General features: G+C 58.2%; 109 protein-coding genes, 1 tRNA gene and 1 other RNA gene (2 of these 111 only partly in view). 41 read left to right on the top strand and 70 right to left on the bottom strand.

What is annotated here, in order from left to right; genetic code table 11:
* Positions 1–648, top strand: partial view of a DUF4105 domain-containing protein gene (locus tag ACAM27_RS05565; RefSeq protein WP_369612674.1) — the 3' portion only. The gene continues 1,221 nt to the left of window position 1, outside the view; 648 of the gene's 1,869 nt are visible here — the last part of the coding sequence; its start codon lies off the left edge, out of view; its stop codon occupies positions 646–648.
* Complete coding sequence (locus ACAM27_RS05560) at positions 618–1,493, top strand: alpha/beta hydrolase (protein WP_369612673.1); 876 nt, start codon at positions 618–620, stop codon at positions 1,491–1,493. Before ACAM27_RS05565 ends, ACAM27_RS05560 begins: the two co-directional genes overlap by 31 nt.
* A 73-nt stretch (positions 1,494–1,566) precedes the next feature.
* Here ACAM27_RS05560 and pnp read toward each other — a convergent pair whose 3' ends face one another.
* From pnp to ftsH, 13 genes are all read right to left on the bottom strand, one after another.
* A complete protein-coding gene (gene pnp / locus ACAM27_RS05555; protein ID WP_262984286.1) occupies positions 1,567–3,681 on the bottom strand; it encodes a polyribonucleotide nucleotidyltransferase in 2,115 nt (704 codons plus the stop codon).
* 345 nt (positions 3,682–4,026) lie between these two features.
* A complete protein-coding gene (gene rpsO, locus ACAM27_RS05550) occupies positions 4,027–4,296 on the bottom strand; it encodes a 30S ribosomal protein S15 (RefSeq protein WP_011786757.1) in 270 nt (89 codons plus the stop codon).
* An 80-nt stretch (positions 4,297–4,376) separates the two neighbouring features.
* Positions 4,377–5,300 (bottom strand): tRNA pseudouridine(55) synthase TruB, encoded by a 924-nt coding sequence (gene truB / locus ACAM27_RS05545; RefSeq protein ID WP_222533967.1) that lies wholly within the window; start codon positions 5,298–5,300, stop codon positions 4,377–4,379.
* On the bottom strand, positions 5,297–5,728 hold the full coding sequence (gene rbfA / locus ACAM27_RS05540) for a 30S ribosome-binding factor RbfA (protein WP_011786759.1): 432 nt from the start codon (positions 5,726–5,728) through the stop codon (positions 5,297–5,299). The genes truB and rbfA overlap by 4 nt, the downstream gene beginning before the upstream one ends.
* A complete protein-coding gene (gene infB / locus ACAM27_RS05535) occupies positions 5,728–8,274 on the bottom strand; it encodes a translation initiation factor IF-2 (RefSeq protein ID WP_369612672.1) in 2,547 nt (848 codons plus the stop codon). The genes rbfA and infB overlap by 1 nt, the downstream gene beginning before the upstream one ends.
* Before the next feature lie 20 nt (positions 8,275–8,294).
* Positions 8,295–9,788: a transcription termination factor NusA gene (gene nusA, locus ACAM27_RS05530; protein WP_011786761.1), complete on the bottom strand. Its 1,494-nt coding sequence runs from the start codon at positions 9,786–9,788 to the stop codon at positions 8,295–8,297.
* A 54-nt stretch (positions 9,789–9,842) separates the two neighbouring features.
* Positions 9,843–10,304 carry a ribosome maturation factor RimP gene (rimP, locus tag ACAM27_RS05525; protein ID WP_011786762.1) on the bottom strand — a complete coding sequence of 154 codons (462 nt, stop codon included), beginning with the start codon at positions 10,302–10,304 and terminating at the stop codon, positions 9,843–9,845.
* Between the two features lie 313 nt (positions 10,305–10,617).
* Positions 10,618–10,702 (bottom strand) — tRNA-Leu (locus ACAM27_RS05520).
* 8 nt (positions 10,703–10,710) lie between these two features.
* On the bottom strand, positions 10,711–11,094 hold the full coding sequence (gene secG / locus ACAM27_RS05515) for a preprotein translocase subunit SecG (protein WP_014422594.1): 384 nt from the start codon (positions 11,092–11,094) through the stop codon (positions 10,711–10,713).
* 24 nt (positions 11,095–11,118) lie between these two features.
* A complete protein-coding gene (tpiA, locus tag ACAM27_RS05510) occupies positions 11,119–11,877 on the bottom strand; it encodes a triose-phosphate isomerase (protein ID WP_141067978.1) in 759 nt (252 codons plus the stop codon).
* Between the two features lie 79 nt (positions 11,878–11,956).
* Positions 11,957–13,300: a phosphoglucosamine mutase gene (glmM, locus tag ACAM27_RS05505; RefSeq protein WP_369612671.1), complete on the bottom strand. Its 1,344-nt coding sequence runs from the start codon at positions 13,298–13,300 to the stop codon at positions 11,957–11,959.
* Positions 13,300–14,130, bottom strand: a complete 831-nt coding sequence (gene folP, locus ACAM27_RS05500; protein WP_369612670.1) for a dihydropteroate synthase — start codon at positions 14,128–14,130, stop codon at positions 13,300–13,302. Before folP ends, glmM begins: the two co-directional genes overlap by 1 nt.
* Before the next feature lie 97 nt (positions 14,131–14,227).
* On the bottom strand, positions 14,228–16,171 hold the full coding sequence (gene ftsH, locus ACAM27_RS05495) for an ATP-dependent zinc metalloprotease FtsH (protein WP_022991281.1): 1,944 nt from the start codon (positions 16,169–16,171) through the stop codon (positions 14,228–14,230).
* A 279-nt stretch (positions 16,172–16,450) separates the two neighbouring features.
* Between ftsH and yhbY the strand changes: the two genes are divergently transcribed.
* A complete protein-coding gene (yhbY, locus tag ACAM27_RS05490; protein WP_011786768.1) occupies positions 16,451–16,759 on the top strand; it encodes a ribosome assembly RNA-binding protein YhbY in 309 nt (102 codons plus the stop codon).
* A gap of 77 nt (positions 16,760–16,836) precedes the next feature.
* On the opposite strand, the gene greA is transcribed toward yhbY, so the two are convergent.
* From greA to grpE, 7 genes are all read right to left on the bottom strand, one after another.
* Positions 16,837–17,316: a transcription elongation factor GreA gene (gene greA / locus ACAM27_RS05485; protein ID WP_022991279.1), complete on the bottom strand. Its 480-nt coding sequence runs from the start codon at positions 17,314–17,316 to the stop codon at positions 16,837–16,839.
* A 4-nt stretch (positions 17,317–17,320) separates the two neighbouring features.
* On the bottom strand, positions 17,321–20,539 hold the full coding sequence (gene carB / locus ACAM27_RS05480) for a carbamoyl-phosphate synthase large subunit (RefSeq protein WP_369612669.1): 3,219 nt from the start codon (positions 20,537–20,539) through the stop codon (positions 17,321–17,323).
* 82 nt (positions 20,540–20,621) lie between these two features.
* Positions 20,622–21,752: a glutamine-hydrolyzing carbamoyl-phosphate synthase small subunit gene (gene carA / locus ACAM27_RS05475; protein WP_369612668.1), complete on the bottom strand. Its 1,131-nt coding sequence runs from the start codon at positions 21,750–21,752 to the stop codon at positions 20,622–20,624.
* A 340-nt stretch (positions 21,753–22,092) separates the two neighbouring features.
* On the bottom strand, positions 22,093–22,896 hold the full coding sequence (dapB, locus tag ACAM27_RS05470) for a 4-hydroxy-tetrahydrodipicolinate reductase (protein WP_014422602.1): 804 nt from the start codon (positions 22,894–22,896) through the stop codon (positions 22,093–22,095).
* 11 nt (positions 22,897–22,907) lie between these two features.
* The gene (gene dnaJ / locus ACAM27_RS05465) at positions 22,908–24,032 is read right to left on the bottom strand and encodes a molecular chaperone DnaJ (protein ID WP_014422603.1); all 1,125 of its coding nucleotides are present in this window, start codon (positions 24,030–24,032) and stop codon (positions 22,908–22,910) included.
* Positions 24,033–24,110: 78 nt separating this feature from the next.
* The gene (gene dnaK, locus ACAM27_RS05460; RefSeq protein ID WP_023011656.1) at positions 24,111–26,036 is read right to left on the bottom strand and encodes a molecular chaperone DnaK; all 1,926 of its coding nucleotides are present in this window, start codon (positions 26,034–26,036) and stop codon (positions 24,111–24,113) included.
* 93 nt (positions 26,037–26,129) lie between these two features.
* Positions 26,130–26,738 (bottom strand): nucleotide exchange factor GrpE, encoded by a 609-nt coding sequence (gene grpE / locus ACAM27_RS05455; protein ID WP_222448702.1) that lies wholly within the window; start codon positions 26,736–26,738, stop codon positions 26,130–26,132.
* 260 nt (positions 26,739–26,998) lie between these two features.
* Here grpE and recN point away from each other — a divergent pair, with 260 nt between their 5' ends.
* Positions 26,999–28,678 carry a DNA repair protein RecN gene (gene recN / locus ACAM27_RS05450; RefSeq protein WP_199452722.1) on the top strand — a complete coding sequence of 560 codons (1,680 nt, stop codon included), beginning with the start codon at positions 26,999–27,001 and terminating at the stop codon, positions 28,676–28,678.
* Between the two features lie 53 nt (positions 28,679–28,731).
* Here recN and fur read toward each other — a convergent pair whose 3' ends face one another.
* Positions 28,732–29,151, bottom strand: a complete 420-nt coding sequence (gene fur / locus ACAM27_RS05445; RefSeq protein WP_014422607.1) for a ferric iron uptake transcriptional regulator — start codon at positions 29,149–29,151, stop codon at positions 28,732–28,734.
* 122 nt (positions 29,152–29,273) lie between these two features.
* On the opposite strand from fur, the gene ACAM27_RS05440 reads away from it, so the two are divergent.
* The gene (locus ACAM27_RS05440) at positions 29,274–29,606 is read left to right on the top strand and encodes an outer membrane protein assembly factor BamE (protein ID WP_022991272.1); all 333 of its coding nucleotides are present in this window, start codon (positions 29,274–29,276) and stop codon (positions 29,604–29,606) included.
* A 3-nt stretch (positions 29,607–29,609) separates the two neighbouring features.
* On the opposite strand, the gene ACAM27_RS05435 is transcribed toward ACAM27_RS05440, so the two are convergent.
* Genes ACAM27_RS05435 through ACAM27_RS05425 form a run of 3 tightly spaced genes read right to left on the bottom strand, consistent with a single transcriptional unit; the run spans position 29,610 to position 31,974 of the window.
* Complete coding sequence (locus ACAM27_RS05435; RefSeq protein WP_014422609.1) at positions 29,610–29,888, bottom strand: RnfH family protein; 279 nt, start codon at positions 29,886–29,888, stop codon at positions 29,610–29,612.
* Positions 29,888–30,334, bottom strand: a complete 447-nt coding sequence (locus tag ACAM27_RS05430; protein ID WP_014422610.1) for a type II toxin-antitoxin system RatA family toxin — start codon at positions 30,332–30,334, stop codon at positions 29,888–29,890. Before ACAM27_RS05430 ends, ACAM27_RS05435 begins: the two co-directional genes overlap by 1 nt.
* A gap of 53 nt (positions 30,335–30,387) precedes the next feature.
* Complete coding sequence (locus tag ACAM27_RS05425; RefSeq protein WP_369612667.1) at positions 30,388–31,974, bottom strand: sodium-dependent transporter; 1,587 nt, start codon at positions 31,972–31,974, stop codon at positions 30,388–30,390.
* Between the two features lie 179 nt (positions 31,975–32,153).
* On the opposite strand from ACAM27_RS05425, the gene smpB reads away from it, so the two are divergent.
* The 4 genes from smpB (at position 32,154) to ACAM27_RS05405 (ending at position 36,150) form a co-directional block, all read left to right on the top strand.
* Positions 32,154–32,636: an SsrA-binding protein SmpB gene (smpB, locus tag ACAM27_RS05420; RefSeq protein WP_011786782.1), complete on the top strand. Its 483-nt coding sequence runs from the start codon at positions 32,154–32,156 to the stop codon at positions 32,634–32,636.
* Between the two features lie 133 nt (positions 32,637–32,769).
* A complete protein-coding gene (locus ACAM27_RS05415; RefSeq protein WP_369612666.1) occupies positions 32,770–34,188 on the top strand; it encodes a wax ester/triacylglycerol synthase family O-acyltransferase in 1,419 nt (472 codons plus the stop codon).
* Between the two features lie 94 nt (positions 34,189–34,282).
* Positions 34,283–34,648, top strand: a transfer-messenger RNA (tmRNA) gene (gene ssrA / locus ACAM27_RS05410).
* Positions 34,649–34,987: 339 nt separating this feature from the next.
* Positions 34,988–36,150, top strand: a protein-coding gene (locus tag ACAM27_RS05405) for an IS3 family transposase (RefSeq protein ID WP_226598067.1) whose coding sequence is annotated in 2 segments (ribosomal slippage) — positions 34,988–35,243 and positions 35,243–36,150 — 1,164 coding nt in all. Because the reading frame shifts where the segments join, the coding sequence is not laid out codon by codon here.
* A gap of 402 nt (positions 36,151–36,552) precedes the next feature.
* Here ACAM27_RS05405 and ACAM27_RS05400 read toward each other — a convergent pair.
* Both ACAM27_RS05400 and ACAM27_RS05395 read right to left on the bottom strand, forming a co-directional pair.
* The gene (locus ACAM27_RS05400) at positions 36,553–37,224 is read right to left on the bottom strand and encodes a hypothetical protein (protein WP_369612665.1); all 672 of its coding nucleotides are present in this window, start codon (positions 37,222–37,224) and stop codon (positions 36,553–36,555) included.
* 104 nt (positions 37,225–37,328) lie between these two features.
* On the bottom strand, positions 37,329–37,499 hold the full coding sequence (locus ACAM27_RS05395; protein ID WP_369612863.1) for a hypothetical protein: 171 nt from the start codon (positions 37,497–37,499) through the stop codon (positions 37,329–37,331).
* Here ACAM27_RS05395 and ACAM27_RS05390 point away from each other — a divergent pair.
* The 3 genes from ACAM27_RS05390 (at position 37,419) to ACAM27_RS05380 (ending at position 39,742) form a co-directional block, all read left to right on the top strand.
* Positions 37,419–37,625: a hypothetical protein gene (locus tag ACAM27_RS05390; RefSeq protein ID WP_369612890.1), complete on the top strand. Its 207-nt coding sequence runs from the start codon at positions 37,419–37,421 to the stop codon at positions 37,623–37,625. The genes ACAM27_RS05395 and ACAM27_RS05390 overlap by 81 nt on opposite strands.
* Before the next feature lie 452 nt (positions 37,626–38,077).
* A complete protein-coding gene (locus ACAM27_RS05385) occupies positions 38,078–38,674 on the top strand; it encodes an exopolysaccharide biosynthesis protein (RefSeq protein WP_014422625.1) in 597 nt (198 codons plus the stop codon).
* Between the two features lie 180 nt (positions 38,675–38,854).
* Positions 38,855–39,742, top strand: a complete 888-nt coding sequence (locus ACAM27_RS05380; protein WP_014422626.1) for a chemotaxis protein — start codon at positions 38,855–38,857, stop codon at positions 39,740–39,742.
* On the opposite strand, the gene ACAM27_RS05375 is transcribed toward ACAM27_RS05380, so the two are convergent.
* Together ACAM27_RS05375 and mqo are read right to left on the bottom strand one after the other, a co-directional pair.
* Positions 39,739–41,409: an acetolactate synthase large subunit gene (locus ACAM27_RS05375; protein ID WP_369612664.1), complete on the bottom strand. Its 1,671-nt coding sequence runs from the start codon at positions 41,407–41,409 to the stop codon at positions 39,739–39,741. The genes ACAM27_RS05380 and ACAM27_RS05375 overlap by 4 nt on opposite strands.
* Positions 41,410–41,453: 44 nt before the next feature.
* A complete protein-coding gene (gene mqo / locus ACAM27_RS05370; RefSeq protein WP_011786810.1) occupies positions 41,454–42,935 on the bottom strand; it encodes a malate dehydrogenase (quinone) in 1,482 nt (493 codons plus the stop codon).
* Between the two features lie 463 nt (positions 42,936–43,398).
* Between mqo and ACAM27_RS05365 the strand changes: the two genes are divergently transcribed.
* Complete coding sequence (locus tag ACAM27_RS05365; protein ID WP_011786811.1) at positions 43,399–44,376, top strand: calcium/sodium antiporter; 978 nt, start codon at positions 43,399–43,401, stop codon at positions 44,374–44,376.
* A gap of 19 nt (positions 44,377–44,395) precedes the next feature.
* Here ACAM27_RS05365 and ACAM27_RS05360 read toward each other — a convergent pair whose 3' ends face one another.
* A complete protein-coding gene (locus ACAM27_RS05360) occupies positions 44,396–45,160 on the bottom strand; it encodes a 1-acyl-sn-glycerol-3-phosphate acyltransferase (protein WP_014422629.1) in 765 nt (254 codons plus the stop codon).
* Positions 45,161–45,364: 204 nt separating this feature from the next.
* Between ACAM27_RS05360 and ACAM27_RS05355 the strand changes: the two genes are divergently transcribed.
* Entirely contained in the window at positions 45,365–46,591 is a 1,227-nt protein-coding gene (locus ACAM27_RS05355) for a sulfite oxidase (RefSeq protein WP_222533975.1), read from the top strand.
* A 57-nt stretch (positions 46,592–46,648) separates the two neighbouring features.
* A complete protein-coding gene (locus ACAM27_RS05350) occupies positions 46,649–46,966 on the top strand; it encodes a cytochrome c (RefSeq protein WP_141067492.1) in 318 nt (105 codons plus the stop codon).
* 7 nt (positions 46,967–46,973) lie between these two features.
* Here the strand turns inward: ACAM27_RS05350 and msrB are convergent, their stop codons facing one another.
* Together msrB and msrA are read right to left on the bottom strand one after the other, a co-directional pair.
* Positions 46,974–47,399 carry a peptide-methionine (R)-S-oxide reductase MsrB gene (gene msrB, locus ACAM27_RS05345; RefSeq protein ID WP_023009665.1) on the bottom strand — a complete coding sequence of 142 codons (426 nt, stop codon included), beginning with the start codon at positions 47,397–47,399 and terminating at the stop codon, positions 46,974–46,976.
* A 10-nt stretch (positions 47,400–47,409) separates the two neighbouring features.
* The gene (msrA, locus tag ACAM27_RS05340; RefSeq protein WP_113879220.1) at positions 47,410–48,060 is read right to left on the bottom strand and encodes a peptide-methionine (S)-S-oxide reductase MsrA; all 651 of its coding nucleotides are present in this window, start codon (positions 48,058–48,060) and stop codon (positions 47,410–47,412) included.
* Positions 48,061–48,220: 160 nt separating this feature from the next.
* Between msrA and ACAM27_RS05335 the strand changes: the two genes are divergently transcribed.
* A complete protein-coding gene (locus tag ACAM27_RS05335; RefSeq protein WP_023009663.1) occupies positions 48,221–49,192 on the top strand; it encodes a metallophosphoesterase in 972 nt (323 codons plus the stop codon).
* Between the two features lie 2 nt (positions 49,193–49,194).
* On the opposite strand, the gene ACAM27_RS05330 is transcribed toward ACAM27_RS05335, so the two are convergent.
* From ACAM27_RS05330 to ACAM27_RS05320, 3 genes are read right to left on the bottom strand one after another with little or no spacing between them, the layout of a single operon-like run.
* Positions 49,195–49,677 (bottom strand): CDP-archaeol synthase, encoded by a 483-nt coding sequence (locus ACAM27_RS05330; RefSeq protein ID WP_023009662.1) that lies wholly within the window; start codon positions 49,675–49,677, stop codon positions 49,195–49,197.
* Between the two features lie 30 nt (positions 49,678–49,707).
* A complete protein-coding gene (locus ACAM27_RS05325) occupies positions 49,708–51,084 on the bottom strand; it encodes a lyase family protein (protein ID WP_023009661.1) in 1,377 nt (458 codons plus the stop codon).
* A gap of 42 nt (positions 51,085–51,126) precedes the next feature.
* A complete protein-coding gene (locus ACAM27_RS05320) occupies positions 51,127–51,414 on the bottom strand; it encodes a hypothetical protein (RefSeq protein ID WP_014422636.1) in 288 nt (95 codons plus the stop codon).
* A 196-nt stretch (positions 51,415–51,610) separates the two neighbouring features.
* Between ACAM27_RS05320 and ACAM27_RS05315 the strand changes: the two genes are divergently transcribed.
* From ACAM27_RS05315 to ACAM27_RS05305, 3 genes are read left to right on the top strand one after another with little or no spacing between them, the layout of a single operon-like run.
* The gene (locus tag ACAM27_RS05315; protein WP_023009660.1) at positions 51,611–53,110 is read left to right on the top strand and encodes a response regulator; all 1,500 of its coding nucleotides are present in this window, start codon (positions 51,611–51,613) and stop codon (positions 53,108–53,110) included.
* 2 nt (positions 53,111–53,112) lie between these two features.
* Positions 53,113–53,757: a LuxR C-terminal-related transcriptional regulator gene (locus ACAM27_RS05310; protein WP_369612663.1), complete on the top strand. Its 645-nt coding sequence runs from the start codon at positions 53,113–53,115 to the stop codon at positions 53,755–53,757.
* Positions 53,754–55,145, top strand: coding sequence for a sensor histidine kinase (locus ACAM27_RS05305; protein ID WP_113879219.1), 1,392 nt, complete (start codon positions 53,754–53,756; stop codon positions 55,143–55,145). Before ACAM27_RS05310 ends, ACAM27_RS05305 begins: the two co-directional genes overlap by 4 nt.
* Here the strand turns inward: ACAM27_RS05305 and ACAM27_RS05300 are convergent.
* The 12 genes from ACAM27_RS05300 to pqqA form a co-directional block, all read right to left on the bottom strand.
* Positions 55,142–56,266, bottom strand: coding sequence for an OprO/OprP family phosphate-selective porin (locus ACAM27_RS05300; protein ID WP_022993065.1), 1,125 nt, complete (start codon positions 56,264–56,266; stop codon positions 55,142–55,144). The genes ACAM27_RS05305 and ACAM27_RS05300 overlap by 4 nt on opposite strands.
* Positions 56,259–56,840 (bottom strand): DUF4956 domain-containing protein, encoded by a 582-nt coding sequence (locus ACAM27_RS05295; RefSeq protein WP_022993066.1) that lies wholly within the window; start codon positions 56,838–56,840, stop codon positions 56,259–56,261. The genes ACAM27_RS05300 and ACAM27_RS05295 overlap by 8 nt, the downstream gene beginning before the upstream one ends.
* Positions 56,824–57,582 carry a polyphosphate polymerase domain-containing protein gene (locus ACAM27_RS05290; protein WP_113879218.1) on the bottom strand — a complete coding sequence of 253 codons (759 nt, stop codon included), beginning with the start codon at positions 57,580–57,582 and terminating at the stop codon, positions 56,824–56,826. The genes ACAM27_RS05295 and ACAM27_RS05290 overlap by 17 nt, the downstream gene beginning before the upstream one ends.
* Positions 57,579–59,357: a CotH kinase family protein gene (locus tag ACAM27_RS05285; RefSeq protein WP_226538125.1), complete on the bottom strand. Its 1,779-nt coding sequence runs from the start codon at positions 59,355–59,357 to the stop codon at positions 57,579–57,581. Before ACAM27_RS05285 ends, ACAM27_RS05290 begins: the two co-directional genes overlap by 4 nt.
* A 101-nt stretch (positions 59,358–59,458) precedes the next feature.
* The gene (locus ACAM27_RS05280; RefSeq protein WP_369612662.1) at positions 59,459–61,213 is read right to left on the bottom strand and encodes a NahK/ErcS family hybrid sensor histidine kinase/response regulator; all 1,755 of its coding nucleotides are present in this window, start codon (positions 61,211–61,213) and stop codon (positions 59,459–59,461) included.
* Positions 61,197–62,360, bottom strand: a complete 1,164-nt coding sequence (gene ercA / locus ACAM27_RS05275) for an alcohol dehydrogenase-like regulatory protein ErcA (protein ID WP_014422645.1) — start codon at positions 62,358–62,360, stop codon at positions 61,197–61,199. Before ercA ends, ACAM27_RS05280 begins: the two co-directional genes overlap by 17 nt.
* Before the next feature lie 92 nt (positions 62,361–62,452).
* The gene (locus ACAM27_RS05270) at positions 62,453–64,276 is read right to left on the bottom strand and encodes a S9 family peptidase (RefSeq protein ID WP_141067485.1); all 1,824 of its coding nucleotides are present in this window, start codon (positions 64,274–64,276) and stop codon (positions 62,453–62,455) included.
* Positions 64,257–65,390 carry a pyrroloquinoline quinone biosynthesis protein PqqE gene (gene pqqE, locus ACAM27_RS05265; RefSeq protein ID WP_141067484.1) on the bottom strand — a complete coding sequence of 378 codons (1,134 nt, stop codon included), beginning with the start codon at positions 65,388–65,390 and terminating at the stop codon, positions 64,257–64,259. The genes ACAM27_RS05270 and pqqE overlap by 20 nt, the downstream gene beginning before the upstream one ends.
* Entirely contained in the window at positions 65,387–65,650 is a 264-nt protein-coding gene (gene pqqD / locus ACAM27_RS05260; protein WP_023009649.1) for a pyrroloquinoline quinone biosynthesis peptide chaperone PqqD, read from the bottom strand. Before pqqD ends, pqqE begins: the two co-directional genes overlap by 4 nt.
* A gap of 10 nt (positions 65,651–65,660) precedes the next feature.
* Positions 65,661–66,416, bottom strand: a complete 756-nt coding sequence (pqqC, locus tag ACAM27_RS05255) for a pyrroloquinoline-quinone synthase PqqC (protein WP_141067483.1) — start codon at positions 66,414–66,416, stop codon at positions 65,661–65,663.
* Positions 66,417–66,424: 8 nt separating this feature from the next.
* On the bottom strand, positions 66,425–67,342 hold the full coding sequence (gene pqqB / locus ACAM27_RS05250) for a pyrroloquinoline quinone biosynthesis protein PqqB (protein WP_141067482.1): 918 nt from the start codon (positions 67,340–67,342) through the stop codon (positions 66,425–66,427).
* 55 nt (positions 67,343–67,397) lie between these two features.
* Positions 67,398–67,469 carry a pyrroloquinoline quinone precursor peptide PqqA gene (gene pqqA, locus ACAM27_RS05245; protein WP_007153157.1) on the bottom strand — a complete coding sequence of 24 codons (72 nt, stop codon included), beginning with the start codon at positions 67,467–67,469 and terminating at the stop codon, positions 67,398–67,400.
* A 226-nt stretch (positions 67,470–67,695) separates the two neighbouring features.
* On the opposite strand from pqqA, the gene ACAM27_RS05240 reads away from it, so the two are divergent.
* The gene (locus tag ACAM27_RS05240; protein WP_369612661.1) at positions 67,696–69,804 is read left to right on the top strand and encodes a 4Fe-4S binding protein; all 2,109 of its coding nucleotides are present in this window, start codon (positions 67,696–67,698) and stop codon (positions 69,802–69,804) included.
* Positions 69,805–69,816: 12 nt separating this feature from the next.
* Here the strand turns inward: ACAM27_RS05240 and ACAM27_RS05235 are convergent, their stop codons facing one another.
* From ACAM27_RS05235 to ACAM27_RS05215, 5 genes are all read right to left on the bottom strand, one after another.
* Positions 69,817–70,395: a peroxidase-related enzyme gene (locus tag ACAM27_RS05235; protein ID WP_014422652.1), complete on the bottom strand. Its 579-nt coding sequence runs from the start codon at positions 70,393–70,395 to the stop codon at positions 69,817–69,819.
* A gap of 40 nt (positions 70,396–70,435) precedes the next feature.
* Entirely contained in the window at positions 70,436–71,419 is a 984-nt protein-coding gene (locus ACAM27_RS05230) for an MDR family oxidoreductase (protein WP_369612660.1), read from the bottom strand.
* Positions 71,420–71,466: 47 nt separating this feature from the next.
* Positions 71,467–72,108 carry a TetR/AcrR family transcriptional regulator gene (locus ACAM27_RS05225; RefSeq protein ID WP_369612659.1) on the bottom strand — a complete coding sequence of 214 codons (642 nt, stop codon included), beginning with the start codon at positions 72,106–72,108 and terminating at the stop codon, positions 71,467–71,469.
* Positions 72,109–72,337: 229 nt separating this feature from the next.
* Positions 72,338–73,858: an aldehyde dehydrogenase family protein gene (locus tag ACAM27_RS05220; RefSeq protein ID WP_014422655.1), complete on the bottom strand. Its 1,521-nt coding sequence runs from the start codon at positions 73,856–73,858 to the stop codon at positions 72,338–72,340.
* A 204-nt stretch (positions 73,859–74,062) separates the two neighbouring features.
* The gene (locus ACAM27_RS05215; protein WP_141067479.1) at positions 74,063–75,688 is read right to left on the bottom strand and encodes an AMP-binding protein; all 1,626 of its coding nucleotides are present in this window, start codon (positions 75,686–75,688) and stop codon (positions 74,063–74,065) included.
* A gap of 171 nt (positions 75,689–75,859) precedes the next feature.
* On the opposite strand from ACAM27_RS05215, the gene ACAM27_RS05210 reads away from it, so the two are divergent.
* On the top strand, positions 75,860–76,963 hold the full coding sequence (locus ACAM27_RS05210) for an AraC family transcriptional regulator (RefSeq protein WP_014422657.1): 1,104 nt from the start codon (positions 75,860–75,862) through the stop codon (positions 76,961–76,963).
* 62 nt (positions 76,964–77,025) lie between these two features.
* Here ACAM27_RS05210 and ACAM27_RS05205 read toward each other — a convergent pair whose 3' ends face one another.
* The 3 genes from ACAM27_RS05205 to pedF all read right to left on the bottom strand — a co-directional run bounded on the left by ACAM27_RS05205 (position 77,026) and on the right by pedF (position 80,451).
* On the bottom strand, positions 77,026–78,801 hold the full coding sequence (locus tag ACAM27_RS05205) for a PQQ-dependent methanol/ethanol family dehydrogenase (RefSeq protein WP_014422658.1): 1,776 nt from the start codon (positions 78,799–78,801) through the stop codon (positions 77,026–77,028).
* A 189-nt stretch (positions 78,802–78,990) separates the two neighbouring features.
* Entirely contained in the window at positions 78,991–79,947 is a 957-nt protein-coding gene (locus tag ACAM27_RS05200; RefSeq protein WP_141067478.1) for an ABC transporter substrate-binding protein, read from the bottom strand.
* 75 nt (positions 79,948–80,022) lie between these two features.
* A complete protein-coding gene (pedF, locus tag ACAM27_RS05195; RefSeq protein WP_014422660.1) occupies positions 80,023–80,451 on the bottom strand; it encodes a cytochrome c-550 PedF in 429 nt (142 codons plus the stop codon).
* 366 nt (positions 80,452–80,817) lie between these two features.
* Between pedF and ACAM27_RS05190 the strand changes: the two genes are divergently transcribed.
* A complete protein-coding gene (locus ACAM27_RS05190; protein ID WP_369612658.1) occupies positions 80,818–82,674 on the top strand; it encodes a PQQ-dependent methanol/ethanol family dehydrogenase in 1,857 nt (618 codons plus the stop codon).
* A 66-nt stretch (positions 82,675–82,740) separates the two neighbouring features.
* On the top strand, positions 82,741–83,394 hold the full coding sequence (locus ACAM27_RS05185) for a pentapeptide repeat-containing protein (RefSeq protein ID WP_141067477.1): 654 nt from the start codon (positions 82,741–82,743) through the stop codon (positions 83,392–83,394).
* A gap of 12 nt (positions 83,395–83,406) precedes the next feature.
* Here ACAM27_RS05185 and ACAM27_RS05180 read toward each other — a convergent pair whose 3' ends face one another.
* Both ACAM27_RS05180 and ACAM27_RS05175 read right to left on the bottom strand, forming a co-directional pair.
* Entirely contained in the window at positions 83,407–84,063 is a 657-nt protein-coding gene (locus ACAM27_RS05180) for a response regulator (protein ID WP_369612657.1), read from the bottom strand.
* Entirely contained in the window at positions 84,060–85,283 is a 1,224-nt protein-coding gene (locus ACAM27_RS05175; protein WP_141067476.1) for a sensor histidine kinase, read from the bottom strand. Before ACAM27_RS05175 ends, ACAM27_RS05180 begins: the two co-directional genes overlap by 4 nt.
* Before the next feature lie 162 nt (positions 85,284–85,445).
* On the opposite strand from ACAM27_RS05175, the gene ACAM27_RS05170 reads away from it, so the two are divergent.
* The 4 genes from ACAM27_RS05170 to ACAM27_RS05155 are packed head-to-tail and all read left to right on the top strand — an operon-like array spanning position 85,446 to position 89,158.
* Positions 85,446–86,618 carry an ABC transporter substrate-binding protein gene (locus ACAM27_RS05170; protein WP_141067475.1) on the top strand — a complete coding sequence of 391 codons (1,173 nt, stop codon included), beginning with the start codon at positions 85,446–85,448 and terminating at the stop codon, positions 86,616–86,618.
* Positions 86,619–86,659: 41 nt separating this feature from the next.
* Positions 86,660–87,634: a YVTN family beta-propeller repeat protein gene (locus ACAM27_RS05165; protein WP_141067474.1), complete on the top strand. Its 975-nt coding sequence runs from the start codon at positions 86,660–86,662 to the stop codon at positions 87,632–87,634.
* A complete protein-coding gene (locus ACAM27_RS05160; RefSeq protein ID WP_141067473.1) occupies positions 87,631–88,353 on the top strand; it encodes an ABC transporter ATP-binding protein in 723 nt (240 codons plus the stop codon). Before ACAM27_RS05165 ends, ACAM27_RS05160 begins: the two co-directional genes overlap by 4 nt.
* Before the next feature lies 1 nt (position 88,354).
* On the top strand, positions 88,355–89,158 hold the full coding sequence (locus ACAM27_RS05155; RefSeq protein WP_141067472.1) for an ABC transporter permease: 804 nt from the start codon (positions 88,355–88,357) through the stop codon (positions 89,156–89,158).
* Here the strand turns inward: ACAM27_RS05155 and ACAM27_RS05150 are convergent.
* The 5 genes from ACAM27_RS05150 to ACAM27_RS05130 form a co-directional block, all read right to left on the bottom strand.
* Positions 89,096–89,884, bottom strand: a complete 789-nt coding sequence (locus tag ACAM27_RS05150; RefSeq protein WP_141067471.1) for a metal ABC transporter permease — start codon at positions 89,882–89,884, stop codon at positions 89,096–89,098. The genes ACAM27_RS05155 and ACAM27_RS05150 overlap by 63 nt on opposite strands.
* On the bottom strand, positions 89,871–90,791 hold the full coding sequence (locus ACAM27_RS05145) for a metal ABC transporter solute-binding protein, Zn/Mn family (RefSeq protein WP_141067470.1): 921 nt from the start codon (positions 90,789–90,791) through the stop codon (positions 89,871–89,873). Before ACAM27_RS05145 ends, ACAM27_RS05150 begins: the two co-directional genes overlap by 14 nt.
* Before the next feature lies 1 nt (position 90,792).
* Positions 90,793–91,908 (bottom strand): hypothetical protein, encoded by a 1,116-nt coding sequence (locus tag ACAM27_RS05140; protein WP_141067469.1) that lies wholly within the window; start codon positions 91,906–91,908, stop codon positions 90,793–90,795.
* Between the two features lie 70 nt (positions 91,909–91,978).
* A complete protein-coding gene (locus tag ACAM27_RS05135; RefSeq protein WP_369612656.1) occupies positions 91,979–93,286 on the bottom strand; it encodes a hypothetical protein in 1,308 nt (435 codons plus the stop codon).
* A gap of 42 nt (positions 93,287–93,328) precedes the next feature.
* The gene (locus ACAM27_RS05130; RefSeq protein WP_222533986.1) at positions 93,329–93,964 is read right to left on the bottom strand and encodes a DUF1826 domain-containing protein; all 636 of its coding nucleotides are present in this window, start codon (positions 93,962–93,964) and stop codon (positions 93,329–93,331) included.
* Between the two features lie 140 nt (positions 93,965–94,104).
* Here ACAM27_RS05130 and zigA point away from each other — a divergent pair, with 140 nt between their 5' ends.
* Both zigA and ACAM27_RS05120 read left to right on the top strand, forming a co-directional pair.
* Complete coding sequence (gene zigA / locus ACAM27_RS05125; RefSeq protein ID WP_369612655.1) at positions 94,105–95,307, top strand: zinc metallochaperone GTPase ZigA; 1,203 nt, start codon at positions 94,105–94,107, stop codon at positions 95,305–95,307.
* Positions 95,308–95,437: 130 nt separating this feature from the next.
* Positions 95,438–96,772, top strand: coding sequence for a peptidoglycan DD-metalloendopeptidase family protein (locus tag ACAM27_RS05120; RefSeq protein WP_369612654.1), 1,335 nt, complete (start codon positions 95,438–95,440; stop codon positions 96,770–96,772).
* A 19-nt stretch (positions 96,773–96,791) separates the two neighbouring features.
* Here ACAM27_RS05120 and ACAM27_RS05115 read toward each other — a convergent pair whose 3' ends face one another.
* The 3 genes from ACAM27_RS05115 to ACAM27_RS05105 are packed head-to-tail and all read right to left on the bottom strand — an operon-like array spanning position 96,792 to position 99,236.
* Positions 96,792–97,448 carry an ATP-binding cassette domain-containing protein gene (locus ACAM27_RS05115; RefSeq protein ID WP_222179511.1) on the bottom strand — a complete coding sequence of 219 codons (657 nt, stop codon included), beginning with the start codon at positions 97,446–97,448 and terminating at the stop codon, positions 96,792–96,794.
* Entirely contained in the window at positions 97,441–98,217 is a 777-nt protein-coding gene (locus ACAM27_RS05110) for an ABC transporter permease (RefSeq protein WP_031210335.1), read from the bottom strand. The genes ACAM27_RS05115 and ACAM27_RS05110 overlap by 8 nt, the downstream gene beginning before the upstream one ends.
* Positions 98,214–99,236, bottom strand: a complete 1,023-nt coding sequence (locus ACAM27_RS05105; protein ID WP_374730298.1) for an ABC transporter substrate-binding protein — start codon at positions 99,234–99,236, stop codon at positions 98,214–98,216. Before ACAM27_RS05105 ends, ACAM27_RS05110 begins: the two co-directional genes overlap by 4 nt.
* 265 nt (positions 99,237–99,501) lie before the next feature.
* On the opposite strand from ACAM27_RS05105, the gene ACAM27_RS05100 reads away from it, so the two are divergent.
* The gene (locus ACAM27_RS05100; RefSeq protein ID WP_031210333.1) at positions 99,502–100,179 is read left to right on the top strand and encodes a response regulator transcription factor; all 678 of its coding nucleotides are present in this window, start codon (positions 99,502–99,504) and stop codon (positions 100,177–100,179) included.
* 54 nt (positions 100,180–100,233) lie between these two features.
* On the opposite strand, the gene ACAM27_RS05095 is transcribed toward ACAM27_RS05100, so the two are convergent.
* The 4 genes from ACAM27_RS05095 to ACAM27_RS05080 all read right to left on the bottom strand — a co-directional run bounded on the left by ACAM27_RS05095 (position 100,234) and on the right by ACAM27_RS05080 (position 106,522).
* Positions 100,234–102,507: a NahK/ErcS family hybrid sensor histidine kinase/response regulator gene (locus ACAM27_RS05095; RefSeq protein WP_014422680.1), complete on the bottom strand. Its 2,274-nt coding sequence runs from the start codon at positions 102,505–102,507 to the stop codon at positions 100,234–100,236.
* A complete protein-coding gene (gene nosP / locus ACAM27_RS05090; protein ID WP_369612652.1) occupies positions 102,479–103,642 on the bottom strand; it encodes a nitric oxide-sensing protein NosP in 1,164 nt (387 codons plus the stop codon). The genes ACAM27_RS05095 and nosP overlap by 29 nt, the downstream gene beginning before the upstream one ends.
* A 243-nt stretch (positions 103,643–103,885) precedes the next feature.
* A complete protein-coding gene (locus ACAM27_RS05085) occupies positions 103,886–104,989 on the bottom strand; it encodes a porin (protein WP_014422682.1) in 1,104 nt (367 codons plus the stop codon).
* 174 nt (positions 104,990–105,163) lie between these two features.
* A complete protein-coding gene (locus ACAM27_RS05080) occupies positions 105,164–106,522 on the bottom strand; it encodes a WS/DGAT domain-containing protein (RefSeq protein WP_369612651.1) in 1,359 nt (452 codons plus the stop codon).
* Between the two features lie 347 nt (positions 106,523–106,869).
* On the opposite strand from ACAM27_RS05080, the gene ACAM27_RS05075 reads away from it, so the two are divergent.
* Together ACAM27_RS05075 and ACAM27_RS05070 are read left to right on the top strand one after the other, a co-directional pair.
* Entirely contained in the window at positions 106,870–107,793 is a 924-nt protein-coding gene (locus ACAM27_RS05075; protein ID WP_369612650.1) for an alpha/beta hydrolase, read from the top strand.
* A gap of 81 nt (positions 107,794–107,874) precedes the next feature.
* Positions 107,875–108,624: a hypothetical protein gene (locus tag ACAM27_RS05070; RefSeq protein WP_014422684.1), complete on the top strand. Its 750-nt coding sequence runs from the start codon at positions 107,875–107,877 to the stop codon at positions 108,622–108,624.
* A gap of 6 nt (positions 108,625–108,630) precedes the next feature.
* Here the strand turns inward: ACAM27_RS05070 and ACAM27_RS05065 are convergent, their stop codons facing one another.
* Positions 108,631–108,909: a polyhydroxyalkanoic acid system family protein gene (locus ACAM27_RS05065; protein ID WP_369612649.1), complete on the bottom strand. Its 279-nt coding sequence runs from the start codon at positions 108,907–108,909 to the stop codon at positions 108,631–108,633.
* 116 nt (positions 108,910–109,025) lie between these two features.
* Between ACAM27_RS05065 and ubiE the strand changes: the two genes are divergently transcribed.
* The 9 genes from ubiE to ACAM27_RS05020 all read left to right on the top strand — a co-directional run bounded on the left by ubiE (position 109,026) and on the right by ACAM27_RS05020 (position 115,154).
* Positions 109,026–109,808 (top strand): bifunctional demethylmenaquinone methyltransferase/2-methoxy-6-polyprenyl-1,4-benzoquinol methylase UbiE, encoded by a 783-nt coding sequence (ubiE, locus tag ACAM27_RS05060; RefSeq protein WP_014422685.1) that lies wholly within the window; start codon positions 109,026–109,028, stop codon positions 109,806–109,808.
* Complete coding sequence (locus ACAM27_RS05055) at positions 109,808–110,449, top strand: SCP2 domain-containing protein (RefSeq protein WP_014422686.1); 642 nt, start codon at positions 109,808–109,810, stop codon at positions 110,447–110,449. Before ubiE ends, ACAM27_RS05055 begins: the two co-directional genes overlap by 1 nt.
* Positions 110,446–112,089 (top strand): ubiquinone biosynthesis regulatory protein kinase UbiB, encoded by a 1,644-nt coding sequence (gene ubiB, locus ACAM27_RS05050; protein ID WP_369612648.1) that lies wholly within the window; start codon positions 110,446–110,448, stop codon positions 112,087–112,089. The genes ACAM27_RS05055 and ubiB overlap by 4 nt, the downstream gene beginning before the upstream one ends.
* A gap of 27 nt (positions 112,090–112,116) precedes the next feature.
* Entirely contained in the window at positions 112,117–112,533 is a 417-nt protein-coding gene (gene hisI, locus ACAM27_RS05045; RefSeq protein WP_023009608.1) for a phosphoribosyl-AMP cyclohydrolase, read from the top strand.
* A gap of 12 nt (positions 112,534–112,545) precedes the next feature.
* Complete coding sequence (locus ACAM27_RS05040; protein WP_011786831.1) at positions 112,546–112,875, top strand: phosphoribosyl-ATP diphosphatase; 330 nt, start codon at positions 112,546–112,548, stop codon at positions 112,873–112,875.
* An 86-nt stretch (positions 112,876–112,961) separates the two neighbouring features.
* Positions 112,962–113,189 carry a Sec-independent protein translocase subunit TatA gene (gene tatA / locus ACAM27_RS05035; protein WP_011786832.1) on the top strand — a complete coding sequence of 76 codons (228 nt, stop codon included), beginning with the start codon at positions 112,962–112,964 and terminating at the stop codon, positions 113,187–113,189.
* Positions 113,190–113,200: 11 nt separating this feature from the next.
* A complete protein-coding gene (gene tatB / locus ACAM27_RS05030; RefSeq protein ID WP_023011245.1) occupies positions 113,201–113,656 on the top strand; it encodes a Sec-independent protein translocase protein TatB in 456 nt (151 codons plus the stop codon).
* Entirely contained in the window at positions 113,653–114,435 is a 783-nt protein-coding gene (tatC, locus tag ACAM27_RS05025) for a twin-arginine translocase subunit TatC (protein ID WP_113879210.1), read from the top strand. Before tatB ends, tatC begins: the two co-directional genes overlap by 4 nt.
* Positions 114,435–115,154, top strand: a complete 720-nt coding sequence (locus tag ACAM27_RS05020) for a 16S rRNA (uracil(1498)-N(3))-methyltransferase (protein ID WP_114433850.1) — start codon at positions 114,435–114,437, stop codon at positions 115,152–115,154. The genes tatC and ACAM27_RS05020 overlap by 1 nt, the downstream gene beginning before the upstream one ends.
* Positions 115,155–115,173: 19 nt before the next feature.
* Here the strand turns inward: ACAM27_RS05020 and ACAM27_RS05015 are convergent, their stop codons facing one another.
* A protein-coding gene (locus tag ACAM27_RS05015; RefSeq protein WP_141067461.1) for a DUF808 domain-containing protein crosses the window boundary here: on the bottom strand, positions 115,174–115,343 show its final stretch. Its footprint extends 745 nt past the window's final position; only the last 170 of its 915 coding nucleotides appear in the window; its start codon lies beyond the right edge, outside the window; the stop codon is at positions 115,174–115,176.

Genomic DNA, 115,343 nt, shown 5'->3' with positions numbered 1-115,343 from the left:
ACCTTTCGCCTGAGTCTCGGTTCCGGCCAGTTGGCCCACAGCGAGTTCACCCAGTTGACCATCCGGCCGGCCTACCACGACGTACTGGATCCGCCCGCCGGTTACCGTACCGGTGCACAACTTCAGTTCCTGCGCCTGGACGCCAGGCTCTACCACAAAAACGACGAACTTCAGGTGGAACAGATCACCGGCGTGGAAATACGCTCCCTGAGCCCCCGGAACCAGTTCTTTGCACCGATCTCCTGGCAAGTTGGTTTTGGCGGCCGCCGCACGGACACCGGCGATGACCGCGTTCTGGCGCCCTATCTCGAAGGCGGAGCCGGCGGCAGCTGGAGCCTGGCCCAGAACACACAGGCCTTCGCCATTGCCACGGCCGATGTAGAAATCGACGATGACATCAAACGTGGCTACGACTTCGCCCCGGGTGCAGATCTCGGCCTGCTGCACCAGAACAACCGCTTCAGCCTGCTGACCGGCGTAAAAACCAAAGCCTGGATCGTCAGCAGCCAACACCGGCAAGACCAGTTGTACGCCGAAGCCAACTGGCACATTGGCCGGGAATTCAGCCTATTCGCCAAATTCACCCGCGAAGACCACTACGACAGGTACCAAAGCACATGGCAAGCCGGCCTACACGCCTACTTCTGAGCGCCAGAACGACCATCGTCACACTGCTGGCCATCGCAGCGTTGCTGCAAACAGGCTGCAGCAGCGTGTTCTTCTATCCGGACAACGCCACCTACATTACACCCGACCGGCTTAACCTGGATTTTGAGGACGTCTACCTCGACACGGCCGACGGCGAAACCCTCCACGGCTGGTGGCTCCCTGCCCTCACCGACGAACCAGCCAAGGGCACCATCTACTACCTGCACGGCAACGCCCAGAACGTCAGCGCCCACATCCTCAACGTTGCCTGGCTGCCGGAACAGGGCTACAACGTGTTCACCATCGATTATCGGGGTTACGGCCAGTCTACCGGCGCCCCGAACGTCGAAGGCGCCCTGCATGACGCAGAAACCGGCCTGCGCTGGCTGACCCATCAGGAACACACCGAAGACCGTCCGCTGTACCTGCTCGGCCAGAGCCTCGGTGGCGCTCTGGGCATCGCCCTCGCCAGCGAATGGACCCAGCGCAACGAACAACCCGCCCTGGACGGCATCATCCTCGACGGCACCTTCTCCGGCTTCCGCTACATCGCCCGGGAAAAACTCGACCAGTTCTGGCTCACCTGGCCATTCCAGTACCCCCTGAGTTGGACCATCCCGGATGACTACGAAGGTACAGACCGCATCGCTGACCTCTCACCGGTGCCGGTGATGGTTATCCACAGCGTTCGGGATGGCATCATTCCGTTTGAACACGGTGTCCGGTTGTATGAAGCGGCGGAGCAGCCCAAGGAGTTCTTGCAGACCGATACGCCCCATGCAGCGACGTTTGTGATTCCCGCATACAGGGAGGCAGTACTGGAATTCATGGAAAAAGGCCTTTAGAGGCCACGAGGTCCATAAACGAAAAAACCCGCCAGGCTTCAGGCCGGGCGGGTTTTTCTAACCAAGAATGATCTTAGTCAGCGAAGTCAGTCGGCTGCTCGCCTTCTTTGACTTCCTTCATGGACAGCTTGACGCGACCACGGTTGTCCACATCCAGCACCTTGACCAGAACTTCCTGACCTTCGCTCAGCTCGTCAGTTACGTTCTCGATACGGCGCTCAGAGATCTGGGAAATGTGCACCAGACCATCCTTGCCAGGCAGGATGTTAACGAAGGCACCGAAGTCCACAATACGCTCAACGCGGCCCTTGTAGATAGCGCCTACTTCGATCTCGGCAGTGATTTCCTTGACCCGATTTACAGCAGCCTGAGCGGCGGCGGCATCAGCGGCGTAGATTTTCACGTTGCCGTCGTCATCCAGGTCGATGGAAGCACCGGTCTCGTCACAGATACCACGGATGGTCGCGCCACCCTTACCGATAACATCACGGATCTTGTCCGGATGGATCTTGATGGTGGTGATGCTCGGAGCGCGCTCAGACAGCTCGGCGCGGGGCTCGGCGATCACTTTGTTCATCTCGTCCAGGATGTGCAGACGCGCAGCGTTGGCCTGCTCCAGGGCGATTTCCATGATTTCGTCGGTAATACCCTGAATTTTGATGTCCATCTGCAGGGCCGTGACGCCCTCTTTGGTACCGGCAACCTTGAAATCCATGTCACCCAGGTGATCTTCGTCACCCAGGATATCAGTCAGGACCGCGAACTTGTCGCCTTCCTTGACCAGACCCATGGCGATACCGGCCACCGGCGCCTTCAGAGGCACACCAGCATCCATCAGCGCCAGGGAAGAGCCACACACGGAAGCCATGGAACTGGAACCGTTGGATTCAGTGATCTCGGAAACCGCACGAATGGCATACGGGAACTCTTCGATGGTCGGCATAACCGCGGCTACACCACGCTTGGCCAGACGACCGTGACCAATTTCACGACGGCCCGGGCTGCCCATACGGCCAGCTTCACCTACGGAGTACGGAGGGAAGTTGTAGTGGAACAGGAACGGGTCCTTGCGCTCACCTTCCAGGGCATCGATTATCTGCACGTCACGGGTCGTACCCAGCGTAGCGGTAACGATAGCCTGGGTCTCACCACGGGTGAACAGGGCGGAACCGTGAACGGACGGCAGTACGCCAACTTCCACCTTGATCGGGCGAACGGTCTTGTTGTCACGGCCATCGATACGCGGCTTGCCTTCGATAACCTGCAGACGAACGACAGACTTCTCGACCTTACCGAAGTACTTCTTCACTTCCTCTTCGGAAGGCTGGCCTTCTTCTTCACCGGCCAGTTTTTCAACGGCAGCAGATTTGATCTCACCCAGACGCTCGTAACGGGCCATCTTGTCACGGATAGCGTAGGCTTCTTCGATGGCACCACCGAACTCGGCCTTGATGGCGTTCAGCAGCTCGGTGTTTTCCGCCTCGGGCTGCCATTCCCAGCGCGGCTTACCGTTCTCGGCAGCAAATTCCTTGATGGCAGTGATCGCAGTCTGCATTTCCTGGTGGCCGAACAGTACGGCGCCCAGCATCTGGTCTTCTGTCAGGCCTTTGGCCTCGGACTCAACCATCAGCACCGCTTCGTCGGTACCAGCCACAACCATGTCCAGCAGGGAAGTGCTGAGCTCTTCGAAGGTCGGGTTCAGGAAGTAGCCTTTCTCGTTGGTGTAACCCACACGGGCAGCACCAATCGGGCCGTCGAACGGGATACCGGAGATGGCCAGGGCTGCAGAAGCAGCAATCATGGCAGCGATATCCGGATCGTGGTTCTTGCTGGCAGACATAACCGTCAGCACAACCTGAACTTCGTTCATGTAGCCGTTCGGGAACAGCGGGCGGATCGGACGGTCGATCAGGCGGGAGGTCAGCGTCTCTTTTTCGGACGGACGACCTTCACGCTTGAAAAAGCCGCCCGGAATTTTACCGGCGGCGTAGGTTTTTTCCTGGTAGTTCACAGTCAGGGGGAAGAAGCCCTGGCCCGGCTTGGGCTCTTTGGCGCCAACAACGGTGCCCAGAACGGAAGTGTCGCCGGTGCTTACCAGTACCGCGCCGGTTGCCTGACGGGCAATACGACCGGTTTCCAGGGTGAAGGTTTCCCCACCCATTTCAAATGTCTTGATACGTGGTTGCAGTTCCACAATAAACTCCTGCATTTTCAGCGGTTTTGATTCTGGCCAATGACCCATTCATTCGCCATTTTCCAACAACTGCAGCAGTCTGATCAGTGAACCGAAAGGCAACCCGTCTGAAAGCTAACAGGCTGTTGCAAAACCCCGGCCAGAGTTCCCGGGCTTTTCAACAACCTGCTATCAATAGCGGCTTTCCATTGTGACAGGGAAAATCCTTCGGTTTCACAGACAAATCAACTGCAGCAAAAAACGCTTCCTGCTTGTTCGGAATGAGCAAGGCAGGGAGCGGGAGAGAAGCACGGCTGAACCCGGGAACCCCCGGGCCAGCCATCAGGTCGCTAAACCGGATTAGCGACGCAGACCCAGACGCTGGATCAGTTCCAGGTAACGGTCAGCGTTCTTGCGCTTGAGGTAGTCCAGCAGCTTACGACGCTGGTTTACCATCCGGATCAGGCCGCGGCGGGAATGGTGATCCTGCTTGTTGGCCTTGAAGTGATCCTGCAGCTTGTTGATGTTGGCGCTCAGCAGAGCTACCTGAACCTCAGGGGAACCGGTATCGCCATCACCTTGCTGAAAATCTTTAACGATCTGAGCTTTCTCACTGGCAGACAGTGCCATATTTCACCTCATTGGTTGCGATGCATACGTATTCAGCCGAACCGCGCATCTCTACAGCCCGGCTAATCAGCAAAAGGCGTTTACCGTTTGCTGTTCTTGACCAGACGGCGCGGCACCAGTTGAGTGCCATCGCCTTCCGGCAATGCTTCTGCCAGCCCCACAAAGGAATGCTCGCCATACAGGCGGACGAAACCTTCAAAGGGCTGATCCGGTATTCTAACCGGTTGTCCGTTCAAGATCGATACCAGCGGCACGCCGGACAATCGGTACTCGGGAAACATGGTGAGAGCGGTTTCCGGAGGCAGCAGCAGGCCATCCAGGCTTTCCCCACGCTCACGCATGGCTTCCAGGTCTTTGACATCGTGGGCATTTGCCAGGGTGTAACCGGATGCCAGCGTTCGGCGCAGAGCACTGACATGAGCACCGCAGCCCAGAACCTCCCCAATATCCTCAACCAGTGAGCGGATATACGTACCCTTGGTACAGGTAACCGCAAGATCCAGTTCCTGTTCCCGAACCGCCAACAATTTGAGCTCGTAGATGGTCACCGGCCTGGCCGGGCGTTCAATTTCGATGCCCTCGCGGGCGTATTCGTACAGTGGCCTGCCCTGATGCTTCAGAGCCGAGTACATGGAGGGAACCTGCTGAATGTCGCCACGGAACCGGGCCAGCACGGCCTCCACCTCATCCTCACTGAACTGGGGAACCGGCTTTTCCTCCACCACAGCCCCTTCGCTGTCTCCGGTTTCTGTCCGGATGCCCAGGCGTGCGGTGGTGATATACGCCTTGTCGCTGTCCAGCATGGTCTGGGAGAACTTGGTGGCCTCACCAAAACACAGGGGCAGCACGCCAGTGGCGAGCGGATCAAGCGCACCGGTATGGCCGGCCTTCGCCGCACCATACAGGCGCTTGACCTGCTGCAGAATCCCGTTGGAGGTAACGCCCTGGGGCTTGTCGATCACCAGGATGCCGTTTACGTCACGGCCTTTGCGTCTTCGGCTCAAGCGTCACGCTCCGGGTTGTCGGAAACCGGGTCATCATTGTCGTCCCGGGGCACGGCAGGCTTGTCGCCAACCGCTTCGCGGATCAGGCGATCCATCTTGCGGCTCTGCCCCAACAGCTTGTCGAAGTGAAACCGCAGATGGGGCACCACACGCAATTTCATGGCGCGACCAACCTGCCCGCGCAGAAACCCGGAGGCCTTGTTCAGTACCGTCAGGGAGTCCTGCACTTCGGGTGAATCTTCGGTGAGTTCCTCGGTGGACAGCAACGAAATATAGATATCGGCATAGCCGAGGTCACGGCTGACTTTCACATCATTAACCGTGACCATACCAACGCGAGGATCCTTCACCTCGCGCTGGATCAGCTGCGCCAGCTCTCGCTGCATCTGATCGCCGATGCGATCTACGCGACTGTATTCCCGTGCCATCAGGCCCCCGTGGACTCAAGCTGACGTTCAACACGGACGCGATCGAACACTTCGATCTGGTCGCCCACTTTCACGTCGTAGCCTTTAACACCGATACCACATTCCATACCATTGCGGACTTCCGCCACATCGTCCTTGAAGCGACGCAGGGATTCCAGCTCGCCTTCAAAGATCACCACGTTGTCACGCAGTACGCGGATCGGCTTGTTACGGTATACGGTGCCCTCAGTCACCATACAGCCAGCCACCTGACCAAACTTCGGCGAACGGAATACGTCACGCACATCAGCAATGCCCACGATATCTTCGCGGAATTCCGGCTTGAGCATGCCTGTCAAAGCCGCTTTCACATCATCAATCAGGTTATAGATGATGCTGTAGTAGCGCAGATCCAGACCTTCCTGCTCAACCAGACGCTTGGATGCGGTATCCGCACGCACGTTGAAACCGAAAATAACGGCGTTGGTGGCCATGGCCAGGCTGACGTCGGTCTCGGCGATACCGCCAACACCAGACGAAACAATCTTCACCTGAACCTCGTCGTTGCCCAGGTCCTGCAGGGCCTTGGTAATGGCTTCCAGAGAACCACGCACGTCGGTCTTGAGCACCACGTTGAGGGTCTTGACCTCGTCCTTGCCCATATTCTCGAACATGTTCTCGAGCTTGGCAGCTTGCTGGCGCTGGAGACGTTGCTCACGCTCACGGGTCTGACGGAATTCAGCCAGCTCTTTGGCTTTTTTCTCGTCTGCCACAGCGAAGAATTCGTCACCGGCGTCTGGCGTGCCGTTCAGGCCCAGAATCTCGACCGGAATCGACGGGCCAGCTTCTTTCACCTGGCGCCCGGCTTCGTCTGTCATGGCGCGCACCTTACCGAAGAAGGAACCGGCCACCACCATGTCGCCCTGGCGAAGCGTACCGTTCTGAACCAGCACGGTAGCAACAGAACCACGGCCGCGTTCCAGGCTGGATTCAACCACAACACCTTTCGCCGCTGCATCCGGGGACGCTTCCAGCTCAAGGATTTCAGCCTGCAGTAAGACGGCTTCCAGCAGGTCATCGATGCCCATACCAGTGTGTGCAGAAACAGGCACGAACTGAACGTCGCCACCCCAGTCTTCCGGAATGACTTCCAGAGCTGAAAGCTCGTTCTTGATGCGGTCCGGATCGGCTTCTTCTTTGTCCATCTTGTTGATGGCAACCACGATCGGTACGCCGGCAGAACGGGCGTGCTCAACGGCTTCCTTGGTTTGAGGCATAACACCGTCGTCGGCTGCCACCACCAGGATAACGATGTCGGTACATTGGGCACCACGAGCACGCATGGCGGTAAACGCGGCGTGGCCCGGGGTATCCAGGAAGGACACCATGCCGTGTTCAGTTTCTACATGGTAAGCACCAATGTGCTGGGTAATACCACCGGATTCACCGGCAGCAACCTTGGCGCGGCGGATATGGTCCAGCAGTGAGGTCTTACCATGGTCAACGTGGCCCATAACACTGACAACCGGCGCGCGCTTGATCTTCTCTTTGCCTTCGTCCGGGCCGGTGATTTCGCTCAGGACTTCCTCTTCGAAAGCATCCTCGCTCACCGCTTTGGGCTTGTGGCCCAGCTCTTCGGTAACCAGGATCGCCGTTTCCTGATCCAGCGCCTGATTGATGGTTGCCATCACCCCCATACCCATCAGGGTCTTGATAACATCAGCGGACTTGACGGCCATGCGCTGGGCGAGATCACCAACGGTGATGGTTTCCGGAATCTGTACTTCTCTGACCATGGGCTTTGTGGGCCTCTCGAAAGCATGACGCTTTTCTTTCGGTTTCTTTTTGGCCCGCAGCGGCTTGCGAAGAGTGGTTTCCTCTTCGTCTTCGCTCAGTACTACCGGTTCTTCTACCGGACGGCTGCGAGGACCGCGATGGCCAGCCTGCTTCTTCTTCGGCTTGCCTTCTTCAATATCATCGCCGCGCTCACGCACCTTCTCTTTTTTCTTCTTCGGCTTGCGATCCCGACCTTCATCCTCAGGCGGAGGCATGGGAATATCCTCCGGCGCGATGGCAGGCTCTGCGGATTCTGCAGCAGGTTCCGGAGCAGCTTTGGCTTCGGTTTCCGCTGCGGCCGGAGCTTCCGTTTCAGGGGCTTCGGCAGGTGCTGCTTCCGCTGCGACCTTCGGCGCTTCTTCCTCCGGCGCCTGTTCGGCCGCCGGTGCCTGTACCGGCTCTTCCGGTGCCGGCGCCTCTGCTTCCGGCTCGGGTTGCAGCTCTGCACGCTTGATATAGGTGCGGCGCTTGCGCACTTCTACGTTGACGGTCTTGGCCTTGCCGGCCTTAAGCGTCGTCGTGGTCTTGCGCTTGAGTGTAATCTTCCGCGGTTCAGCTTCCGCCTCGCCATGGTTTTTTCTCAGATAGGCCAGCAACTGCTGCTTCTCATCGCTGGTGACAGCGTCGTTTTCGCTGCGGGCTTTCAGGCCCGCTTCCACGATCTGCTTCAGCAAACGATCCACGGGAGCGCCTACATCTGCGGCCAGTTGTTTTACCGTTACTTCAGCCATACTGGTCCTCCTCTCCCGAATCAGGCCTGGTCTTCAAACCAGGGTGCGCGCGCAGTCATAATCAACTGACCAGCACGTTCTTCATCCATACCTTCAATTTCGAGCAGCTCATCAATCGACTGCTCCGCCAGATCTTCCATTGTGCGCACGCCCATGCCGGCAAGCTTGAATGCCAGCGCTCGGTCCATGCCGTCCATGTTCAGAAGATCGTCTTCGGGCTCAGCGCCCTCCAGGGCTTCTTCACTGGCCAGCGCCTGGTTCAGCAATACGTCTTTGGCACGACGGCGCAATTCAGTGACGGTTTCCTCGTCAAAGCCCTCAATCGCCAGCATTTCTTCCATCGGTACGTAGGCCACCTCTTCAATGGAGGTAAAGCCTTCCTCGATAAGAACACCGGCAAATTCTTCATCAACATCCAGATGAGCGGTAAAGTGTTCAAGCAGGCGGTTGTATTCCTGCTCCTGGCGCTCACCGGCTTCTTCTTCCGTCATCACGTTCAGGGTCCAACCGGTCAGCTCGGTCGCCAGACGAACGTTCTGGCCGTTCCGGCCAATGGCCTGCGCCAGGTTATCTTCGGCAACGGCTACATCCATGGTGTGACGGTCTTCATCCATGACAATGGAGGCGACCTCAGCAGGCGCCATCGCGTTGATGACCAACTGAGCCGGGTTATCGTCGTAAAGCACGATATCCACACGCTCACCGCCCAGTTCATTAGACACTGCCTGTACGCGGGAGCCCCGCATACCAACACAAGCGCCAACCGGATCAATACGGCGGTCGTTGGTCTTCACCGCAATCTTGGCCCGGGAGCCCGGATCGCGAGCGGCACCGCGAATCTCGATGAGTTCCTCGGCAATCTCGGGAACCTCGATGCGGAAAAGCTCGATCAGCATTTGCGAATCGGTACGGCTCAGAATCAGCTGTGGTCCGCGATGATCGGTGCGAATCTCCAGCAGCAGAGCACGAACGCGGTCGCCCATCCGGAAGGTTTCACGGGGAATCAGGTGCTCACGGGGAAGCAGAGCTTCTGCGTTGCCACCCAGATCCACAATCACATTGTCCCGGGTCACCTTCTTGACGGTACCGGACACCAGCTCACCGATACGATCGCGGTAGCTGTCGACAATCTTCATGCGCTCGGCTTCGCGCACTTTCTGGAAGATGATCTGCTTGGCCGCCTGGGCACCAATGCGCCCGAACGCCACAGACTCCACCTTCTCTTCGTACATATCACCCGGCTTCAGATTGGTGTCGATCTCTTCCGCTTCCTGCAGGGTCAGCTCAGTGCCCAACGCAGGAACGGCATCATTATCGACCACCAGCCAGCGGCGGAAGGTTTCGTATTCTCCGGTGCGGCGATCAATGGCAACCCGGATATCCGCCTCTTCGTCTTCATAACGTTTCTTGGCAGCGGTAGCGAGTGCGAGTTCAATCGCCTCGAAAATCACATCCTTCTCGACACCTTTCTCGTTCGAGACGGATTCCACTACCAGCAAGATCTCTTTACTCATGGGATTGCCCTGCCCTCAAAATAAACGATACATCTATAGATTTATTCGAATGTGTCACTCGAAAACCGGCACGATGTTGGCTTTTTCGATACTGTCGAAGGGCAACAGGTATTCGTGGTCATCTACTACAACTACCACGTCGTCGCCCTCCACCCCTTTGATCAGGCCCAGGAATTTGCGCCGGCCCTCAAACGCCATACGCAGCTTGATCTGCACTTTATGACCAATAAATGCCTCGTACTGCTCCAGCCGGAACAGCGGCCGGTCCATACCGGGCGAAGACACTTCCAGCGTATATTCGGTCTGGATGGGGTCTTCCACATCCATCACCCCGCTGACCTGACGACTGACTTTCTCGCAGTCGTCGATCGCGATGCCGTTCTCGGCATCATCAATAAACACCCGAAGTTTGGAATGGTGTCCATGGGAGCGGAATTCAATTCCCCAGAACTCATAACCCAGACCCTCAACCACCGGGCGCAGGATGTCTTCCAGTTGTTTCAGTTTGGCTGACAAGTGTCGCCGCCTCCGTTTCCGAATTTTCAGGGTACAAAAACAAAAAAAGGGCTGTTAATCAGCCCTTTTATGCACCAGGGCCCTTTGCGCCAGGCCCCTTAATCAAAAAGCCCCTGAAACATGGGGCCTTTTGTTGCAAGAATTCGCAAAGCGCCAACCCTTTCAAGCGCTCTGCCGACAGACACCTGGCCTGCCTGGAAGCCTCGATGCTCGCAGGCTCCAATATCCGCGGGAGTATAGTGACGCCACGCGGACTGGTCAAGGACTGACCAAAAAAAACGGCCTGGGTTTGCCAAGCCGTCTTCTTTTAATATGGTGCCCGGGGCCGGACTCGAACCGGCACAGCTTTCGCTACCACCCCCTCAAGATGGCGTGTCTACCAGTTTCACCACCCGGGCATCATTCTTTACTCGAGTTCGGGGAGCGCGTCCCCACCCTCGGATTCGCTGTTGGCTGCAGGCTCATCAGCAGAGGGCGCCTGCTCAGCTTGCGCACCTGCCTGAGACGATTCCTGAACAACCGGAATACCTGCCTCGCCAGCCACTTCGGCGCGCTGCTTGGCAAAAATTGCCAGCGAAAAACTTGTCACAAAAAAGATAACCGCCATAAAAGTGGTCATCCGCGTCAGGAAGCTTCCGCTGCCCTGACTACCAAACACGGTCTGGGACGCACCACCACCGAAAGCCGCTCCGGCGTCTGCACCCTTGCCCTGCTGGATCAGAACCAAGCCCACCAGCGACACGGCGATCACGACGTGAACAACAACTACCAGTGTTTCCAACCAATCCATACAGACTCTCGTAAACGTGTCGGCTTAGACACCTACCGGGAAAGACCGGCAAATGCTGATAAATTCTTCGGCCTTCAACGATGCACCACCGATGAGACCGCCATCAATATCCGGCTCTGCAAACAAAGCGGCCGCATTATCCGCTTTTACACTGCCGCCGTAAAGTACCGAAATCTCATTAGCCGGTGCATTCATGCCATCCAGCACCTTGCGGATTTCCGAATGCATGGCCTGGGCATCGTCTGCCGTCGCGGTTTTTCCGGTTCCGATAGCCCAGACCGGCTCATACGCCACAACAACCCTGGACCACTGATCATCAGCCACAACTGACAACCCACTGCGAACCTGCTCGGCAACCACCGCTTCGGCTTGACCGGCTTCCCGCTCCGCGAGCGTTTCACCTACACACAGCACCGCAACCAAGCCACTCAACAGAACCTGCTCAACCTTGGCGGCTGCCACAGAATCCGTCTCACCAAACAACTGCCGGCGCTCGGAATGGCCCACCAGCACATAGCCACAACCCATATCGCGGGCCATTTCGGCGGAGATTTCTCCGGTATATGCGCCAGATTGCCACTGAGACACGTTCTGCGCACCGGTAGTGATCCGCCCACCTCCCTGCTCGGCAACCTGGCCCAGATAGATCGCAGGGGGGATAATAACCACCTCCACATCTTTGCCAACATTACCGGACTGCTCGCAAACTGCGCCAACCAGCTGTTTCACCAGATCTTTCGACCCGTTCATTTTCCAGTTTCCGGCAACAATTCTGCGACGCATCTCTGTCCTCGACAGTCCCGAGCAAAAGGGAGGCGGAACTATACAGCAGTCACCCGCGGTACACAACCACCCTTCGAAATCAGGGTGTTGAGCGCTCCACCACCAGGGCAAGCTCTTCCACCACCCGGGTAATATCGTCCGCGCTCTGACCCTCGGCCATCACTCTGATCAGCGGCTCGGTGCCGGATGCCCGCAGCAGAATGCGCCCGGCATCACCCAACGAAGCCTCTGCCCGCGCCATGGCCTCAACAATATCCGCCCTACCCAACGGATCAAACCGTTCGGCAACGCGTACGTTGATCATTTTCTGCGGCAGCTTGCTCATACCTGCCCGCAGTTCTCCCATAGTCTTGCCGGACTTCCGCACTGCCAGCAGTACCTGCAACGCAGAGACAATACCGTCACCCGTGGTGGTGCAATCCCGGATCACCATATGCCCGGAACCCTCGCCTCCAATCAGCCAGTTATTGGCCAACAGGCGCTCCATCACATAACGATCGCCAACCTTGGCCCGCTCGAACTCGACGCCGATTTCGCGCAGAGCCAACTCAACACCCAGGTTGGTCATTAGCGTACCAACCACACCACCGTTCAGCCGTCCTTCTGCCTGGCGCTGGGAAGCCAGGATATACAACAGTTCGTCGCCATCCACTTCGGAACCATCACGATCCACCATCAACACCCGGTCGCCGTCACCGTCGAAGGCAATACCAAGATCAGCCTTTTTCTCGGCAACCACCTGTTTCAGCGCGCCCAGATGGGTAGAGCCAACATTCAGGTTGATGTTCAAGCCATCTGGCTCGGCGCCAATCACCGTCACTTTCGCCCCCAGCTCACGGAACACTTTGGGCGCCACGTGGTAGGTAGCACCGTGAGCACAGTCAAGCACCAGGTGCATGCCGTCGAGAGTAAACTCGTTTGGCACGGTACTTTTGCAGAACTCCACATAGCGACCGGGCGCATCGTCTACCCGGCTCGCCTTGCCCAGCTCTTCCGGCTCACACACTTCGATAGGCTGGTCCAGCCAGCGCTCAATCTCGGCTTCCAGGGCGTCGTCCAGTTTGGTACCGGCAGAAGAAAAGAATTTGATGCCGTTATCATGATGAGGGTTGTGGGAGGCACTGATGACAATTCCGGCAGATGCCCGGAAAGTTCGCGTGAGGTAGGCAATCGCCGGTGTCGGCATCGGTCCCAGCAACTTCACATCAACACCCGCCGCGGCCAGGCCAGCCTCCAGCGCCGATTCGAACATGTAGCCGGACAACCGGGTATCCTTGCCGATCAGTACGCTATTGCGCTGGCCCGCACGCTTGAATGCCTGCCCCGCAGCCCAACCCAGATGCAGCATGAACTCCGGCGTAATCGGACTGTCTCCGACCCGGCCACGAATGCCATCGGTACCAAAGTATTTGCGCTGGGTCATCAGATTGCCTCCTTCACTGCCGTTACGATCCTGACGGCGTCCACAGTTTCCCTAACGTCGTGCACCCTGAGGATGCTCGCCCCTTTCATGGCCGATATTGTCGCGGCAGCGAGGCTGGCCGGCAACCTTTCATTCACATCGCGACCCGTGACCGCTCCCAGCATGGACTTTCGCGAGACCCCGACAAGTAACGGATGTCCGAGAATATGCAACTGCTCAAGGGTAGCGAGCAGCTGATAGTTGTGCTCCACGCTCTTGCCGAAGCCAAAGCCGGGATCAAGAATAATGTTATCGGCACGAACACCGGCCTGCTCCGCCACCCGCATACGCTCCGTCAGAAAAGAGCTGACCTCCCGCCGCACATTTCGGTAGCGGGGATCGTCCTGCATGGTATCCGGCTCACCCTGAATATGCATGATGCACACCGGAACACCTGCTTTTGCAGCCACTTCTGGCGCACCCTCGCGCTGCAGGGCACGAACATCGTTGATCAGTCCCGCACCAAGCCGGGCAGTTTCAGCCATCACCACAGGATTGCTGGTATCCACCGAAATCACGGTATCCAGCTCTTTGGCAATGGCTTCGACCACCGGGCATACGCGGTCAAGCTCTTCCTGGGTCGAGACTTCGCTTGCGCCGGGGCGAGTCGACTCACCTCCAACATCAATAAAAGATGCGCCGTCACTGACCATCTGCCTGGCCCGCACAAGCGCCGACTCCCTGGAATTAAAGCGTCCGCCATCGGAAAACGAATCGGGGGTGACATTCAGAATACCCATCACGTTGCAACGAGACAGATCCAGTTCGCGACCGGCAAAGTTCATTTTCATAACGCAGCTTCCACAGGCAGAGCTTTCGGAGAGACAAAAACAAACGCCGCCCGGGGGCCCGGGCGGCGCATTCAGTTACTCAGGCTTTGACGGCGAGTCAGTGCTCGCCGGCAGGACGCCCTACGCCGGGCTGCCGGCCATCGTCGGAGCTTCTGGGCTCCGGCGCCTGCTCAGGCTCTTCAGCCTTCACGCCCCCGGCGGGACCACTGTCACCCCAGTTTTTGGGCGGACGAGGCTCCTTGCCAGCCATGATGTCATCAATCTGGTAACGATCGATGGTTTCGTACTTCATCAGTGCTTCGGCCATCATGTCCAGCTTGTCCCGGTTATCAATCAGGATCTGCTTGGCCTTTTCGTAGCACTCATCAATGATATTGCGAACTTCCTCATCAATCCGCTGGGCAGTCTCTGGCGAGTACACCGTGTGCGCCTGCCCCGCAGAACGACCAAGGAAGGGTTCCTCACTGTCTGTGTCATACTGGAGAGGACCGAGTTTCTCGGACAGCCCCCAGCGGGTCACCATATTCCGGGCCAGGCTTGTCGCCCGCTCGATGTCGTTGGACGCACCAGTGGTGACACCATCAAAGCCCAGGGTCAGCTCTTCGGCGATACGGCCACCAAACAGACTACAGATCGAGCTGGTCAGATAGCGCTTGGAGTGGCTGTACTTGTCCTCTTCCGGGAGGAACATGGTCACGCCCAGGGCTCGGCCACGAGGAATAATACTCACTTTATAGACCGGGTCATGCTCAGGCATCAGACGGCCCACAATCGCGTGCCCCGACTCGTGGTAAGCCGTATTCCGCTTTTCCTTTTCGCTCATCACCATGGACTTGCGCTCGGCGCCCATCATGATCTTGTCCTTGGCCAGCTCCAACTCTTCCATCGAGACCAGGCGCTGATTACGACGGGCCGCAAACAGCGCAGCTTCGTTGACCAGGTTGGCAAGATCGGCACCGGAGAAGCCCGGCGTGCCCCGCGCAATCACCGCAGGATCAATACCGTCGGCCAGCGGCACTTTTTTCATGTGCACTTTCAGAATCTGCTCACGGCCAATGATGTCTGGCAGGCTCACCACCACCTGGCGATCAAACCGGCCAGGGCGCAACAGCGCCGGGTCCAGCACGTCCGGACGGTTAGTGGCGGCAATAACGATAACGCCTTCATTGCCTTCGAAGCCGTCCATTTCCACCAGCAACTGGTTGAGGGTCTGCTCACGTTCGTCGTGACCACCGCCCATACCAGCACCACGGTGACGGCCAACCGCATCGATCTCATCGATGAAAATAATGCAGGGGCTCTGTTTTTTCGCCTGCTCGAACATGTCGCGAACACGGGAGGCACCCACGCCCACAAACATTTCTACAAAGTCGGAGCCGGAGATAGAGAAGAACGGCACCTTGGCCTCGCCCGCGATGGCCTTGGCAAGCAGGGTTTTACCGGTACCGGGAGGGCCCACCATCAATACGCCCTTCGGGATGCGACCACCAAGACGCTGGAACTTGCTGGGATCCCGGAGGAAATCCACCAACTCTTTCACGTCTTCCTTGGCTTCGTCGACACCCGCGACATCGGAAAACGTGGTTTTGATCTGGTCTTCACTCATCAGGCGCGCTTTGCTCTTGCCGAACGACATGGGGCCTTTGCCGCCACCGCCGCCCTGCATCTGGCGCATGAAGAACACGAACAATGCGATGATGATCAGAATCGGGAACGCGGCTACCAGCAGCTGCGTCCACAGGCTCTGGCGCTCGGGCTCCTTGCCGATCACTTCGACGTTGTTGGCGAGCAGGTCATCCATCAGCTTGTTGTCAGACACCTGCGGCCGGATGCTCTGGAACTGGGAGCCGTCGTTGCGGACACCCTGCACCTGCAGACCATCAATGGTCACCTGCCGTACCTGGCCCTGCTGGACCATCTCGACAAACTGGGAATAGTTAACTTGTTGGCCGGTGGTGGTGGGAGAGAAATTCTGAAACACCATCAGCAGCACGGCGGCTATGATTAGCCAGAGAACCAGATTTTTTGCCATATCGTTCAAGGATCATCACCTGTGAATTGCAGGATCAGCGCCTGAAGGCCGCCAATCCTTTTCCGACACCTTACACCAATTGTACGCCGGTAAACCAGAAACGGCCCATCCGGAACCGATCGCGATACTACCTATATGGGACGCCATGACCGGAATTACAACACCCTCTGTAAGTGAATACGGCCATTTGTCATGAGTCGCTATCTGTTACAATCGCTGAATTATACGTGGTTGCCAGCGGATTCACCGCTGACCTTTTGTTAATTGCACCTATTAAGAGATTACATCATGAGTCTGTCACCGGAACAGCGCCGGGAATACCGGGCTATTGCCCACAACCTGAAGCCCGTCATCATCGTTGGCGACAAAGGCCTGTCTGAAGGGCTGCAGGACGAACTGGACCGCGCCCTGAACGACCATGAGCTGATCAAGATCAAAGTCGCCAGCCAGGATCGCGAAGTCCGCCAGGAAGCCATTCAGGCTCTGTGCGAAAGCTCCGGCGCCGAACTGGTCCAGACGATCGGTAAAATCGCCGTCATTCTGCGTCGGGCGAAGAAACCGAACCCCAAGCTGTCGAACCTGCTGCGCAACAAATAACGTAAGCTGAGACGCGAAAAAGCCGGCCTGGTTCCCCAGAGCCGGCTTTTTCTTTACACCCGATCAGCACAACCGAGTCAGATATATTCCACTTCGGAAATCTCGTACTCCACGGTACCGGAGGGGATACGGATAGCCACCACGTCCCCTTCGTTCTTGCCAATCAGCGCGCGGGCGATCGGCGAGGACACCGACAGCTTGCCTGCCTTGATGTCGGCCTCATCTTCTCCCACGATCTGGTAAGTAACCTCTTCGTCGGTTTCCATGTTAACCAGATGCACAGTGGTGCCGAAGATCACCTTACCGGTGTTCTCCATGGTGGTCACATCAATCACCTGGGCCACGGACAGCTTGCCTTCAATTTCCTGAATGCGACCTTCGATAAAGCTCTGCTGCTCCCGGGCCGCATGATACTCAGCATTTTCCTTCAGATCGCCGTGCTCACGGGCATCGGCAATGGCCGCGATCACCCGCGGCCGATCTTCGGACTTCAGCTTTTTCAGCTCCTCACGCAGACGGTCTTCGCCCGTCTTGGTCATCGGTACTCTGTCAGCCATAGCCTTACTTTCCTGCGTGTAGTTCCTGGAGGCGACGAACGGTGCGCTCCGGGCCAAACTTGATGGCCCGGCAGAAGGCTTCGCCACCTGCCAGTGTGGTTGTGTAGGTTACTTTGGTCTGCAAGGCAGACTGGCGAATCTGCGCCGAGTCAGAAATCGCCTTGCGACCTTCCGTAGTATTGATAATCAGCTGAACCTGACCATTCTTGATGGCATCCACAATGTGCGGGCGACCCTCGCGAACCTTGTTCACCCGCTCAACGGCGATACCTTCGGCTTCCAGCGCCTTGGCGGTGCCAGTGGTGGCAATAATCCTGAAGCCAGCATCCACCAGGTCGCGGGCAACACTGGCCGCACCCGGCTTGTCCACATCGCGCACCGACATGAAGGCCACCCCCTGGGCCGGCAACCGCTCACCCACCGCCAGCGCGGCCTTGGCAAAGGCTTCATCAAAGCTGTCGCCCAGCCCCATCACCTCACCGGTGGATTTCATTTCCGGCCCCAGGATCGGATCCACGGCCGGGAACTTGTTGAACGGGAACACGGACTCTTTAACGGCGTAGTAGGTCGGCACGATTTCCTGAGTAAAGTTCAGTTCTTTCAGGCTCTTGCCGGACATCACCCGGGCCGCAACCGCGGCCAGAGACACCCCGATAGCCTTGGACACAAACGGCACGGTCCGTGAGGCACGCGGGTTCACTTCGATCACGTAGATCTCGCCATCCTGATAGGCCAGCTGCACGTTCATCAGGCCGATAACATCCAGCTCGATGGCCATTTTCTTCACGGCCTCGCGCATCTCGTCCTGCACCTGCCTGCTCAGGCTGTAGGGCGGCAGGGAGCAGGCGGAGTCACCAGAGTGAACACCAGCCTGCTCAATATGCTGCATGATACCGCCGATCACAACATCAGTGCCGTCACTGATGGCATCGATATCGACCTCGATGGCAGCATTCAGGAAGTGATCAAGCAGAACCGGGCTGTCATTGGAGACCAGCACCGCGTTACGCATGTAGCGCACCAGTTCGGTTTCGTCATAGACGATTTCCATGGCCCGGCCACCCAGCACGTAAGACGGGCGCACCACCAGTGGGTAGCCAATCTCGCGGGCCGCCACGATGCCTTCCTCGTGGCTGCGCACAGTGGCGTTTTCCGGCTGCTTCAGACCCAGGCGCTGGATCATCTGCTGGAAGCGCTCGCGGTCTTCGGCGCGGTCAATGGCGTCCGGGCTGGTGCCGATAATGGGCACACCGGCGGCTTCCAGGCCACGCGCCAGCTTCAGCGGAGTCTGACCGCCGTACTGGACGATTACACCCTTGGGCTTCTCGACGCTGATGATTTCCAGCACGTCTTCCAGGGTGATCGGCTCAAAATACAACCGGTCGGAGGTGTCGTAATCGGTCGACACGGTCTCCGGGTTGCAGTTGATCATGATGGTCTCGTAGCCATCCTCACGCATGGCCAGGGCCGCGTGCACACAGCAGTAGTCGAATTCGATGCCCTGACCAATGCGGTTGGGGCCACCACCGATGACCACAATCTTCTCACGATCGCTTGGCTCTGCCTCGCACTCTTCCTCATAGGTCGAATACATGTAGGCGGTATCAGAGGCGAATTCCGCCGCACAGGTATCCACGCGCTTGTACACCGGGCGGATGCCCAGGTCGTGGCGCAGCTTGCGCAGGCTGACTTCGGAAATGCCCAGCAGCTTGGCCAGGCGGGCGTCGGAAAAGCCCTTGCGCTTGAGCCGGAACAGGGTAGCCTTGTCGATATCGGCCTTACCGGCCGACTTGAGAGCCTGCTCTTCGCGCACGATGTCCTCGATCTGCACCAGGTACCAGGGGTCTACCTTGGTGTGGCGGAACACTTCGTCCACGGTCATGCCGGCGCGGAAGGCATCGCCGATGTACCAGATTCGCTCGGCACCGGGCACGTTCAGCTCCCGGGTCAGGGTTTCGCGGCTGTTCTCGGAGTCCAGCTCTTCCAGCTTTTCGTCAAAACCTTCGGAACCCACTTCCAGGCCACGCAATGCCTTTTGCACCGACTCCTGGAAGGTCCGGCCAATGGCCATAACCTCACCGACAGACTTCATCTGAGTGGTCAGGCGGGCGTCGGCCTGGGGGAATTTCTCGAAGGTAAACCGGGGAATCTTGGTAACCACGTAATCAATGGACGGCTCGAACGAGGCCGGGGTGACGCCGCCGGTGATCTCGTTCTGCAGCTCATCAAGGGTGTACCCCACGGCCAGCTTGGCTGCGACCTTGGCGATCGGGAAACCGGTGGCCTTGGACGCCAGCGCCGAGGAACGCGACACCCGGGGGTTCATTTCGATCACCACCATACGGCCGGTATCCGGATTGATACCGAACTGCACGTTGGAACCGCCGGTTTCCACACCAATCTCACGCAGCACCGCCAGCGAGGCGTTCCGCATGATCTGATATTCCTTGTCGGTGAGGGTCTGGGCGGGGGCCACCGTAATGGAATCACCGGTGTGCACGCCCATGGCGTCGAAGTTCTCGATGGCGCAGACGATGATGCAGTTGTCGTTCTTGTCCCGAACAACCTCCATCTCGTACTCTTTCCAGCCAATCAGGGATTCGTCGATCAGCAGCTCGTTGGTCGGGGACAGATCGAGACCGCGAGTACAGATCTCCTCGAACTCGTCCTTGTTGTAGGCAATACCACCGCCGGAACCACCCATGGTGAACGATGGACGGATAATGCACGGGAAACCGATGTCTTCGGAGATCTTCCAGGCTTCGTCCATGGAATGGGCGATGGCCGCGCGCGGGCACTCCAGACCGATTTTCTTCATGGCCTTGTCGAAGCGGTCGCGGTCTTCGGCCTTGTCGATGGTGTCAGCGTTGGCGCCGATCATTTCAACGCCATGCTTCTCCAACACGCCGTGCTTTTCCAGGTCCAGCGCACAGTTCAGTGCAGTCTGACCACCCATGGTGGGCAGCAGGGCGTCCGGCTGTTCCTTTTCGATGATCTTTTCGACCGTCTTCCAGGTGATCGGCTCGATGTAGGTGGCATCGGCCATGGCCGGGTCGGTCATGATGGTGGCCGGGTTGGAGTTCACCAGGATCACCCGGTAGCCCTCTTCGCGCAGCGCCTTACAGGCCTGGGCTCCGGAGTAGTCGAATTCGCACGCCTGCCCGATCACGATGGGGCCGGCGCCCAGGATCAGGATGCTTTTAATGTCGGTACGTTTTGGCATGTCTTGGTAAACCTGTCAGCAACTTTTGAATTCTTGCAGCGCGGTATTCAGCGCCGGTGAGCTATCGTTGATGGCCTTGCCCTCAGGCAGATCGCGCTTCCATCAGCTGGATAAACTCGTCAAACAGCGGAGCCACATCATGGGGCCCCGGGCTGGCTTCCGGGTGACCCTGGAAGCTGTAGGCCGGCTTATCGGTGCGGCGAATGCCCTGCAGAGTGCCGTCAAACAGCGATTTGTGGGTCGCATCCACATTGGCGGGCAGGGTTGTTTCATCCACAGCAAAGCCGTGGTTCTGACTGGTAATCATCACAGTGCCTTTGGCAATGTCTTGCACCGGATGGTTGGCACCGTGGTGGCCGTGGCCCATTTTCATGGTTTTTGCACCACTGGCCAGGGCCAGCAGCTGGTGGCCCAGGCAGATGCCGAATACCGGAATCTCGGTTTCCAGCACTTCCTGAATGGCCTTGATAGCATAGTCGCAGGGCTCGGGGTCGCCCGGGCCGTTGGACAGGAAGATGCCATCGGGGTTCATCGCCAGTACATCAGAGGCCGGGGTTTGCGCGGGTACGACGGTGATCTCGCAACCGCGGGCCGCGAGCATCCGCAGAATGTTGTATTTTACGCCGTAATCCCAGGCCACCACCTTGAACCTGTCTTCGGAGCGGTCACTGTAGCCGTTTACCAGATCCCACTCGGCCTGGTTCCACTGGTAGGCTTCGCTGCAGGTGACTTCTTTGGCCAGGTCCATGCCCTTGAGGCCGGGAAACGCGTTAGCCAGTTCCAGTGCGCGTTCGGCAGTGGCGTTTTCACCAGCGACGATGGCCCCATTCTGGGAGCCCTTGTCCCGGAGGATGCGGGTCAGTCGGCGGGTGTCGATGTCCGCAATGCCAACAATGTTGTTGCTTCGCAGGTAGCCATCAAGGCTACCCTTGTTTCGCCAGCTGCTGGCGACCAGGGGCAGATCGCGGATGATCAGACCGGATGCGTGGATGCGGTCGGATTCTACGTCTTCTTCGTTTACACCGGTGTTGCCAATGTGGGGATACGTCAGGGTGACGATCTGGCGCGAGTAGGACGGGTCGGTCAGGATTTCCTGGTAGCCGTTCATGGCAGTGTTGAACACTACCTCGCCGCTGGTTTCTCCGTCTGCGCCGATGGCGGTGCCGTAGAAGAGGCTTCCGTCTGCGAGTGCAAGGATTGCTGGTGTGCTCAAGGCTTGTATCCTCATCGAGTGGCGTAAGTTCGTCACGAACAGGAACGCAAGCGCAAATTCAGGTTGCAAAAAAGCGAGACAAGGTAAAAACCCGGTCCCGCTTTCTTATAAACTTTTCAAAGGTACGCTTGGTGCAGTCAAATCGCCTTATTGTAAGATTTCTGGCGATTTTTGTCCACGTCGAATTCTACTTTGAACCATGTCGCTGGCCCGGCCGGAGGAGCAGGAAGCCTTTCCGAAAACCGCTACGAGCACATCCATGTGCGCTTCTCTCAGGCCATCCCTGGCCTTCGAAATTTTCGAGAAGGTGCCCTGCTCCCGCAGCCTCTGAGTATGCAGCTCAACCTTTCAGGTTCAGAACGTCCTGCATGTCGTAAAGACCAGCCGCCTTACCCTCAAGCCACAACGCGGCCCGCATGGCACCTTTTGCGAAAGTCATCCGACTGCTCGCCTTGTGGGTAATTTCGATGCGCTCACCCTCCGTTGCAAACAGTACCGTGTGATCACCCACCACATCGCCGGCGCGGATGGTCTCGAAGCCGATTTCCTTGCGGGTGCGTTCGCCGGTGAAGCCTTCGCGGCCATAGACCGCACATTCTTTCAGGTCGCGACCGAGAGCATCAGCCACCACTTCACCCATACGCAGGGCTGTGCCCGAGGGGGCGTCTTTTTTGTGACGGTGGTGGGCTTCGATGATTTCCACGTCGTAGTCATCACCCAAGGTTGCGGCGGCGGTGCGCAGCAGGTTGAGGACGACATTGACGCCCACGCTCATGTTGGGCGCAAAAACGACCGGAGTGTTTTCGGCGGCCAGCGCCAGCTGCTCTTTTTCGGCGTCGGTCATGCCGGTGGTACCGATCACGAGCATTTTGCCGTTAGCGCTGCAAAACTTCGCGTTTTCCAGGGTCAGGTCCGGGAAGGTGAAGTCCACCAGTACGTCGAAGTCGTCTTTGACGTCGTCCAGGCTGGCGGCCATTTTTACGCCGGTTTTGCCGATGCCGGTCATTTCACCGGCGTCGGCGCCAATCAGACTGCTGCCCGGCTCGACGATGGCAGCGCCGAGTTCAAGGCCTTCGGTACCGTCGACCGCTTCGATCAGCACTTTACCCATGCGCCCGGCGGCGCCGATGATCGCTACCCTCATCTGCTCTACCCTCAGAATTTCATTTCGTCGAAGAAGTTTTTCACACCCTCAAACCATGAGGTTTTCTTGGGGGCATGATGAGTTCCGTTGTTACCATCCAGGGTTTGCTGGAATTCTTCCAGCAGCTCCTTCTGGCGTTTGGTGAGGTTCACCGGCGTTTCCACAATCACCCGGCACAACAAATCACCGGCCGGGCCACCGCGGACCGGGCTGACGCCTTTGTTGCGCAGACGGAACAGTTTGCCGGTCTGGGTCTCAGGCGGAATCTTGAGCTTTACGCGGCCATCCAGCGTTGGTACTTCCAGCTCGCCACCGAGGGTGGCGTCGACGATGCTGATGGGCACTTCGCAGTAAAGATTGCGACCGTCACGGGTGAAAATGGAATGCTCACGAACGGCGACCTGTACATAAAGGTCTCCAGGAGGCCCTCCGTCTACACCCATCTCACCTTCGCCGGACAGGCGAATACGGTCGCCAGTATCAACACCTGGCGGCACCTTGACCGAGAGGGTTTTCTCCTGGCGCACCCGACCCTGGCCGTGACAGCTCTTACAGGGATTCTTGATGATCTGGCCGGAGCCACGACAGGTGGGACAGGCTTGCTGTACGGTGAAGAAGCCTTGCTGCATCCGGACCTGGCCCATGCCCTGGCAGGTGCCACAGGTTTCCGGGCGAGAGCCTTTTTCAGCGCCACTGCCGTCACAGGCTTCACATTCTTTATGGCCAGGGATGTTGATCTTGACGGTTTTGCCTTTAACAGCCTCTTCCAGATCCAGCTCCAGGGTGTAGCGAAGATCTGCACCGCGGGTGGTTCGGCCACGGCCACCACCACCGAAGATGTCACCGAACACATCACCAAAGATGTCGGAGAAGCTGGCGCCACCGCCGCCAAAGCCGCCGCCAGCCTGACCGTCTACGCCGGCATGACCAAACTGGTCGTAGGCGGCGCGCTTACTGGAGTCCGCCAGGATTTCGTAGGCTTCGCTGGCCTCTTTGAATTTGTTCTCGGCATCCTTGTCATCCGGGTTACGGTCCGGGTGGTACTTCATCGCGAGCTTTCGATACGCCCGCTTAATTTCCTTTTCGTCCGCATCCCGGGAGATCCCGAGTACTTCGTAATAATCGCGCTTGGCCATGCTTCAAAACCCTGTTTTTATAACGAGGAAAACGCGAGCCCGGCCCGCGTTTCCCCAACTACTTGATGTACCTCGGAATTACTTCTTGTCGTCGTCTTTGACTTCCTCGAACTCGGCATCGACGGCGTCGTCAGCACTCTTGGCCTGACCTTCTTCCTGGCCACCGGCCTGCTGAGCCTGGTCGGCCTGATCCGCGTACATCTTCTGAGCCAGCTCAGAGGACACTTCGGTCAGCTTCTGAGTCTTGGCTTCGATCGCTTCCTTGTCAGAACCCTCGAGGGCCTCTTCCAGATCCTTGATGGCGGCCTCGATGGACTCCTTCTCGCTGTCGGAGACCTTGTCGCCGGCTTCACTCAGGGTCTTGCGCACGGCGTGCACCATGGCATCACCCTGGTTACGGGCCTGGACAAGCTCCTCGAACTTGCGGTCTTCCTCGGCATTGGCCTCGGCATCGCGAACCATCTTCTCGATCTCGTCATCGTTCAGACCAGAAGAGGCCTTGATCACGATGGACTGTTCCTTGCCGGTCGCCTTGTCTTTGGCAGACACGTTCAGGATACCGTTGGCATCAATATCGAAGGTTACTTCGATCTGCGGCACACCGCGCGGTGCCGGTGGGATGTCGGCCAGATCGAAACGCCCCAGAGACTTGTTCTGTGCCGCCTGCTTGCGCTCACCCTGAACGACGTGAATGGTCACTGCAGTCTGGTTGTCATCCGCCGTAGAGAAGGTCTGCGATTTCTTGGTCGGAATCGTGGTGTTCTTCTCGATCAGCGGAGTGGCCACGCCACCCATGGTTTCGATACCCAGGGTCAGCGGGGTTACGTCCAGCAGCAGTACGTCTTTCACGTCGCCAGACAGTACCGCGCCCTGAATCGCTGCACCCATGGCGACGGCCTCGTCCGGGTTCACGTCTTTACGGGGCTCTTTGCCGAAGAACTCTTTTACTTTCTCCTGCACCAGCGGCATACGGGTCTGACCACCGACCAGAATAACCTCGTCGATTTCACCGGCCTTCATGCCCGCATCCTGAAGAGCCACCTTACAGGGCTCCAGACTGCGCTGAACCAGGTCTTCCACCAGCGATTCCAGCTTGGCACGGGTCAGCTTCACGTTCATGTGCTTGGGACCAGACGCATCTGCAGTGATGTACGGCAGGTTTACGTCGGTCTGCTGGCTGCTGGACAGCTCGATCTTGGCCTTCTCGGCCGCTTCTTTCAGACGCTGCATGGCCAGAGAGTCGCCGCGAAGATCGATGCCGCTGTCTTTCTTGAACTGGTCGGCCAGGTATTCAATCACTTTCAGGTCGAAATCTTCACCGCCCAGGAAGGTGTCACCGTTGGTGGCCAGCACTTCGAACTGGTGCTCGCCGTCTACGTCCGCAATTTCGATGATGGACAGATCGAAAGTACCACCACCCAGGTCGTACACAGCAACAGTACGATCACCGCTCTTCTTGTCCAGGCCATAAGCAAGGGCCGCAGCAGTTGGCTCGTTGATGATCCGCTTCACTTCCAGACCAGCAATCTTGCCAGCATCTTTGGTCGCCTGGCGCTGGCTGTCATTGAAGTACGCAGGCACGGTGATCACCGCTTCGGTTACCTTTTCGCCCAGATAGTCTTCTGCAGTCTTCTTCATTTTCTTCAGAACTTCTGCAGACACCTGCGGCGGCGCCATTTTCTGCCCCTTCACCTCAACCCAGGCGTCACCGTTGTCTGCCTTGGCGATTTTATAGGGCACCATCTTGATGTCTTTCTGAACCACGTCATCTTCAAAACGACGACCAATCAGTCGCTTGATGGCGTACAGAGTGTTGTGCGGGTTGGTCACCGCCTGACGCTTGGCTGACTGGCCAACCAGAGTCTCGTTGTCATCGGTGTAGGCGATGATGGACGGGGTTGTGCGATCACCCTCTGCGTTTTCAATTACCTTTACCTTGTCGCCATCCATGATGGCCACACAGGAGTTTGTGGTTCCCAGGTCGATACCAATAATCTTGCTCATCGAATCACTCCAAATCTTTCTGAATGCTGTTCCGGAGAATGCCTACCCCGGCCTTTGCTGTTTAATCGCTATATTGGCGCTCTGCTCGACTTTTCAAGCCTGCTCGTCGATTTTTGGCGCATCTTCTGCCTTGGCCACTACGACCATCGCCGGACGAACTACCCGGCCATTAAGCAGATAACCTTTCTGCACAACCGCAACCACGCTGTTAGGCTCGGCATCCGGCGCCGGCACCATGGACATGGCTTCGTGCTGCTGCGGATCGAACGGCTCACCCACCGGGTTGAGCTGTTCAACGTTGAATTTCTTCAGGCTGCTCATGAACAGCGTCAGGGTCATTTCCACACCTTCGCGAATGGACGCAACCAGCTCGCCTGCGTTTTCGTGACCCTCGGTGCTTTCGACCGCCTTCTCCAGACTGTCAGCCACCGGCAACAGCTCTTTCACAAACTTCTCGAGCGCAAACTTGTGAGCTTTTTCCACATCAATCTCGGCCCGGCGACGGACATTCTGCATCTCCGCCTGTGCCCGCAAGGCCTGCTCCTGGTACTCCTGCAGTTTCTGCTGCAGCACATCCAGCTCGGAGCCCTGCTCCGGTGACTGCTCGGCATCCTGGTTACCTGCAGCCTGCTCTTCCGCCGCAGCTTCTGCTGCCTCGTTGCGTTCTTCTACCTGTTCGTTGCGCTTTTCGTCAGCACTCATGACAACTCCTGATAACGTTTTCACGGCCACGGAGGCCTGCAGAAATAACCACTCCCGCTTGTGCAGAAAGCAGGAAAGAATCGCTTTGCGAACCGATATGGGGCCCGCTTCCCGGGTTTCAACCGTCACCCACGCAATCTTTGATGTTTTCATCATTTCCTGTTTGCAAACCGGAAAAACCCTGTATATATTGACAGCAACTGTATGAACGAACAGTGGTCAGAGTTATTACTTGCTCAAGAGCGAGCGGAGGTTGCGGCATGCTCACACAACTCACGGTATCGAACTACGCCATTGCAGAAAGGGTTGAACTCCAGTTCAACCGCGGTATGACAGCCCTGACTGGGGAAACCGGCGCCGGCAAGTCGATTGTGCTTGATGCCCTTGGCCTGGCCATGGGAGGCCGGGCCGATGCCGGCGCTGTTCGCCATGGCGCCAAGCGTGCCGACATTACCGCCAGCTTCGATATATCCCGCATCCCCGAAGCCCGGTCCTGGCTGGACAGCCATGAGCTGGACGACAAGGACGATTGCATCCTGCGCCGGACCATCAGCAAGGACGGCCGCTCCAAGGCATTCATTAATGGCCAGCCCTGCCCGCTGTCACAATTGAAAGAACTGGGCGGCCTGCTGATGGATATCCACAGTCAGCACCAGCATCAATCCCTGCTGCGTAAGGAAACCCACCGAAAGCTGCTGGACGAGTTCGCCGGCGCGGAAAGCCTGGCCGACGAAACCCGATCTGCATGGAAAGCCTGGCACCAGACGCGTCAGAAACTACAGCAACGCCAGCACAATGCTGATGAGGCCGAGGCCCGTTTACAGCTGCTGCGCTATCAGGTGGAAGAGCTGGACAGGTTGGCGCTGGGCGAGGACGAACAGACAACCCTGGAAACCGAACAGGCACAGCTCAGCCAGGCCGACGCCGTACTTCACAGCAGCCACCAGGCCGCCCTGCTATGCACTGAAGATGAGGTTTCAGCCGCAGACCTGGTGCGCCAGGCACTGCACCAACTGGAGCAACTGCCGGTTGATGTCCCGGCACTGACCGACACCATCCAGATGCTGAACGAAGCACAGATTCAGATTTCAGAAGCCGGCGACAACCTGCGCCGCTTCGTAGACGACTACGAAGCCGACCCGGTCCGACTGAACGAAGTGGAAGAACGGCTCAGCGCCATTTATCAGATGGCGCGCAAACACCGGATCACCCCGGAGGAGTTACCGGAATTGCATCAACGCCTGAGCCAGGAGCTGGCCGAACTGGATGGCGGCGAAGGCAGCCTGGAACAACTTCAGGCCGAGCTGGAAAACTTGCGGGCACGGTTTGACGCCCTGGCCACCAAGCTGACAGAAACACGCCGGAATGCCGCCATGGAGCTCGACCAGCGAATCGCCCGGGAGTTGGCACAATTGAGCATGCCATCGGTGCAGTTTGTCAGCCACCTGAGCCGGAACAGTGATGACGAACCTGCCCCTCACGGCATGGAAGAGGTGGAATTCCTGGTGAGTGCCAACCCGGGCCAACCCGCCCGATCGTTGGCCAAGGTGGCTTCCGGCGGTGAACTTTCCCGCATAAGCCTGGCCATTCAGGTGGTTGTGGCACAAACCTCCACCACACCAACTTTGGTGTTCGATGAGGTGGATGTCGGCATCGGTGGCGGCACCGCGGAGGTCGTAGGCCGCCTGCTGAGAGCACTCGGCGAGAATGGCCAGGTACTGTGCGTCACGCACCTGCCGCAGGTGGCGGCCCAGTGCCATCAGCATTTGTTCGTCAGCAAATTTACCGAGAAAGACGCGACCTATTCACGCATCGAATCCCTGGATGACCAGGGCCGGATCAGCGAAGTCGCAAGGATGCTTGGCGGAGTGGACATGACAGAACAGACCATAGCCCATGCCCGGGAGATGTTTGTAAAGGGCCAGGCAACCCATCACTAATCCCCCTCTCGTTTCGGAGAGCTTCTGGGCCAGCCTTGTCGCTGGCCCTTTTTTTACTTCTTATCGGACTTCAGTGGCTTCACGTAAAGGATCAGGCTGTGGTCGACAATCTCATAGCCGTGCTCTGCCGCAATCTTCTGCTGGCGCTCCTCGATAACCTCATCGACGAACTCAACAACTTCGCCAGTCTGGGTGCAAACCATGTGGTCGTGATGATCATCACCGGCCATCTCGAACACCGCGTGACCGCCTTCGAAATTATGACGCAACACGAGGCCTGCAGCTTCGAACTGGGTCAGCACCCGGTAGACTGTCGCCAGGCCCACGTCATCGCCCTGGTCCAGCAGCTTTTTATAAACGTCTTCAGCACTCAGGTGATGTTCTTCAGCATTCTCAAGGATATTGAAGATCTTGACCCTTGGCAGAGTAACCTTCAGACCGACTTTTCGTAATTCGGCGTTTTCAGATGACATGTTACCATTCGCTCTTTGGTGTGCCTCACGGCTTCCGGTATGATGAAGCCGCAGTACGACGGATGACCCGTTTCACACCTGCTCAACGCAGGCGAATTCAAGATAGAGGATTTCCCCCGGCGATGCAAAAGCTCCCCGCTATCGTTCTTATTAGCATTTTATCCTTGTCCGGCTGTGTTTTTCCGGGCGTTTACAAAATCAATGTCCAGCAGGGCAACATTGTCACCGATGAGGAGCTGACGGAACTGTCCGAGGGCATGCCCAGAAGTCAGGTTCACGCGCTGCTGGGAAGCCCGTTGATGCTGAACCCCGTCGACCCGTCCCGGGAATACTATGTTTACACCTTTCAGCGCCGGGGCAACGAGATCGAAGAACAGCGCATCATCGTTTACTACGAGAATGATCAGCTGAGCCACTACGAAGCCCAGCTCCTGGAAGAAACGCCAGCCTACTAGTGCTTACGCTTTCTTTTTAGCCCGGTTCAGGCGAGCCTGCTTGGGATCAATCTTGAGTGGGCGGTATAGTTCCACCCGGTCGCCTTCTCTCAGAGCATGCTCGGCCGGGTTCTTCACCACTTTGCCAAACACCCCCATATCGATAGCGTCCGGATCAATCTCCGGAAAGATCTCGGTAATCCTGGAGAGCTTCACGGCTTCAAGGGCTGTAGTGCCCGGAGGCACCACCACGGGCACAATCTGCTGCTTGTCCGGGCGGGCATAGGCCACTTCCACTTCCATCACACGATCCCTCCGCGATAAACCTCATCTGCGCGACGACAGAAAGCATCCACCATGGTATTGGCCGCCTGATTAAATACCGGGCCAAAAGTCATTCGTGAAAGCGAGCCTGAAAATTCGAACTCCAGGGTCAGGATTACTTTGCAGGCGTTATCGTCCAGAGCCCGAAAGTGCCAGCGCCCCGTAAGATTTCTGAGCGGGCCGTCCACAAGCTTCATTTCAATGGTCTCTGGCATCAGCAACTGGTTTCGTGTGGTCAGCCGGTGGCGAACGCCCCCTTTGGAAATATCCAGTGAAGCCATGATTTCAGCGTCGTTCTGTTCGTGGACCTCTGCCCCGGCACACCAGGGTAAGAACTCAGGGTAACGGGCAACGTCATTGACCAGGTGGAACATACGCTCCGCCGAGTGCATAACCAATGCGGTCTTGTCGATCTGATGTGCCATGTATAAACCGGATTTCCTGCGTTTCAGACTTCGTTCCAGCCCTGCCGGGCCAGTCAGACACTATGATAAAGGATATCGCCCCCTTTGGGGGCATTTTCATCTGGTTCGGGCTGCCCGTTTTCCGCGGGCAGCACGGCCTCTTCGGGTGTCTTCGGAGGTACATCTTCCTCAACCGGACTGTCTTCAGGCGCCCTGTTCTGCGCCTCAGCAGACGCTGTAGGTTGCTGGCACCAGATAGCAGCACTGCCGTTGTCACACAGGTTGCCGAGTGAGAAAAGCGTGTACTGTAGTCCGATCCAGGCCGCCACAACAGGAAGCACCAGGCGCATGACCCAGAACCAGATTCTCCGGAACACAACCGGCGCATTGCCCAGAATGGTTGCCGCGAAGCGCCGGGTGATACACCAGCCGGCAAATGTGGCAATGAGAATAGCCACCGCCGGTATCACAATGCCACCGGCGGCCAGTTCCAGCCATCGAAATACAGTGGCACCGCCTATGCGGTAATCGGCCCACAGATTGAAGGAGAACAGGGAAGCCAGCCCGGCGAACCAGACTGCAAGCCCGACAATGACCGCAGACCAGCCCCGAGGCGCCCCGGTCCACTCCCGGAACCATCCCACCACCGGTTCGAGCAGAGACAACCCCGTCGCCCAGACAATCAGCACCACCAGCAGGAAAACCGACGCGATCACCACCTGACTGTAGGGTAAGCCTGATAGCGCGACCGGCAGGGAAACAAAAAGCAGGCTGAAACCCCGTTCACCCTCAAGGCTGCTACCGTCCGCTGCAACTGAAAACATCATCAATCCGGCCATGATGGCGACCAGGGTGTCCATCAACACCACAGCCAGTATTGAGCGTTTCAGGCGGGTATGGCTGGTGGAATAGGCGCCAAATATTGCCCACACCCCCATTCCGAGACCCAAGGTATAAAAAGCATGGAAGAACGCTGCCTTGATACTGGCCGCTGTTACCTGCTCCGGCCGGATCACCAGAACGTGATCTATCCCGGACTGCAAGCTCCCCCGCATTGCTGCCAGCCCGAACAGCACCAACATCAACAGCAGGGTGCAGGGTACGATCATGCGCATCGATCGCTCCAGGCCCTTGACCACCCCGCGGGCAGAAACCGCAACCACAAGAATCACGAAGAAAACATGCCAGGCCATAAACTGCCGATAGTGGCCCGGGTCCGACACCAGCTCCGACAGAACAGCAGTTGCTGAGGCCGCCGAAGCACCCTCGAAACGGTCAGTTGCACCGAAAAAGATGTAAGCCAGAACAATACCGCCAAAAACAGCGGTAAAGGAGAGCACCACGAACGCCGCAAGAATGCTTAGCGGCCCCGCCAGTCGCCAGAACGGTGAGCAGCCAGCGTTTTTCACCATACCGTCCATGGCCAGCACAATCCCATGCCGGGCATGACGGCCAATCACAGCCTCCGTCACCATCAGCGGCAGGGTAACAATCAGCAGACAGGCCAGGTACAGCAAGATAAACAAGCCGCCGCCGTGGATACTGGCCAGATAGGGAAACTGCCACAGATTGGCCAGGCCGACCGTGGCACCCACAGAAGCCCAGAAAAAGGTGGATTTTCGGGTAAACGACCCTATTGACGTCTGATACTTGCGCAGCATTACTTCCCCAGGCAGTGACGAGCGCATCATTGTAGCCGAAGCAAGCCTGCAGGAACGACACTAAACCCGAGCCAGACGGCGAATCCGTGACCCTTCTTGCACTCCTGCGCTACAATGCGCGCTTTGCTGGCGTACCGACAAGACCAGCACCGTCATTCTTCCGATCCCGGACAGGATTCATGAGCAAGAAGAAAGCAAACGCCCCAACCAGCAACACCATCGCCCTGAACAAGAAGGCGAAGCACGAATACCATATTGAGGAGCGCTTCGAGGCTGGCCTGGCCCTGCTTGGCTGGGAAGTGAAGTCGTTGCGTGCGGGCAAGGCACAACTGGTTGATGCCTATGTGCTGCTGAAGGATGGCGAGGCCTGGCTGCTGGGCTCCCACATCACGCCTCTGAACACCGCCTCTACCCATGTGATTGCGGACCCGACCCGCACCCGCAAACTGCTGCTGCACGCCAAGGAAATCGCCAAGATTGTCGGCCAGGTGAATCAGGCGGGTTACACCTGCATTCCCCTCGCCCTGTACTGGAAAAAGAACAAGGTAAAATGCGAGATCGCCCTGGTGAAGGGTAAGAAGCTGTTCGACAAACGCGCTACCGAGAAAGAGCGTGACTGGAACCGCCAGAAACAGCGCATCATGCGCGAGGCCAACACCTGACACCAAAACTGTGTCGCATATGCACCCTCTTTGCTGATTTCAAAAAGCCTCCTATACTTTTAGGCCTTTCGTCAGTTGGCCCCGATGGCAGTACCAGGCGGCCCGGACTCCGGTACAGAGCATAGGAGGGCTTATGTCAGCAAAACGGACGGCCATGACCTCGGTCGATCGCTCCTGGTTACGCATGGATACCCCGGAAAATCCCATGATGATTTCCGCGGTACTGGCCTTTGAACACCCCATTCCGCTCAAGCGACTCAAGCGCACCCTGGAAGAACGTTTCCTGAAATTCCGGCGCTTTCGGCAACGCATCGTTGACAAAGGTGACAAGGTCTACTGGGAAGACGACCCCCTGTTCGATCTGGACAACCACCTGCACACCATCGCTCTGCCGGGAAACGCCGGCAAGCGAGAGCTTCAGGCCCTGGCCAGTGATTTCAACAGCACCGCTCTCGATTTCTGCCGGCCACTCTGGCAGATACACTACATCGACAACTATGAGAACGGCTGCGCCCTGTTAATCAGGATTCACCACTGTATTGCCGATGGCATTTCACTGGTGCGGGTACTGCTTTCGCTGACCGATCGCACTCCTGAACCCAAGCTAGAGCGCGTTGCACACCCAAAGCTACCCACAAAACCCAACGGCACCGCCGCCAGCCGGTTCCTGCACCGGATTGTAGACAGCACTCAGGCGGCCTGGGGACAGGCCAACCTGTTCGTGGATTCCATTCGCAAAGAGCCTGACTACCCACTGAAGCTGGCCACCACCGCCGGCGGTATTGTTCTGGACCTGGCCAAACTGGGACTTGCCCCCTTCGAGCCGAAAACCAGCCTGAAAAGCCCGCTGCTGGGCCGCAAACAAGTGGCCTGGGCCGAGCCCCTTGAACTGGAAACCGTGAAACAGTGCGCGCGGACACTGGGGGGAACCGTCAACGACGTATTGCTTTGCGCCGCGACCGGTGCGCTGACCCGGCATTTTACGGAGCACGGCCAGAGCATTCCGGACTGCGGCATTCGGGTTGCCGTTCCTTTCAACCTGAGGCCACTGGACCAGCCCATCGAAACCCTCGGCAATCAGTTTGGCCTGGTGCTGGTGTGCCTGCCTGTTGAGGTAACGGATCCGATCATGTGTTTCCGCCAGGTTCAGGAAAACATGAACCGGCTCAAACGGTCATACCAAGCCCAGGTAACCTATAGCCTGCTGGACCTGTTTGGCCGCGGCCCGGACATTCTCGAACGCCGGGCACTGGACCTGCTCAGCAACAAGGCCTCAGCAGTTCTGACCAACGTTCCCGGACCACGCCATGCGGTTTACCTGGCGGGCAGCAAACTGATTCAACCCATGTTCTGGGTCCCCCAGAGCGGCAACATCGGTATAGGCATGAGCATTTTCAGTTACGCCGGCACGGTACAGTTCGGCATAACCGTCGACAAAGGCATCAAAGCCGACCCGGGCGAGGTGATGGATTATTTCCGTGACAGCTTCGAGAACCTGCATCAGGCTGCACTCGCGAAAGCCGGCGCCGGCGGTTTCCGCCAGGCCTCCTAGGCTCACCAAAGCCAGCGGTAGGTACAAATAGTAACGCCGTTACACAAAGAAGCCTTGAAGTCTGGCAATCCGGACACATATACTGAACTAACAAGGGGACGACTTGGCTTCGACGCCGGTGACGAACCCTTGGGTGCATGCCGAGATGGCAGCGAATCTCGTAAATCCAAAGCTGCAACGTAATAGTCGCAAACGACGAAAACTACGCACTGGCGGCGTAAGCCGTTCCAGTCGTCCTGGCTGAGGCGCCTATAACTCAGTAGCAACATCCCAGGACGTCATCGCTTATAGGCCGCTCCGTTCACCAGAGCTCACTGGTGTTCGGCTAAGATTAAAGAGCTCGCCTCTTGCACCCTGACCTTCGGGTCGCTTGAGGTTAAATCAATAGAAGGACACTAAGCATGTAGACCTCAAGGCCTAGTGCTGGCGGACGCGGGTTCAATTCCCGCCGTCTCCACCACCTTGCAAGAGAAAAGCCCCTGATTTCAGGGGCTTTTTTTTCGCCCACACAAAAAGAAACGCGAGGCTGTCCACATAATGTCCACCTCAAAAAAGGTGTTCCAAATGCTCGGTAAGGTTGCGGGTGAGCGAATGGACCCAACCACACATCTGCTAGACACAAGATTCTTCCGAGCACTCGTGTTTGGACCAGTCGCGATAGGAATCGCACTAGCCGTCACTGCTTACTTAAATCATCCTACAGAAATAGAGTGGACTTTTTCCGGCTTCAACTGTAGTGGTTCAATGATTCCGGACACCAACGTAGGTGGTAAGATCACCACCATAAACGAGGTGTCTGATGACCAGAAAGCGACGTTCTTTTTCTCCTGAGTTCAAACAGGAAGCAGCCAGCCTGGTGCTGGACCAAGGTTACACCATTCCTCAGGCCAGTACGTCCCTGGGCGTGGGCGAGAGTGCTGTTCGCCGTTGGGTCAAACAGCTGACCGAAGAGCGTGAGGGTGTCACCCCAAAGGGTAAAGCTTTAACCCCGGAGCAGCGCCGAATTCAGGAATTGGAAGCCCGCTGCAAGCGCCTTGAGCAGGAGAAAGACATACTAAAAAAGGCTACCGCTCTCTTGATGTCGGACGACATGAATCGTACGCGCTGATAGACCAGTTGAGTGAGCAAGTGCCTGTTGAAATGGTCTGCAATGCGTTCGATATCAGCCGTTCCAGCTATTACGAGTATCGCCAACGACGGAAACACGTGGATGTTGAGCGTCTGGCCCTGAAGGCTCAGGTGAACCGCTTGTTTACCAAGAGCCGCAGTTCTGCCGGCAGCCGGACAATCAAAGGCATGCTCAACGATGACGGCGTGGTGATTGGTCGCTTTAAGGTCCGACGACTGATGAGTGAGTTGGGGCTGATCTGTAAGCAACCAGGCCCTCACGCTTACAAGCAGGCTACCGTTGAGCGACCAGATATTCCGAACCATCTGGCTCGTGAGTTTACGGTAGACCGGCCCAATCAGGCTTGGTGCGGTGACATTACCTACGTCTGGAGCGGCCAACGATGGAGCTATTTGGCTGTGGTGCTGGATCTGTATGCCCGGCGCGTTGTTGGTTGGGCGATGTCATCCAGTCCGGATGCCGATCTGGTTGTCAAAGCTCTGGACCACGCCTGGGAACAGCGTGGTCGACCGGAGAAAGTTATGTTCCACTCGGATCAGGGAAGCCAGTATGCCAGCCGTAAGTTCCGTCAGAGGCTCTGGCGCTATCGAATGACACAAAGCATGAGCCGACGTGGTAACTGCTGGGACAACGCACCGATGGAGAGGCTGTTCCGGAGCCTGAAATCTGAATGGATACCGGCCCTAGGATATCGGAACCTCCACGAGGCCAAAAAAGATGTGGGTGGCTATCTGATGGACTACTACAACCGGCAACGACCTCATGCGTTCAACGACGGCATTTCACCCGTTGCCGCTGAGGAAAACCTTAAAATACTGTCCGGGATTAGTTGACCACTACAAAGCAATGCGATCGACAAAACACCGCCGAGAAACGGGATAGCATCGAAAACCAGGAGAATGAAGCCGACAAGCGTGGAACTCATAGAAAGGGTCATAGACCACTCATACTTCCTATGCCCTATTTCCGGCGTGCGTGGAGACGCAAGCATTTTAAGAGCAAGGATGTAGCTGGCTACGCCTATCGGTATGGACAGAGTGATCAGAGATAGGGCAAGAAATGCCACTACAGATTCAGGGCGAATACTACCTTCAATCACTAGAATCAGTATCGCCACTGAAAATGCGATGAAGGCTGACAGTATGCCTTTCATTTCCGCTCTTACGGGAGATTTAAGGGGCTGATAACTTGGATCTCTGTCTAACAAACTTATTCACCTCCGTCCGGTGCCTTAACTAACCTCTCAAACACTCCCAAGAGTACTTGTTACTTACCTTCCTGCGCTCTCCGCGCCAGTACGTCATGTAGCTGCCATCACCACCAGACCTGAGTTTGGCATCATAGTAAGCGATCTTTTCCTGAAGCCTTTTGCAGTAGGCTTCGTGTAGACGATCCGCATTATTGGCCTGTTTCGATTGTCTGGTGTTGCTTTGCTGGGTTGTGGTCTGGCGCTGGGGAGCGGTAGCAAGGCTTACGACTCGGTTTGCGTCATTTCCGCTGAGTCTTTCATATCTGCTGCAGGCAGCATCCCGGAAGCCTTTACTGCGGTCTGTACCGTCTTTCCGGTATTCGTTGTTCCAAAACCTGCAAGTGTTCAGTGTTGTCTGGATAGCATGGCGATCAGGTTTGTTATCTGCGGTTTTGGGCGTCGGCTTTGACTGCAAAGGTTCAGGTTCTTGCGGTGACGGCGTGATGTCTATGGACGTCATACGTCTTACCCTGGGATCGTTCCATTCTTTGATCTGGGTTTGATGGTAGGCAGATACCAACGGCGATATGTCATAGCCCAGGTGGCGCATGAAGGCCTGGCCCTGGTCTGAGATCAGCAGGGCAAATGCTATGGCAATGAAAACGAGCGTTATCAGGTTGGCAACGAATACGGCGGCGACTATTCCCAGGAACCTCAAAACCAACTCCTTTGATTAGGACAGCAGGGACAATTCAGAAAGGTAGCTTACTTAACGCTCAATGGCTATAGGACTACTTTGCCCTTTCATTGTCACGGTTCGATCTACAACAGATGACTGTTCCAGGCGCCCTTTTCCAAACGCTTCTGAACGAGGTGAGCGTATTCCTTCGGGCTAGGTGGGTTCTTTCTTTGATGCCTGCCTCGGTTGCAGAACAAACAGGCTGCAACAATGTTCTTTCGGGATGCAGAACCGCCTTCGCTATGAGCAACCAGGTGTTCACCGGTGCATTTGAAATACTTGGCACGGGCAAGCGAAATGCCATGCTCTTTTGCGTATTGTTCAATGTTGTCCTGCCACATGGGCTTATTGCAGTAGTAGCACAAACCTTTTTGGCTTGAAAAAGCGATAGATCTAGGGATTTTGAGTGAAGTACGTTTTTTTGAGGACACGACGTTTTCATACGTTTGTGCCTTGGTATCTCGTTCGAGACCCAAGGAACCAATCGCATCACGTCGAGTGGCAGGTTATAAAGAGATCGGCGGACGCCCACTCTTTTTAGAGCCCCAACTATAATAAATCTTCTCAAATACGTAAACGTTAGGTGTCCACAAAGTGTCAACGCAACTGTGTTTTTGAGTGGTTCTGTGTGTAATGCCGTTTTTGTAAGTGGCTGTTTTATGGGCTATTGTGGTTTTCTGTGGGGCAAAAAATAGGTGCGGCATCGGGTTCAATTCCCGCCGTCTCCACCACCTTGCAAGAGAAAAGCCCCTGATTTCAGGGGCTTTTTTCGTTTCTGGAATGACTCAATTCCTGCAGCACCTTCGCAGCACTCTGGAAAAGGAAGCCAACCATGAACCAGCCAAACGACCCGGAAAGCCTGACAGAGCTGGTCGCCAGAATACGGGACCATACCCGGAATCAGGATCGGGTATCAGTCGGGGATCTGATGACCGCAGTGGGTGAGCGCTCTTTTGGCCCGCTGGTCCTGCTGGCCGGCTTGGTAACGGTGGCGCCGCTTATTGGCGACATTCCCGGCGTACCCACCTTACTGGGCTTGCTGGTTCTGCTCACCTTGGGGCAGTTGCTGTTCCAGCGCCGCTCAGTCTGGATTCCCTCCCGTTTATCGAACCGCCATATTTCCAAACAGACACTGTTTAAAGGCCTGCAATGGGCAGACAAACCTGCGGCATTTGTCGATCACTGGACCCGGCGGCGCTTGCCCTGGTTGGTTTCCGGGGCTGGCCAGTATCTGATGGCACTGATTTGCATGGCGGTGGCCGCTGCCATGCCGATGATGGAACTTATCCCCTTCAGCGCCAATGGCGGTGGCCTGGCGCTGATGGCGTTCGGGCTGTCCATTGTCGCCCGGGACGGGCTGCTGGCTCTGGTTGCCATCGCCACTAGCGTTGGCACCGGCTGGTTGGTGATTACAAACCTGCCCTGGTAGGCGAACTGTCAAAAGACCTGTCACCATTTGATACAAAGCTGATGACGAATCGCTGAGCATAAAGCTGCTATTATTGCTACATAACCTTTTGATCGCTGGCGCCTTGTTTCATATCTCAGAGCACCAATCGTGACAGCAAGCTCAGCAAGGAGCTTTCATCTTTTTTGCAAGGATCGGTTTATGTCCAGCAAAGCGAAGCAGTCCCAGAAACTCCTTCTGTTCCGCCTGTTCGGATCGCGGCTGTTTGGCATTGGCACCCTGAAAATCCGGGAAATTCTCCCGTTTCAGCGGCTAACCAAGCTACCCCATAGCCATCACGCCGTGATCGGAACCGCAACCTTCCGAGGCTCGGCCGTGCCGGTCATCGATATGTCCGCAGCCGTGGGCTACCCGGCCCTCACCCGCGAAGAGCAGGCGAAAGCGTCCATCATTGTTACTGACATTCAGCGCCAGGAAATCGGCTTTCTGGTGCGCAGTGTTCAGCAGATCATCGAGACAGACTGGAAGAGCGTGATGCCGCCGCCCAAGGCCCTGGGCGCCAACGCCTTTATTACCGGCCTACTGGATGTGGATGGCGACATTATCCAGTTGCTGGATGTCGAGCTACTCCTCGCCAAGGTCTACCCGGAATCGCTCGACGCCCAGACCGTGGCTCTTACGGATGTACAGAGCGAGACACTCAAATCCCTGAACATCCTCTTGGTGGATGACTCTCAGGTGGCCCGAAAGCAGCTGTCTGACGTCCTCGACAGCAAAGACATCAGCTATCACGTGACCGCCAATGGCGACGAAGCTCTGCAGGTTCTTCTCCGGGAGCATGAGTTAGGGCACCCGATCGACATCCTGGTGAGTGACATTGAGATGCCGGGCCTGGATGGCTACGAGCTTACTTTCGATATCCGGGATAATGCCAGCCTCCAGCAACCCTACATCATCCTGCACACTTCACTGAACAGTGAGATGAGCCTGAGCTATGCCAATCAGGTCGGGGCCAACGAGGCACTGACCAAGTTTGACGCAGAGGAACTGTTACAGGCCATGCTGCGCGGAGCTGCCCAGGCCGGCTAAAGCCGGCAGGTGAGCTCCGCCAGCTCTTCATCAAAGACTCGCCGGTTCTCGCTGTAGTCCACCGGCACATCCACCAGGTGAACACCCCCGGCCTCCAGTGCACGCTCGAGGGTCGGGCGCAATTCCTCGGTACGGTTAACCCTGTGGCCAACGGCACCGTAGGAGTCCGCGTATTTCACGAAATCCGGATTGCGGTAATCCAGCCCGAAATCTTCATAGCCATCCTGCCCCTGCTTCCATTTGATCATGCCGTACGCGCTGTCGTTGATGATCAGCACGACCAGGTTCAGCCCAAGGCGAACAGCCGTCTCCAGCTCCTGGCTGTTCATCATGAAGCCGCCATCACCGCAGATCGACATAACCTTCAGCTCCGGATAAAGCATGGCCGCCATCATGCCGCTGGGCAGGCCCGCGCCCATGGAGGCCAGAGAATTGTCCAGTAGCACGGTGTTGTTGTCATAAGCCGGGTAGTTGCGGGCAAACCAGAGTTTGTACATGCCGTTATCCAGCGCGATGATGCCGTCATCCGGCATCACCGATCGGACATCGTGGACAATGCGCTGGGGAATCACCGGGAAGCGGTCATCAGTGGCCCGCTCCTGAAGATGTTTGTCGACCGCCTGCTTCACTTCCATCAGGCCGGTGAAATCGTGGTTGGCACATTGTCCGCAGTGCTCGGCCATGTACTCCACACTGTTGGCAATGTCACCCACCACCTCATGCTGCGGAAAATACACCGGGTCGACATCGGCTCCGCTGAAATTCACATGGATGACTTTTTTACCGCCCGGAGTCATAAAGAAGGGCGGCTTCTCCACTACATCGTGGCCGACGTTGATCACCAGATCCGCCCGGTCGATGGCACAGTGAACGAAATCGCCGGCGGACAGGGCTGCATTGCCCATGTAACGGGGATGACGCTCATCAATCACACCCTTACCCATCTGAGTGGTGAAAAACGGAATGCCCGTCACATCCACCAGGTGCAGCAAGGCTTTGGACACCCGTTTACGGTTGGCCCCGGCGCCAATCATGATCAGTGGATGATGGGCCCTGCGCAGCATGTCGCAGGCCATGTCCAGGCTCTTCTCACTGGCCGTTGGCCGACGGGCATCACTGGGATTAAAAATATGAATGCCCGCTTCGGCGGACTCCTCGGCAATGTCCTCGGGCAACTCCAGGTGCACAGCTCCGGGGCGCTCTTCCGAGGCAAGGCGAACCGCTTCACGAACCTTGGCGGGAATGGTTTTGGCGTTGCTGATCTGGCGAGTGTATTTGGTAAGCGGCCGCATCAGATCTACCACATCCAGAATCTGGAACAGCCCCTGCTTGGAGGACTTGATGGGCTTCTGGCCGGAAATCATCATCATGGGCATGCCGCCCAGCTGGGCGTAGGCGGCAGCCGTCACCAGGTTGGTGGCGCCCGGCCCAAGCGTGGACAGGCAAACTCCCACCTGGCCAGTCAGTCGCCCGTAGGTCGCCGCCATAAAGCCGGCAGCCTGTTCATGCCGGTTCAGCACCAGGCGGATACTGGAATTGCGTAACGCTTCCAGGAAGGCGAGATTCTCTTCGCCGGGCACGGCGAAAATGTATTTTACGCCTTCATTCTCAAGTGCCCGGATAAACACTTCGGCGCCGTTAAGCGCCTGACGATGATCATTGGCCATAACTGTCCTCTTGATCTGGGAATTCTCAAATCAAGAGGATAGCATTACCTGAGCTTGAGCGTTGACAGGGTCCGTTCACGAACGCTGTTGAGCAGCTCCTCATTATCCACCAGAGACTGGCCATAGGATGGCACCAGCTCCTTCATGCGGGACTGCCACTGCTCGCTCTTGATCTTCTCCGGGAAGCAGCGCTCAAGCACATTGATCATGGCATTAGCCGCAGTAGAAGCCCCGGGAGAGGCACCCAGCAAGGCGGCGAGGGTGCCGTCTTTGGCTGCGACAATCTCGGTGCCGAACTCAAGCTTGCCACCACCCTCTTCGGTCTGCTTGATAATCTGCACCCGCTGGCCAGCCATCTGCAACTTCCAGTCATCTTCACGGGCATCCGGGAAGAAGTTGCGCAGGGAATTCACACGGTCGGCATGGGATTGGAACACTTCGCCGATCAGATAACGGGTGAGGTCCATGTTGCTCTTGCTGACTGACAGCATCGGGCGCAGGTTGGTAGCGCGCACCGAACCAATCAGATCGAAGATGGAGCCCTGCTTCAGGAAGCGGGTGGTGAAGCCAGCAAACGGTCCGAACAGCAGGGCAGGTTCGCCATTGATGATGCGGGTATCCAGGTGAGGGACAGACATCGGCGGCGCGCCAATCGGTGCCTTACCGTACACTTTGGAATGGTGCTCCTTGACGATGTCCGGCTTCTGGCACACCAGCCACTGACCACTGACCGGGAAGCCACCGTAACCGCGGGCCTCATCAATGCCAGACTTCTGCAGCAACGGCAGCGCGCCACCACCAGCACCGAGGAACACGAAACCGGCCTCCAGCTTGGTCAGTTCGCCGGTTTTCTGGTTTTTCACCCGCAGTTTCCAGCGGCCATTGTCGCGCTGATCAATGTAGTGCACCGGGCTGCTGAGCATCAGTTCAAAGTTGGGCTGGGTTTCCAGCCATTTCACCATGCTTCGGGTCAATGAACCGAAATCCACGTCGGAACCATGTTTGATCCGGGTCGCGGCCACACGCTGCATAGGATCACGGTGGCGAACCACCAGCGGCATCCACTCTTCGAGATCCTCCGGGCTTTCCGTGTATTCCATTTCCTGGAACAGGTGGTGCCCGCTCAGACGCTCGTAACGGCGCTTTAGAAACGCCACGTCTTTCTCGCCCCAGACGAAACTCTGGTGTGGCGTACGATTAATGAAAGAAGTCGGCTCCGGCAGGATGCCCTGCTCCACCAGGTAAGACCAGAACTGCAACGACACCTCGAACTGGGCATTGATTTTCAACGCCCGCTCAATCTCGACATCGCCATCATCGGTTTCGGGGGTGTAGTTCAGCTCGCAGTAACCGGCATGCCCGGTACCTGCATTGTTCCATCCGTCGGTGCTCTCATGGGCAACGTGGTCAAGACGTTCCACCATGACGATGTCCAGGGACGGATCCAGCTGCCTGAGCATCATGCCGAGGGTCGCGCTCATGACGCCCCCACCGACCAGCACTACATCTGCCTGTCTAACGGCCATTGGTTTTCACCCTAGCTTAGTGTTGAAGCCTGCTGCCACTCCACGATCAGCAAAGTGGCCTGTCGGAAGCCGGCCTGGCGCGAGGTAGACGGCGCTGCCGTGAGCTTCCGGTCTGAAATTGCGCGCAATTATCCCGATTTTCGCCGAAAGAATAAATTGCGATTATCAATTGATGCGTGTCGGTTGCGGGCACGGCTGGCACCAGTGGTGCGATTACCGGTGTGTTGGCACATTGCCCGTCATCTTATCGTTTTGCCGGGATTGTCTCGTGTTTTGTTAACAATATCAGCGCCACTTTAGTCTGATACCCCGGCACCCAACCATTGGATCATCCGTAATTACCTGCAACGGCGCGCATCTCAGTGCTGACCAATCGCCCCCTAATACGGTATCTTGTGCGCCAAACACTTTCCTCCGGGCCATGGGCCGGAGTTTCCGACGTTAATCTTTTTGAGGTTTCTCTATGTTGATGGCCATCGGTGCCGTTATTGCCGGCCTGATCCTGCTGGTCTGGAGCGCAGACAAATTTGTGGAAGGAGCCGCTGCCACCGCGAAACACCTGGGCATGCCTACGCTACTGATCGGCATGGTCATTATCGGCTTCGGCACCTCTGCTCCGGAACTTGCGGTCTCTGCCATGGCTGCGTCTGACGGCAACCCCGGCCTGGCTCTCGGAAACGGGTACGGCTCCAATATCACCAACATCGCCCTGATTGTTGGCCTGACCGCCATCATCGCGCCGATCGCTGTGCACTCACAGGTCATCCGCAAAGAACTGCCACTACTGGTCGTACTCACTCTGATTGCCGGTGCGCAACTGATCGACGGAGAGCTGAGCCGACTGGATGGCTGGGTGCTTCTGGGTGTCTTTGCCGCGGTAATGGGTTGGTCCATCTATCAGGGGATACGTGGCAAAGCTGACCCGCTTGGAGGGGATGCTGAGTCCGAAATCGTTGCCCACCCCATGCCCCTGAAAACCGCAATTATCTGGCTGGTAATCGGGCTGATTCTGCTGATTGTCAGTTCAAGGCTTCTGGTTTGGGGTGCGGTCGCTATTGCCCAGAGCCTGGGTGTGAGTGATCTGATCATAGGCCTGACCATTGTCGCTATCGGCACATCACTGCCGGAGCTGGCCTCAGCTATTGCCGCCGTGAAGAAGAACGAGCACGACCTGATTCTGGGCAACATCCTGGGCTCAGGCATCTTCAACACCCTGGCCGTGGTGGGGCTCGCCGCGGCGATTCAACCGTTGTCGGTAGACCCTGAGGTGCTGTATCGGGACTGGACGTTAATGCTGGGCCTGACTCTGGCGCTTCTGGTCATGGGCTTCGGCCTGACCGGTTGGCGCAAGCTCGTATCGAGGGTTGACGGTGCCCTGCTGCTGGCCGTTTACATCGGTTACACCGGCTATCTGTTCTCTACCGTGGTCTCCGCCGCCTGAGCATCGCCGGCGGGGCAGCTTATTCTGCCTCGCCATTGCCCAGTAATTCCTCCAGATTCTCCCGCACGCCCGCCATAATCTCCGCAATGTCGTCCTTGCTTTTTCCTGCCGTGTCGATGGGGGTGCCCACCCGCACATCCACCGGCTGCCCCAGGTTAATCTGCCAGGTGCGCGCGGGCAGCACCCGATGAATCCCCCGAATCGCCACCGGTACAATCACAGCCTGAGTATCCAGGGCCAGGTGAAAGCAGCCTTTCTTGAAGGGTAACAGCTGACCGTCCGGAGAACGGGTGCCTTCCGGGGCTGCCCACAACACAATGCCACTTTCCATCATCTGACGGGCTTTCTCCAGATCCTTCACCGCCCGGTTGCGACGGGAACGGTCAATAGAGGGAAACTCGGCGGCTCTCATAGCCTGGCCCAGCAGGGGAATGCTGAACAGCTCTTTTTTGGCGAGCATGCGGATTGAACCTGGCAGCGACACAAAACTGACCGGTATGTCGTAGTGGCTGGCATGGGTGCTCATGATGATGTAGCGCCGGCCATCGTTAAAGTCCGGCACTTCTCCGCGAACAACCAGGCTGGCCCGAACCAGCCGCAACAATGCCGCCGACCATTCCCGGCAATATTTGTCGACAATCGGCCGGTTCAGGCGTCCGAAAAGCGCCCGCAACAGGATCAAGAGCGAATACAGCGCCGTCAGCCCCACGGAGCCAATCACGACGCCGGCACGACGCAGCAGGGTGGCCGACTCGGTAAGCGGGCTCAGATTCAGTCGCTTCATTTTGAATACCTCAGGAACATTCCGGCCGGCGCCTGCAGGGGCCGGACAATAGCGGCGGATTATACCGGCTCCCGGACCCACTGAATAACACCTGAATATTTGATCAATTATTAACCAGGATCTATACGTAATAAGGTTATACATACGCAAACCGAACCGCGTATTCGCCCGTCCGCAAACAAGACCAAAGACTGGAGACGGAACATGAAAACCGAAACAACCCTGGAGCGGGGCCCTAACGACCCGGGCCTTGCCAACCCTTCCCGGCGCAGCATTCTGATCGGCAGCGCCGGCGCCATGGCGGCAGTCAGCTTGCTGGGATTCAGCCGGCTCAGCGCCGCGGAAGAACCAAAATCGCTACCGGATTATGCCGCCTGGAAAGAACGCAGCGCGCTGATTATCCACAGCACCAACACCATGGAAACCCAGCGCGGCGCCATCGGCAACGGCGTCATCACCGCCAGCGACCGACTGTTTGTGCGCAACAACCTGCCGGCTCCGCCCGCAAGCGTTACCGACAACCCGGATGCCTGGGAAGTCCGTGTCGAAGGCGTGAAGAATCCGAGAACCCTGACCGTGGGTGAGCTGAAATCCATGGGCGTGACCACCGTCGCCTCGGTACTTCAGTGCTCCGGCAACGGTCGGGCGTTCTTCCCTCACGGAGCCAGCGGTACCCAGTGGTCCGTAGGCGCTGCCGGATGCGTCATGTGGACGGGAGTACCCCTGCGTGATGTGGTCGACGCGCTCGGCGGAGCTGTGGACGGTGTACGTTACATCACCGGAACCGGCGGTGAGAGTCTGCCCGATGGAGTCGACCCAAAATCCATCATGGTTGAGCGCTCAATTCCCACCCGCGCCCTGGACAGCGCCCTGCTCGCCTGGGCGATGAACGACGAGCCTCTGCCACACACCCACGGGGGACCACTGCGGCTGGTGGTGCCCGGTTACTACGGTGTGAATAACGTTAAATACGTGAAACAGATTGCCCTTACCGAAAATCAGACTGACGCCAAGATCCAGGCCTCGGGCTATCGGGTGCGGGATGTGGGCATGAAGGGCTCACCAGACCAGCCCTCCATGTGGGAGATGAACGTCAAATCCTGGGTCACTTCACCACTGGAGTCCGGCCGGAAGGGACGCAACATGATCTGCGGTGTGGCCTTCGGCGGTACGGTCGCGCTGGATAAGGTGGAAGTGTCGACCGACGGTGGCAAAAACTGGAAACCGGCGCGGTTCCTGGGGCCGGATCTGGGGCCTTTTGCCTGGCGTCCTTTTGTGATGGCTGTCGATTTCGGCCCTGGCGAGCACCGAATTGTCAGCAAGGCCACCGATGTGGAGGGTAACAGCCAGCCCGAAGGGCGGATAGATAACGAGCGTGGCTACGGCCACAACGGATGGAGTGACCATGGCGTGACGGTCACCGTGGGTTGATCCTCAGTGGGCGGAGCCGGAGACAGCGCTGCCCGCTGATTCCAGATGTAGAAGACCATGAAGAGACAGCCTCAGACACTGATGGCCGCCAGCCTGACCCTGGCCTTACAAACCGCCCATGCCGACGACGAATCGGGAAGGGCGATTTTCACGGAAGTGGCGCAACCGTCCTGCACCATTTGCCACACGCTGGCCGATGCCGGCGCCTCCGGGTCTATCGGCCCCAACCTGGATGAGCTGCGCCCGAACCGGGATCAGGTAATCCGGGCCGTGACCAGTGGCGTTGGCGTTATGCCCGCCTTTGAGGAATCCCTCACCGAAAGCCAGATTCAGGCGGTAGCAGACTATGTGGTGTCCGTCACCAGCGCCAAGTAGCAGGACCCTATTCCGTTTCGCGGAAGTCCATGGCAATGGAGTTCAGACAATAACGCTGCCCGGTAGGTGGCGGCCCATCAGGGAACACGTGGCCCAGGTGACTGTCGCAACGGGGGCAACGAATTTCGATACGGGTCATTCCAAGACTGGAGTCCTCCAGGTATCGGATATGCTCCGGGTCGAAGGGCTGGAAAAAACTTGGCCAACCAGTGCCGGAATCAAACTTGGAATCGGAGCTGAACAGCGGCAGATCACACAACCGGCAATGATAGGTGCCGGACTTTTTGTTATCCAGCAACGTGCCACAGAAGGGACGCTCGGTGCCGTGATCGAGCAGCACCCGGCGTTCTTCCTCAGAAAGATGCTCAGCCCGGGCTTCCACTTCTGCCCGGGTTAACGGTGTCAGGTCATAGCCTGCTGCAGATACAGACATGGGTGCCTCCTCAAGCCTGGTCCGGGTCGTCTTTGCTGAATTCGGGCTTCAGCTGTTCGGGCCAAGTGTTGGCCAGTTTTTCCATCTTCGGTGCCGCTACCGCCATGATGTATGGTTGCCAGGGATTACGGGCGGCAAAGTTCTGGTGGTGCTCCTCGGCCGGATAAAAGGCTTCCAGGGGCTCCAGGGTGGTCACGATGCGATCCTGATACACGCCGGCGGCATCCAGCTGGCGGATATACGCCTCGGCTACATCGTGCTGCTCTGGGGTCTCATAGAATATCGCGGAGCGATACTGGCTGCCGACATCGTTACCCTGTCGGTTGAGCTGGGTGGGATCATGGGCCACCGAGAAGAACAGCTTCAGCAGTTGGCCGAAGCTGACCCGTGCCGGATCATAATGCACCTCGATGACTTCGGCGTGCCCGGTTTTCCCGGTACAGACCGCCTCGTAATTCGCGGTACTGGCTTCACCGCCGGCATAACCAGAGGTCACACGTTGAACACCGTCAACCGCCAGAAAGACCGCTTCCACACACCAGAAACAGCCCCCCGCCAACACCAGCCGGGACTCACCGGCCGCTTCAGGCAGATCCTTTTCAGGGTCCGGGAAACGACTCCTGGGAACACTCAGGCCGGGCAGATTACATGCATCGGTCATGGGCCACTCCGTACACTATACATCGTCGAATGATCACTGATTGTGGCGTCTCAATACTGAAAAGCCAAATCAGCACCTGTAATTTGCACTACCCAGGGCAACAACCATAATTAAGACAGGAACCACTGATAAGGTTCCGCTCGGCATCAGGGATAACAGCATGACCGCAAGGGTTCGCGTATCGGAAGATCAGGACGAGCTGCTCCACTACCGCCTGAGCCTGAGGCTCGGGCCCGTCCATGCCCGTCAACGTCTCGGCATTGAGCGGGAAACCGAAGCCCGGGTGTTCGGGCGGGACAAGCGCTCGTTCCATCTGGAAAACCTGACCAACGCTCCGGGACTGATTCGTTTCTGCCTGAAGGCCGTGGGCCTGCTACGCCGGGCTCAGGCCAACAGTTTGAAACTGACCACCGAGCACAACACCTTCGTGTTGCCCGATCTCCCATCGGCCTTCGAAGGCTTCCGCATCCTTCACCTGACCGACCTGCATGTCGATATGGACGAAGCGAACCTGCAGGCAGTTATACGGCAAATCGCCCCGCTGGATTACGATCTGTGCGTTCTGACCGGCGATTACCGCCAACGCACCTGGGGCCCTGTAGACGATGCTCTGGACGGTATGGCCAGACTGCGCCAGGCCATTCACGGCGACGCCTATGCCGTGCTGGGCAACCACGACAGTGTACGAATGGTGCCGGCTCTTGAAGACATGGGCTATCGGCTGCTGATGAATGAAATGGTACCGCTGGAGCGCGGCGACAGCCGCCTGTACCTGGCCGGTGTGGACGATGCCCACTACTACAAGGTTCACAACCTGCACCGGGCCGGCGACGATATACCCGCAGGGGGAATCAGCCTGTTGCTCAGTCATACGCCGGAAATCTGGCGGGAAGCCGCCCATGCCGGTTACGACCTGTTCCTCTGCGGCCACACCCACGGTGGGCAACTCTGTTTGCCTGGCGGCATCCCGCTGACGCTCGACTCCGATTGCCCGAGGCGCCTTGGCCGCGGGCTCTGGCAGGTAAACGGCATGCAAGGCTACACCTCACCGGGAGCCGGCACTTCGGTTCTGAATGTGCGTCTGAACTGCCCCCCGGAAGTGACCATTCACACCCTCACTCGCGGGCCCTGAGTTCAGTGTGGCTGTTTACGTATACCGAGGCGGTAAAACAGCGGAGAGAACAACATATTGGACAATGCGAACAGAAGGGCAACGGCGACCGTCTCCCACAGTGGCAGCGGCAGCCAGTACCAGGCCATCACCATAGGTAACAGCGCCTCGGGCAGCTGATCCAACCAGACCGCCCGGGCGCTGGAAGCCAACCCCATACGGCGCTTGGTGAAACTGCTGAGCATATCGCCCCACAGCGACAGGAAAGCAAACAGCGCTCCGAACAACCAGCCCAGGCCCACCCACAGGGCGAACAGCGCGCAGGTCAGAACGCCGGATACCAGCCCACGCCAGGTTTTGCTGGGCCCCAGCAGCGGTCGGCCATCGCGCCACAGCCGGCCACCATCGAGGGGCCAGCTGCCATGCCGATGAAACAACCGCGCCACAACCACCGGAGACCCGTTGGCCAGCACCAGCATGACAAACAACTCAAGCGACAACAGCACTCTGCTTTCCCCTGTTAACAGCCGGCCAGATCAGGTCAGTCCGCCTCGGGTCAGCTTGAGCGGGTCCATCAGTTCCTCAAGCCGTTTGCGGCTCAATCCGCTCCGCTCCTCGGCAACGTCGATAACCGGGCGCCCGCTACGGTATGCCTCTTTGGCAATATCCGCGGCCAGGGCGTAGCCGATTTCAGGGTTCAATGCCGTCACCAGAACCGGGTTTCGACCCACCCCCGCATTCAGGTTTTCGGTATTAACGGTGAACCCTTGCAGGGCCTTGTCTGCCAGCAGGTTCGAGGCATTGGCCAGCAACCCGCACATATCCAGCAGATTTGCGCCCACCAGTGGCAGCATCACATTCAACTGGAAGTTGCCGGACTGGCCCGCCATGGCGACAGCCGCATCCAGCCCGGTCACCTGGGCACTCACCATCGCCACCGATTCCGGTATCACCGGGTTCACCTTGCCAGGCATGATGCTGCTGCCCGGCTGCAAGGCCGGCAGGCTGATTTCAGCCAGACCATGGATCGGACCACTGTTCATCCAGCGCAGGTCATTGGCGATCTTGGTGAAGACCACGGCCACACCGCGGAACTGGGCAGACAGTGCCACAGGCGCATCAACCGCACTCTGCCCCAGAAACTTGTGCTCCAGCGACCGGAACGGATAGCCCGTATTCTGCTTCAGAAACTTCACAAACTGGCCAGCAAACTCCGACGCAGCATTCACCCCGGTACCTACCGCGGTACCGCCCTGGGGTAGTGCCGCCAGGTCCTCCATGGCCCGCTCAAGGCGAAGCTCGGTCGCCGCGACCTGCTCCCGCCAGGTTCTGAGCTCCTGGCCAAGTGTCACCGGCATGGCATCCATCAGATGGGTGCGCCCGGTCTTCACCTGCCCGGACAGTTCAGCCTCCCGGCCGTAGATCACTCCCCGGAGATGCGACAGCGCCGGCAGCAGCCGACTTTTCACTGCCAGCACAGCGCTGACATGGATCGCAGTCGGGATCACGTCGTTGGAACTCTGGCTCATGTTGACGTGATCATTGGGATTAACCTCCACGCCCTTCTCTCGCGCCAGAGCCGCGATCACCTCGTTCACGTTCATGTTGGTGCTGGTACCGGAGCCGGTCTGGTAACGGTCCACCGGAAACTGATCTGCATGTTCCCCTTTCAGCAACCGGTCGCAGGCGTCACAAATGGCATCACGCAGTTCCGGCTCCAGCAAGCCCAGTGACGCGTTGGCCTGGGCCGCCGCACGTTTGACCTGAACCACAGAGGCAATGAATTCGGGCGGCATCGGCTGCCCACTGACCGGAAAATTGTCCACCGCACGCTGGGTCTGCGCGCCCCAGAGCGCACTGTCCGGTACCCGGACCTCACCCAGGCTGTCTTTTTCAGTTCTGAACTCGGTCATCACATCCTCCTTGTCACGCTCGATAGCTTCCCACAGCGGCCTTCAGGTGCCGTTACCATGGGATTTCAGGCGGACATGGTCGCAGATGCCGGTCACCTGCTCAAAATTCAGAATCAGTGTGTGCACGGTATTGGTGTAGGTGTCGTGCAGGTGAAACTTGAAGCGGCTCTGCTTCTCGCCCTGCAGAAAGGCATCGTACTCGCGCACCAGCTCTCGTACATCACCGCCGGAGTCCTGGCTCCAAGTGGCATTGAACGGACCCAGTACGGCGCCACCGGCAAGGCAGATGGTGACTTCGTGGTTAGTGAGATGGCCGTCTTGAGTGGTCATGACATTTCCCTCCTGAAAGCACTCAGCGATAAGTGTAGTCGCTCTCAGGCACCGGGCTCTGGCAATTGCCAAAGTCATCACAGAAACAAACATTTCCGGCAACACATCCTGCATTTGTAGGATTTTCCTACAAAACGACGAATGCCACCCTGATAACCTGTCCAGCCGATTCGATATCAAGGAACGACCGGTAAACATGGGGCACTTCCACTCACCTGCGGTTTTACTGCGCTACCATAGCGAAGAGGCAAAGCAGACGTTCGAGGCCTTGTTCGCGCAGGACTTCTCGATACACGCCTTTAGCTCGGATGAGGCAGTGCTTGAGCACATAGTGGCCGCTGAAGCACCGCCCGCAGCGCTGGTGATAGCCGGATGCGAAACCTCAACCGCCATTAACTCCGCTCTGCTGGCCAAGGCCAGAACACAATATCCCACCGTGCTCCGGGTGTTGATAACCGAGCGCGTTATCCTGAGCGAACTGGTGGCGCTGCTGGACACCCAGGTAATCGATCGTTGCTTCGAGCAGCCCCTGGACCCAGACCTCATACGCTCACACCTTTTGACAGCGGCCCTGACAAGCCCGGAGCTGTCCGGCCAGACCAAACACCAGCCATCGCTGCCGAACACCGAGGGGCAGCGCCCCGTTGTGCTCATTGTCGATGACGAACCTGCCGCCACGAAATATCTGATCCGTCAACTCGAACACCTGCAGGATGAGTTCTCCCTGCTTTCCGCAGACACTGCGGAAGCGGCACTGGAACATCTGCGAACGCCAGGCGCGCCGATTGCAGTGGTGATGACGGACCAGCGGATGCCGGGCATGCAGGGCAAAGAGCTGCTGGATGAGTTGCGTCAGTCTCATCCGGCCGTTGTCCGGATTCTGACTTCCGCCTGGGGCGAGGTGGACGTTGCCCTCAATGCCGTGAATGAAGGCCGGATCTTTCGCTACCAGAAAAAACCCTGGCAAGCACAAACCTTGCTGCCACTGTTCCGGGAAGCCATCGCTCGCCACCGTGAGCTGGCGTCGGCCCTGGACAACACCCGCTGCGAAACCCGGAAACGCTTTGCCGAGCTTCGCCTGCAACGCCACGGCAGGCTCGTCGATCATCTGAGGCCGATCCTGAGCGCCCAGGTTCCCGATACCACACTGAACGCTTTTCTGGATACCGTGGCCAGCATTGACCACCTGCCTGCGGCGAAAGCACACCTCAGGGCCAGCCAGGACATGCATCTGGAACAGGAGCTTGTCCGGCGGTTCTGCGACCATGTGCGGCAGGAACTCAGTCGGCTGGAAAACATCGTCCCGGCAGGCCCCGGGCAGAGCCGGATGACGTCACTATTCAGCGGGACCCCGCCCCAGGAACGGGCCACATCGTCTCCACCCTGCTCGCCGGCAGAATTACTGGGGCAAGCCCTCAACACCCTGCTTGTCAGCTCCGGTCTTGACTGGAGCCACCTGGTGCTAACCGAAAGTCGCGATCAGCTTCACGTAGCCCCGGAACAACCGCTACGCATCTACAGCCATCTACTGGCTCCGCTCACGCGGCTCTCCGATCCGCTTCTTGAACAACAGGCAGCACTTCTGATGCTGTTCGTCACCACCAGCCTGCTGGGCGGGGACGTCAGTGCTGAGGCAGATGGCCAGTGCCTGCATCTGGCCATTACCCTGCCGGTACTCCCGGGATCGGGTAACTGACCGTGAACCCTCAGCGCAGACTCCGGCTGTTCGCGACCGTCAGCCACCGTCTTTTCCGCGACGGTTTGCTATTCCAGATTCTTCATAACGAAGACATTGAGTTAGTAGGCGAATCCGAGACCGGCGTTGAGACGCTGCAACGCCTGGCTGCTGTCAGACCCGGCGTGCTATTGATTGAAGAGAATCTGAAAGACAATGATGGACTCACCATTGCTGAAAATGCCCTCAGCCTGCACCCGGCGCTCTCGGTGCTGCTGATCTCCGACACTCCGGTCAACAGCTCGCGCATGGCGATTTACCTGGAATCAGGAATCAAGGCGGTGGTCTCGAAACAGCAGTCGATCCAGGAACTGATCAAAACCCTGTTCTACATTCGCAGCGGCCAGGTATACCTTGGCAACTGGCAATCAACACGCGACGGGGCTGATGACGCTCTTACCGCTTACCAGGCGTTGTCCGGCCGCGAACGGGAGGTGGCGAGACTGATGTCACAGCGGGTCGCGGTTCGAGATATCGCTGAGGAGCTGGGGGTGTCCTGTAAAACGGTGCATTCCTACAAGGACCGGATCTTCGTCAAGCTGGGCTTCGAACGCTTGCCGGAGCTGATTCTGTTTATGCAAAGACATCACCAAAGGGCGTTACCATGAACCTGCTCTCCGGTATTGAGCAGATCAAACAGCTGCCTGTTGATCGGCAACGGCGGTTCGAACGTTTTTCGCGCACCCAGTACCGGTACCGCGTGCTGCCGCTGTTCGCCGATGTCTACCTGATCATCGCGTTTATCGGCACCCTGCTATTCCTGGCCGGGCAGCTCACGCACTCAGTGGAGCCCCCGGTGTTTGCCGGTTACCTGCTCTACACCGGGGTGCTGACAGCGCTTATTCTGGCTCATCGCTTCACCCGGTTGCGGCGAGCGGCACCGCTGGTTGTCTATCTCGTATTCATCAACATGGCGACATTCAGCTACCTCGGCTATATCGGTGCCGGCGCCGCCATCGCGCCTGTGGTGGGGCTGTTCTTTTTTATCAGCTCGGTCGGCATCATCACCCTGTCGCTGAAGCACACCAGCATCATTTTGGCGGCCAACCTGATCCTTCTGGTGCTGGCCACCGCCGTCACGGTCCCGACCGATCAGGTTGTCACCGTGCTTATCGGCGTAATCACCAACTGGCTGATTCTGATGTGCCTGGTGGTTTCGCCGTTATCGGCGTGGTTTTTCTCCCAGTTCCTGCGCAACCTGCTGGCCCTGCAGTTTCTGCTCAGAGATCGAAACCGGCAACTTTCCCGCGCCTTGCAGACACTGGAGGCCACCGAGGACAAACTGGCCCAGGAGCAGAAACACCAGGCCCTGAGCCACATGGCCAAGGGTCTGCTGCACGAGATTACCAATCCGCTCAATTGCGCCATACAGGCGGTAGACTTTTCCGCGGCGATCAACCGGAATCCGGACGTAGCCGAGGCGCTGGACGATGCGGCAAGCCATCAACACCGGATTGCAGAGATCGTCTCGGATCTGATCGAATTCTCCCGCCCGGCGCCGGATCATGGCCCGGAGGCTGTAAATCTCGACAAGCTGGTGCAAACGGCGCTGCGATTTTGCCGGCACCAGTTGCAGGGCACCGCAGTCACCACCCAGATCCCCGCTGGCCTCTCGGTCGCCTGTTTTCCGTCACCGCTGATTCAGGTGTTCGTCAACCTCCTGATGAATGCATCGTCAGCCATCCGTGCTGCTAGCCCTGCACGACCGCAAATCCGGATTACCGCTGCCTCCACCGCAGCCGTGACCAGCATTACCGTCCGGGATAATGGCAAAGGCATCGACTCCAGTAACCTGCAGCGACTGACTGACCCGTTTTTCTCCACCAGCGAGACGCCGGATAACCTGGGGCTGGGGTTGAGTATCTGCCACACCATCATGCGGCATCATCGTGGCACCATGAAAATTGCCAGCGAACCCGGGCAATGGACCGAGGTGATACTGGAACTACCCCGGCATATCGATGGGCCCGACAAAAGCACTCGCCCTCCCAGCTAAAACCGGTAAACCAGCCGCAGGGTCGCGGCATTACCCCCGGGATCCGGCGACAGACGATTACCGCTGATCTCCGGCATCAGGTAATTCAAGCGAAGCTGAATGTCTTTACCCAGATAGTAATTCAGGCCCACGGTGGTGACGCTGGCTTCCGCCCCGATGCTTCGATCCCTCAGATCAACGGCACTGTAACGCGCCACCAGTTCCAAGGCGCCGCCGTTACTCTTTGGTTTGATGCGTTTGAACTCACCCCGCTCGTAGGGGCGCTGGTCGTCGGTCAACAGCAGGCCGGCCTGGACATAGCCCCCGGTAAACCGCCACCATTCTCCGCCTTTACGACGCACCTCCTGAGCCATGACTTCTGCTGTCACGGTCAACCGATGAAACTGCCAACCGGCCTCCACGCCCGCAAGCCTGCTTTCACGGGCCTCAAAGCGGGGACTGCGAACCACGTTGTCAGCGCTGAACACCTCGGCCTCATCCTTGATCTGGAATTCCTCCTCACGATGCTGGCGCCAGGATGCTGCTGCACCGAGATGGAGTACCTGATCCTCCGAGCGGACGGGAGCACGGGAGACCCTGGCAGTTACAGCGCTGCCGTCTTCCGGTTTACGCTCATCGCTGAATAACCCCAGCGCCCAGGTTGAGGATTTCCGGTACTGCCCCACCATAACCCCCAGTGAACGGCCCGGCGCAAAAGCCGAGGTAGCCATTGAGCGCTCCCCCGTACTGAGACTTGAGTAGCTGGTCAGCCGTTCCATACCGAACGGCTCCTTGAACTGGCCCAGCCGGACGGCAAGGCGATCAGGGCCGTTGTACTGAACATAGGCATCGCCCAACTCTGCGTCTCTGTTGTCGCCTTCAATCTCGTAGCCGCCGTCAATCTCGGCCTCCCAGGCGTCGCCCCACGCCAGTTCAACCTGGAGCTTGGCGTTGCGCAACACGCCACGCGTCGTGGATTCTTCTCCGTCCTCATCATGGAACGCGCCGTAGTGGTCGACACCCGCCGCGATGTAACCACTCACCTCCGCCAGAGCCCCCCCGTCGCCATCGCTCGCCAGGGCGTCTGAACCAATCATCGGCAGCAGCGCAAAGGCCAGCAGTTTGCCCGCTTGCTCATTCATGTCCCGCCTCCAGGTGATAGTGCATTCGAAGCATAGCGGTGTCTCTCAGGTAGCTGACAGACACCACATCAACCCGGAACACGTCCAGCCCGGTGCGTTCCCTGAGATCGGCAATCAAGGCTGCCTGTTGTTGCCGGTGCACGTTCTCGATCTTTTCGTATTCCACCTCCTTCTCACCGTGTCGCGGTAACAGGATGCGGGTTTCGAGCACAACCGCCAGGGCGATGACCAGGCCATTCAGCATGATCAACTCCAGGTGGTGCATGGTCCCGACTGCGGCCAGCAGGGCCATGGCGATCACCAGGAACAGGTAGGTCATCTCCTTGATACCCAGGGCTTCGGTGCGATAACGCAGCATGGAAAACACGGCAAACAGGCCAAAGGCAAAGCCCATCGTAACCGTCACCGAATGCAGCAGCGCCGTCACCAGAAACACGCCAACGCCGAAGAGAATGAAAGAGGCGGCATTCTCCCGGTGACGGGAATAGCGGTAATAACAGCGAATCAATACGAATACCGAGGCCGCGTTAATCAACAGCCGGATAACAAAATGGAGGTCAACTGCAGATTCCATGAACGCCCCTTAACAACGGTTTGAATCGATTGGTTTTCAGGTTGTCTCCGTCCAGAAAAACCCGACCAACGCAGTACTTGCTGAAAGTCACCGGCCTGTATCCGAGCGCGGCCAGACGCGCCATCAAAGGCGAGCCAGAGGCTTTCCGGTCATATTTGATTTCGAAAATGGCAAGACCCGGGAGCGCAACGGAATGCTGTCGATCAGGCGTCTGGAAGGAGAGCCCGGTATCCACCGTCACCCGCTCATGGCCGTCCCGCCGGAGCAGAGTCATCCGTTCATACCGGACAAAAAGTGCCGGCCGCATCCCTGCAGCCGGAAGGCCGAATTGCCCGGAAAGGAAATCATTGATGACGCGCGGTTCCCGACCGTCTCCGGTTAACGACAAGCGGGTTTTGATGGTGCGTTGCCGGTTGCTCTTCTTCTTGACTTCAAGAAAGCTCTCTCCGCTTTGCCGGTAGTGACGAATCCGCAGCTTGAAACGATTGAGCTTGCCGTTGTGGTGATCCAGATACAGCTGGCTGTCCGGCGTATCCAGATACAGGGTGTCGTAGGTAAAACGCCGAGCCGCCCCAATCTCAAGCATCGAATACTCGCGTTCCAGGCCCTGAAGACACTGGTCTAGCTCATGAGCCGGAATCATGAACTTGGTGTCCACACGGTTCATCAGGAGCGCTCTTGCCTGCGCCTCAAGGGAATGCCCGGCAAATCTCGCCACCGGGCTACCAACGGCCATGTTCATGGCACGTCGGCCACGTACTCCAGGGTGGCATCCAGGGTGATTGCCACGTCCCCGGCCTGCTCCCCGGTGCCAACACTGGTCAGGGTAATCTGCCCTTGAGCTCCCAGAGCAATCGTCCGGACATCTCCGGGCAGGCTCTCATCCACCTCAAACAGCAGCGCATTGGTGGCAAAGCCATGGAAGCGATGGCTACCCGGTACGTAGTCCGACGATTCAATAAACAGCTGAAGCACATAGGGTTTGAAGCTGTCTCCGGCATCCACGCCGATCATCAGGAGGCTAACGACCGCCGGTTTGGTTTCCCGGTCCACGGAATACACCAGGCTGTCCACTTCAAAGGCGGCGTAGGTCAGGCTGGCACTGACGTTGCGCCCGTCCGGCAAGGTGAAATTGAATGCACCTCGGTCATTTCCGCTCTGGGATGTGATGTTGCCCGTCAAAGCCGTCGTGGTGGGCGCGCTGCAATCCGGCTCCTTGTCTGCCATAAGCGAGACTTCGCCAGTCGGCGTCTCCGCCGCCATCGCCTGTTCCAGAACAGCCCTGCGGGCGGGCTCGTAATCATCGTCGCCCGGCTCACCGTTGCCGATGATAAAGCGTTCCAGGCTGGCCGCCGCTTCCTCGGTGGTTCCGGTCAATTGCCGGATGCGCGCCAGGCGGTCGATCAAGGCATTCTCATCCCACTGGGTTTCCAACAGGTTCTCCAACTCCGCATAATAGGCTGCCCGGTATTCGGGTATCTGGAACAGACGATCTGCGAGCCGGAAGTTGCGATAGAAAACACCGGTTAGCGGCTTGAGCGGATGGTCCCCGCGAAAAGCCGTGTCCGCCCCCCAGGGAATGAAATGGAACAGTCCGTCCTCCGGATTACGGTAAATGTGGAAGTTGTTGGCATTGCCGGTGGCGGAATCCCAGGCGCCGAGCAAGGTCTCCACCGCCCAGAACCGGATGAACTGGTCCACATCGACCAACTGCGGCAACACGTTCAGCATCTGCTCATCTGGCAACGCCAGAGCTTCTGCAACGGCTTGCAGATCGCTGCGGTCGTTTTCCTTTTCGTTGGTCTTCTTCTCGAATCGCTGGCTCAGCCAGGTACCAAAATCGGCGGTCTGCGCCTCATACTGATTACCCTCATCGTTGCCGAACGCACGGGTCAGGAAAGGCTTTTTAAGAGGCTCTACATTGGTAAACACGCCGAGTGTTTCGCCGTTCACGGTTACCCTGGCGTAGTTGCATCTTGGCGCCGCAATGCCGGCTTCACGGAACTGGTCATACGCCATGCATTGCCTGGCATTGGAAGGATCCTGGCGATTGTTGTTCAGGGTCATCCGTGAGGAATTCTGGTAGGTCCGGCCTTTTTGCAGGTCGTTGAAATCCAGCTTGAGAGAGGGAATGCTTGGGCTGAGAGAACCCATATAACCCTTTTTGCGAACAATGACGTTGTCCATCCGATCGCCATCAATCGACACACGCGCGGTAAATTCCGTGTATTCAAACGGCGGTATACACTCGCGATCCGTGCTCGCCAGGGTACGCCCCTCGGCACGCAGCTTTTCGAAATCATCATCGGACATACGAATGTCCACGGCCATTATCCGATCCGGGGCGTAAAGGTCGCCGTCGCCACCAATGTTGACCGGCTCAACCGGAGCATCGAAGTCTGAGGGATCAGAAGAATCCGAGCCTCCGCCCCCGCAGCCCTGCAGCACCACCAACGCCATGCCTGCCATTAGCCAGCGGCAGCGCCCCCACGATGTTCTGAATCCTGTTGTTGTCATGAACCACTCCCTGAAGATTGTCTATCGTGGCCGGGGGAAAACCGGCTTCAGGAAGTATTGCGGCTGGAATGCACGGGAGTCTGTAAGACGGTCTTACAGCGTCAGAACGACGACGAGGCAATCAGGCTGGTCAGCAATGCCCGCAGTCGGTTGGGCTTGACCGGTTTATTCAATACAGGAAGATACTGGGCTCGTAACAAGGCCCGCGTCTCGTCACTGCGATCAGCCGTAATGATGGCCCCGGGCAGGTCCATCGCCAGATGTCGCCGCACCGAGTGAATGGCATCAAAACCGGTCTGGCCGTCATCGAGATGGTAATCCGCAAGCACAGCTCTCGGAGTCAAGCCGGATTCATCCAGTCGGGCCAGGGCATGATCCCGGCCACCGGCCGTAATCACGACACACCCCCATCGACTGAGAAGCATCGCCATGCTCTCAAGAACGGCTGGCTCGTTATCAATGACCAGAACCGGAGCTCCCTCAAAACCGCGGTCTGTCGACACGGCCGGGGCAGGCTTCGCAAAGGCCTGCAACGTTGGCACGGGAACGCGTGGCAGCGTTACGGTGAAGCGAGAGCCAAGCCCGGGTCTTGACGCCACGTCAATCCGATAGCCCAGAACCCGAACCATTCGCTCGACAATGGCCAGCCCAAGGCCAACCCCTTGCCTGCCACCGCTCCCCTGCGGCAGGATCTGATGAAACTCGGTAAAGATTTCATCGAGCTTGGCGGCATCAATCCCGACGCCGGTATCCCAGACCTCGAGCCGAACGTCATCATCCCGCACACGCACCGCCAGCATCACACCACCGGACCGCGTGTAACGGAAGGCATTGCTGAGCAGGTTTCGAAGAATACGGGTGAGCATACGTTGATCCGTGCGCACCATGGCCGGTGAAGAACGGACCCGAAAACCAAGCCCTGCGTTGGCCGCCACGGCCTCAAACTCGCTGCCGAGACTGCGCGCCAGCTCATCGACGTCGGTATACATCAGATCGGGCTTCATCGCCTGCTGATCCAGCTTGGAGATGTCCAGCAAATCGGCCAGAAGATCCTCTGCGCCTTCCAGAGCACGGTGGGCCTGGTGCACCATCCGGCGTTCGGCATCGGGCAGGGTGCTGTCCTGCAATGCCGAGATCATGAGCCGGGCGGCATTCAACGGCTGAAGTAAATCGTGACTCGCGGCGGCCAGATACTTGTCTTTACTCCGGTTTGCATCTTTGGCGGCATCGACAGCAATCACCAACTCCTGCTCAACTTTCTCGCGCTCTTCAATCTGATAGCGGAGGTCCACGTTGGCGTTCTGCAACGCTTCAGTGCGTTCCTCCACCCGGCGCTCAAGTTCGGCGTTGAGCTGTTCGAGCTTTTCCCGGGCCTGAACACGGTCAGTGATATCAGCAACAAAGGCTTCCACCACTTCAGGCCCGAGGTCTGGCCGCCGCAGCATGGTCACGGCGACATGGACGGCCGACTGATCGGCCCGACGAAAACGGGCCTCCCGCGCGCTAAGGCTGCCGTAATCCAGCAATTCCTGGCGAATGACATCAAACTCTGCGGCGCTGAAAAAAAGCTGTTCGCGAAGCCGGATCATCCGGTGCTGAAGCTGTTCAGGGCTGTCGTATCCGCAAATCCGCGCCATCGCCGGGTTGCAGGCCAGAAAACCACCCCGCAGATTGGCCTGGAAAATGCCATGCAGCGCGTTTTCGAACAGCCATTTGTAACGGTTGCGTTCCCGCTCCAGCTCCTCAATACGTTCCTGCAAGGCCGGATAATAATTCTTACGCACCGACTGACTGCCAAGTCCCAGCAGATCGCCAACGCCAAAACCACTGTCAGGCGATTCATAGGGCTTCTTCATAAACCACCTGAACATCCCGAAGCGACGACTTCCTTGGGTTGGTCAGTATGCAGGGGTCCTTTAATGCATAGCCTGAAAGATAGGGGATATCCGATGTCGTCACACCCAGCTCTTTCAACCGGGCTTCGAGGCCGACGGTTTTCTTGAGCGCAACAATACGGGCCATCAGGTGTTTTTTGACCTGGGCATTACTCATTCCCCGGGTATCAATATCCATGGCCTCCGCCACACGCCGGAAGCGGTCTTCGGCAAACGGGAAGTTGTAGGCCACCACGTGCTCCAGCAATAGCGCGTTGCACAATCCGTGGGGCAGGTCCAGGAAGCCCCCAAGGCTGTGCGACATGGCGTGTACTGCCCCAAGAATGGCATTTGAAAAGGCCAGGCCCGCCTGCATGGAGGCCAGCATGATCTGCTCGCGCAATACCGGATCCGCCGGGTTGGCAACCAATGGCTCCAGGTTCCGGTTGATCAGTCGGATGGCTTCGAGAGCGTGCGTGTCGGTGAGCGGTCCGCTGCCGGTAGACACAAATGCCTCAATGGCGTGAACCAGCGCATCCACCCCGGTGCAGGCGGTCAGGTAAGCACCCATGGTTTCCGTGACTTCCGGATCAATCAGAGAGACATCCGGCACGACCGCCTTGCTGATAATGGAAAACTTGAAGCGCCGATTGGGGTCCGAAATGATCGCAAACTGGGATACGTCGGCAGAGGTTCCCGCCGTCGTCGGAATCAGTATCAAGGGCGGAGGGGGATTGGTGATGGTATCCACCCCTTCAAACTCCAGAATGCTCCGACCGTGCGTGGCGACAATACCGATGCCCTTGGCACAGTCCATCGGGCTGCCACCACCAATGGCGACGATAACGTCACAGTCATTCGACCGGTACTGCTCGGCGCCCGCCATCACCTCATCCACCTTGGGATTGGGGGAAACTGCGGTGTAAGTGGTACAGGCCAGGCCGGCTTCTTTCAGGAGCGTTTCAATCTCACCAACCCACCCGGCAGCCTGGACACCGGGGTCCGAGACAAGAAACACGTGGCGCGCCCCGAAATTACTGGCAAAATTGGCCACCGATCGGCGTGAACCCGCGCCGAACACAATCTCCGGAGAGACAAACTTTCGCAAAGCAGAAATGTCGTAACTCATGGGGCCTGACGCGTACGGTTGTTGTTATAGGAGTAACTGACATATTAACGCAACTTGGCGAGCGCTTCATCGACCTTTTGGCTAAGGCCGGCTCACTCTGCCAGTCTGCGATAGAAGCGCCATAGTGTGTCCAGCATCGTGACCTGATTCTCCGGGGACCGGAAACCGTGCCCCTCCTCATCAAACCAGACCATTTCGGCGCACCGGCCTGCCGCTCTGAGAGCCGCCACCATTTCCCGGGTTTGCTCCGGCACCACCACCCGGTCCTTTCCGCCCTGAAAAAACAGCGCCGGACAGGCAATCCGGCCTGCCTGGAGGGCCGGTGTCCGGGAACGCCAGTTAACACCTCGAGAACCCGGTGGGCCCAACAACCAGTCAAGATAGCCCGACTCAAACCGATGGGTGGCTGCCTTCAGCTTCAACGGTTCGGTCACGCCAAACACACTGCCGAGACCACGAAATAACTGTCCCGGCTGCATGGCTGCCATCAGCGCGGTATAGCCACCGGAACTGCGCCCCTGGATAAACACCCGCTCAGGGTCTATCCCGCGGCTGGCGCCAAGCGAATGCCTCACCCTTACAACATCGGCAACATCGGCTCGTCCCCAGTTGCCAGCCAGCGCCTGACGATATGCCCGACCAAAACCGGTGCTGCCGGTGTAATTCACGTCCGCTACCGCAAACCCGTGCTGACACCAGAACTGTATCTGGGCATTGAAGGTAGCGTAGGCAGCCGAGGTCGGTCCGCCATGGGCCAGGATGATGAGTGGTGAGGCCTTGGCTGGCTTTGCCGGTCGGTACAGAAAGCTTTGCAGCTCGAACGAAAACTGGTCATCTGGAGGCAGGCACACCGTCTCCGGCCAGACCCAGTCGCGTTCTGCGATCGGTGAAGTGGCCGCACTCAATACCTCCTCCCTTCCGGTGTCCGGATCAATCCTGAGAATGTGATCCGCGCTATCCGGTCGTCGGGCCAGACAAACGAGGCTATTATTCCACGCAGACAGCCACCGGAAATCCGAGTAAGACGATGCCACCCGGCGACGCCTGCCGTCTCGATCAATCCAGAGTTCGGCCCACCCCCTGACATAACGGACCTGTCCCCACCCCCCGCCAGACAGGGGGCAACTATGCCGCTCCCCGAGCTGCCAGGGCGCATTGGCGTGATCGGCCATGACCTCAGTCCCTGAGGTCCAACGCAACGAGTGGTGATTTCGATCCACCCGAAACGGCTGCCACCAGCCAAGGTGATCCGACTGAACCCAGAGCTGGCTATCATCGAACTGGGGCTGCTGGACAGACCCGCCTCCCGGCGGTTCCGCAACCAGCGCATCCCGCACATCGCCGTTGGCACCAAGCCGCGCCAGACACAACATGGACCTATCCCAAGGCATGTCCGGGAGCTGCCAACTGACCCAGGCCAAGGCCTTGCCATCCGGACTGAGCGCCGCCGCGCTGTAGAAGTCAAAACGGTCGTCGAGCACCGTAATCTGTCCAGACGAGTCAATCGCCACCAGGGCCTGTTGATCGCCGTATTCTCGTACGGCCAACCAGCGCTGCCGGTGGGGGTCTGCCACCAGCCCTCCCCACCGTGCCCCTGAGGGAGCGGCCAGGCTGAGCCGAACGCCCGTTCCAAGATCCAGCTGCCAGAGACTCTGATCCTCTGCCACCCAGCATATGAATCGCCCCATCACCGCAAAGGCACCGCCACCGTATCCGTTCAGGCGACTGCCGACACCGTTACCGGTCTCGATTCTTCGTGTTCGCTCGCCGTCAAAGCGCCACAGGTTTACACGCCCGGAGCCGGGCTCAGAAGCCAGCCAGTACACTAGCCCGCCGTCGGCTTTCAGTTCCGAAAACTGCTGAGTTTCAAGACACGCCGTGTGGGCCGACAGGATTTCATCCCCGGCAAATGACACGGGAATTCCGGGCGTTTCGGTAGATCAGATCCTCCAGACCAGCCGTCGCGTGATCGGCCGCCGTTCGGGCGGCCAGGATCCGGTCGTGATGTGGTGACTTTCCGCAAACCGGATCGGCATTGTCGGCGTTCCCGGTCAACAGGTAAGCCTGACAGCGGCACCCCCCGAAATCCTTGCCTTTTTCGTCACAGGAACGGCAGGGTTCCGGCATCCAGAGGTCACCACGGTAATGATTGAACCCGGGACTGCGATACCAGATATCCTCCAGCGACTGCTCGGTCACATTGGGAAACTCAATCGGCAGAAGCCGGGCGCTGTGACAAGGCAGCGCCGTTCCGTCGGGGGCTACGGTCAGGAACAGGCTGCCCCAGCCATTCATACAGGCTTTTGGACGTTCTTCGTAGTAGTCCGGTGTTACGAAGATCACCTTCATCGGATGATCCCGCGCAAGCAGATCTGTGCGGTAGCGATTCACGGTGGCCTCAGCCGTTACCAATTGATCTCTCGAGGGCATCAGCCCTTCCCGGTTGGCAAACGCCCACCCGTAGTATTGGCAAGTGGCCAGCTCAACATAATCGGCCCCCAGCTTCTCACACAACGCAAGAATGTCAGGCATCTGATGAATGTTGTGACGATGGATCACAAAGTTGAGCACCATCGGATAGCCCGCCGCCTTGACCGCCCTCGCCATGGCCAGCTTCTGATCAAAGGCCTTTCTGGAGCCGGCCAGCGCATTGTTGAGCTCAGGATCCGATGCCTGAAAGCTGACCTGAATATGATCCAGCCCTGCCTCGGCAAAATCCTGAACCTTCGCCTCCGTCAGTCCCAGGCCCGATGTGATCAGGTTGGTGTAGTAACCCATGCCCCGGGCGCCGGCGATCAACTCCGGCAGGTCTTGCCGCACCAGGGGCTCGCCACCGGAAAAGCCCAGCTGGGCGGCCCCCATTGCCCGGCCTTGCTTCAGCACTTCCAGCCACTGGCGCGTCGAAAGCTCATGCGCCTGATCGGCATAATCCAGCGGATTGGAACAATAGGGACATTGGAGCGGGCAGCGGTAGGTCAACTCAGCAAGCAGCCAGAGCGGGTGACCAACAGTCTCGTGTTCACCACTCATAGCCATTCAATCCAGTGTTGGCGGGTTGCCTCGGCGAGAAAGTCCTCGACGTCGGCTGACAGGGGACCAGCCTCCGGAAACGCCCGCTCCAGAAGCTCGACAATCTCGGTACTGGTGCGAGAACCGTTCACTTCCGCCAGTATGGCACCGGCGCTGCCATTTAGCTTGACCATGCCCTCCGGATACAACAGAACGTGACTTTGCTGTGCCGGCTCCCACTGAAACCGGAAACCTCGACGCAAGCGGGGAACCTGAGCCATGGCTACCTCCTTACAGACCACGATGCCACACCGGCTGATCTGTCACTGTATGATAGGGCGGTGTCTCGTGAACATACGCCATGGTCATGGCATCCAGCATGGTCCAGAGAATATCGAGTTTGAATTGCAGGATCTCGAACGCACGCTGCTGGTCCGCGGCCGAGACAAAATGATCCAGCGTAATACTCAGACCATGCTCCACATCCCGGCGCGCTTCAGAGAGGCGTTTGCGGAAATACCGGTAACCCTCCGCCTCAATCCAGGGATAATGATCTGGCCAGCTGTCCAGACGAGACTGATGAATCTCCGGCGCGAACAGCTCGGTCAGCGAGGAACAGGCAGCCTCCTGCCATGTGGCCCGACGGGCAAAGTTGAGGTAGGCATCGACCGCAAAACGGACACCCGGTAACACGTGCCGCTGATCAATCACCTCCTCTCGCGTCAGGCCCACAGCTTCGGCCAGAAGCAACCAGGCCTCAATGCCTCCGGCATCGTCATCATGACCGTCGTGATCCAGAATACGCTGCAACCACAGACGACGGACGCTGGCATCCGGGCAATTCGCCATGATGGCCGCATCCTTCTGGGGGATGTTGATCTGATAGTAATAACGATTTGCCACCCACCCCCGGATCTGGGCAGGCGTGCACCCACCGCTGTACATGGCCCGGTGGAATGGATGATGGATGTGGTAGTAGCCGCCCTTGGCACGCAGCGCGGCCTCAAAATCGTCCCGATTCAGGGCAGGCGTAACTTGTGCGTTCATGGCAGACCTCACAGGTGTATGTGCATGCCATCCCACGCCACCTCGATACCATGCGCCGCAAGCTCAGTGCGCTCTGGCGAGGCCTCATCAAGGATGGGATTGGTATTGTTGATGTGAATGAGGATCTTGCGCGCGCCCGGCAATGTGTCCAGCAGCTCAATCATGCCACCCGGCCCGGCCTGCGCGAGATGCCCCATCTGCTGACCGGTTTTGGTGCCGACTTCCTGGCGGATCATTTCATCATCATGCCAAACGGTACCATCCACCAACAGCACGTCAGCTCGGGCCATCCAGGCTTTGATCCGGTCATCCGGCTGCCCCAGGCCGGGCGCATATAGAACGCTCTGACCACTGACGGAGTCTTCAATGAATAGGCCAATATTGTCGCCAGGGTGCGGCTGGTCTCGCCTTGGAGAATAAGGCGGAGCGTTACTCAGGAGCGGAATAGCCGTTAGCGCCAGAGTTGGCGCGCACGGTATCGTGAACGCCGTATCTTCGTTCGGCTCAATGGCTTGCCAATTCAGGCCGCCATTCCAGTGCCGGAGCATCTCGAACAGCGGGAAGCCGGTGGACAGATCACTGTGCACCTGCGATGTACACCAAACGTCCAGCGGCAGCCCTTCCCGCAGTGACAGCAATCCGGTGGTGTGATCAACCTGACTGTCCATCAGGACGATGGCAGAGATTCCGGTGTCGCGTAGCGAACGCCCCGGCTGCATGGCTGGAAAGTCCGCAAGCTGGGCCCGGATATCCGGTGAGGCATTGAAAAGAATCCAACGCTCTCCATCGTCGCTGATGGCAATGGATGACTGGGTCCGGGCACGGGCATTCAGGGTACCGGCCCGAAAACCGGCACAGTTCCGGCAGTTACAGTTCCACTGGGGAAAACCGCCCCCGGCCCCTGAACCCAGAATTCGAATCTGCATGGCAACCTCCCGAGCAGAACGCAAATAGCCAGCCCGGGGGCTGGCTATTCGTGGCTCAGCGGTTAGCGAAGTACATAGTCACTTCAAAACCGATGCGAAGGTCTTCATAAGCTGGCTTGGTCCACATGATGCTCACCTCTTGTCATGATTGTTAGTGCTTGGCATTTATGGGCACCGCAGGCAAGCGCCCACGATCACTTTCATGCTAATCACAGTGCCTGCCACGCCATATGGTACTTTGGGACCGTTTTTGCCCGCCTGAAAGTAGCAGACCTTTGGCCCGGAGGTTGAATTGAGCCCCACCAGCCGTGCCCTACCATGAGAGAAACAATAACAATCACAGGAGACTTCTCATGGTGGGGCGCCTGATGCTCTTGCTCTCACTGGTGTTCACAGCCTCTGCCTTCGCGGCTGAGCCGCCACCGGAGCCCAGGGCCGTCATTCAGTCTCTGTTTCCATCAGCAACCGTCATTGAGGGCAAGTTGCCGGACTTTCCCGTCTACCCCGTGTACCAGCTCCAGGAACTGCTGGGGTACGCCTATGTCTCAACCGATTTTGTTACCTTGCAGGGATTCGCGGGCAAGCCGATCACCATGATGATCGGCCTGGACACCAAAGGCCGATTCACGGGCGTCGAGGTGCTTCACCATCACGAGCCTGTCTTTCTGCATGGCCTGGGCGAAGCACCTCTGAACGAATTTGTGGCGCAGTATGAAGGGCGGTCCCTGAAAGACCAGATCATCGTTCAGGCATCCAGTCGTTCCAGTCGCGACACAGGTGGCCAACAGGTCTACTTTGATGGTGTGAGCAAGGCCACGGTTTCTGTGCTGATCATCAATGACACGATACTCTCCTCCGCCTTACAAGTTGCCAGAAGCAAGCTGGAAGGGTTCGCCCAGGCGGCCCCCACAAGGGCCCGACAAGATTATTATGAGCCTCTGACCTGGCAACAACTACTGGACCGCGGCTACGTCCAGAAGCGGACACTCTCAGCGCAGGAGGTGGAGGCGAAGCTGGGCCGCCCGCTGACGGACTACCCAACCGACCTGTCGCCTCCATCCGGCGAGGCATTTACAGAGATCTATTTTGCCTATGTGAATTCACCCATGGTGGGGCGAAACCTGCTTGGCGACCAAGGCTACAAAGCGTTTCAGGAACGCCTGAATGATCGAGGCAAAGTCATTATGGTGATGTCACAAGGCGTATATCCTCATGTCAGCGAAGCCTTTGTGCCCGGCAGTACGCCCAGCCGAATCGGTCTCAATCAGAATGAGCTGGCCATCGAGATGAGGGATCTGAACTGGCTCGAACCGAATCAACAGATCATGGCTCCGGGCGCACCCGATATGGCCGCCATGAACCTGTTCCGGGTCGGCGGCAATGCGGGCTTCAACCCGGGTTCCGAGGCATCGTTCCATCTGGACATCACTGCGCCACGAAATCACCTGATCACCGACCACGCACGCTTCACGCTGCCCGTGACTTTTTCCCCGGACCTGTTTGAACCGGTCGAGGTGGCACCAGACTTTAATGAAGGCCAGCAACCGGTTTGGATTGGGCTCTGGAAAGAACGATGGTGGCAGATCAGCCTGCTGGTTGCTGGCCTGACCATACTGACGGTGTTCTTTGCGCGCCAGAAAACCCTGACACGGTATCCCCGGCTGGTGCACGGCTTCCGCTGGGGCTTTCTGCTCTTCACGCTCTTCTTTATTGGCTTTTTTGCCCAGGGGCAGCTATCGGTCGTAAACATCTATACCTTGTTGCTGGCTCTCTGGGATGGCTTCTCCCTGAACGTATTTCTGCTGGACCCGGTGATATTCATTCTATGGACCTACACCTTTGTCACCCTGTTTATCTGGGGGCGCGGGCTTTTTTGCGGCTGGCTCTGCCCGTTTGGCGCACTTCAGGAACTGGTCGCGTGGATAGCTCAGCGGCTCGGATTGCGGCAGATAAAAATACCTGAGAGATGGCACCGCCGGCTCATCCTGTTGAAATACCCGATACTGGCCGGGCTTGTGACCACCGCGTTCTTTTCACTGACCCTGGCCGAGCAACTGGCTGAAGTGGAGCCGTTCAAAACCAGCATTACTCTGTATTTCGTCAGGCACTGGCCATTTGTAATGTACGCCCTCGCCTTACTGGCGATCGGCCTGTTCGTTCACAAGTTCTACTGCCGTTATCTGTGCCCGCTGGGAGCAGGACTGGCGGTGCTGGGGCGACTGCGAGTGTTCAGTTGGCTGGAGAGGGTCAAACGCTGTGGCCAGCCTTGCCAGCATTGCAAAAACGAATGCGGTATCAACGCAATCCGCAAGGATGGCCGGGTGGACTATGACGAGTGCATCCAGTGCCTGGAGTGCGTTGTGATTCTGCGGGACCAGAATCAGTGCGTAGACGCCATTGTTCAGGCCAAACAGCGGCAGAAACAGGCTCGGATTCTGGCCACAGATGCAGCAGGGGCGTAAACGCCCCTGCACTCAGCGCCCCAGCGAATAGAATTCCGGGTTGGCCCGCATGCTGGTGACATTGGCCATGCGGTTGGACAGACCGAAGAAGGCCGTGATGCCTGTAATATCCCAGGCGTCCTCATCGGTAAACCCGTGCGCGCGCAATGTGGCAAAGTCGTCCTCATTCACGGCATAGGCCGACTGCGACACTTTCACGGCAAAATCCAGCATCGCCTTTTGGCGCTCGGAAATATCCGCTTTGCGATAATTCACCGCCACCTGATCGGCAATCAGTGGGTTTTTCTCCCGGATCCGCAAGATTGCGCCATGAGCTACCACGCAGTACTGGCACTGATTCAGGTTGCTGGTCGCCACCACAATCATCTCGCGTTCAGCCTTGGTCAGGTTGCTCTCCTTCTCCATCAGAGCATCGTGGTAATCGAAGAACGCTCTGAACTCGTCGGGGCGATGTGCCAGCGCCAGGAAGACGTTAGGAATGAACCCCGACTTCTCTTGTACTTTCAGAATCCGGTCGCGGATGTCGCTGGGCAACGAGCCCAGCTCTGGCACCGGAAACCGGCTGATCGGTTGTTCTTTTGGGTCCGACATTCTGCATCCTCTGTTGTTTTCAGTCTGTTCAAAACGCCGGTTAACCGGCGACCGGAATCACCACGCGACCCCGCAACTTGCCTTCGAGCAACTGCCCGGCGGCACCGATAGCGTCGTCAAAGGACACCTCGGTAATCATGCTGTCCAGAAGCTCCGGGGACAGGTCCTCGGCCAGACGCTTCCAGGCGTACAGACGATCAGCTTTCGGAGCCATAACACTATCAACACCGCACAAGGTCACGCCTCGAAGAATGAACGGAGCGACTGTAGCCGGAAAGTCCATCCCTGCCGCCAGACCGCAGGCAGCAACAACACCGCGATACTTCATGGCCGCACAGACATTCGCCAACACTTGTCCGCCGGCCACATCAATAGCCCCCGCCCAGGTTTCACGGGCCAACGGCTTGCCGGGCGCCGTCAATTCAGCCCGATCCAGAATCTGCTTCGCCCCCAGGGACTTCAGATATCCTTCCTCCTCGGGCCGGCCGGTTACCGCAGTCACCGAGTATCCGAGTTTAGCCAGGATCGCGACCGCCACACTCCCAACACCTCCGGTTGCTCCGGTTACCAGGATGTCACCTGAATCCGGCTTGACGCCCTGCTTCTCCAGGGCGATCACGCATAACATGGCGGTGTAGCCCGCGGTGCCAATAGCCATGGCCTGGCGCGGAGTAAACGGTGCTTGCAGCGGAATCAACCAGTCTCCAGAGAGGCGTGCCTTCTCAGCCAGCCCGCCCCAGTGTTTTTCGCCCACACCCCAACCGTTCAGCACGACTTGGTCGCCGGGCTTGCAATCCGGATTGTCGGATTCCGTCACAACCCCTGCGAGGTCAATGCCAGGCACCATGGGATAGGTTTTGGCGATCGGCGCCTTGCCGGTAATCGCCAGCGCATCCTTATAGTTCAGGGTGCTGTAAGCCACTTCAACCGTGACGTCGCCTTCCGGCAACTGGGTCTCGTCAACAGACTTCAGGGCCACCTGCTGATCACCCCGACTGCCTTCAATCACAATTGCTTTGAACATGTTGCCTCCCGTTCTCCGTTTAATCAGTGAACTTGCGTATCGAGCTCTCAGGCTCTTTGTACAAGCGCCATGAACCCTTGGGCAAACCGGTCCAGCGGCTGAGCTGACTGCTCCAGTTTAGCCCTGAGCACAGCGCCCTCCCAGCCAATCCAGAAAAACTGCGCTAACGACTCGCAGCACGCGCTTTGCGGGATATCACCCGCTTGTCGGGCCTGCTGAAGAACTCGGGCAACCCGGGCTTCCCAATCCCGAAAAGTATCACTCAAAAGCTCGCGGAAACTTTCCGGGAGGGCCGCCATTTCCTGCCCCAGATTGCCGATCAGGCACCCTCGCCGGTAGTCGTATTTCTTCATGCCCGCTTTGGCGTCCTGAACAAATGCCTCCAGCCTCGACAGCGGTGGCCGGGAATCGTCAGCGAAGGATCGCTCCAGTTTACGGGCAAAGAAGTCACCGTAGGCTTCGATCAGCGCCCGGCCGAACGCTTCTTTGTTGTCGAAGTAGTGATAAAACGACCCCTTGGGTACGCCGGCCAGCCTCAAGATTTCGTCGATACCGGTATAGGAATAGCCCTTCTCGGTCAGCACTGCCAGCCCGAATTCAATCAACGCCTGCCGGGTATCCTGATAGCTGACGTTCTGGCTCTTGGGTGGCCTGCCGCGCTTGCGTTGGGGTGTCTTGGATTCTGCCATTACGCTTATTTTAGACCGCTCGTCTACAAAAACCTGAGATCACTTTAGACCAGTCGTCTACAAAAAACAAATGTCATAAAAAAAGGCCCTGGGAAGGGCCTAAGGAGAGTGGTAAAACATCCCGGGCTCCAGCAGGAGCCACCCGGCAGACGCCGGGCTCAACAAAAGCACCGTCCTTGTGCGGTCACACGAAAAAGGGGCCGATGCAGACAGCCCCGACGCATCCGGATCAGAAGAATCCCAGCGGGTTGGTGTCGTAGCTCACCAGCAGGTTTTTGGTTTGCTGGTAATGATCAAGCGCCATCTTGTGGGTCTCACGACCAACACCCGAGCGCTTGTAACCGCCAAATGCCGCGTGGGCGGGGTAGGCGTGGTAGCAGTTCATCCACACCCGGCCAGCCTGAATGGCACGCCCCATGCGGTAAGCCCGATTGGTGTCACGGGTCCAGACGCCCGCTCCCAGACCAAATTCGGTGTCATTTGCGATAGCCAGTGCTTCTTCTTCGGTCTTGAAGGTGGTCACCCCAACAACCGGTCCAAAGATCTCCTCCTGGAACACTCGCATCTTGTTGTCACCCTTGAACAGGGTCGGCTGGATGTAAAAACCGTTGTTGAATTCATCGTCGAGATGTTCACGGTCACCGCCGGTCAGGACAACCGCCCCTTCCTGCTTGCCGATTTCCATATACGACATAATCTTGTCGAACTGTTCTTTCGAGGCCTGGGCACCTACCTGCACTTCGGTGTCCAACGGATTACCGCGCTTGATCGCCTTGGTGCGCTCGACGACCTTTTGCATGAATTCCTCAAACATGTCTTCCTGAACCAGAGCCCGGGAGGGGCAGGTGCACACTTCGCCCTGGTTGAAGAACGCCAACACCAGACCTTCAACACACTTGTCGATGAACTCAGGCTCAGCCTTCATGACATCGGAGAAGTAGATGTTCGGCGATTTGCCACCCAACTCGACGGTGGAAGGAATGATGTTTTCAGCCGCACACTTCAGAATGTGGGAGCCAACCGGGGTAGAGCCGGTAAACGCGATCTTGGCGATACGTTTGCTGGTGGCGAGCGCCTGACCGGCCTCAATACCGTAACCGTTAACGATGTTGAGTACACCCGGCGGCAACAGGTCGCCGATGATTTCCATCAGAACCAGAATACTGGCAGGAGTCTGCTCGGCAGGTTTGAGCACCGTGCAGTTACCCGCTGCCAGACAGGGGCCCAGCTTCCAGGCCGCCATCAGAAGCGGGAAGTTCCAGGGAATGATCTGACCAACCACACCGAGGGGCTCATGGAAATGGTACGCCACAGTGTTGTGGTCAATTTCGCCCATATGGCCTTCCTGAGCACGAATACAGCCCGCGAAGTAGCGGAAATGATCAGCCGCCAACGGAATGTCTGCGTTCAGGGTCTCGCGCACCGCTTTACCGTTATCCCAGGTTTCAGCAACGGCCAGCTTTTCGAGGTTGGCTTCAATTCGGTCCGCGATTTTGAGCAGAATATTGGAACGTTCGGTTGGGGAGGTTTTGCCCCAGGCTGGAGCTGCTTTATGGGCGGCATCCAGGGCAAGCTCAATGTCCTCTGCCGTCGAGCGCGGGATCTCACAGAACGCCTCGCCGGTAACGGGAGTGATGTTCTCGAAATACTGGCCTTTAACCGGTGCTACCCATTCACCGCCAATGTAGTTCTCGTAGCGGGATTTGAAAGAAACAACGGAACCGTCCTTTCCTGGTTGTGCGTAGATCATGACATTGACCTCATTGTTGTGTTTGTCGCTTGCCAACGCGGCCTTCGCGTTTACCTATTCAATGTAGTCGTGAAACCAGGATTGGTGAATGATCCCAAGGGGGCGAAAAACTCATCCCTTGGTAGTAGATTGCAGGACGTGCACGCAGGCGCTCAGACGCGGCCCTTCGGCAGGGCCCGCGTCTGCGTCAATCAGCGATGAGGGTTAGAGATCCCGGAGATCTTTACGCAGGATTTTTCCCACATTGGATTTGGGCAATTCCTCCAGAACTGTCACTTCCTTTGGAACTTTGTAACTGGCAAGGCTTTGGCGGCAATGACTGATCAGCGCCTCCTCATCAACATCGGCACCGGCAACGGGCGCCACAAACAGCCGGATCCGCTCCCCGGTTTTCTCGTCCGGTATACCGATACAGGCCGCTTCCGCGACTTCGGGCAACTCCGCTGCCACCGCTTCAATTTCGTTCGGGTACACATTGAATCCGGAAACCAGAATCATGTCTTTCTTGCGATCAACAATCTCGAACTGGCCGTCCGGATGCATCACTGCCACATCACCGGTCTTGAAGTAGCCATCTCGGGTGAAGGCGGCTTCAGTCTCCTGGATCCGGTTCCAATACCCTTTCATCACCTGGGGACCACTGGCACACAATTCGCCCGGGGTCCCTATCGGCACCTCCTGTTCATTATCATCAACGACTTTGACATCGGTCGAAGGTACCGGATATCCCACAGTCCCACTGAAACGGTTCTGCCCCATCAGGTTCAACGTCAGAATGGGAGCCGTCTCAGACAAACCAAAGCCTTCAACGATGTGAGCGCCGGTATGAGCTTTCCACGCTTCAGAGGTACTCGGGAAGATCTTCGAGCCGCCGCCAAACGCCACCTTGTAGCGAGACAGGTCCACCTGTTTGAACAAAGGATGCTTGGTCATGCCGGCATACAGAGTGTTGACACCACCAATAACACTGAATCCGGCATCCTTGATCGCAGCCAGGTAGGCGTCCATGTCCCGGGGATTAGGTATCAGTATCGCCTTTGAACCGATGGCCGCGTAGGCAACAAAGATCATCAGACCGAAAATGTGGTACATGGGCAGCGCCAGCACCACCACTTCCGCCCCCGGTTCATTGGCCGCGGGTATAAAGCTGCGGAACTGCAGGGTATTGGCAATCAGATTACGGTGACTGAGCGTCGCGCCCTTGGAGGGGCCGGTGGTGCCCCCGGTATACTGAAGAAACAGCACATCGTCCCCCGCCAGGGGTACGGCTTGCGGTGGCTTGCCAGCGTGTTCCGCCAGCAGATCCGCCAATGGGGTGTAATCCCCAAGATCCTCGGGAATGTCCGAGCCCGGGATCAAGAGAGTGGTGCCATCCCCGGGATTAACGGTGATCACCCGCGTGATCGACGTCTGGTGTCGGATGGCAGCCAGTGACGGTGCCGACCCGGAATAGACAAGAATGGTCTCAGCGCCCGAATCGTTAAGCTGGTGCTCAAGTTCCCTCGGAGTATAGAGCGGATTGACGTTTACCTGCACGGCACCGGTTTTCAGCACTGCCAGCAGCGCAATCGGATAGGCAAAGATGTTTGGCAGCATTACCGCAATCCGATCCCCCTTCGCCACGCCATACCGGCTTTGCAGCGCGTGGGCCAGGGCATCAGACTCATTGTCCAGCTCCCGAAAGGTCAGGGATGCGCCAAAACACTCAATGGCTACGTGATCGGGGAACTTGGCTATCGCATCCCTGAACAGGCCGAGAACGGAATCATAGGCATCCACGTCAACGGTATGGGGAACGTCGCTGGGGTAAGAATCAAGCCAGGGTTTCATGTTTATTCCTGTTGGGTTTTATAAGTTGTTATGCCATAGGTCCGGGAAGACCCTTCCAAATCCTCGCGCACCGACTTGATACAAACCTGATAATACGCGCCAAAAATTTGATAATTTGCGCCACATCAGGAAGACTCCCTCTCACCGCCCACGGAACAACAAGATGCCGCCATGCCCCTGACTGACCTTTCCCGCGCCTCGTCATTGGCCCGGCTCGACGAGTTTTGTCGTAAACATACCCTCGACTACCGGGACATGCTCGCCAGCGCCGGTCTGCCCGAGGACACTCTGCAGCAACCAGACAGCCTCATCGCCTACACGCGCTTTACACAGCTCCTTGAAAACTGCGCCAGGGCCTCCGGACATCCCCTGTTTGGTCTTGAATACGGCATTTTTCAGGGCACCGCCGTCTTTGGCAGGCTTCTATACCTGTTCAAGAACGCCAATACCGTAGGGGACTCGCTCAGCGAGCTAACCCGGTACTACCACTTGCATTCCAGTGCTGCCGAGGTGACCACCTCGGTCCAGGAAGGAATGGCCTTCCTCTGTTACGAACCGGCGCTGCAGGAGAGCACACCGAGCCGACAGATCGTGGAACTGGCCATCGGCGTCGGGTTATCGCTGATGAGGATGCTCATGGGGCCTGCCTGGAAGCCGGCCGGGGTGCATTTCAGACACGGAGCAGGAAGCTCCACCAAAACCTATGCCCGCCTGCTCGGCGTGACACCGCAATTTAACAGTATCAGCAACGGCTGGGTGTTCGATGCGTCTTTGCTCAGCCTGCCCCTGAGTGACTCTGACCCGGGGTTGCATGCGCTTATGCGGGAACATCTGGAGAAAATGGACGCGCTCTCGGTGCGGGAACTGCCAGACTATGTCCAGCGCCTGATTCGAACCTGCCTGCCCGCCGGCAACGCAAGCATCGAGCTTGTCGCAGACTACCTGATGCTAAGCCCCCGGTCCCTGCAACGGTACCTGGCCCAGGAAAAGACCTCGTTCCAGACATTGCTTAACGCCACACGCAAGAACCTGGCAGAACGATATCTGCAGGAATCGACCGTGAGTCTGACCCAACTGGCAGGCATTCTCGGTTACTCAGACCTGGCCTCATTCTCCCGGGCATTTCAACGCTGGTATGGAACCAGCCCACGCCAGTGGCGCAAAGAGCACGGCTTGGGATTACACCCCAGGCGCCTTGCGCCGCACAGAAAAGCGCCGGTCTGGTTAAGCCCGTCAGGCCTCCCGGCAAAGAGTGGCGAATCGGCCATAGAATAAGTCTGTCTCCGGCAGGGGAATAAAAAAAGCCGCCCGGGGGCGGCCTTTTTTTATCGTTCAGATCACTTACTGGCGATCCGGTCTTTGGGCAACTTGAACGTCCACACCATGCCCCCCTGATTGAAGTTTTTCACCACCTTGGCAACTTCTCCTCCCCAGAGCGGAACCGCACCACCCCAGCCAGAGGCCACGGACACATACTGCTCACCGTCCATGGTCCAGGTGATCGGAGTACCAACCACACCAGAGCCTGTGTTGAAGCGGTAGAGCTCTTCGCCAGTCTTGGCATCAAACGCCTTCAGATGCCCTTCCGGCGTGCCGGTGAAGACCAGACCACCCGCCGTCGTCATCACACCGCCCCACAGGGGGGCCGTATTCTCATAGCGCCAGACCTCTTCACCGGTCTTTGGATCCATAGCCCGCAGAACGCCGATGTAGTCATCGTTGGCCGGCTTGATAGTAAATCCAGCGCCCAGGAACGCCGCACCCTTCTTGTAGGAAACCGGCTCGTTCCAGATATCCATGGCCCATTCATTAGACGGTACATAAAACAGTTCCGTCTGTTGGCTGTAGGCCATCGGCATCCAGTTCTTGCCACCAAGGAACGCGGGCTGGGCCAGCACCGTCTCACCTTTGCTACCGTCCATATCGGCAGGATTACCCGGACGACCGCCCTCGGTGTAGATTGGACGACCGGTGTCGGGGTCCAGCCCCTCGGCCCAGGTAATCTTGTCTACAAACGGGAAGCCACGGATGAAATCGCCGTTCTCACGGTTCAGAACATAGAAGAAACCGTTTCGGTCTGCCGTTGCGGCGGCCTTGACGATTTTGCCGTTTTCCTCGTAGTCAAAGGAGATCAGCTCGTTCACCCCGTCGTAATCCCAACCATCGTTCGGCGTGGTCTGGAAATGCCATTTGATGCTGCCATCATCCGGATCGATCGCCAGACGGGAAGACGAGAACAGGTTGTCACCCGGGCGCAGGTGAGAGTTCCACGGGGCGGGGTTACCTGTGCCGAAGAACAGGGAATCGGTATCGGGGTCATAGGTCCCGCCCAGCCAGGTGGCGGCACCACCGTTCTTCCACATTTCACCGGGCCAGGTCACTCCGGCCTTGCCGCCAGAAATACCATTCTCAATTTTTTTGCCATCCTTGTAGACATAGCCCATGTGGCCTTCTACGGTCGGGCGGGTCCATACCAGATCACCCGTGTTGGCGTCATAGGCTTCAACCTTGCCGACAATACCGAACTCACCGCCGGATACCCCGGTAATGACCTTGCCTTTGACGATCATCGGAGCTGCCGTGATGGCATAACCAGCCTGATAGTCCGCCACTTTCTTGATCCAGACGGGCTTGCCGGTCTCTTTATTGAGTGCCACCAGTTTGGCGTCCAGAGTTCCAAAGATCACTTTGTCACCATAGATGGCAGCGCCGCGGTTTACCACGTCACAACAGGGCATGATGCCATCCGGCAGGCGCGCATCGTACTGCCAGAGTTCCTCACCGGTCCGGGCATCAATGGCGTACATTCTTGAATAGGAGGCGGTAACGTACATCACCCCATCTTTTACCAGCGGCTGGGATTCCTGCCCCCGCATTTTTTCACTGCCAAACGAAAAAGCCCATGCCGGCTGCAGGTATTGAACGTTGCTGGTGTTCAGGTCCGCCACCGGGCTGTAGCGCTGGCCCTGCGTACCCATGCCATAGCTCACTACATCCTCGGGGCTCTTGTGATCGTTGATAATCTCGTCGTCGGTTACCGCATGGGCGCCATACGAAACAGCCATCGCCAGGGCGCTGGCCGCAATGCGAATCCCGAACTTGTTGGTTCTCATGGTTGCGCTCTCCAAGTCTCTTGTTTTCGGTTCTCTTGTCGTCGTTTCAGCGAACCGGGAACTTTTCCCGCCTCTGGTACGATTCTTCGCGCTGACACCAAAACCAACAATTGCCCCGGGGAACAGGTTTTCTCATCACTTGGTAGTAATACCCCAAAAAGAAAGCTCGCCGATGGCGAGCCTTTCTCACTAATGACGGCCCTCGGCGCGGGCCAAAGATGCCTCATCAAGAAAATCCCGATAGTATCCGGGCACACTGTATCGGAGCTGCTGGCCGGACATCAGCTCGTTCATCTCACCGGATCTCACTAACCTGTCTACAATGGCTTCGAGCGCATAGCCAAGCTGCCGATGGGTGTGTTTGATCGCCATACCAACATCCCAGACCTGCTTGCCAATACCGGGAAAACCGTTACTCGCAGCTTTGAATTGCGCGTTTTCGGGCTTGGAAAGCTCATGGTCGATCTCCGCTCGCATCCCCATCACCGCACTCACCTCGCCAGAGCGCATCGCACCGAACGCCTCCGCAACGTTTCCGTAATGCCGAACCTTCTCTCGCATACGGCCAGCAAACGCCGAGGTCAGGTAAAAATCAGGAAGGGTATCGATCTCCACGCCGATAGGGTGATACTGAAACACAGCGACCGTCTCAACGCTGTCGAGCCTGGCCGGATCAAAGGCGATCTGCCAGGTTTCCTGCTGGTAAGGACCAAACAGTACAACCTGTTCGTTGATGTACTCGCCGGTGGAATCCTGCATGTACGCGTAGGTCTTGTCATAAGGCACCCGAAGCATCACGTCGGCGAGCCGGCGCTTTGCCAGGTAATGGCCCTTCCACACATTGTTGCGCAGATCGTCACCCAGATTCTCATCCGGCACAATCCAGTGCACTTTGAACTCCACGCCCATTTCACGGGCGATCCGACGCCCGAGTTCAACATCGATCCCTTTCGGTTCACCATCCACCTGATAGGAATACGGCGGGAAATTCTGATACACCCCAACCTTCAAGTAGCCGGATTCAAGGATGACGTCGTAGTTGCGCTCCGCGGGACGGTTCAGCAGCTTGTCACCATCATCGATTTCCTGAGCCAGGATGGCCTGGGTGAAGAACAGTAAAGCAAGAATGGGCGCCAGTATTTTCATTGTATTCTCCCAACGACGACGGGCCGGCACTGGGCCGACCCGGTTTTAACCTTGAGCGAATCGAAGCAACTTCCGTTACTCCGGCTTGGGCAGAGACTCCACATAACTCCGAATGGCCCACATTGCGTTCTGATCCAGGGTTTTCTTCCATGACGGCATGCCCCGGTCGGTGCCATTGCGCACGCGGTTGATAAAATACTCGTCATCCCATTCCGTCAGTTCCCGCAGATCAGGCGTAAGGCCTCCGGACATCGCTCGAATTCCATGGCAGCCCGCGCAATTGCCGGCGTAAGCGCTCTCGCCGATCTTGACCGCCTGGGCGTTCATATCGCCGTACTCGTTACCTTCCCGGAACGGGTTTTCCATCCGGATTTCATCGCCGAGTGTCGGCAGGTTGCCCGTATCCACTTCCTGTGGTGTGACGTTGCCGTGCGCAAAGACCAGGCCCGCCAGGCCAAGCAGGGACGCAGTCACCAGTGCTTTGAGTGAAAAGGACATTGCCATTGTTGCTACCTCTGTTATTGGATTCCCAGTGGTTGGCTATTGGATTTATCAGTCGCCAACGTGCTGACTTCCAGTCTAGGAATCCACCGGGGCATTCCGAATGCCACTTTGGGGGTTTTGGCGTAGTTCCTTGGTAGTAGACGCAGAGAGCGAAGGCCAAAGCATGAGGGCCCGAATTCCTCCGGTGAAACTCGATGTATTTCAGATAAAAAGCGCCCGTTCGGGAACATTTCCCGGTTTTCCCTGACATTTTCCCGGCAATGAGAGGCGGTTTTCCGTCGCCAGATTCCCCGGTCACTGCCAATACTCGAGACGTCGATGCCATGGGCAAGACGATGGCGACAACAAAAACCAAGGGGAAAGAATATGAGCATCAGAACACGCAAGCACCCGCTGTTGCGGGGTATCAGTCTGGCACTGGCGCTGGGGACCACGGCCGGTCTGGCCGGCCAACTCCAGGCCAAAGAGGTTACCTGGGATGACATTGCCAATGACGCCCGCAGCCCCGAAAACGTGCTGGGATACGGCATCGGCCCCAAAGCCCAGCGTTACAGCCCGATGACAACCATCAACCGCGATAACGTGGAGCGCCTGGTTCCCGCCTGGTCCTTCTCCTTCGGTGATGAAAAGCAGCGCGGTCAGGAATCCCAGGCCTTGGTCCATGACGGCGTGATCTACGTCACCGGCTCATACTCCCGTTTGTTCGCGCTGGATGCCAGGACCGGGGAGCGGTTGTGGGAATACAGTCACCGCCTGCCCGAGGGTATTCGTCCCTGTTGCGACGTGGTCAACCGGGGCGCCGCGATCTTTGGTGACAAGGTGTTCTTCGGTACCCTCGATGCCGGCATCGTCGCGTTGAATAAAGACACCGGAAAAGTGGTCTGGCGCGAGAAGTTCGCCGATCACGAGGCGGGCTACACCATGACCGGAGCCCCGGTGCTGGTGAAAGACCAGAAAACCGGAAAAGTCCTGCTGATTCATGGTTCTTCCGGTGACGAATTCGGCGTCGTCGGCAAACTGTTTGCCCGCGACCCGGATACCGGCGAAGAAATCTGGATGCGCCCGTTCGTTGAAGGCCACTTCGGTCGGCTCAACGGCGAAAAAAGTACGCCAACGGGAGACCCTCGGGCACCCAGCTGGCCTGATGATCCGAATACTGAAACCGGAAAAGTTGAGGCCTGGAGCCATGGCGGCGGCGCACCCTGGCAAAGCGCCAGCTTCGATTCAGAAACCAACACCATTATCATCGGCGCTGGCAACCCGGCCCCCTGGAATACCTGGAAACGTACTTCGCCCGGAGGCGACCCCGCTGACTACGACAACCTCTACACCTCCGGCCAGGTTGGCGTCGATCCAACCACGGGAGAGGTCAAATGGTTCTATCAGCACACGCCAAACGACGCCTGGGATTTCTCCGGTAACAACGAACTCGTGCTGTTCGAATATGATGAAGACGGGGACACGGTAAAAGCTACGGCCCACGCCGACCGCAATGGATTTTTCTACGTGGTCAACCGTGAAAACGGTAAATTGAAGAATGCGTTTCCTTTTGTCGACAATATCACCTGGGCCACGCACATCGACCTGGAATCCGGCCGCCCGGTCGAGGTAGAAGGCCAGCGCCCGCCGGCGATTGCTGAAGGAGAAACCCGAGGCAAGTCTATTGAAGTCTCGCCCCCTTTCCTGGGCGGTAAAAACTGGAACCCGATGGCCTACAGCCAGGACACCGGCCTGTTCTATGTTCCAGCCAACCATTGGAAAGAGGATTACTGGACAGAGGAAGTTACCTACAAAAAAGGTGCGGCTTACCTGGGTCAGGGCTTCCGGATCAAGCGGATGTACGACGACCACGTAGGCATACTTCGAGCCATGAATCCGATCACCGGTGACATTGAGTGGGAGCACAAGGAAAGAATGCCATTGTGGGCGGGCGTTCTGACCACCAAGGGTGGCCTCGTCTTCACCGGAACCGGTGACGGATATCTCAAGGCCTTCGATGCCGAGACCGGCGAAGAACTCTGGAAGTTCCAGACCGGCTCGGGAATCATCTCGTCGCCGATCACCTGGGAAATGGACGGAGAACAATACATCGGTGTGGCCTCTGGCTATGGCGGGGCCGTTCCATTGTGGGGTGGCGACATGGCGGAGCTGACCAAGCCCATTTCCCAGGGCGGGTCCTTCTGGGTCTTCAAGATGCCTTCCTGGGCACAGGCCTCCCGATAATCTTCCTCCGGTTCGGGCCTGGCGTCTTGCCAGGCCCCTTTTTACGATTGATTCAGGAGTGAATCCATGAGAGCCACCGCAACAGCCGTTCTTCTTTTCGCGTTCACCCCCGTTTTCGGCGGTGACTATATGGCCGATATTGAGCCAGTTCCGCTCATCAACGGCTGCAAACTTGAACGTGAAACCAGTTGCCCCGGAGCGGACCTTCAGGGCGCGAATCTGTCCAATATGGATCTACGCTCTGCCAACTTTCGTGGTGCCAACCTGTCGGGCGCCAACCTGAGCCACACCAGTCTGCGAGGCGCCAACCTCGACGGGGCGAACCTCGACAACGTCACCGGATATCGTCTTCAGGTCTACCGGGCCAGCATGAGGGGGGCATCGCTAAAGGATGCCGAATTGCAGGGAATACAAGGCCAATACCTGTTCGCCCAGGGTGCAGACTTCAGCGGCGCCAATCTGACCGGCGCCAACTTCGACTTCTCCCGTTTTTCCGGGGCTACCCTGATAAACGCCACCATGCCATTCAGCAGTTTCGAGATTTCCTGGATGCCCAAAGCGAATCTTGAGGGGGCCAACCTCAGGGGCGCGAACCTTCAGGAAGCCAAGCTGGGGCTGGCCAATCTCGCAGGCGCGGACCTCACCGGAAGCCGCATCCACTATGCCACCTTCGAGGGCACCTACATGGAGGGCTGCAAGGCCTGCCCCTTTGACTGGTGAGCCGGGGCGGGCTCAGACCCGCCTGGCTTGCGCCAACTGGCCATAGCGAATCAGACCGGCATCCACGGCCAGGTGAATCAGCTCTACGGAGGAAGAAACCTGCAGCTTGTTTTTCAGTCCGGCCAGGTGGTTGGACACGGTCTTGCTGCTGACACACAAGCGTTCGGCGATTCCGCCCAGACTCTCTCCTCTGGCGTACATCAGCAACACTTCCATCTCCCGCTGGGTCATATCCCGCAGGCGGTGATCGACCGGCCGCTCCTGATTCATGGCCAGACGTGTGGCAATCGGGTGCTCAATATAGGGCTGGCCTGACGCTACCCGCTTTACGGCCTCCGCAAGCTCCTCGGGTGCGCAGCTCTTGGAGACAAAACCGAGCCCTCCCACATCCAGAGCCTGACGCACCATGGGCAGCTCATCGTGCATGGTGAAGAACAGAATCGCCGCTCCCCGCCAGCGCTGACGCAGTCGTCGCCCAACCTCCAGCCCGGAGATATCGGGCAACCCCATATCCAGCAGCACCACATCGGGCCGCAGCTCGCCATAGCGGGCCACCGCATCCTGACCGTTATCGACCTCGGTGATGGCTACCGCCGGCAACATGGATCGCAGCAGGTTGGCGATGCCCTGTCGGACTACCTGGTGGTCATCCACAATCATCAGTTTCATGCAACACCTCCGGTACCTGGAGTCAGTGGCACGGCCAGCCGGATTCGCGTTCCCTCGCCCAACCGGCTCAGAAACCTTACCTCGCCACCCAGGCAGCGGGCTCGCTCACACATCGAACGCACGCCCAGGCCGGCATTGCCTGGCAATTGATCATTGCCCACACCATCATCACGCACCTCTACGCTCAACTCGTTATCGTTGCGGGCAACCGCCAGCGTGGCGCAGGAAGCGTTGGCATGACGGGAAACATTGTTCAGGGCTTCCTGAAGGAACCGATACAGATGGGTTTGCTGCTCCCCGGTAAAATCGGGCAGGCGCTCGTCCATCGCCAGGCGGCATTCCAGGCCGCTGAGCTGTTGCCATTGCTCGGTCAGATGGCGAATGGCACTGCCCAGCCCCAGTTGCTCCATCACCAGCGGATGCAGCTCCTGCAACAAATGCCGAAAGTGCTTCTGGATGGTCTCGCAGTGTTCCGCCAGATCTCTGGCCTGCTGCTTCTGGCGATCGCTGAGATCCGGGTCGTAGAGCAGGCTGCGTGCCTGGGCCCGAATGCCCGTCAGGTATTGGCCAAGATCGTCGTGCAACACCCGGGCGATGTGCTCGCGTTCCCGATCCTGCAACTGCAGGAGTTCGTTAAGCAGGCGGCTCACCGTTTGCTGTTCTGACTCGAGCGCCACGGCCATGGAATTGAACCGGCAAACCAGCGCATCCAGTTCCTGTTCACCCTGACGCGGTAGGCGGGATGTCATTTGACCTGCCGAAACTGCACCCATGGCCTCAGACAGACTGGTCAGTGTGCGCATGCCGCGCCGAACAATGAAGAACAAGGCAAGAAAACACAGGCCCATACCAATGGCATAGGCGCCCGAAATCAGCAGGAAGCCTTCCCAGATCTCCTCAACTTCGTCTTTGGGATTCACCTGCCAGCCGTTAACCACAGGCGGAGACGATTCCCCGGCGATCAGTGCAGAGAACCATGTCGGCACCTCTCCACCCCTGCTTCCGCCTGTGTCATCTACAGGCGTCAGGTGACGAAGAGTGCCGACAACGGATTCTGGAAGAGTAGTGGGACTCACAAGACTCCCGGCGAGCCCGGCAGCGCCTTCGAGCTCCCGCTGAACGTCATGGCGGGCTTGCTGGGTGTAGAACAGCGCTCCAAGCAAATAAACAAGAAGGAAAACCGCCAGCATCAACAGGGAAATCTTCCGATATACGGTCATTGTTTTTATCCGTTGCGAGAAAACACCTTCTCTACCCCATGCTAAAGCCAACAGTTTCCACCGGAATAGTTCTTTAGTACCGCCACTTTCCTACTTTCTGAATATTTCCGGGCTTCTCCCCCTTTCATAAGCTGGAAGTACAACAACAAACCGGAGAATCCCATGTCTTTTCTCGCCCGGACCGTGACTCCATTACTGATCGCCCTGGCAGCAGCAACCCCGCTGAAAGCCGAATCGTTGGACGTGCGGATTGGCTATCTGCAGTGGCTGCCAGACCAGGGGCCCGTGCTTTCCAATGTAATCCCGGAACCCGAGGACGCCGGCCTGCGGGGCGCCGAGCTAGCCATCAACGACAACAGCACTACAGGCAAATTCCTGGGCCAGACCTACTCCTTGCAGAGTGATGTGGCGGATTCGGAAGAGGCGGCCATTGCGGCCTTTGATGCCATGCGCGAGAACGGGCTGGATCTGTTTGTCGTAAACGCGCCAGCCTCGACCTTAAAGGCCCTCACTGAGAAGGCCGGCGACAACACCCTGATTTTCAATGCCGGCGCCGAAGACGATGCCCTGCGCACCGGCCAGTGCCATGTAAACCTGATACACACCATACCCAGCTATTCCATGCTCACCGATGCGCTCGGCCAGTGGCTGAACCAGCGGCGGTGGGATGAGGTTTTTCTGATTACCGGCCCCACCGAGGCGGATAGGAACTGGGCCAATGCCTTCCGCCGTTCAGCCAGGCGCTTCGGGCTCGAGATTGTCGAGGACAAGCCCTGGACCTTTGACGCTGATCTCCGCCGCACGGCCTCCAAAGAGCTGCCCCTGTTCACTCAGGCCAGAGATTACGACGCGGTGGTGGTGGCCGATGTGCGGGGCGATTTTGGCGAGTACGTGCCTTTCAATACCTGGCTGCCACGCCCGGTGGTGGGCACCCAGGGCATGTCGCCGGTCACCTGGCACCGGGTAGTGGAGAGCTGGGGCGCAGCGCAACTGCAGAACCGGTTCCACGAACTGGCCAATCGCGACATGAACAGCGAAGACTACGCCGCCTGGGCCGCCATTCGCGCCATTGGCACTGCCGTGACCGACCTGAACTCAGCCAATGCCACCGAGATCCGGAATTTTCTGTTCAGCGACAAGTTTCAGTTGGCGGCTTTCAAGGGCCGAAAAGTGACCTTTCGGGACTGGAATGGCCAGATGCGTCAACCCATTCCCATGGTTCACCCCAGAGGGCTGGTGGCCACCGCCCCGTTCGAAGGCTTTCTTCACCCGAATACCGAACTGGATACCCTCGGCTTCGACCAGCCCGAGAGCGAATGTCGGAACAACGGCTGAACCAAAGATTAGCCACTTATAAAACAATAAGGAGTACCAACATGAAATCCCTGTTAAAGCACACAGCCCTGGCGGCGATGATCGGCCTGTCGACACCGGCTCTGGCCAGCGTGGCCTATGTCTCCAACGAGAAAGACAATACTCTATCGGTGATTGATACCGAAACCCGGGAAGTGATCGAAACCATTGATGTTGGCCAGCGGCCCCGGGGCATCCTGCTCTCCAAGGACTACACCAAGCTGTACATCTGCGCCAGTGACGACGACACGGTGCAGGTACTGGACCTGGCCACCCGCAAGATTGTGGACACCCTGCCCTCGGGCGAAGATCCCGAGCAGTTTGCGCTGCACCCGAACAACAGGCACCTGTACATCGCCAACGAAGACGACGCCATCGTGACGGTGGTGGATGTGGACACCAAGGATGTTCTGGCCCAGATCGATGTGGGTATCGAACCGGAAGGCATGGCGGTGAGCCCGGACGGCAAGTGGGCGGTGAACACCTCTGAAACCACCAGCATGCTGCACTGGATCAACACCGAAACCTTCGAAATCGAGAAGAACATCGTGGTAGGTCAGCGTCCGCGCCATGTGGAGTTCAGCAAGGACAGCAAGGTTGCCTGGGCCTCCGCGGAAATCGGCGGCACCGTGCACATCATCGACGTGGACAACCTGGAACAGATCCACAAGATGTCCTTCAAGGTGCCCGGCGTGAATCAGGATCGGGTCCAGCCGGTGGGTATTGAACTGACCTCCGATGGCAAATACGCGTTCGTGGCACTGGGCCCCTCCAACCACGTGGCGGTGGTAGACGCCCAGACCTATGAGGTTCTGGACTATCTGCTGGTTGGCGCCCGGGTGTGGCAGTTGGATCTCGACAAGGACGAAAAACATCTCTACACCACCAACGGCGTGTCCGGCGATGTCTCCGTGATCGATGTGGAAGACCTGAAGGTGATTAAATCCATCAAGGTAGGCCGCTACCCTTGGGGTGTGGTGATCGACCCAACGTCATGACCATTGAAGCGAGCAACCTCAGCTTTCGTTACGGCGACAGGCCGGTGCTCCGGGAGGTCAGCTTTGCGCTGACCTCTGGCCGTTTTCATGCCCTGCTGGGGCCAAACGGCGCGGGGAAATCCACCCTGTTTGGCTTGCTCACTCGTCTGCTGGCCTTGCAGCAGGGAGAACTCCGGTTGGCCGGGCAGTCCCTGAAACACCAGCCGGCCGAGGCCATGCGCCAGATCGGCGTGGTGTTCCAGCAGAACGCGCTGGATCTGGACCTGACCGTTCGTCAGAACCTGCAATACCACGCCGCTCTGCACGGACTGTCCCGCAAAGAAGCCAGAGCCAGGGGTGATCGGGAACTGGAACGCTTCAACCTGCTGGAGCGCGCCAACGATGCCGTCCGCCAGCTTAACGGTGGCCATCGCCGGCGGGTGGAAATCGCCCGGGCTCTCCTGCATGAGCCCTCGCTGCTGTTGCTCGACGAACCCACGGTGGGCCTGGACGTTGCAAGCCGCAAGGCGCTCAACGAACACGTTCGGACCCTGAGTGAAGAAGACGGCCTGACCGTACTCTGGGCCACCCACCTGATTGAAGAAGTTCGCGCCGATGACCGGGTACTGATCCTGCACCAGGGCCAACTGCTGGCTGACGGCAATGGCCAGGCCATCTGCGACGCCGAAGGCACCCGCGATCTGGCCGAAACCTTCCACGCCCTGACCGGAGCCGGCTGATATGAAAGCAGCTCACTACTGGCATTGTTTTGTAGGTATCCAGACACGGGAATGGCTCCGGTTCTGGCAGCAGCGCACTCGCTTTGCCAGCGCTCTGGTCCGGCCACTGCTCTGGCTGGTGGTCTTCGCCGCCGGTTTCCGGGCTGTGCTGGGCATTTCCATCATTCCGCCCTACGACACCTACATCACCTATGAAACCTACATCGCGCCCGGTCTGTGCGGCATGATCATCCTGTTCAACAGCATGCAGGGCGCCCTGTCCATGGTGTATGACCGGGAGCTGGGCAGCATGCGGGTGCTCCTCATGAGCCCTCTGCCTCGCCCCTTCCTGCTGGTGACCAAACTGTTGGCCATGGGCGTGGTCTCCATCGGCCAGGTGTATGTCTTCCTGCTGTTGGCCCTGCTGGTGGATGTCGAGCCGCCATTGTGGGGTTACCTGGCTGTGCTGCCGGCGTTGATTCTGGCCAGCCTCATGCTGGGCGCTCTGGGCCTGCTGATCGCCACCTGGATAAAACAACTGGAGAACTTCGCCGGGGTAATGAATTTCGTCATCTTCCCGATGTTCTTCATGTCCTCGGCGCTCTACCCGCTCTGGCGCATGAACGAGGCCAGCCCCTGGCTTTACTGGATTTGCCAGTTCAATCCCTTCACCCATGCGGTGGAAGCCATCCGGTTTTCCCTGTACCTGGAGTGGAACCCGATGGCTTTCGGTATTACCGCGGGCGTGACGGCGATGCTGGCGTTACTGGCCACGGCCGGCTTCCGGCCGCAACGCACCCGGGTTCTGGGCAGCAAGCCCGCGTAGGACGAGCAACCAGAGCAGTGACATGGCGAGGCTCGCCACCACGATGGCCGGGCCGACCGGTACATCGAACATTACGGAAACCACCACCGCACACAGGTGCCCGGCAATGCCACAGCAAGCGGCCAGGAAAGGCCCTTTACCGACAAGGGAGCCGAGGATCAGCGGTGTCATAATCAAGGTCGCAAACACCACGTAGATGCCAGCCAGGGAGACCGAATAGGTCACCGCCACCGCGAACACCGGCATGAAAACCGCACCCGTCATCCAGGCGGGGCGCCAAAGGCTTAGCAACCAGACCAGCGCGGAGAGCATGCCAACGGCAAGCACCGCAGGCCAACTGGCCCATAGCAGGTCACCCGACGCGGCTCTCTGGAGCGCCTGGGCGCCGTGGGGATCGCCACTGACCAGCAGCACCGCGAGACTCGCCCCGACCACGTAGAGGATACCGATCCACGCCTCCTTCGCATGTGCCAGACGACGGAAGATCAGGTGAACCACCACGGCCGCCAGTAGCGCAAACATCAGGCTGCTGACCGGTGCGCCAGCCAGGGTGTGGTTAGGCGGAAAATACACGCCGGCCAGGGTGCCCAATGCCGCCCACTGGGCAATGGCCAGATCCGCAAAGATCACGCCTCGGGCAATCACCTGGTAACCCAACGGGACCAGCAGCAGGCAGAGCATGGCACTGCCTGCTGCTGGCAGGAGCAGCCATTCATACTCCGTCATGGGAGGCTCCGGCTGCAGCCGACTCAACCTGGCGGATAATCTCGCTGATCAGCCCACCCAGGGTGTCCGCCGGCGCCTCGCCCGTGACAGTGCCGGGCACCACAACCACCGGCAGTCCGGTTTGCTCCGCCAGCCATTCTCCCGGCTGCGGATCCTGGTAGCTGGCAATCAGAATGGCGTTGGCATCCTCCAGTTCTGGATTAGCCAGCAACTGGCTCAAATGGCTGGCGCTGGGGGGCAACCCCGGTTTTGGTTCCAGATCCGCTGCCGTTTCCACACCCAGCCATCGCAACAGATAGCCGAAGTTGGAGTGCTGAACCACCACAGATTGTCCTCTGAGTGCCTCTGCCCTGGCCCGCCACTCGGCACGCAGGCCATTCCAGTCGCCCCGCCAGCGAATGTAGCGGCCCTGTATGGCGACAGCCCTCTCCGGTTCAATCTCTCCCAGGCGCTTTGCCAGGGCACGGGCAATCTCTGGCAACTGATCCGGCGACAGGTGCACATGAGGATTACCTTCGGGGTGCACATCGCCCATGCTCCGATCCACGTGATCGTGGGGGGCGTGCAGCTGGGCATGGTCGGCGGCAAAGAACAGGCCCGGGCGCCCGGCCTGAATGTCCGGGTTCGAGGCCCGTTGAAGCAGCATGGGCAACCAGCCGGCTTCCAGCGAGGCACCGGTGCAGACAGCAATATCCGCACGCCGCACCGCCGCAATCAGGCTTGGCCGAGCCTCGATGTAGTGAGGATCCTGAAGGTGACTGGTGGCGGTGGTGAGCTCAGCATCCGGCATCAGCACCCGAACCAGGGCCGCCCATTCCGGTTCACAGGCGAATACCCGAAGCTGGGCCTGGGCCGGCACGGCTGTCACGATCAACAACATTGCCGCAACGGAGTTACGAAGTGTCATATCAATACCCATGGGCGCCGTGGGCACCGAGGGACATGACGTACTGCACCATCACGGCATTGTCGGCGTTGCTGAACCCGGTCGCTTCCTGATGAGTGTACTGCAGCCGTACCGTGGAGAAGTGAGAACGGGACCAGGACAGCATCACGTCGGTCTCTTCCAGGGTCTGGTTGTGGAAGTGATCGCCGTGGGCTTCCTGAAGATCCACCTCACCGTAACGAACGCCCGCCGACCACTGGGGCGCAAACTGGTAAACGCCGGAAACGTACCAGCCTTCATTGGTATCGTCAGACGCCGCAAACTGGTTCAGCTCATCCGCATAGAGGTATTCGCCGCTGAGCGTCAGCTGTTGCTCGCGGTTGTTGCCGTTGGGAGACCACTTCCAGACCAGATCGGCGATATAGAGGTTTTCGCCGGTGTAGGCCGCACCGTGGCTGTGGTCGTGCCCTTCCTCATGATCGTGATCGTGGCTGCCGTCCCCGGTTTCCGCCGATTTCGCATGGCGGTTCCGCAGCCAGGAGAGCCCCAGCTGCCAGCTTTGTGACAGACTGATATCACCACCAAGCCGGGTATTGACGGTGTAAACACCAATGTCTTCCTCACCCTCAGTCAGCTGGTCACCAGCAAAGGCTTCCGCACCGACCTGCCAGAAAAAAGGCGTTGGCAACAACACGTTCAGGCGTGCCCCGGTGTCGTAATAGTGGCTGCCAAGCATCGCGCGATAGGCGGCCGGGCGCTCGACAAAGTCGTCCTCATGCATATGGCGCCCATTCAGATAGCCCACCTGCGACAGGAACCGCCCTGCCCGAACGTTCAGTGCGTACGGTACCCCGTTCGTTTGCAGATACGCCTCTTCAATCAGTACCTCACTCTCACCGTCGTGCTCTTCGAATACAGCGGTGAGTCGGCCGGAGAACAGGTCATCAATCGGGGAAGACAGGGACAGTTCTGTGTGGCCGAGGCCGAAGCCCTGCTCGCGATGGGACAGAGCGGTCTCGTTCTGTTTGTAGTATCCGTCCAGCGTCACACTGACGTCCGGATTGAGTTCTTTGGCGGTTGCCCAGCCCGCCGTCATGGCCAATGGAAAAATGGCAAAAGGAGCAAAACGTTTAAACATAGGGACTCCGTATATAAAGCAGCAGGGCGCGCCACCTGGTGTCGACGCGCCCTGCTGGATTGAAAGCAGATTAGTGGGAATGCTCGTCGTCGTGATCGTGGTCGTGGCCCGCTTCGGCCAGACCCAGCCAGGCGATGGCAGAGGCACTGAAACCGAGGTCGATGGTCCGAACGATATCGCCATCGGTGGTATCCACTTCGATCACGGACTGGTTGTGCAGCACGAACAGTCGCTCCTGGGCGGCAGACGTGGTCACGGCCAGCGTGTCCTCTTCGCCCGGCGCGGCCATCAACTCAACCGTGGTGATCAGTTGCCAATCGTTAGACGGGTCAAACAACCTCAGGCCGCCATCATCGCCGAGCACATAGAAGACCTCCCCGTGGGTCGTGAAGCCCTGGGCCAGGCGGCCAACGCCCTCCCCGAGTTCAAGCTCGTGGTAGACCTCAGTGGTGGATTCCGGATGGATCGCGAACAGACGGTCACCGGCAATGCCGACCAGCTCCTCAACATCGTGATTGGCAACCACGGTTCCGATGCGAGCGCCCTCCGCCAGGCCCTCGGGGTTCGCCAGCTTGGTGGCCGGATAACCGGTTTCCTGCAGATCAATCACCAGAACGCCATCGCTGCAGCCAAAGCCAAAGCTATGGGCATTGGCGGCAGCACCGTGAAGCCTCGGGCAAGCCTGGCTGTAACGTTCTTCGAATTCGAAGCTGCTGCCGTCCAGGTGGTAACGTTCAACCGCCGCTGGCAGCGTGGTGTCCGTGATTGAGCTGTCCCGATAGGTCACAAACAGGTGGCCATCGATCATCTTGGCAACACCGTGCATGTTGTTCTCCAGCTGAAGGCTGGCCACGGTGGTGCCACTTCCCAGAGTTGCATCGGAAAACACGGTCACTTTCGAGCTTGCGGCCTCACCACCGTCGAAGAAAACGACACCTTCCGATTCACCCGAAGAATAGTGCGTCGGTTTGTGATCGTTCAGGGTGAGGGTCAGCATGCTCGGCGTCTCTGCGTAATCATGCATGTGATCGCCGTGGTCCTCGGTATACAGCCCACCGTCAACAAACGACACCAGATCGTCGCCCCGCTGGATAGCGACCGCATACCGATTGCGGGGTGAGGCATAGAGGCGCGGCGCTTCACCATTCATGGCCATGGAGGCAAGCACTTCACTGTTGTCGAGGTCCAGTACCTTGAGCTGCGAAGCGTCGGAATCGAACAGGGCCAGACGACCGGCGGTGTCGATCTCCGTGTGCTCGTGCTCATCCTCAGAGCTGCTGCTACCGCCACAGGCCGTCAGCATTGCAGCCGAAACCAGCAGCGCAGAGGTAGCAATCGGTCGCAGGCTGAAGGGAAATTGGCGGAATTGATCAGACATCAAAAACTCCTTAGTTAATGTTATAACATTGCTTTTATTGCTTCAGGAAAGCCAGTCCAGTCCCAGAACCAGCCTTGGGGTATCACCCGGCGCGGGCGAGCGATGAACAAGGCCGCGACCTTCGTTGCCAATCCAGGCTTCTCCCTTGAGGATCGCAACCGAGCCGGTTGGCATGACCTGGATGCAGTGTTCCGCTGCTGGCTGTTCCGGCAACGGCCCCGGGTTTTCCGCGCGCAGAATATCCGGCTCTGCAAGCCACTCGGTCCCGCGTCCCGAATAGGCCACCAGCAATCGGGCTGGAACCCGGTCGGTGTGAAACCGGGGACACATGGTGTCAGCCAGCACATGAACCCGAATCCCCACGGCAGCAGGCTCGAACAGGCATCGATACATGGCGATCAGTTCCCTGACATCCGCCAGCCACGCCCGGGCGCCAGACACCGCCAGTGCCCAGCCGGGAAGAATCTCATCAACAGGTTCGTCTTTCTCCTGCGCCACAAAGCGCTCGAAGCTGGACATCTCTGAGGCGAAATGGCGGGCAAACTCAAGGCATTCCGTGCGCGGTTCCCGGCGCCAGACCGCGAGATTGACCTCATCCCGGAATATCTCTGTCAGACATTCAGGCTTGCTCCCGTGAACAGCCACAGGACCGGACACTGCATTGGACTCTACTGTCATGGACAACCTCCGTGCCTGCAGGCGATCGGAACGAACTTAAAAACAGGTAACGTTTCAGGGTCGGGAATGTTATGTTATAACATATCTAAAGTAAAGCGCCGTGGACGCGGCGCGTAGCGGAAAAACGCAGGAGTTTACGAATGAAGCAATCTGACTCGCGGTTACCGGTTACGGTGCTGTCCGGCTTTCTGGGCGCCGGCAAAACCACGGTTCTCAACCATATTCTCAATAACCGCGCGGGCAAACGCGTGGCGGTGATCGTGAACGACATGAGCGAGGTCAACATCGATGCCGCTCAGGTCCAGCAGGAGGTCACGCTCAACCGTTCGGAAGAGAAACTGGTGGAGATGAGCAATGGATGCATCTGCTGCACGCTCCGGGAGGATCTGCTGGTCGAGGTCCGGAAACTGGCATCCGAAGGGCGCTTTGACTACCTGGTGATCGAGTCCACCGGTATTTCAGAACCCCTGCCGGTGGCGGAGACGTTTACCTTTGCCGACGAAGACGGCGTTAGCCTGTCTGATCTCGCACGCCTGGACACCATGGTGACGGTGGTGGATGCGGTGAACTTCCTGAAGGACTATGACGAGGCCCAGTCACTCCAGGAAACCGGCGAGAGCCTCGGCGAGGAAGACGAGCGCAGCGTTGCGGATTTGCTGGTGGACCAGATCGAGTTCAGTGACATTCTGCTGATCAGCAAGACCGACCTGGCCAGTCCGGAAGATCTGGAACGGCTCAAAGGGGTGCTCCGCAGCCTCAACACGGAAGCGGAAATCCTTCCGATCGCCCAGGGCGCAGTGCCCCTCGAAAAAGTGCTGGAGACCGGCCGTTTCAGTTTCGAACGTGCTCAGCAGGCGCCCGGATGGCTCAAGGAAATGCGCGGCGAGCACATTCCTGAAACCGAAGAGTATGGTATTTCAAGCTTCGTGTATCGCGCACGCCGGCCTTTCCATCCCGCCAAGTTCTACGACTTCCTGCACGGAGGAGCCTCGAAAGGCAAACTGATCCGTTCCAAGGGTTATTTCTGGCTCGCAACCCGCCCCGAATTCGCCGGTAGCTGGAGTCAGGCCGGCGGTATTGCCCGCTATGGCTTTGCCGGCATGTTCTGGAAAGCCGTACCGGAGAGTAACTGGCCAGAAGACCCGGAATACCGAACGGCCATCATGGAGAGCTGGGAGGAACCCTTCGGCGATATGCGCCAGGAGCTGGTGTTCATTGGCCAGAATCTGGATCGGGACGTCATAACCCGCCAGCTGGACGAATGCCTGCTGGACGACGAGCAGTTGCTCGCGGGCAAGGAATTCTGGCGGACCCTCAATGATCCCTTTCCTGCCTGGAAGTAGGCCATCATGGCGATTGAAGCACATCACCACGGATGAACCCGGCTACTCCGAGGAATCCGGAAAACCAGAGAGATCATAACTGTTATAATATCCGCCCCTGTCATTGTTTGCGGAGCCAGCGGAACACCGCATGAAGCCTCTTTTAGTAAAGCTATACGCCATGTCCTCACCCTCCCATAAACTGGTCCTTGGCGCAGTAGCCGCGGTTCTGCTGGGATCAAGCCTGACACCACTCAGCTCATCACCGGCATCGGAATCGTCGGAGCGCGGAAAACAAATAACCTCAGCTCCGGAAGAGGCCGTTGAACCCGCCGGCACGGAAGACCGGCAGGCGGCGGAGCGCGCTAAGGGGAAAACCGTTGATTGGCGTGTGGAAACTGGAGACACGTTAAGCCGGATTTTCCGCGCAAACAACGCGCCTTTGGAGGACCTCCAGGAGGTTCTGGCAGCAGACGCCGAGTATCTGCATCTGGAAACCCTGAAGCCCGGAACCCGACTCGTACTGCACTTCAATGAGCAAGGGCAGTTTTCAGAACTGGTTCTGTTTCTCGACCCGGCACGCCATGTGACCTACTCGCGCCAAACCGATGGCACCTTTGTGCATCAGGCGTTTGAGGAAGAGACGTTTTGGGTCTCCGAGGTGCTCAGGGGCACGATCAATGGCAGTTTTTACGCCTCAGCTATGCAAGCGGGCGTAACGCAGGCGCAGATCCTTCTGATCGACCAGCTTCTGGGTAGCCAACTCAATTTCCGAAGGGATCTCCGGGCCGGCGATCGGTTCTCCGTCATCATTGGCCACGAAATGTCGGGCACCCTAAGCACCGGCAAGACCCGCATCGAAGCCCTGTCACTGGAACGCAGTGCCAGAACTCATTACGCTTTTCTTCATGACGATGGCAATTACTACGATGAGAAGGGCGAGAGCGTGACGCCCGCCTTTCTGCGCCTGCCCACCCGGAAGCAATACCGTGTGAGCTCACGTTTCAACCCCAGGCGATTACACCCCGTGTCAGGGCGTATCGCACCTCACAACGGGGTGGATCTGGCGACACCAACGGGCACCCCCGTGCTCAGTACCGGAGACGGCATCGTGACCCGCGTTGGAAACCACCCCTACGCCGGCAAATACATCGACATCGAGCATGGGGGGATGCACGCCACGCGGTACCTCCATCTTCAAAAAACTCTGGTCCGCAAAGGCGAACCGATTAAACGCGGACAGAAAATTGCCTTGTCAGGAAATACCGGGCGCAGCACCGGCCCGCACCTTCATTTTGAGTTCCACATCAATGGTCGCCCGGTTGATCCGCTGACGGCCGATATCCCGACCGCCGCAGCCATTCCGGAAACGGAGATTGCATCCTTCAAGAGAAAACTCCGCGAACAAAGGACAGTCATGAAACATGCCGCAAGCCGGTCAGAGCTAGCTATGACCCAAGGGTTGCCGGAGTTCGACGAAACCTGACACCACGAGCGCGACGCGACTACCCCTGTCGCAACCTTCCCAGCAGTTCTTCCAATCGTTGGGGATCGCCCACCGTGTCGGTCCATTGCAAACTGGCCGGCTTCCCATTCAGGTACCACAGACGGTTAGCCAGACTCACGACATCTTTGTCATCGTGAGTCACACAGATCATCGCCATATCCGGCTGCGCGTCCAGAATCCCGGAGACCAGCGCTTTGAGTTCCGCGACCATGATCGGATCCAGCGAGGCAAACGGCTCGTCCAGCAACAGCAGGTCCGGTTTAACAGCCAGGCATCGCGCCAAGGCCGCTCGCCTGGCCATTCCCAGGGATAACTGGTCTGGCAGATAGGCCCCGTAACCGGCGAGGCCAACCTGCATCAGCAATTCCTCGGCTTCCCGTTTGCTGGCGCCAACCAGCCTGAGGTTCGACATCAGACTCTTCCAGGGCAGCAGGCGATGCTCCTGAAACAGGTACCCCACCCGAAGCACCTCACGCCCCAGCACGGCCGATTCCGGAATCGATTTATCAAGACCGGCAATGGCATTCAGCAGTGTGGTCTTGCCAATGCCCGAAGGGCCCATCAGACAGATACGGTCGCCCCGTTCAATACCCACAAAGATCTCACCCAGCACCGGCTGACCGAAATCCCGACCGGCGATCCGCAACTCAAGCATGGACCGACTCCGGTTGGCGCCATCTGCTGGAACGGTTTTCAAGTGGCTGCAGTATCGCGAGCTCGATCAGTTGCACCACGGCGATAAACGCCAGACTGTATGCCAGGATGGCGGACACATCGAACACCTGGAACGCCATGTGCAACTGAAATCCGACTCCATTCGACCGGCCGAGCAACTCGACGACCAGGACAATCTTCCAGATCAGCGCCAAACCTCCTCTGGTCGCCACCATCAGGTAGGGGAAAAGCTGGGGCATCCAGACGTCACGCAACCGCTGCCATAGGGAGAATCGGTACACGCTGGCCATTTGTTCAAGCCGGTAATCAAGGCTCCGGGCTCCTTCCCTCACCGTCACTGCGACATTGGGTATCTTGTTTACAACGACGGCCATCACAGCCGCAGCTTCCACCAGTCCGAACCAGACGTACATCAGAATGATGGTCACCAGAGCAGGCAGGTTAAGCATGAGCACCAGCAGAGGATCGAAAAGCGCATTGAAGGTGCGTGATCGCCCCAACGCCAGGCCAATAGCGGTACCGAGCAGCATCGCCAGGGAAAACGCCACGATAACGCGGGACAAGGTTGCTCCCAGGTGCATCCAGAGCTGGCCTGAGGAGGACTCTCTGACAAGGGTTTCCAGTACCTCCATCGGACCCGGCAACAACGGGGAACCCAGATACCCAGCAGTCATCGCCCACAAAACCATCAGTCCAGGCAGCACAATCCAGTAGCTCCAGACCGGCGGGCGGTGCGTCCCCACGTTCATGGCTGCCATCGATAGAACAGGTCGTCGGGCATTAACTGTGACGGGTCGGCGCCGGTCAGAATCAGCAACTGTTTCATATCAGCGATGCGCTGGTCGGTCTGAGATCCGGGAACGCCCTGCACAAATCCCCGCCTGAGCGCCTCGAATACACCATCCGCAGGGTGTCCCATTAATGGCCGGAGACGGTCCCAGTGCCCCGCTTCGCGGGCCAGTTCGGCTTTCGTGCCAGCCAGGGCGACGGCAAACCGATCAATGAGATCAGCATGCTGCCGGGCCCAGTCTTCGGGGAACACATAACCGAGCACCGGCAGTTGGCGCTCAAGGCCAAGCTCTGATAGCAACTCGGCCATACTGAACGCCGACCGCCATCCACCCTCCCCCTGCATTCGTGCCGCAAAATGCCAATAGGTCACAACGACATCCAACTGCCCCCGCTTGAGGGACTGGCTGAGCAACGGAGGTGCGGCAAACTGGACTGACGCAGACGCCGACAGATCTATCCCGTGTCGGGCGGCTACACGGTTCAGCAGAACCCAGCCTTTGCTGTCAGGTCCGCCAGCGACACCAATGCGTTTGCCCGGCAGGTCTGCCAGTGAGGATATTTCAGACGTCTCGGCCACCAGTATCTCGCCAATCCGGGAAGAAAACGGCAAATACAGGTAGGAGGCCCCCGCCTGATACCGGAACTGAGTCCAGAGCAGATCGGCGACGGCACCGTTGACGGACCCCGCTGTCACTGCCAGCCTCGAGGCCGGCAGATTCGCCACCGGCAACAATTCAAGTCGGAATCCGTTGGCCCTGTCGAGGCCCCGATACTGCAGATGATCCAGTTCCCAATGGGCGGTGCCAAACTGGAGAACACTCAGGGACAAAACCGGTAGATCACTCCCATCGTCATCGCCCGCCGCGATCACCACCGGGCACCCCACGAGCAACATCAGCGCTGTGAGGGCGGTAAGCAACCAGTGGCGACCGACAGGGTGGCCGGGAGAGCGTGTTGTATGTATTGGCGCGTTCATGACTCAACGATACGAACCGCACCCCGGCGCAAGAATAGTACTTTGGTGCCTGTTTTTTGGTGCGATGGTCGCATTCAACCTCTGGCGCAGATCGCGTGTAATGAGAGAATCACAATAATAAGCAGGGAATCGAACCGGAAGCCGGTGATTCTCTCCACAGGAGGCCGCCATGCTGAACGAGCTCGATGCCGCACTCTCTTCCGAAAACCGCTATGATGATCCGGAATCCACCCCCGACAATGATCAACAACAGGCGGACGCACCCATGGACCCGGTCTACAAGATCCTGATCGCTGACGACCACCCTCTGTTCCGCGAAGCCATCAGTAGCGTCATCGCCTCCGGCTTTGCCGGCACTGAAATTCTGGAAACCGATGATCTGGACAGCGCCCTGGAGATAACCCGGGAGAACGACGATCTCGACCTGATTCTGCTGGATCTGAACATGCCGGGTATGCATGGCCTGAACGGACTGATTTCGTTGAGAAACGAAGCCCCAACCATCCCGGTCGTGATCGTTTCAGCGGAGGAAGACAAACAGGTCGTTCTCCAGGCCATCACCTACGGAGCTTGCGGCTTTATCACCAAGTCCTCACCACGAGCGCAGATGACCGATGCCATCCAGCAGATCCTGAACGGCAACGTCTATCTTCCCTCCGATATCATTCGCACCGGGAAAGAGAGCAGCCAGCGACGGGTTCGGAGCGATGAAAACCCGATCTCGCCGGAATTGCTGAACTCCCTTACCCGGCGACAGCTTCTGGTACTGGAGCGGATGGCGAAGGGCGAATCCAACAAGCAGATCGCCTACAACCTGAACATTGCCGAGACCACGGTCAAGGCTCATGTATCTGCAATACTCCGCAAACTCGGCGTGCACAACCGGGTCCAGGCCATCCTGTCGGCAGGCGATGTCGATTTCAATCAATACCTGAAACGCTGAAACCGACGCCTGGACAGCCGGCCGGGCGCGCTTTCCGGATGGACCAGCGGCTCCTCAGGTCCGGATCACATGAGTCAGCACACTGCGCAGCTTGAGCGGTTTCACCGGCTTGTTCATCAGCAGATAGCCGAGCTCCCTGATATGTTGCTTGAGTTCATTGGTGTAATTCGCGGTGATCATCAGAACTGGAGCCGGCCGGTGGCGCTGACGGTTGATGATGGCTACGGCATCCACACCATTCTCGTCATTGTCCAGGTGATAATCCGCCAGGATTAAATCGACCCGAGCGTTGACGACATCGACCTTGGCCGCCAGGTCATCCGCAGAGATGGCCGTAACTACCTGACAATCCCACCCTTCAAGCAGGGTTTTCATACCCTGGCAAATGGCCAGATCGTTATCAATCACCCACACCCGGGCACCGGACAGCCCATGATCTGCTGACACGACCCCGGTATCTCTGGGGGCCGGCGGGGCTGGTCGAAGCTTCCCGAGCGGCACACGGACGCTGAACACTGACCCCCGGCCCTCCTCCGAAGAGACCGAAACCTCATGCCCCAGCATTCGCGCAATCTTGTCCACGATCGCCAGCCCGAGCCCCAGGCCCTTATCGCCCTGGCCGCCCATCGGTCGGATGCGTTTGAACTCCTGAAAGATTTCGGTGAGCTTGTCACCGGGAATACCCGCCCCGGTATCCCACACCTGCAGGAGCACATGGTTCGCTTGACGGCGGCAACCGAGGACAATTCGCCCCTGTTCCGTGTAGCGGATGGCGTTGGTCAGGAAATTCCGCAGGATTCGGGCCAGCAACTGGGAATCAGAGTGAACAATCGCTGATGAGGGTACGAAATCAAGGCGCAACCCCTCGGCCAACGCCATTTGCCGGAACTCCCTGGCGATATTGTTGAGCAGGTCTCTGAGATCAAAGGCGGTCACATCGGGTGTGATCACCCCCGCGTCCAGCTTGGAGATGTCGACCAACGTGCCCAACAGGTTTTCGACATCGTCGAGTGAGGTGCTGACGGATCTCACCAGACCTTCAGCCTTCGGCCCGAAACTCTGTTCGAGCAAAGCGCTGGTGAAGAGACGAGCCGCATTAAGAGGCTGCAACAGATCGTGACTGACCGCGGCCAGAAATTTGGTTTTCGACAGGTTCGCCTGCTCCGCTTCACGCTTGGCCTCTCGGAGCCTGGACTCGGCAGCGGAACGCTCGGATATCTCCTGGCGCAACTGCTCGTTCAGGCCGGTCAGTGCGGCCGTGCGCTCCCGCACCCGGTGTTCCAGATCGTCATAGGCCCGCTCCAGCGCAATCGCCGTTTTGCGACGCTCGGTGATATCGCGAATCAGTACAAAAAAACCAGTTACTTCACCGGTCTCATCGCGATTCGGCACGTAGGATCGCAGCATATAACGCTGGTCACCGTGCTCGCCGGTTTCTTCAAACTCAAAGTTAACGCTATGGCCGTCCAGGACTTCCAGTATCTGAGGCAGCAGACGCTGGTAAAAATCTTCGGAGTGCACCTCTTCCAGGTGTTTACCCAACGGCGAAACGCCGTTGCGGCCGTACCAGGACTGATAGACCTTGTTACAGAACTGGACCGTCAGATCCGCGCCGACATAGGCAATCAGCGCCGGCACATGATCCGTGACGACTCGAATCCAGCGCTCACTCTCTTCCAGCGCCTTGATCCGCCGTGCCATCTCACTGTTCTTGACGTCCGTAATGTCCGAGTAGAGCACAACCTGGCCGCCCTCCCGGGTAGAGCGCTCAGTCATTTGAACCCAGCGGCCGTTGGATAACAGAAAAACGGTGCCCTCGGCCTCCTCGTGACTGTGCTCCTCAACAATCAACCCCGAGCTCAGGGCCAACCTTTTCACTGCCTGAATATGGGTACCTGGCACCGGGACAGGCACACCAGCGTGCCGCCAGTAACTCCGAAAACGGCTGTTGGTCTGAATCAGGCGGTGTTCCCGATCGAACAACACAAAGCCGTCCGCAATACTCTCAATGGCATCGCTCAGGCGCTGCCGGGAGGTCTCCGCTTCCTCCCTTGCGCGGTTCAACGCCTTGTTGCTGACCTTGAGCTCCTCCATGGCGAGATTCAGCGCCTCGGTCCGTTCACGGACCTGCTCGGCGAGAATAACCGAGTGCTCAAACGCAGCGTAGGGGGCTGGCTTATGGCTGGCACCGGACTCCACGCGGTCAATCAATGCGTCGCGAATGCTTCGGAGCCGACGATTCTCATCCTCCAGTTGTGCAATTCTGGCGTCTTTCTCGGACGATGAGCGCAGAGTGGAGTCACTCGATACTGCATTCAGGCTGGCCAATGACCACCCCCGTGAAGGTCTGATTGATGTGCATGCCATTGAACTGCTCACCGTAGGTGTTAAAGCCCACCACCCGGTGCTCGGTCAGGAATTCGGAAACCGCATCCAGTTGCCCGGTCAGCTCGGCTTCCAGTCTCCGCAGGAAGCAGTCGCAGGCCAGAGTGACCAAAGGTTTACCCACCACTCGCTCAGACGCTTCAATCTGAGTCCGAACGCTCTCCAATAACGACCCGGGATTCATCGCCACCATCACAATGCCGGTTTCAACTGCGCAGTAGAAGGTGAGGCTGCCATCAGGGTTTACCCTCTGGATGGAGCGGACAAAATGGTTACCCCCGACCCGAACGCCGAGAGGATGAAGGGCAAACACACCTCGATCCAGCTCTGCCAGCGGCACCCCCACCGTCCGGGCATAGACTTCGGCGGCGGGTTCCGCATTCAGCTCATAAACGGTGCGGCTTTCGGGACAGGCCAGCGTCACCACCAGCTTTTCATCCTGAGCCTGCATGTGATGTGTTGAGAACACCCGGAAATCAAGAGGCGTATTGACCAGCATCACGGTGGCCGCAGCGCTGTGGAAGCGGCCATCAAAGAATACATGGGTATCAGCCAGGCGCTCATCGTCCCCGGCAGAGCCGCCGAACTGAGGAATGGTACCCAATGCGGCATTCAGGGTAGCCAGCACCAACTCCTCCCGGCTTGAAAGACCATCCAGCATCGTTATCGCGAAGGTGTTGCCTTTTACCGGCGCAAGCCGGGCCTCCCGACAGGTAGACAGCAAACCGTCGATCACCTGCTGGGCATCCTGCAAAGTGAAACGCTCCAGCTCACTGATCAGGGCGCAGTCAATCGCGAAAAAACGGGCATCGAACCCCAAAGCACTGATGCACCCGCGTCCGTATCCCTGTTCGGTAATCTCCCCGGCCGAGGTACAGCCGTAAATCCGGGTTTGCGGAAAGGCAGCCTGCAGCGCTGGCCCCAGTTTTTCCAGATCGAATTCCGCCGAACAGAAGAACAGAACACAACCCAGATGCTCATGCTGCAATTGCCGGGCGAGCTCGGCCGCGGCCAGTTCCGGGTCTCGGACGGTGGCACTGGCAACCCGGACCGCTACTGCGGATGCATCTAGATTCATGGAAACAGCTCTCGGAAGCTTCGACATCCCTGCCGATTCTACGCCGATGCTGGTAGAGGAAAATTCGACTTCGGTGCTCTTTATCGGCGTTCCGAATTCGGCGTAACTCATTGATTATAAAACTCCCGAATCAATGGCCAGCGATGATGCGCGATTTTTGCCGCAAGAAACCGGCACTTTAGTCTGAGACAGCCACTGCAGGACCGGAAAGCACCCTGGTCCTGCCGTGGCATCGGGGTGGGATCAGAACATGACAATCGCGCCAATGGCGAGGGTGTCTGTGTCTGCCGCTTCAGCGCCCGAAGATTTCACGTCCTGCTCAAACATGTTGTATTCCGCAACGAGTTTGAAATTGCTGTTCACATCATGAAACACGGCAACGGAAGTGTTCTCGGTCTCAAAGTCTCCCTGGTCAGAGTCCGTTTCCCCGTACGACAACACGAACCGGTTTGCCCCAAGGGTGTAGGAACCCTGAATCAGATAACCATCCGCATCCTCTTCTGAGGCGAGGGCCGCATCGGTGATCAGAACCGGAACATCTCCCTCGGAGGTAAAGCCGGAGGCGGTCAGGGAAAGACCGGCCACCGAGGCCTTGACCCCGTAGCCAATACCCTGGCTGTCGATCTCTGTGGTGGCATTCTCTGAGCTTTGATGACGCCCATTGAGCCAGCCGGTCAGCGAGACGCCCTGCAGCTCCGTCGCGTAGGTCAACTCTGCTTCAAGCCGCGGAGCGGATTGCTCGGACTCAGCGCCGGGCGTTGTGTTGGCGGGCTCGAAAATACCCACAGCCACGTTCAGGCCCGACATATCTGGCGAGCGATAGGTAATCTGCGCAGAGGGATTCGGGTACGGATACCCGGTGCGGATGTTGCCAAAAGAGACCCCGGTGGCCGCACCCGGCGATCCAAAGCCCATCAGCAACTCATCCAGGAAGATGTTGGATCGGGCGTACAACCCGAAATCTTTCCCGATCAGCACCTGGCCAAAGCTTCCGTCCACTGTGGCATACAGCTGTCGGACATCAATGCTGGTATCCGTAGGCGACTGGAGGCTGTCGTTGATGGTGGTCCAGAATGAAGAACGGCCACCCAGCGTAAGTTCGCCCATGTCCTTGCTGAAATTGAATCCGATGGTGTTAGGCAGGAAACCCATCTTGACATCAGAATTGCGAACATCGTTGACGCTGTCGTCACGGTTCACGTAAAACGCGTTGAAGTAGCCATCCACCGAAAAACTGGTTCCGTCCTGACTGTATACTTCAACCGCTGCCTGGGCACTGGCGCTGGCCCCCATCATCGCGGCCACGGCAATGGCCAACCCCGACTGTTTCAGTTTGTTGTTGTTCATACTTCCCCCGGTTTATTGTTCGAAATCTGGGATGAAAGAGCCGGCATCAGCACCGGCTCCACGGCGCGATAAGGCGCCTGAGGTTCATGGTCAGTGAATGACCGGGAGGGGAGTATTGGTCGTGAGAGCAGATTCCCTGCTCATTTAGGAGGCATCAGAGATCGGACTTTAGGACTAAGACTGGCTCGGGAAATGTCCGAGTTCCTGCAGGCAGTCATGGAGAAAATCTGCAGGATCGGCCATGAGGGCTTCATCCGCGACCACACCGAATTGCACCTGGCCAGCGTAGCTGACGATGCTTACGCCCAGGCCAATATCGCCCGCCTGGGGTACCCAGAACATCTGTTCCGTGATAGCGCAACCAGCGAGGTAACGACGCTCTGGCGTGCCGGGAACGTTCGAGACCACGGCCGAGGCCTTCCTGAAAAACAGATCGGCCAGCGGTCGACGTCCAGGCTCGGGCAGAAGCGCAGCCGAGGCGGTCAGCCCCCACGCGAGGCCCGGTTGCCAGCTTCGTTTCAGCTTCCGGGTTTCATGCTTGATCCGGAACAATCGTTCCAGAGCACTTTCACCATCGACAGGCAGGGGAACAAACACCGTTCCGAAACAATTACCCGGTTCCAGCGCGCCCGGCCGAATGCCTTCCGGCAAACGCGCCCGGATATCCACAGGCACAGCCGCATGCATCACCGCTTCGTCGAGGGCCTCGTCGCAGAGGCCAAGGCGCGGTCTGACCGCAGCGGCCACGCAGGCAAGCAAGACATCATTGATGGTGGTACTGGTAAGCCTGGCGATCTCCCGGAAGCGGGCCAGAGGGACCGGCGTCGACCACCGACAAAGGCGCCGCCCCAGCAATGGACGCTTAAGGTCAGACGGAGAGTCCTCCGGTGTCGCCAGAAACTCACTGAGTTCGTGTACAAGCCGACCCCCCTTGCCCAGAACTCCGCTCTCGCCCTGCTTCTGAGTAGCTCCGGGGGCTTCCCGGGGCCCGGGCACTGGCATCAGTTCTGTAATCCGGCCTTCCAGCCAGGTCTGCGCTGCGTTCACCCAGCGGCCGGCACGCGGCTCCTCTGGTGCACCATAGATAGCGGGATACTGACGCGGTGAAGGCGGACACAGATGATCAAATATGCCCAATAATGACAGACCGTCGGCATAACAATGGTGCAGACGAAGCAACAATGCCGCACCGCCCCTGGCGTTGGGGGCCAACCAGAATTTCCAGCGTGGACGATACAGCGGTAAGGGCTCGTTCAGGCGCTCCGAGACCCAGTCCTGCAACTGTTCCGGCTCGAACCGGTCCAGCGCCACGTCAAGATGCTGGGGTGCGGAGAAGGTCAGGTCTTTTTCCCAATACCAGGCGGGCGCACGCCATACCGGGCGACAACGGAACCGCTCCCAGGCCAGCCAGTATACCTCCAGAAACTCCCGGAAACGGGTCGGCGTCAGCCCGTCGACCCTCAGCATGATGGTGATGGTCATCGGGTTTTCGGGCCGTTCCAGAGCCAGCCAGGCTGAATCCGAAGGCAGCATGAGATGCGATTGCTCCTGGCTCAAACCCGATTATCCCCGATCAATAGCGTGCCTGTATGAAAGAAAACCAATCCGGCATTGTGCCAGAGTCCGGATAGCGGCTCCATCCTCGGACGCTCCGCGCACAGTTACAAAAAATTACACGTGAGTAACTGTTCAGTCCTATACTGGTTATATAGCCCGGTGCCATGGTTATAAAACCGTGTCCCGGATCGGCCAATTGGCCCCAACACACCATTTTTTAAGGCACTGGCGCCACTAAACCCGTTCGGCATTCACGGTACAAATGTCATACCGGCTCAGCAAAACCAATAACACAACGAAAAGCGGCCGGAGGGAGAAGAATCATGAAAGCCAGTCATGTTCGCAAGCTGATCAAACCGATCGAAAGCGCCTATTCCGAAATGTTTTCCGGCCGGGTTTACCGCGTGGGCCGGGGTGCGGTGTCTGTTCGAAATCACAGTGGCACAGCAGAGCACACCGTGATTGGCGTGCATGGCTTTCTTGAGAATCACTGTTACTTCACCCAGGCCTACGATGGCCCCACCACCGAACTGATTCTGCTCACCTGCAGCAACTATCACATCCCGGTGAACGGTGTAACGCCGGAAAATCCGGCCTGGGAAGTGCCCATCAAGCACCTGGAAGGCACCATCGAATACGACGCCTGTATCCTGAATCAGTCGTTGCAGAACCTGCCCAGCACCGGGCATATCCGGATCCATGGCCACTCGCGGGGTGGCGCGGTTATTCTGGAGGCCATCCGGCAGTGGCCGGAGCTTTACGAAAACGTGGAAGTGGTACTGGAAGCGCCGGTTTTACCCCAGGGCAAACTGCATGCGCTGGTAACCACATTGCTGGAGCCGGTCAGCCATGGCATGTGGCCCTGGTTGATTCGTCTGATCAACAGCGCCCCCCAGTCGGCCTATGGCCAGACCTTCTTTGGCAAGATGAATCCGCGCAAACGCCAATTGTTGAGCAAACTGTTCTATGCCACCAAAGACCACCTGACCATTGTTCGCAACATCGAGAACATCATGGAGTGGATGGCGCGTACCGACACCTCGGTGTATCGCCATGTACGCCATGGGACTTTCCTGATACCGGCCACCGACCGAATACTGGATCGCCAGGCCATGCTGGCCAGCGCTCGCACCAGCCCCACCACCATGCGCATTGTCGAAACCGAAGCCCCCAGCCACTTCATCACGCTGGACAGCAAGGAATGGGTGCCAGGCCTGGAAACCCTCGAGGCTGCGGCCCAAGGCTGAATTCAACGCAAACGGGCAGGTGCGTCACACCCAAGGCTTCGTTAAACTGGCGCTTTTCTGCCCGGTTGATTGGAGCCTTTAATGTATCGTGAGCGGCTGGTTGCCACGGATGTGCACACGGAGAACGCCCACCGCCTGAAACGCCTGCTGCTGGAATACCACGATTTCCGCCAACACAAGGCCGGGCACCCCCTGCGGGACGAGGCCCACCAGGTGGCAGACTGGCAGGCAGAGCGGCTGAAAAACACGCACCAGGATTTATACCGTCACCCGGGCTACCACACCGGCCTGGAATTTCTGCTGACCGACCTCTACGCCCCTGCCGGCATGACCCGCCGTGATGACAACATCGACCGGGTGTTCCCGAAAATGGTGAAATGGCTTCCCGACCACCTGCTGGCCACCTTTGCCGGCCTGGTCGAGCTCAACCTGATTACCCAGAGCCTCGATCTTGAGCTGGCAGAGATACTTGCGCAGCAGGGCTTTTCGGCAACAGGTCTTGATGATGAGCGTTACTGCGAGGCTTATCGTGCCAGCAAACAGCTTGCAATTCGCGAGCGACAACTGGCTCTGGTAGCGGAAACCGGACAGGAACTGGATCGCTACGTTCGCAACCGCACCCTCGGTTGGCTACTGTCCATGACCCGCGGTCCGGCCGAGATGGCCGACCTGGGTGATCTGCACAGCTTTCTGCACCGGGGCTACAGCGCCTTTCGGAAAATGAATCGGGTCGACCTGCTGATTGATCGCCTGCTCAGCCGGGAACAACGAGTGATGGACAACATTCTGTCGGGCCACCCGACCCCTTTCTCCCTGCCGGATGACCTGTAGCGGGATTCAGGCCTGGATGATCTGGTCCAGCTGAGAGTGAATCTCCTGCTCAATGCGGGATTTGAAGGGCCGAAGCATCAACCCCAGCTCCAGCCGGATATGCAGGTCGTTCTCGGAAATATCCAGCTGCCCTTTGACACCGCTGCGTTTGAACCTCAGCAGATCGCCTTCCCACTGGTAATTGACATCGAATTGTTTGGCCAAATCCTTGGCCAGGGTTTCGGCCGCCTCGCGGGCGTGCTCCTTGTCAAGGGAATGGGCGCGATGGATATCGATAACAGACATGAATCAGTTTTCTCAGTGATTTGGAAACGGTTTTACAGTGTAAGCCGGCAATAAACTTGTAGCCAACCCCTCAAAGGTTAGAATACAGGGCTTAGATTCTGACAGGACCAACTTCCATGAGCGAGCAGCAAGCACCGGGCACCCAAGGCAACGGCCAGGACGACGTTACCCACTTCGGCTTTCGCAACGTGCCGAAAAGCCAGAAGGCCGGTCAGGTGGCCCAGGTTTTCCACAGTGTCGCCGGCAAGTACGACCTCATGAACGACCTGATGTCCATGGGCATTCATCGCCTGTGGAAGCGCTTTACTATTGAATTGAGCGGTGTGCGCCCGGGCCATCAGGTGCTGGACATTGCCGGCGGTACCGGCGACCTGACCATGAAGTTTTCCGATCTGGTGGGCCCGTCCGGCAAAGTGGTGCTGGCCGATATCAACGCCTCCATGCTGCAGGTGGGTCGCAGCCGCCTGACCGACCGGGGTTACGCCGGCAACATCGAATACGTGCAGGCCGATGCCGAACACCTGCCGTTCCCGGACAACAGTTTCCAGGCGGTGTCTATTGCTTTCGGCCTGCGCAATGTAACCGACAAGGATCAGGCCCTGCGGGATATGGCCCGGGTACTTAAGCCGGGCGGCAAGCTGATGGTGCTTGAATTCTCCAAGCCCACCAACCCGCTGCTGAGCAAGGCCTACGACACCTATTCCTTCACCGCCCTGCCCCTGATGGGCCAGCTGATTGCCGGGGACAGCGAGAGCTATAAGTACCTGGCCGAGTCCATCCGCATGCATCCGGATCAGGAAACCCTGAAGGGCATGATGGAAACTGCCGGCCTGGTGAACTGCAAGTACTACAACATGACCGGCGGCATCGTGGCCCTGCACGTGGGAATCAAGCCCTGATGTTCCCCGGCCCGACCCTGCTGTCTGCGACAGGCGCCATTATTGAGGGCGCCCTGAACCGGGCGCTGACACTGGACCCGGCGGGCCAGCGCGCCTTGCTGGGCGCCTTGGACGGGCCGGTTCAGTTCACCATTACCGCCCCGGTCACCATGCACTGGACCCTGAATCGCGTTGGCGAACGGGTGCAGGTTCGCAGCCAGCCGGATCCGCAACCGGTGTTAATCATCACCGGGCGACCGGTCGCCTTTGCCGCCCTGGCACTGGGCGATGACCGGGTATTTGCCGACGAACGCCTGACGGTGGAGGGCGACACGGCCCTGGCCCACCAGCTACAGCGCGCCCTGAACCAGCTGCAACCGGATTGGGAAGCGGCCATGGCAAACTACCTGGGCGATGTGCCGGCCCATTTCATCGGCAAACGCATCCGCCAGGCGGTCAAATGGAGCCGCCAGGCGTTCAGCACCATGAACGCCAATGTGGAGGAATATGTCCACGAAGAGAGCCTCACTCTGCCAGGCCGGCGGGAGCTGGAGGCCACCTTTCAGGATATCGATGAGCTGAGCCTGCGCACCGAACGCCTGGAGGCTCGGCTGAAGCAACTGCAAGCACCCGGCAGCGATAACAATACGGAGACCCTGTGACCCGCCTGCAACGCCTGTTCCGAATTGCCTGGGTATTCTGCCGCTACCGGCTGGACACGTTTCTGCCCTTGTCTGAACTGCCCACACCGCTGAAAATCTTTTTTCTGCTGGCACCCTGGCACCTGTTCCCGCAGCCAAAACTGAGCCGGGGTGACCGCCTGCGCCTGGCCCTGGAAGAGCTGGGCCCGGTTTTCGTCAAGTTCGGACAGATTCTCTCCACGCGCCGGGATCTATTGCCGGATGACATGGCCGAATCCCTGAAACAGCTACAGGATCGGGTTCCACCGTTCCCCAGTGAACAGGCCCGAGGCATTATCGAGAAATCGTTGGCTGCGCCCGTCTCGGAACTGTTTGCCGAGTTCAGTCCAGACCCCATGGCCTCGGCGTCGGTGGCTCAAGTGCACGCCGCAACCCTACCCAACGGCCAGAAGGTGGTGGTCAAGGTTTTGCGCCCCGGCATCGAAAAAGTCATCCGCCAGGATCTGGGCCTGATGTACCTGATGGCCGGCCTGCTCGAAAAGTACTGGTCTGAGGGTAAGCGCCTGCACCCCGTGGAGGTGGTGGCAGACTATGACGCCACCATCCACGACGAACTGGATCTGCAACGGGAAGCCGCCAACGCCAGCCAGTTGCGCCGGAATTTCGAGAACTCCCCGCTGATCTACATCCCCTTTATCGACTGGGACTACACCCGCAAATCGGTGCTGGTGATGGAACGCATTCACGGCATTCCTATTGCCGATGTACCCGCCCTTGAAAAGGCGGGCGTCAACATGAAGGTACTGGCGGAAAAAGGGGTGGAGATCTTCTTTACCCAGGTATTCCGTGACAGCTTTTTCCATGCTGACATGCATCCGGGCAATATCTTTGTCGATGTCAGCAATCCCGCCGACCCGAAGTACATTGCCATCGACTTCGGTATCGTCGGCACTCTGGCCCCCGACGACCAGAGCTATCTCGCCCGCAACCTGTTGGCCTTCTTCCGCCGGGATTACCGCCAGGTAGCGCAACTGCACATCCAGTCTGGCTGGGTGCCGCCGGAAACCCGCGTCAACGAGTTTGAGGCCGCCATTCGGACGGTGTGCGAACCCATCTTCGAGCGCCCCCTGAAGGATATTTCCTTTGGTCACTTCCTGTTACGCCTGTTCCAGACCGCTCGGCGCTTCAACATGGAAGTGCAGCCACAACTTGTGCTGTTACAGAAAACCCTACTCAATGTCGAAGGCCTTGGCCGCCAGCTCTATCCAGACCTGGATCTGTGGAGTACCGCCCAGCCGTTTCTGGAAGACTGGATGCGTAAACGCATCGGTCCATCCGGCCTGATCAAGTCTCTGCAGAACCACCTGCCATCATGGCTCGAACAATCGCCAGAGATGCCCCAGTTGGTTCACGACGCACTACTACAGATACGCTCCAGCGGCCCCACCGAAGCGCAAAACCGGGCAACCCTGGCGCTGATGAAAGAGCAGCAAATGCGCAGCGAACGCCGTTGGCGCCGGGGCTTCATCGCCCTGGTTCTGGCAGGCGCGGCTCTGGTGGGCAGCCAGCCCCACGCCGGGCAGTGGCTGGCCGATCTGCCGGTCTGGAGCTGGGTCTTGCTTGCCGGAGCGGCAGGCGTCATGCTCCGGGGCAGTCGCTGAACCATCAAAGATTCAGGATTCATAAAAATGCAAGATTCTCCCGCTAACGTCGTACAGCCTGACTGGCTCGACGAGATCCAATGGACAGAAGACGGCCTGGTGCCGGCCATTGCCCAGGACGCCAATAATGGCGATATCCTGATGATGGCCTGGATGAACCGGGAATCTCTCCGGCTCACGGTTGAGGAAGGTCAGGCGGTTTACTGGTCCCGTTCCCGTGGCAAACTCTGGCGCAAGGGCGAGAGCTCCGGGCACCAGCAGGTGCTCCGGGATATCAGGCTCGATTGCGATGCCGATGTGGTGCTGCTGAAAGTGGAACAAAAAGGCGGCATTGCCTGCCATACTGGCCGGCGAAGCTGTTTTTACCGAACCCTGAAAGATGGTCAGTGGGTGAGCGCCGATCCGGTTCTCAAAGACCCGAATACCATCTACGGCAGCAACTGAGGAGCAGACACCGTGAGTGATGTACTGGAACGACTGGCACAGGTACTGGAAGCCCGCAAAGACGCGGATCCCGACACGTCCTACGTCGCCAGCCTGCATGCCAAGGGGCTGAACAAGATACTGGAGAAGGTGGGCGAAGAGTGCACCGAGACGCTGCTGGCCGCCAAGGATGCAGAGCATTCCGGCGAAACCCGGGACCTGGTGTACGAGACGGCCGACCTCTGGTTTCACAGCCTGGTGATGCTGTCACGGTTAGGCCTGGGGCCGAAGGATGTTCTGGATGAACTGGCCAGTCGCTTCGACCTGTCAGGCCTGGAAGAAAAAGCCTCCCGGAATCCGTAAAGGAGTACCCCCAAGGGGTATTTCCGCAAGGGGTAGCGGTTGGCGTACAATGTCATGCAACAGCAACATTTGAACGAGGAACCCTCATGGGTATCAGCATCTGGCAACTTCTTATCGTACTTGGCATCGTCATCCTGTTATTCGGAACCAAGAAACTCCGGAACATCGGCAGCGATCTCGGCGGCGCCATCCGTGGATTCAAAAAATCCATGAGCGACGAGGAAGAGAAGAACGCCGAACAGCAACCGCTGGAAAAACAGAACGCCGAGCAACAAGCCCAGGCGGAAGACAAGCCCAAAGAAAAGCAAGGCTGAGCACCCCCTGAATGTTCGACATCGGCTTTCTAGAGCTGCTGATCTGCGGCGTGATTGCATTGCTCGTGCTGGGCCCGGAGCGTTTGCCGACGGCGGCGCGGGCGGCTGGCCGCTGGATCGGTGGCGCCCGGCGCATGGTCAGCCAGTTCACCAGTGAACTGGACCGGCAGTTGAAGGCCGAAGAACTCCGGGAGGAGCTGCGCAAGGCGGGTGATGTAGGCCTGGACGATGTGGAGAAGACCGTGCGCGGCGCCCTGGATGAGGCGAAAAAGTACGAGCACATGATCCTGCCGGACGATCAGACCCGCAAGCCCAGGCCGGCACCGGCAACCCGGCGGGTTACGCCCCCCTCTCCGGAGGCGGGCGAACAGCCCGAACCTCCGCATGAACCCGTCAGGGATGAGACGGCGGCCAGCGATCAACCCAGTGAATCCTCACCGACCAGCCCCTCGGACAAGCATTCATGAGCGCCACCCAAGACGGCCAGCAGACATCGTCTGAACAGCAGGAAATGCCCCTGATCGAGCATTTGCTCGAGCTACGCAACCGGCTACTGAAAATGGTGTTGGCGGTGATTATCTGTTTCGCCGTCATCTATCCATTTGCCAACGAGCTCTACCTGCTGTTATCCCAGCCGTTGCGCGAACTTTTGCCGGTCGGCCAGACCATGATCGCCACCGACATCACCTCGCCTTTCTTTGCGCCCCTGAAGCTGGCGCTGGTTCTGGCGGTATTTGTCGCCATTCCGATCATTCTCTACCAGCTCTGGAGTTTTGTGGCGCCCGGGCTCTATGCCCATGAAAAGCGCCTGGCCTTCCCGCTGTTGTTTACTTCCGTGCTGTTGTTCTACGCTGGCGCGGCTTTCGCCTATTTCGTGGTCTTTCCGCTGGTGTTCGGTTTCTTTACCGCCATCGGCCCGGAGGGCATTGTCGAACTGCCTGACATCAGCAGTTATCTGAACTTCGTGCTCAAGATGTTCTTTGCCTTCGGCATTGCGTTTGAAATCCCCATTGCGACGGTACTGCTGATTCTGACCGGCGCCACCACGCCGCAAGACCTGGCCGCCAAGCGCCCCTATGTGGTCGTGGCCTGTTTCATCATCGGCATGCTGCTGACCCCACCAGATATCATCTCCCAGACGCTCCTGGCCGTGCCCATGTGGATTCTGTTCGAGTTCGGCATCATATTTGGTCGCCTCGCCTACCGGGAACGGGCAGAGGCCGACGGAGAAGAGCCCGAAGCCTGATGAATCTGGCCCTGCTGTTTGAGGAAGACTTCGTCGCCCCGGACCGGGTGCGTCTCCGCGGCCGTCGGCTTGAGCACCTGAAAACGGTGCTTAAAGTCGGCACCGGCCATCGCATACCGGCTGGCCGGGTAAACGGCCTGATGGGCCATGCTGAAGTGCTGTCAATGACAGAGACCGAGGCCGAATTGCTGGTAACCCTGGATCAGCAACCCCCTGCCCCCTTACCGCTCACGCTGATACTGGCTATGCCCCGGCCCAAGATGTTCCGGCGGGTACTGCAGACCTGCGCTTCTCTGGGTGTGAAGGATCTTTGGCTGATCAACAGCTACAAGGTGGAAAAGAGTTTCTGGCAAACGCCCTGGCTCACCGAGGATCATCTAAGAGAGAACCTGACCCTGGGCCTTGAACAGGCCAAAGACACATTGATGCCTCAGGTCCATATCCGCAAGCTGTTTAAACCCTTTGTGGAGGATGAACTACCGACACTGCTGGGTGGCAAACGAGCACTGGTGGCGCATCCGGGCATGGCGGCGCCGTGCCCCACCCATCTCAATGAACCGGCCACCCTGTGCATTGGTCCGGAAGGGGGCTTTACCGATTACGAAGTCGGCAAGCTGGAGGAAGCCGGCTGCCAGAGCGTGCATCTGGGCCCGAGGATTCTTCGGGTTGAAACCGCTGTGCCAGTGCTGATCAGCCGGCTGTTTGACGCCTGCCTGTGAAAGGGCAGGCGGCCGAGGATTACGCCGCCCGGCGCTCCCAGAGCTTCGCAACGGGCGTAATAACAAGAACCAGAAGAGCACCGGCCAGCAAGCCAAACAGGCCATCCCCGACCGTGGTGACCAGCACTTCCGGCACTGAAGAAATCATTCCGGCCGCATGGTGAATGGCCCCGTACACCGCCGGTATAC

This window comes from Marinobacter sp. RI1, assembly GCF_041155085.1.
Lineage (GTDB): Bacteria > Pseudomonadota > Gammaproteobacteria > Pseudomonadales > Oleiphilaceae > Marinobacter > Marinobacter nauticus.
This window is presented reverse-complemented; position numbering and strand designations above follow the sequence as displayed.

Coding starts and splice junctions, on each gene's coding strand:
- ACAM27_RS05315 (WP_023009660.1), top strand. CDS start 51,611: ATGGGGCACTTCCACTCACCTGCGGTTTTACTGCGCTACCATAGCGAA.
- ACAM27_RS05115 (WP_222179511.1), bottom strand. CDS start 97,448: ATGCTTGAGTTGCGGATCGCCGGTCGGGATTTCGGTCAGCCGGTGCTG.
- ACAM27_RS05355 (WP_222533975.1), top strand. CDS start 45,365: ATGAAAACCGAAACAACCCTGGAGCGGGGCCCTAACGACCCGGGCCTT.
- smpB (WP_011786782.1), top strand. CDS start 32,154: ATGAGCAAGAAGAAAGCAAACGCCCCAACCAGCAACACCATCGCCCTG.
- tatA (WP_011786832.1), top strand. CDS start 112,962: ATGGGTATCAGCATCTGGCAACTTCTTATCGTACTTGGCATCGTCATC.
- pqqE (WP_141067484.1), bottom strand. CDS start 65,390: ATGAGTGGTGAACACGAGACTGTTGGTCACCCGCTCTGGCTGCTTGCT.
- ACAM27_RS05190 (WP_369612658.1), top strand. CDS start 80,818: ATGAGCATCAGAACACGCAAGCACCCGCTGTTGCGGGGTATCAGTCTG.
- ACAM27_RS05295 (WP_022993066.1), bottom strand. CDS start 56,840: ATGGAATCTGCAGTTGACCTCCATTTTGTTATCCGGCTGTTGATTAAC.
- mqo (WP_011786810.1), bottom strand. CDS start 42,935: ATGGCCGTTAGACAGGCAGATGTAGTGCTGGTCGGTGGGGGCGTCATG.
- ACAM27_RS05020 (WP_114433850.1), top strand. CDS start 114,435: ATGAATCTGGCCCTGCTGTTTGAGGAAGACTTCGTCGCCCCGGACCGG.
- ACAM27_RS05070 (WP_014422684.1), top strand. CDS start 107,875: ATGTATCGTGAGCGGCTGGTTGCCACGGATGTGCACACGGAGAACGCC.
- pqqD (WP_023009649.1), bottom strand. CDS start 65,650: ATGGCTCAGGTTCCCCGCTTGCGTCGAGGTTTCCGGTTTCAGTGGGAG.
- ACAM27_RS05085 (WP_014422682.1), bottom strand. CDS start 104,989: ATGAACAACAACAAACTGAAACAGTCGGGGTTGGCCATTGCCGTGGCC.
- ACAM27_RS05150 (WP_141067471.1), bottom strand. CDS start 89,884: ATGACGGAGTATGAATGGCTGCTCCTGCCAGCAGCAGGCAGTGCCATG.
- dnaK (WP_023011656.1), bottom strand. CDS start 26,036: ATGAGCAAGATTATTGGTATCGACCTGGGAACCACAAACTCCTGTGTG.
- fur (WP_014422607.1), bottom strand. CDS start 29,151: ATGTCATCTGAAAACGCCGAATTACGAAAAGTCGGTCTGAAGGTTACT.
- ACAM27_RS05140 (WP_141067469.1), bottom strand. CDS start 91,908: ATGTTTAAACGTTTTGCTCCTTTTGCCATTTTTCCATTGGCCATGACG.
- recN (WP_199452722.1), top strand. CDS start 26,999: ATGCTCACACAACTCACGGTATCGAACTACGCCATTGCAGAAAGGGTT.
- ACAM27_RS05135 (WP_369612656.1), bottom strand. CDS start 93,286: ATGTCTGATCAATTCCGCCAATTTCCCTTCAGCCTGCGACCGATTGCT.
- tpiA (WP_141067978.1), bottom strand. CDS start 11,877: ATGCGTCGCAGAATTGTTGCCGGAAACTGGAAAATGAACGGGTCGAAA.
- ubiE (WP_014422685.1), top strand. CDS start 109,026: ATGAGCGAGCAGCAAGCACCGGGCACCCAAGGCAACGGCCAGGACGAC.
- ACAM27_RS05235 (WP_014422652.1), bottom strand. CDS start 70,395: ATGTCGGACCCAAAAGAACAACCGATCAGCCGGTTTCCGGTGCCAGAG.
- ACAM27_RS05425 (WP_369612667.1), bottom strand. CDS start 31,974: ATGCTGCGCAAGTATCAGACGTCAATAGGGTCGTTTACCCGAAAATCC.
- ACAM27_RS05325 (WP_023009661.1), bottom strand. CDS start 51,084: ATGACCGAGTTCAGAACTGAAAAAGACAGCCTGGGTGAGGTCCGGGTA.
- ACAM27_RS05435 (WP_014422609.1), bottom strand. CDS start 29,888: ATGGAAGTGGAAGTGGCCTATGCCCGCCCGGACAAGCAGCAGATTGTG.
- dnaJ (WP_014422603.1), bottom strand. CDS start 24,032: ATGGCCAAGCGCGATTATTACGAAGTACTCGGGATCTCCCGGGATGCG.
- ACAM27_RS05335 (WP_023009663.1), top strand. CDS start 48,221: ATGACCGCAAGGGTTCGCGTATCGGAAGATCAGGACGAGCTGCTCCAC.
- ACAM27_RS05175 (WP_141067476.1), bottom strand. CDS start 85,283: ATGACCGTATATCGGAAGATTTCCCTGTTGATGCTGGCGGTTTTCCTT.
- ACAM27_RS05560 (WP_369612673.1), top strand. CDS start 618: ATGGCAAGCCGGCCTACACGCCTACTTCTGAGCGCCAGAACGACCATC.
- ACAM27_RS05065 (WP_369612649.1), bottom strand. CDS start 108,909: ATGTCTGTTATCGATATCCATCGCGCCCATTCCCTTGACAAGGAGCAC.
- ACAM27_RS05165 (WP_141067474.1), top strand. CDS start 86,660: ATGAAATCCCTGTTAAAGCACACAGCCCTGGCGGCGATGATCGGCCTG.
- ACAM27_RS05390 (WP_369612890.1), top strand. CDS start 37,419: ATGCCTGCCTCGGTTGCAGAACAAACAGGCTGCAACAATGTTCTTTCG.
- rbfA (WP_011786759.1), bottom strand. CDS start 5,728: ATGGCACGGGAATACAGTCGCGTAGATCGCATCGGCGATCAGATGCAG.
- ACAM27_RS05170 (WP_141067475.1), top strand. CDS start 85,446: ATGTCTTTTCTCGCCCGGACCGTGACTCCATTACTGATCGCCCTGGCA.
- zigA (WP_369612655.1), top strand. CDS start 94,105: ATGAAGCAATCTGACTCGCGGTTACCGGTTACGGTGCTGTCCGGCTTT.
- tatC (WP_113879210.1), top strand. CDS start 113,653: ATGAGCGCCACCCAAGACGGCCAGCAGACATCGTCTGAACAGCAGGAA.
- ACAM27_RS05205 (WP_014422658.1), bottom strand. CDS start 78,801: ATGAGAACCAACAAGTTCGGGATTCGCATTGCGGCCAGCGCCCTGGCG.
- ACAM27_RS05285 (WP_226538125.1), bottom strand. CDS start 59,357: ATGACAACAACAGGATTCAGAACATCGTGGGGGCGCTGCCGCTGGCTA.
- secG (WP_014422594.1), bottom strand. CDS start 11,094: ATGGATTGGTTGGAAACACTGGTAGTTGTTGTTCACGTCGTGATCGCC.
- nusA (WP_011786761.1), bottom strand. CDS start 9,788: ATGAGTAAAGAGATCTTGCTGGTAGTGGAATCCGTCTCGAACGAGAAA.
- ACAM27_RS05230 (WP_369612660.1), bottom strand. CDS start 71,419: ATGTTCAAAGCAATTGTGATTGAAGGCAGTCGGGGTGATCAGCAGGTG.
- ACAM27_RS05350 (WP_141067492.1), top strand. CDS start 46,649: ATGAAGAGACAGCCTCAGACACTGATGGCCGCCAGCCTGACCCTGGCC.
- ACAM27_RS05180 (WP_369612657.1), bottom strand. CDS start 84,063: ATGAAACTGATGATTGTGGATGACCACCAGGTAGTCCGACAGGGCATC.
- ACAM27_RS05360 (WP_014422629.1), bottom strand. CDS start 45,160: ATGAAGCGACTGAATCTGAGCCCGCTTACCGAGTCGGCCACCCTGCTG.
- nosP (WP_369612652.1), bottom strand. CDS start 103,642: ATGAATCTAGATGCATCCGCAGTAGCGGTCCGGGTTGCCAGTGCCACC.
- ACAM27_RS05375 (WP_369612664.1), bottom strand. CDS start 41,409: ATGGCCAATGATCATCGTCAGGCGCTTAACGGCGCCGAAGTGTTTATC.
- msrB (WP_023009665.1), bottom strand. CDS start 47,399: ATGTCTGTATCTGCAGCAGGCTATGACCTGACACCGTTAACCCGGGCA.
- pqqB (WP_141067482.1), bottom strand. CDS start 67,342: ATGCAGATTCGAATTCTGGGTTCAGGGGCCGGGGGCGGTTTTCCCCAG.
- carB (WP_369612669.1), bottom strand. CDS start 20,539: ATGCCAAAACGTACCGACATTAAAAGCATCCTGATCCTGGGCGCCGGC.
- folP (WP_369612670.1), bottom strand. CDS start 14,130: ATGAAAATGAACTTTGCCGGTCGCGAACTGGATCTGTCTCGTTGCAAC.
- pqqC (WP_141067483.1), bottom strand. CDS start 66,416: ATGAACGCACAAGTTACGCCTGCCCTGAATCGGGACGATTTTGAGGCC.
- ACAM27_RS05240 (WP_369612661.1), top strand. CDS start 67,696: ATGGTGGGGCGCCTGATGCTCTTGCTCTCACTGGTGTTCACAGCCTCT.
- infB (WP_369612672.1), bottom strand. CDS start 8,274: ATGGCTGAAGTAACGGTAAAACAACTGGCCGCAGATGTAGGCGCTCCC.
- glmM (WP_369612671.1), bottom strand. CDS start 13,300: ATGACCCAGCGCAAATACTTTGGTACCGATGGCATTCGTGGCCGGGTC.
- ACAM27_RS05220 (WP_014422655.1), bottom strand. CDS start 73,858: ATGATCTACGCACAACCAGGAAAGGACGGTTCCGTTGTTTCTTTCAAA.
- pedF (WP_014422660.1), bottom strand. CDS start 80,451: ATGGCAATGTCCTTTTCACTCAAAGCACTGGTGACTGCGTCCCTGCTT.
- rpsO (WP_011786757.1), bottom strand. CDS start 4,296: ATGGCACTGTCTGCCAGTGAGAAAGCTCAGATCGTTAAAGATTTTCAG.
- ACAM27_RS05280 (WP_369612662.1), bottom strand. CDS start 61,213: ATGAAGAAGCCCTATGAATCGCCTGACAGTGGTTTTGGCGTTGGCGAT.
- greA (WP_022991279.1), bottom strand. CDS start 17,316: ATGGCTGACAGAGTACCGATGACCAAGACGGGCGAAGACCGTCTGCGT.
- ACAM27_RS05440 (WP_022991272.1), top strand. CDS start 29,274: ATGCAAAAGCTCCCCGCTATCGTTCTTATTAGCATTTTATCCTTGTCC.
- hisI (WP_023009608.1), top strand. CDS start 112,117: ATGCAAGATTCTCCCGCTAACGTCGTACAGCCTGACTGGCTCGACGAG.
- dapB (WP_014422602.1), bottom strand. CDS start 22,896: ATGAGGGTAGCGATCATCGGCGCCGCCGGGCGCATGGGTAAAGTGCTG.
- yhbY (WP_011786768.1), top strand. CDS start 16,451: ATGAGTCTGTCACCGGAACAGCGCCGGGAATACCGGGCTATTGCCCAC.
- ACAM27_RS05145 (WP_141067470.1), bottom strand. CDS start 90,791: ATGACACTTCGTAACTCCGTTGCGGCAATGTTGTTGATCGTGACAGCC.
- ACAM27_RS05130 (WP_222533986.1), bottom strand. CDS start 93,964: ATGACAGTAGAGTCCAATGCAGTGTCCGGTCCTGTGGCTGTTCACGGG.
- ACAM27_RS05430 (WP_014422610.1), bottom strand. CDS start 30,334: ATGGCACATCAGATCGACAAGACCGCATTGGTTATGCACTCGGCGGAG.
- ACAM27_RS05075 (WP_369612650.1), top strand. CDS start 106,870: ATGAAAGCCAGTCATGTTCGCAAGCTGATCAAACCGATCGAAAGCGCC.
- ACAM27_RS05300 (WP_022993065.1), bottom strand. CDS start 56,266: ATGAATGAGCAAGCGGGCAAACTGCTGGCCTTTGCGCTGCTGCCGATG.
- ACAM27_RS05200 (WP_141067478.1), bottom strand. CDS start 79,947: ATGAAAATACTGGCGCCCATTCTTGCTTTACTGTTCTTCACCCAGGCC.
- ACAM27_RS05290 (WP_113879218.1), bottom strand. CDS start 57,582: ATGAACATGGCCGTTGGTAGCCCGGTGGCGAGATTTGCCGGGCATTCC.
- ACAM27_RS05415 (WP_369612666.1), top strand. CDS start 32,770: ATGTCAGCAAAACGGACGGCCATGACCTCGGTCGATCGCTCCTGGTTA.
- ACAM27_RS05320 (WP_014422636.1), bottom strand. CDS start 51,414: ATGACCACTCAAGACGGCCATCTCACTAACCACGAAGTCACCATCTGC.
- ercA (WP_014422645.1), bottom strand. CDS start 62,360: ATGAGTTACGACATTTCTGCTTTGCGAAAGTTTGTCTCTCCGGAGATT.
- grpE (WP_222448702.1), bottom strand. CDS start 26,738: ATGAGTGCTGACGAAAAGCGCAACGAACAGGTAGAAGAACGCAACGAG.
- ACAM27_RS05215 (WP_141067479.1), bottom strand. CDS start 75,688: ATGAAACCCTGGCTTGATTCTTACCCCAGCGACGTTCCCCATACCGTT.
- msrA (WP_113879220.1), bottom strand. CDS start 48,060: ATGACCGATGCATGTAATCTGCCCGGCCTGAGTGTTCCCAGGAGTCGT.
- ACAM27_RS05225 (WP_369612659.1), bottom strand. CDS start 72,108: ATGGCAGAATCCAAGACACCCCAACGCAAGCGCGGCAGGCCACCCAAG.
- ACAM27_RS05365 (WP_011786811.1), top strand. CDS start 43,399: ATGTTGATGGCCATCGGTGCCGTTATTGCCGGCCTGATCCTGCTGGTC.
- ACAM27_RS05210 (WP_014422657.1), top strand. CDS start 75,860: ATGCCCCTGACTGACCTTTCCCGCGCCTCGTCATTGGCCCGGCTCGAC.
- ACAM27_RS05385 (WP_014422625.1), top strand. CDS start 38,078: ATGAACCAGCCAAACGACCCGGAAAGCCTGACAGAGCTGGTCGCCAGA.
- ACAM27_RS05160 (WP_141067473.1), top strand. CDS start 87,631: ATGACCATTGAAGCGAGCAACCTCAGCTTTCGTTACGGCGACAGGCCG.
- ACAM27_RS05155 (WP_141067472.1), top strand. CDS start 88,355: ATGAAAGCAGCTCACTACTGGCATTGTTTTGTAGGTATCCAGACACGG.
- ACAM27_RS05380 (WP_014422626.1), top strand. CDS start 38,855: ATGTCCAGCAAAGCGAAGCAGTCCCAGAAACTCCTTCTGTTCCGCCTG.
- ACAM27_RS05100 (WP_031210333.1), top strand. CDS start 99,502: ATGGACCCGGTCTACAAGATCCTGATCGCTGACGACCACCCTCTGTTC.
- ACAM27_RS05305 (WP_113879219.1), top strand. CDS start 53,754: ATGAACCTGCTCTCCGGTATTGAGCAGATCAAACAGCTGCCTGTTGAT.
- ACAM27_RS05185 (WP_141067477.1), top strand. CDS start 82,741: ATGAGAGCCACCGCAACAGCCGTTCTTCTTTTCGCGTTCACCCCCGTT.
- ACAM27_RS05110 (WP_031210335.1), bottom strand. CDS start 98,217: ATGAACGTGGGGACGCACCGCCCGCCGGTCTGGAGCTACTGGATTGTG.
- tatB (WP_023011245.1), top strand. CDS start 113,201: ATGTTCGACATCGGCTTTCTAGAGCTGCTGATCTGCGGCGTGATTGCA.
- ACAM27_RS05120 (WP_369612654.1), top strand. CDS start 95,438: ATGAAGCCTCTTTTAGTAAAGCTATACGCCATGTCCTCACCCTCCCAT.
- ACAM27_RS05105 (WP_374730298.1), bottom strand. CDS start 99,236: ATGAACGCGCCAATACATACAACACGCTCTCCCGGCCACCCTGTCGGT.
- ACAM27_RS05055 (WP_014422686.1), top strand. CDS start 109,808: ATGTTCCCCGGCCCGACCCTGCTGTCTGCGACAGGCGCCATTATTGAG.
- ACAM27_RS05080 (WP_369612651.1), bottom strand. CDS start 106,522: ATGCTGCCTTCGGATTCAGCCTGGCTGGCTCTGGAACGGCCCGAAAAC.